The organism is Sulfurimonas gotlandica GD1, from assembly GCF_000242915.1.
GTDB lineage: Bacteria > Campylobacterota > Campylobacteria > Campylobacterales > Sulfurimonadaceae > Sulfurimonas > Sulfurimonas gotlandica.
The window spans coordinates 1,383,435-1,496,564 of sequence record NZ_AFRZ01000001.1; the positions used below are offsets into that span (position 1 = coordinate 1,383,435).

General features: G+C 33.9%; 131 protein-coding genes (2 of these 131 running past the window's edge). 54 read left to right on the forward strand and 77 right to left on the reverse strand.

The genetic code is table 11. From position 1 onward, the window contains the following. From tsaD to SMGD1_RS06790, 3 genes are all read left to right on the forward strand, one after another. Positions 1–677: the 3' portion of a tRNA (adenosine(37)-N6)-threonylcarbamoyltransferase complex transferase subunit TsaD gene (tsaD, locus tag SMGD1_RS06780; protein ID WP_008334950.1), read on the forward strand. 301 nt of this gene lie to the left of the window's left edge; 677 of the gene's 978 nt are visible here — the last part of the coding sequence; its start codon lies off the left edge, out of view; it ends in the stop codon at positions 675–677. Positions 678–917: 240 nt separating this feature from the next. Next, the gene (tpx, locus tag SMGD1_RS06785) at positions 918–1,433 is read left to right on the forward strand and encodes a thiol peroxidase (RefSeq protein ID WP_008336515.1); all 516 of its coding nucleotides are present in this window, start codon (positions 918–920) and stop codon (positions 1,431–1,433) included. A 210-nt stretch (positions 1,434–1,643) separates the two neighbouring features. Further along, positions 1,644–2,393 carry a TIGR04219 family outer membrane beta-barrel protein gene (locus SMGD1_RS06790; RefSeq protein WP_008335778.1) on the forward strand — a complete coding sequence of 250 codons (750 nt, stop codon included), beginning with the start codon at positions 1,644–1,646 and terminating at the stop codon, positions 2,391–2,393. A 39-nt stretch (positions 2,394–2,432) separates the two neighbouring features. Here the strand turns inward: SMGD1_RS06790 and SMGD1_RS06795 are convergent, their stop codons facing one another. The 5 genes from SMGD1_RS06795 to SMGD1_RS06815 form a co-directional block, all read right to left on the reverse strand. Continuing rightward, complete coding sequence (locus SMGD1_RS06795; protein WP_008335363.1) at positions 2,433–3,245, reverse strand: DUF4405 domain-containing protein; 813 nt, start codon at positions 3,243–3,245, stop codon at positions 2,433–2,435. Next, on the reverse strand, positions 3,246–3,572 hold the full coding sequence (locus tag SMGD1_RS06800) for an EF-hand domain-containing protein (RefSeq protein WP_008340988.1): 327 nt from the start codon (positions 3,570–3,572) through the stop codon (positions 3,246–3,248). Between the two features lie 61 nt (positions 3,573–3,633). Next, the gene (locus SMGD1_RS06805; protein WP_008336733.1) at positions 3,634–4,428 is read right to left on the reverse strand and encodes a UDP-N-acetylmuramate dehydrogenase; all 795 of its coding nucleotides are present in this window, start codon (positions 4,426–4,428) and stop codon (positions 3,634–3,636) included. After that, positions 4,428–4,694, reverse strand: coding sequence for a flagellar biosynthesis protein FliQ (fliQ, locus tag SMGD1_RS06810; RefSeq protein ID WP_008335285.1), 267 nt, complete (start codon positions 4,692–4,694; stop codon positions 4,428–4,430). The genes SMGD1_RS06805 and fliQ overlap by 1 nt, the downstream gene beginning before the upstream one ends. Before the next feature lie 4 nt (positions 4,695–4,698). Beyond that, positions 4,699–5,562 carry a menaquinone biosynthesis family protein gene (locus SMGD1_RS06815; protein ID WP_171801005.1) on the reverse strand — a complete coding sequence of 288 codons (864 nt, stop codon included), beginning with the start codon at positions 5,560–5,562 and terminating at the stop codon, positions 4,699–4,701. Positions 5,563–5,725: 163 nt separating this feature from the next. Between SMGD1_RS06815 and recA the strand changes: the two genes are divergently transcribed. The 4 genes from recA to SMGD1_RS06835 all read left to right on the forward strand — a co-directional run bounded on the left by recA (position 5,726) and on the right by SMGD1_RS06835 (position 9,189). After that, on the forward strand, positions 5,726–6,763 hold the full coding sequence (recA, locus tag SMGD1_RS06820; RefSeq protein WP_008335959.1) for a recombinase RecA: 1,038 nt from the start codon (positions 5,726–5,728) through the stop codon (positions 6,761–6,763). A gap of 148 nt (positions 6,764–6,911) precedes the next feature. After that, entirely contained in the window at positions 6,912–8,177 is a 1,266-nt protein-coding gene (eno, locus tag SMGD1_RS06825; RefSeq protein ID WP_008335292.1) for a phosphopyruvate hydratase, read from the forward strand. 11 nt (positions 8,178–8,188) lie between these two features. Next, a complete protein-coding gene (locus SMGD1_RS06830) occupies positions 8,189–8,485 on the forward strand; it encodes a hypothetical protein (protein ID WP_008335818.1) in 297 nt (98 codons plus the stop codon). A 38-nt stretch (positions 8,486–8,523) separates the two neighbouring features. Continuing rightward, positions 8,524–9,189, forward strand: a complete 666-nt coding sequence (locus SMGD1_RS06835; RefSeq protein WP_008335460.1) for an AMIN domain-containing protein — start codon at positions 8,524–8,526, stop codon at positions 9,187–9,189. Positions 9,190–9,221: 32 nt separating this feature from the next. Here SMGD1_RS06835 and SMGD1_RS06840 read toward each other — a convergent pair whose 3' ends face one another. From SMGD1_RS06840 to SMGD1_RS06955, 24 genes are all read right to left on the reverse strand, one after another. Continuing rightward, positions 9,222–9,806, reverse strand: a complete 585-nt coding sequence (locus tag SMGD1_RS06840) for a lipid-binding SYLF domain-containing protein (RefSeq protein ID WP_008335812.1) — start codon at positions 9,804–9,806, stop codon at positions 9,222–9,224. A 62-nt stretch (positions 9,807–9,868) separates the two neighbouring features. After that, entirely contained in the window at positions 9,869–11,053 is a 1,185-nt protein-coding gene (locus SMGD1_RS06845; RefSeq protein WP_008336930.1) for an AMP-binding protein, read from the reverse strand. Then, positions 11,050–13,155 carry an MMPL family transporter gene (locus SMGD1_RS06850; protein WP_008336854.1) on the reverse strand — a complete coding sequence of 702 codons (2,106 nt, stop codon included), beginning with the start codon at positions 13,153–13,155 and terminating at the stop codon, positions 11,050–11,052. The genes SMGD1_RS06845 and SMGD1_RS06850 overlap by 4 nt, the downstream gene beginning before the upstream one ends. Further along, on the reverse strand, positions 13,142–13,627 hold the full coding sequence (locus SMGD1_RS06855) for a hypothetical protein (protein WP_008340993.1): 486 nt from the start codon (positions 13,625–13,627) through the stop codon (positions 13,142–13,144). Before SMGD1_RS06855 ends, SMGD1_RS06850 begins: the two co-directional genes overlap by 14 nt. Continuing rightward, complete coding sequence (locus SMGD1_RS06860; RefSeq protein WP_008336148.1) at positions 13,615–14,340, reverse strand: lysophospholipid acyltransferase family protein; 726 nt, start codon at positions 14,338–14,340, stop codon at positions 13,615–13,617. Before SMGD1_RS06860 ends, SMGD1_RS06855 begins: the two co-directional genes overlap by 13 nt. Beyond that, entirely contained in the window at positions 14,315–14,857 is a 543-nt protein-coding gene (locus SMGD1_RS06865) for a hypothetical protein (protein WP_008336325.1), read from the reverse strand. The genes SMGD1_RS06860 and SMGD1_RS06865 overlap by 26 nt, the downstream gene beginning before the upstream one ends. Next, a complete protein-coding gene (locus SMGD1_RS06870; RefSeq protein ID WP_008336402.1) occupies positions 14,850–15,098 on the reverse strand; it encodes an acyl carrier protein in 249 nt (82 codons plus the stop codon). Before SMGD1_RS06870 ends, SMGD1_RS06865 begins: the two co-directional genes overlap by 8 nt. Then, positions 15,098–16,330 (reverse strand): beta-ketoacyl-[acyl-carrier-protein] synthase family protein, encoded by a 1,233-nt coding sequence (locus SMGD1_RS06875; protein WP_008335056.1) that lies wholly within the window; start codon positions 16,328–16,330, stop codon positions 15,098–15,100. Before SMGD1_RS06875 ends, SMGD1_RS06870 begins: the two co-directional genes overlap by 1 nt. Continuing rightward, a complete protein-coding gene (locus tag SMGD1_RS06880; protein WP_008336032.1) occupies positions 16,330–17,766 on the reverse strand; it encodes a B12-binding domain-containing radical SAM protein in 1,437 nt (478 codons plus the stop codon). Before SMGD1_RS06880 ends, SMGD1_RS06875 begins: the two co-directional genes overlap by 1 nt. A gap of 11 nt (positions 17,767–17,777) precedes the next feature. Further along, positions 17,778–19,100, reverse strand: coding sequence for a phytoene desaturase family protein (locus SMGD1_RS06885; RefSeq protein WP_008336015.1), 1,323 nt, complete (start codon positions 19,098–19,100; stop codon positions 17,778–17,780). Beyond that, a complete protein-coding gene (locus SMGD1_RS06890) occupies positions 19,097–19,789 on the reverse strand; it encodes an SDR family oxidoreductase (RefSeq protein ID WP_008335585.1) in 693 nt (230 codons plus the stop codon). The genes SMGD1_RS06885 and SMGD1_RS06890 overlap by 4 nt, the downstream gene beginning before the upstream one ends. Continuing rightward, positions 19,786–21,300 carry an HAL/PAL/TAL family ammonia-lyase gene (locus SMGD1_RS06895; RefSeq protein ID WP_008336923.1) on the reverse strand — a complete coding sequence of 505 codons (1,515 nt, stop codon included), beginning with the start codon at positions 21,298–21,300 and terminating at the stop codon, positions 19,786–19,788. Before SMGD1_RS06895 ends, SMGD1_RS06890 begins: the two co-directional genes overlap by 4 nt. 43 nt (positions 21,301–21,343) lie before the next feature. Next, on the reverse strand, positions 21,344–22,153 hold the full coding sequence (locus tag SMGD1_RS06900; RefSeq protein WP_008335533.1) for a hypothetical protein: 810 nt from the start codon (positions 22,151–22,153) through the stop codon (positions 21,344–21,346). Continuing rightward, positions 22,150–23,277: a beta-ketoacyl synthase N-terminal-like domain-containing protein gene (locus SMGD1_RS06905; RefSeq protein ID WP_008336156.1), complete on the reverse strand. Its 1,128-nt coding sequence runs from the start codon at positions 23,275–23,277 to the stop codon at positions 22,150–22,152. The genes SMGD1_RS06900 and SMGD1_RS06905 overlap by 4 nt, the downstream gene beginning before the upstream one ends. Further along, a complete protein-coding gene (locus SMGD1_RS06910) occupies positions 23,270–23,536 on the reverse strand; it encodes a phosphopantetheine-binding protein (protein WP_008336768.1) in 267 nt (88 codons plus the stop codon). Before SMGD1_RS06910 ends, SMGD1_RS06905 begins: the two co-directional genes overlap by 8 nt. Next, the gene (locus SMGD1_RS06915; RefSeq protein ID WP_008340999.1) at positions 23,536–24,615 is read right to left on the reverse strand and encodes an ABC transporter permease; all 1,080 of its coding nucleotides are present in this window, start codon (positions 24,613–24,615) and stop codon (positions 23,536–23,538) included. The genes SMGD1_RS06910 and SMGD1_RS06915 overlap by 1 nt, the downstream gene beginning before the upstream one ends. Continuing rightward, complete coding sequence (locus SMGD1_RS06920; RefSeq protein ID WP_008341001.1) at positions 24,608–25,450, reverse strand: ABC transporter ATP-binding protein; 843 nt, start codon at positions 25,448–25,450, stop codon at positions 24,608–24,610. The genes SMGD1_RS06915 and SMGD1_RS06920 overlap by 8 nt, the downstream gene beginning before the upstream one ends. Beyond that, positions 25,451–26,455 carry a BtrH-related acyltransferase DarH gene (darH, locus tag SMGD1_RS06925; RefSeq protein WP_008335636.1) on the reverse strand — a complete coding sequence of 335 codons (1,005 nt, stop codon included), beginning with the start codon at positions 26,453–26,455 and terminating at the stop codon, positions 25,451–25,453. It abuts the gene before it with no gap. Continuing rightward, complete coding sequence (locus tag SMGD1_RS06930) at positions 26,442–26,858, reverse strand: DarG family dialkylresorcinol biosynthesis protein (RefSeq protein WP_008341003.1); 417 nt, start codon at positions 26,856–26,858, stop codon at positions 26,442–26,444. The genes darH and SMGD1_RS06930 overlap by 14 nt, the downstream gene beginning before the upstream one ends. Beyond that, positions 26,858–28,006: a beta-ketoacyl-ACP synthase III gene (locus SMGD1_RS06935; protein WP_039919872.1), complete on the reverse strand. Its 1,149-nt coding sequence runs from the start codon at positions 28,004–28,006 to the stop codon at positions 26,858–26,860. The genes SMGD1_RS06930 and SMGD1_RS06935 overlap by 1 nt, the downstream gene beginning before the upstream one ends. Before the next feature lie 6 nt (positions 28,007–28,012). Continuing rightward, on the reverse strand, positions 28,013–28,924 hold the full coding sequence (locus tag SMGD1_RS06940; protein ID WP_008335391.1) for an NADPH-dependent FMN reductase family protein: 912 nt from the start codon (positions 28,922–28,924) through the stop codon (positions 28,013–28,015). Then, positions 28,921–29,772, reverse strand: coding sequence for a lysophospholipid acyltransferase family protein (locus tag SMGD1_RS06945; RefSeq protein ID WP_008336223.1), 852 nt, complete (start codon positions 29,770–29,772; stop codon positions 28,921–28,923). Before SMGD1_RS06945 ends, SMGD1_RS06940 begins: the two co-directional genes overlap by 4 nt. Beyond that, a complete protein-coding gene (locus SMGD1_RS06950) occupies positions 29,763–30,449 on the reverse strand; it encodes a glycosyltransferase family 2 protein (protein ID WP_008336996.1) in 687 nt (228 codons plus the stop codon). Before SMGD1_RS06950 ends, SMGD1_RS06945 begins: the two co-directional genes overlap by 10 nt. Then, positions 30,446–30,739: an ApeI family dehydratase gene (locus tag SMGD1_RS06955; protein WP_008336546.1), complete on the reverse strand. Its 294-nt coding sequence runs from the start codon at positions 30,737–30,739 to the stop codon at positions 30,446–30,448. Before SMGD1_RS06955 ends, SMGD1_RS06950 begins: the two co-directional genes overlap by 4 nt. 97 nt (positions 30,740–30,836) lie before the next feature. Between SMGD1_RS06955 and SMGD1_RS06960 the strand changes: the two genes are divergently transcribed. Then, positions 30,837–31,034 carry a hypothetical protein gene (locus tag SMGD1_RS06960; protein ID WP_008335442.1) on the forward strand — a complete coding sequence of 66 codons (198 nt, stop codon included), beginning with the start codon at positions 30,837–30,839 and terminating at the stop codon, positions 31,032–31,034. Beyond that, the gene (locus SMGD1_RS06965) at positions 31,034–32,098 is read left to right on the forward strand and encodes an SAM-dependent methyltransferase (protein ID WP_008335714.1); all 1,065 of its coding nucleotides are present in this window, start codon (positions 31,034–31,036) and stop codon (positions 32,096–32,098) included. Before SMGD1_RS06960 ends, SMGD1_RS06965 begins: the two co-directional genes overlap by 1 nt. A 23-nt stretch (positions 32,099–32,121) precedes the next feature. Here the strand turns inward: SMGD1_RS06965 and SMGD1_RS06970 are convergent, their stop codons facing one another. After that, a complete protein-coding gene (locus SMGD1_RS06970; RefSeq protein WP_008336771.1) occupies positions 32,122–32,688 on the reverse strand; it encodes a hypothetical protein in 567 nt (188 codons plus the stop codon). Positions 32,689–32,840: 152 nt separating this feature from the next. Between SMGD1_RS06970 and SMGD1_RS06975 the strand changes: the two genes are divergently transcribed. Next, positions 32,841–34,040 carry a caspase family protein gene (locus tag SMGD1_RS06975; RefSeq protein WP_241761454.1) on the forward strand — a complete coding sequence of 400 codons (1,200 nt, stop codon included), beginning with the start codon at positions 32,841–32,843 and terminating at the stop codon, positions 34,038–34,040. Beyond that, a complete protein-coding gene (locus tag SMGD1_RS06980; RefSeq protein WP_008336160.1) occupies positions 34,040–34,996 on the forward strand; it encodes an LPP20 family lipoprotein in 957 nt (318 codons plus the stop codon). Before SMGD1_RS06975 ends, SMGD1_RS06980 begins: the two co-directional genes overlap by 1 nt. 1 nt (position 34,997) lies before the next feature. Here SMGD1_RS06980 and SMGD1_RS06985 read toward each other — a convergent pair whose 3' ends face one another. Genes SMGD1_RS06985 through SMGD1_RS07000 form a run of 4 tightly spaced genes read right to left on the reverse strand, consistent with a single transcriptional unit; the run spans position 34,998 to position 37,333 of the window. Beyond that, the gene (locus tag SMGD1_RS06985; protein WP_008341006.1) at positions 34,998–35,369 is read right to left on the reverse strand and encodes a hypothetical protein; all 372 of its coding nucleotides are present in this window, start codon (positions 35,367–35,369) and stop codon (positions 34,998–35,000) included. Then, positions 35,345–35,986: a beta-ketoacyl synthase chain length factor gene (locus tag SMGD1_RS06990; protein WP_008341007.1), complete on the reverse strand. Its 642-nt coding sequence runs from the start codon at positions 35,984–35,986 to the stop codon at positions 35,345–35,347. The genes SMGD1_RS06985 and SMGD1_RS06990 overlap by 25 nt, the downstream gene beginning before the upstream one ends. Then, positions 35,976–37,079, reverse strand: coding sequence for a beta-ketoacyl-[acyl-carrier-protein] synthase family protein (locus SMGD1_RS06995; RefSeq protein ID WP_008335744.1), 1,104 nt, complete (start codon positions 37,077–37,079; stop codon positions 35,976–35,978). The genes SMGD1_RS06990 and SMGD1_RS06995 overlap by 11 nt, the downstream gene beginning before the upstream one ends. Then, positions 37,076–37,333: a phosphopantetheine-binding protein gene (locus SMGD1_RS07000; RefSeq protein ID WP_008335260.1), complete on the reverse strand. Its 258-nt coding sequence runs from the start codon at positions 37,331–37,333 to the stop codon at positions 37,076–37,078. The genes SMGD1_RS06995 and SMGD1_RS07000 overlap by 4 nt, the downstream gene beginning before the upstream one ends. Before the next feature lie 147 nt (positions 37,334–37,480). Between SMGD1_RS07000 and mgtE the strand changes: the two genes are divergently transcribed. Beyond that, a complete protein-coding gene (gene mgtE / locus SMGD1_RS07005) occupies positions 37,481–38,809 on the forward strand; it encodes a magnesium transporter (RefSeq protein WP_008335789.1) in 1,329 nt (442 codons plus the stop codon). A 21-nt stretch (positions 38,810–38,830) separates the two neighbouring features. Then, positions 38,831–39,934 (forward strand): CNNM domain-containing protein, encoded by a 1,104-nt coding sequence (locus SMGD1_RS07010; RefSeq protein WP_081444036.1) that lies wholly within the window; start codon positions 38,831–38,833, stop codon positions 39,932–39,934. A 164-nt stretch (positions 39,935–40,098) separates the two neighbouring features. Here SMGD1_RS07010 and SMGD1_RS07015 read toward each other — a convergent pair whose 3' ends face one another. Continuing rightward, the gene (locus SMGD1_RS07015) at positions 40,099–41,283 is read right to left on the reverse strand and encodes an NAD(P)/FAD-dependent oxidoreductase (protein ID WP_008336315.1); all 1,185 of its coding nucleotides are present in this window, start codon (positions 41,281–41,283) and stop codon (positions 40,099–40,101) included. A gap of 61 nt (positions 41,284–41,344) precedes the next feature. Further along, entirely contained in the window at positions 41,345–42,208 is an 864-nt protein-coding gene (locus tag SMGD1_RS07020) for a DMT family transporter (RefSeq protein ID WP_008335106.1), read from the reverse strand. A gap of 79 nt (positions 42,209–42,287) precedes the next feature. On the opposite strand from SMGD1_RS07020, the gene SMGD1_RS07025 reads away from it, so the two are divergent. Together SMGD1_RS07025 and SMGD1_RS07030 are read left to right on the forward strand one after the other, a co-directional pair. After that, a complete protein-coding gene (locus SMGD1_RS07025) occupies positions 42,288–42,710 on the forward strand; it encodes a hypothetical protein (RefSeq protein ID WP_008336821.1) in 423 nt (140 codons plus the stop codon). Between the two features lie 11 nt (positions 42,711–42,721). Next, positions 42,722–43,426 (forward strand): tetratricopeptide repeat protein, encoded by a 705-nt coding sequence (locus tag SMGD1_RS07030; RefSeq protein WP_008336834.1) that lies wholly within the window; start codon positions 42,722–42,724, stop codon positions 43,424–43,426. A 137-nt stretch (positions 43,427–43,563) separates the two neighbouring features. On the opposite strand, the gene SMGD1_RS07035 is transcribed toward SMGD1_RS07030, so the two are convergent. The 12 genes from SMGD1_RS07035 to SMGD1_RS07085 all read right to left on the reverse strand — a co-directional run bounded on the left by SMGD1_RS07035 (position 43,564) and on the right by SMGD1_RS07085 (position 53,969). Next, positions 43,564–44,256, reverse strand: coding sequence for a response regulator transcription factor (locus SMGD1_RS07035; RefSeq protein WP_008336971.1), 693 nt, complete (start codon positions 44,254–44,256; stop codon positions 43,564–43,566). After that, positions 44,246–45,757 (reverse strand): oxygen-binding di-iron domain-containing protein, encoded by a 1,512-nt coding sequence (locus SMGD1_RS07040; protein ID WP_008335313.1) that lies wholly within the window; start codon positions 45,755–45,757, stop codon positions 44,246–44,248. Before SMGD1_RS07040 ends, SMGD1_RS07035 begins: the two co-directional genes overlap by 11 nt. Then, positions 45,750–46,490 carry a uroporphyrinogen-III C-methyltransferase gene (cobA, locus tag SMGD1_RS07045; RefSeq protein WP_008335664.1) on the reverse strand — a complete coding sequence of 247 codons (741 nt, stop codon included), beginning with the start codon at positions 46,488–46,490 and terminating at the stop codon, positions 45,750–45,752. The genes SMGD1_RS07040 and cobA overlap by 8 nt, the downstream gene beginning before the upstream one ends. Continuing rightward, the gene (locus tag SMGD1_RS07050) at positions 46,490–47,626 is read right to left on the reverse strand and encodes a cytochrome D1 domain-containing protein (protein ID WP_008335669.1); all 1,137 of its coding nucleotides are present in this window, start codon (positions 47,624–47,626) and stop codon (positions 46,490–46,492) included. The genes cobA and SMGD1_RS07050 overlap by 1 nt, the downstream gene beginning before the upstream one ends. Then, positions 47,626–48,747 (reverse strand): radical SAM/SPASM domain-containing protein, encoded by a 1,122-nt coding sequence (locus SMGD1_RS07055; protein ID WP_008336357.1) that lies wholly within the window; start codon positions 48,745–48,747, stop codon positions 47,626–47,628. The genes SMGD1_RS07050 and SMGD1_RS07055 overlap by 1 nt, the downstream gene beginning before the upstream one ends. Beyond that, positions 48,747–49,052 carry a c-type cytochrome gene (locus tag SMGD1_RS07060; RefSeq protein WP_008341009.1) on the reverse strand — a complete coding sequence of 102 codons (306 nt, stop codon included), beginning with the start codon at positions 49,050–49,052 and terminating at the stop codon, positions 48,747–48,749. Before SMGD1_RS07060 ends, SMGD1_RS07055 begins: the two co-directional genes overlap by 1 nt. Before the next feature lie 238 nt (positions 49,053–49,290). Then, entirely contained in the window at positions 49,291–50,931 is a 1,641-nt protein-coding gene (locus tag SMGD1_RS07065) for a nitrite reductase (RefSeq protein WP_008335683.1), read from the reverse strand. Positions 50,932–50,993: 62 nt separating this feature from the next. Next, the gene (locus SMGD1_RS14720) at positions 50,994–51,146 is read right to left on the reverse strand and encodes a hypothetical protein (protein ID WP_008335445.1); all 153 of its coding nucleotides are present in this window, start codon (positions 51,144–51,146) and stop codon (positions 50,994–50,996) included. Between the two features lie 11 nt (positions 51,147–51,157). After that, positions 51,158–52,591 (reverse strand): cbb3-type cytochrome c oxidase subunit I, encoded by a 1,434-nt coding sequence (locus tag SMGD1_RS07070; protein ID WP_008335633.1) that lies wholly within the window; start codon positions 52,589–52,591, stop codon positions 51,158–51,160. Beyond that, positions 52,581–53,234 (reverse strand): c-type cytochrome, encoded by a 654-nt coding sequence (locus SMGD1_RS07075; protein WP_008334937.1) that lies wholly within the window; start codon positions 53,232–53,234, stop codon positions 52,581–52,583. The genes SMGD1_RS07070 and SMGD1_RS07075 overlap by 11 nt, the downstream gene beginning before the upstream one ends. 41 nt (positions 53,235–53,275) lie before the next feature. Then, complete coding sequence (locus SMGD1_RS07080; RefSeq protein ID WP_008335726.1) at positions 53,276–53,602, reverse strand: hypothetical protein; 327 nt, start codon at positions 53,600–53,602, stop codon at positions 53,276–53,278. 175 nt (positions 53,603–53,777) lie between these two features. Then, positions 53,778–53,969, reverse strand: a complete 192-nt coding sequence (locus SMGD1_RS07085; protein ID WP_008336628.1) for a hypothetical protein — start codon at positions 53,967–53,969, stop codon at positions 53,778–53,780. 138 nt (positions 53,970–54,107) lie between these two features. On the opposite strand from SMGD1_RS07085, the gene SMGD1_RS14725 reads away from it, so the two are divergent. Beyond that, complete coding sequence (locus tag SMGD1_RS14725) at positions 54,108–54,251, forward strand: hypothetical protein (RefSeq protein ID WP_008341012.1); 144 nt, start codon at positions 54,108–54,110, stop codon at positions 54,249–54,251. Continuing rightward, complete coding sequence (locus SMGD1_RS07090) at positions 54,241–54,474, forward strand: hypothetical protein (RefSeq protein ID WP_040766497.1); 234 nt, start codon at positions 54,241–54,243, stop codon at positions 54,472–54,474. The genes SMGD1_RS14725 and SMGD1_RS07090 overlap by 11 nt, the downstream gene beginning before the upstream one ends. Position 54,475: 1 nt before the next feature. Here SMGD1_RS07090 and SMGD1_RS07095 read toward each other — a convergent pair whose 3' ends face one another. The 10 genes from SMGD1_RS07095 to SMGD1_RS07140 form a co-directional block, all read right to left on the reverse strand. Beyond that, a complete protein-coding gene (locus SMGD1_RS07095) occupies positions 54,476–54,865 on the reverse strand; it encodes a thioredoxin domain-containing protein (RefSeq protein ID WP_008335294.1) in 390 nt (129 codons plus the stop codon). Positions 54,866–54,880: 15 nt separating this feature from the next. After that, positions 54,881–56,698: a multiheme c-type cytochrome gene (locus tag SMGD1_RS07100; protein WP_008335147.1), complete on the reverse strand. Its 1,818-nt coding sequence runs from the start codon at positions 56,696–56,698 to the stop codon at positions 54,881–54,883. After that, positions 56,695–57,906: a cytochrome-c peroxidase gene (locus tag SMGD1_RS07105; RefSeq protein WP_008335651.1), complete on the reverse strand. Its 1,212-nt coding sequence runs from the start codon at positions 57,904–57,906 to the stop codon at positions 56,695–56,697. Before SMGD1_RS07105 ends, SMGD1_RS07100 begins: the two co-directional genes overlap by 4 nt. Positions 57,907–58,163: 257 nt before the next feature. Beyond that, positions 58,164–58,553, reverse strand: a complete 390-nt coding sequence (locus SMGD1_RS07110) for a hypothetical protein (protein WP_008335429.1) — start codon at positions 58,551–58,553, stop codon at positions 58,164–58,166. Positions 58,554–58,697: 144 nt separating this feature from the next. Next, entirely contained in the window at positions 58,698–59,528 is an 831-nt protein-coding gene (locus SMGD1_RS07115) for a phosphate/phosphite/phosphonate ABC transporter substrate-binding protein (RefSeq protein WP_008335886.1), read from the reverse strand. A gap of 10 nt (positions 59,529–59,538) precedes the next feature. Continuing rightward, complete coding sequence (locus SMGD1_RS07120; protein ID WP_008336552.1) at positions 59,539–60,666, reverse strand: acyl-CoA dehydrogenase family protein; 1,128 nt, start codon at positions 60,664–60,666, stop codon at positions 59,539–59,541. Between the two features lie 8 nt (positions 60,667–60,674). Then, complete coding sequence (locus SMGD1_RS07125; RefSeq protein WP_008335273.1) at positions 60,675–61,934, reverse strand: ferritin-like domain-containing protein; 1,260 nt, start codon at positions 61,932–61,934, stop codon at positions 60,675–60,677. Between the two features lie 163 nt (positions 61,935–62,097). Then, positions 62,098–62,910 (reverse strand): SDR family oxidoreductase, encoded by an 813-nt coding sequence (locus SMGD1_RS07130; RefSeq protein ID WP_008336324.1) that lies wholly within the window; start codon positions 62,908–62,910, stop codon positions 62,098–62,100. 101 nt (positions 62,911–63,011) lie between these two features. Continuing rightward, a complete protein-coding gene (locus tag SMGD1_RS07135; RefSeq protein WP_008336440.1) occupies positions 63,012–63,932 on the reverse strand; it encodes a helix-turn-helix transcriptional regulator in 921 nt (306 codons plus the stop codon). Between the two features lie 9 nt (positions 63,933–63,941). After that, entirely contained in the window at positions 63,942–64,787 is an 846-nt protein-coding gene (locus SMGD1_RS07140; RefSeq protein WP_316680462.1) for an SDR family oxidoreductase, read from the reverse strand. Between the two features lie 53 nt (positions 64,788–64,840). Between SMGD1_RS07140 and SMGD1_RS07145 the strand changes: the two genes are divergently transcribed. After that, a complete protein-coding gene (locus SMGD1_RS07145) occupies positions 64,841–65,734 on the forward strand; it encodes a glycosyl transferase (RefSeq protein WP_008336127.1) in 894 nt (297 codons plus the stop codon). A 113-nt stretch (positions 65,735–65,847) separates the two neighbouring features. Here the strand turns inward: SMGD1_RS07145 and SMGD1_RS07150 are convergent, their stop codons facing one another. Then, positions 65,848–66,096: a hypothetical protein gene (locus SMGD1_RS07150; RefSeq protein ID WP_008337032.1), complete on the reverse strand. Its 249-nt coding sequence runs from the start codon at positions 66,094–66,096 to the stop codon at positions 65,848–65,850. A gap of 168 nt (positions 66,097–66,264) precedes the next feature. Between SMGD1_RS07150 and SMGD1_RS07155 the strand changes: the two genes are divergently transcribed. Next, the gene (locus SMGD1_RS07155; RefSeq protein WP_008335831.1) at positions 66,265–67,470 is read left to right on the forward strand and encodes an MFS transporter; all 1,206 of its coding nucleotides are present in this window, start codon (positions 66,265–66,267) and stop codon (positions 67,468–67,470) included. A gap of 6 nt (positions 67,471–67,476) precedes the next feature. Here SMGD1_RS07155 and SMGD1_RS07160 read toward each other — a convergent pair whose 3' ends face one another. Continuing rightward, the gene (locus tag SMGD1_RS07160) at positions 67,477–67,854 is read right to left on the reverse strand and encodes a hypothetical protein (protein ID WP_008335434.1); all 378 of its coding nucleotides are present in this window, start codon (positions 67,852–67,854) and stop codon (positions 67,477–67,479) included. Next, positions 67,851–68,420 (reverse strand): precorrin-2 dehydrogenase/sirohydrochlorin ferrochelatase family protein, encoded by a 570-nt coding sequence (locus SMGD1_RS07165; RefSeq protein ID WP_008335853.1) that lies wholly within the window; start codon positions 68,418–68,420, stop codon positions 67,851–67,853. The genes SMGD1_RS07160 and SMGD1_RS07165 overlap by 4 nt, the downstream gene beginning before the upstream one ends. A 129-nt stretch (positions 68,421–68,549) precedes the next feature. On the opposite strand from SMGD1_RS07165, the gene ahbA reads away from it, so the two are divergent. The 5 genes from ahbA to SMGD1_RS07185 are packed head-to-tail and all read left to right on the forward strand — an operon-like array spanning position 68,550 to position 71,093. Further along, on the forward strand, positions 68,550–69,557 hold the full coding sequence (ahbA, locus tag SMGD1_RS07170) for a siroheme decarboxylase subunit alpha (RefSeq protein ID WP_008336155.1): 1,008 nt from the start codon (positions 68,550–68,552) through the stop codon (positions 69,555–69,557). Then, the gene (locus tag SMGD1_RS07175; RefSeq protein WP_008335844.1) at positions 69,557–69,940 is read left to right on the forward strand and encodes a hypothetical protein; all 384 of its coding nucleotides are present in this window, start codon (positions 69,557–69,559) and stop codon (positions 69,938–69,940) included. The genes ahbA and SMGD1_RS07175 overlap by 1 nt, the downstream gene beginning before the upstream one ends. Beyond that, on the forward strand, positions 69,941–70,111 hold the full coding sequence (locus SMGD1_RS14730) for a hypothetical protein (protein ID WP_008341022.1): 171 nt from the start codon (positions 69,941–69,943) through the stop codon (positions 70,109–70,111). Beyond that, positions 70,108–70,401: a hypothetical protein gene (locus SMGD1_RS07180; protein ID WP_008341024.1), complete on the forward strand. Its 294-nt coding sequence runs from the start codon at positions 70,108–70,110 to the stop codon at positions 70,399–70,401. The genes SMGD1_RS14730 and SMGD1_RS07180 overlap by 4 nt, the downstream gene beginning before the upstream one ends. Beyond that, on the forward strand, positions 70,398–71,093 hold the full coding sequence (locus SMGD1_RS07185; protein ID WP_008336271.1) for a Rossmann-fold NAD(P)-binding domain-containing protein: 696 nt from the start codon (positions 70,398–70,400) through the stop codon (positions 71,091–71,093). The genes SMGD1_RS07180 and SMGD1_RS07185 overlap by 4 nt, the downstream gene beginning before the upstream one ends. Positions 71,094–71,115: 22 nt before the next feature. On the opposite strand, the gene SMGD1_RS07190 is transcribed toward SMGD1_RS07185, so the two are convergent. Together SMGD1_RS07190 and SMGD1_RS07195 are read right to left on the reverse strand one after the other, a co-directional pair. Beyond that, complete coding sequence (locus SMGD1_RS07190) at positions 71,116–71,823, reverse strand: pirin family protein (RefSeq protein ID WP_008335475.1); 708 nt, start codon at positions 71,821–71,823, stop codon at positions 71,116–71,118. A gap of 24 nt (positions 71,824–71,847) precedes the next feature. Further along, the gene (locus tag SMGD1_RS07195) at positions 71,848–72,183 is read right to left on the reverse strand and encodes a MerR family transcriptional regulator (protein WP_008335820.1); all 336 of its coding nucleotides are present in this window, start codon (positions 72,181–72,183) and stop codon (positions 71,848–71,850) included. 134 nt (positions 72,184–72,317) lie between these two features. On the opposite strand from SMGD1_RS07195, the gene proB reads away from it, so the two are divergent. From proB to putP, 3 genes are read left to right on the forward strand one after another with little or no spacing between them, the layout of a single operon-like run. Next, a complete protein-coding gene (gene proB / locus SMGD1_RS07200) occupies positions 72,318–73,109 on the forward strand; it encodes a glutamate 5-kinase (protein ID WP_008335397.1) in 792 nt (263 codons plus the stop codon). Positions 73,110–73,116: 7 nt separating this feature from the next. Beyond that, complete coding sequence (locus SMGD1_RS07205; protein WP_008334981.1) at positions 73,117–76,692, forward strand: bifunctional proline dehydrogenase/L-glutamate gamma-semialdehyde dehydrogenase; 3,576 nt, start codon at positions 73,117–73,119, stop codon at positions 76,690–76,692. A gap of 12 nt (positions 76,693–76,704) precedes the next feature. Then, entirely contained in the window at positions 76,705–78,174 is a 1,470-nt protein-coding gene (putP, locus tag SMGD1_RS07210; RefSeq protein ID WP_008336279.1) for a sodium/proline symporter PutP, read from the forward strand. 7 nt (positions 78,175–78,181) lie between these two features. Here putP and SMGD1_RS07215 read toward each other — a convergent pair whose 3' ends face one another. The 3 genes from SMGD1_RS07215 to SMGD1_RS07225 all read right to left on the reverse strand — a co-directional run bounded on the left by SMGD1_RS07215 (position 78,182) and on the right by SMGD1_RS07225 (position 80,225). Then, complete coding sequence (locus SMGD1_RS07215; protein ID WP_008336742.1) at positions 78,182–78,529, reverse strand: hypothetical protein; 348 nt, start codon at positions 78,527–78,529, stop codon at positions 78,182–78,184. A gap of 69 nt (positions 78,530–78,598) precedes the next feature. Beyond that, positions 78,599–78,793 (reverse strand): hypothetical protein, encoded by a 195-nt coding sequence (locus SMGD1_RS07220; RefSeq protein ID WP_008336873.1) that lies wholly within the window; start codon positions 78,791–78,793, stop codon positions 78,599–78,601. Between the two features lie 49 nt (positions 78,794–78,842). Then, positions 78,843–80,225, reverse strand: a complete 1,383-nt coding sequence (locus SMGD1_RS07225; RefSeq protein WP_008334966.1) for a hypothetical protein — start codon at positions 80,223–80,225, stop codon at positions 78,843–78,845. 205 nt (positions 80,226–80,430) lie between these two features. Between SMGD1_RS07225 and SMGD1_RS07230 the strand changes: the two genes are divergently transcribed. The 5 genes from SMGD1_RS07230 (at position 80,431) to SMGD1_RS07250 (ending at position 85,445) form a co-directional block, all read left to right on the forward strand. Next, the gene (locus SMGD1_RS07230) at positions 80,431–81,201 is read left to right on the forward strand and encodes a HupE/UreJ family protein (RefSeq protein ID WP_008335658.1); all 771 of its coding nucleotides are present in this window, start codon (positions 80,431–80,433) and stop codon (positions 81,199–81,201) included. Positions 81,202–81,211: 10 nt separating this feature from the next. Further along, positions 81,212–81,577: a DUF6488 family protein gene (locus SMGD1_RS07235; RefSeq protein WP_008337002.1), complete on the forward strand. Its 366-nt coding sequence runs from the start codon at positions 81,212–81,214 to the stop codon at positions 81,575–81,577. An 88-nt stretch (positions 81,578–81,665) separates the two neighbouring features. After that, positions 81,666–82,202, forward strand: coding sequence for a YaeQ family protein (locus SMGD1_RS07240; RefSeq protein WP_008335706.1), 537 nt, complete (start codon positions 81,666–81,668; stop codon positions 82,200–82,202). 63 nt (positions 82,203–82,265) lie between these two features. After that, complete coding sequence (locus SMGD1_RS07245; protein WP_008335757.1) at positions 82,266–84,212, forward strand: PAS domain S-box protein; 1,947 nt, start codon at positions 82,266–82,268, stop codon at positions 84,210–84,212. Between the two features lie 12 nt (positions 84,213–84,224). Further along, positions 84,225–85,445 (forward strand): GAF domain-containing sensor histidine kinase, encoded by a 1,221-nt coding sequence (locus tag SMGD1_RS07250; RefSeq protein WP_008336799.1) that lies wholly within the window; start codon positions 84,225–84,227, stop codon positions 85,443–85,445. Here the strand turns inward: SMGD1_RS07250 and SMGD1_RS07255 are convergent. Next, complete coding sequence (locus SMGD1_RS07255) at positions 85,442–86,551, reverse strand: GGDEF domain-containing protein (RefSeq protein WP_008336367.1); 1,110 nt, start codon at positions 86,549–86,551, stop codon at positions 85,442–85,444. The two genes, SMGD1_RS07250 and SMGD1_RS07255, sit on opposite strands and share 4 nt — an antisense overlap. A 143-nt stretch (positions 86,552–86,694) precedes the next feature. Here SMGD1_RS07255 and SMGD1_RS07260 point away from each other — a divergent pair, with 143 nt between their 5' ends. Beyond that, entirely contained in the window at positions 86,695–87,918 is a 1,224-nt protein-coding gene (locus SMGD1_RS07260; protein ID WP_008336327.1) for an HD-GYP domain-containing protein, read from the forward strand. Here the strand turns inward: SMGD1_RS07260 and SMGD1_RS07265 are convergent. Continuing rightward, positions 87,915–89,768 (reverse strand): flagellar assembly protein A, encoded by a 1,854-nt coding sequence (locus SMGD1_RS07265; RefSeq protein WP_008336718.1) that lies wholly within the window; start codon positions 89,766–89,768, stop codon positions 87,915–87,917. The two genes, SMGD1_RS07260 and SMGD1_RS07265, sit on opposite strands and share 4 nt — an antisense overlap. A 164-nt stretch (positions 89,769–89,932) precedes the next feature. Between SMGD1_RS07265 and SMGD1_RS07270 the strand changes: the two genes are divergently transcribed. After that, complete coding sequence (locus tag SMGD1_RS07270; RefSeq protein ID WP_008336822.1) at positions 89,933–90,826, forward strand: GGDEF domain-containing protein; 894 nt, start codon at positions 89,933–89,935, stop codon at positions 90,824–90,826. Positions 90,827–90,837: 11 nt separating this feature from the next. Here SMGD1_RS07270 and SMGD1_RS07275 read toward each other — a convergent pair whose 3' ends face one another. After that, a complete protein-coding gene (locus SMGD1_RS07275; protein WP_008336743.1) occupies positions 90,838–92,274 on the reverse strand; it encodes a mechanosensitive ion channel family protein in 1,437 nt (478 codons plus the stop codon). 125 nt (positions 92,275–92,399) lie between these two features. Here SMGD1_RS07275 and SMGD1_RS07280 point away from each other — a divergent pair, with 125 nt between their 5' ends. The 9 genes from SMGD1_RS07280 (at position 92,400) to SMGD1_RS07320 (ending at position 99,329) form a co-directional block, all read left to right on the forward strand. Continuing rightward, entirely contained in the window at positions 92,400–92,822 is a 423-nt protein-coding gene (locus tag SMGD1_RS07280; protein WP_008336498.1) for an ATP-dependent zinc protease family protein, read from the forward strand. Between the two features lie 11 nt (positions 92,823–92,833). After that, on the forward strand, positions 92,834–93,766 hold the full coding sequence (rimK, locus tag SMGD1_RS07285) for a 30S ribosomal protein S6--L-glutamate ligase (protein ID WP_008335903.1): 933 nt from the start codon (positions 92,834–92,836) through the stop codon (positions 93,764–93,766). Beyond that, positions 93,767–94,813 (forward strand): succinylglutamate desuccinylase/aspartoacylase family protein, encoded by a 1,047-nt coding sequence (locus tag SMGD1_RS07290; RefSeq protein WP_039919884.1) that lies wholly within the window; start codon positions 93,767–93,769, stop codon positions 94,811–94,813. Positions 94,814–94,815: 2 nt separating this feature from the next. After that, positions 94,816–95,853, forward strand: coding sequence for a zinc-binding metallopeptidase family protein (locus SMGD1_RS07295; RefSeq protein WP_008335867.1), 1,038 nt, complete (start codon positions 94,816–94,818; stop codon positions 95,851–95,853). Between the two features lie 515 nt (positions 95,854–96,368). Then, complete coding sequence (locus SMGD1_RS07300; RefSeq protein ID WP_008335625.1) at positions 96,369–97,181, forward strand: formate/nitrite transporter family protein; 813 nt, start codon at positions 96,369–96,371, stop codon at positions 97,179–97,181. A 10-nt stretch (positions 97,182–97,191) separates the two neighbouring features. Continuing rightward, the gene (locus SMGD1_RS07305) at positions 97,192–97,746 is read left to right on the forward strand and encodes a manganese efflux pump MntP (protein ID WP_008335463.1); all 555 of its coding nucleotides are present in this window, start codon (positions 97,192–97,194) and stop codon (positions 97,744–97,746) included. A gap of 134 nt (positions 97,747–97,880) precedes the next feature. Further along, a complete protein-coding gene (locus SMGD1_RS07310; protein WP_008335128.1) occupies positions 97,881–98,387 on the forward strand; it encodes a YeeE/YedE thiosulfate transporter family protein in 507 nt (168 codons plus the stop codon). A gap of 3 nt (positions 98,388–98,390) precedes the next feature. Further along, positions 98,391–98,981: a YeeE/YedE thiosulfate transporter family protein gene (locus tag SMGD1_RS07315; RefSeq protein ID WP_008336999.1), complete on the forward strand. Its 591-nt coding sequence runs from the start codon at positions 98,391–98,393 to the stop codon at positions 98,979–98,981. 90 nt (positions 98,982–99,071) lie between these two features. Next, entirely contained in the window at positions 99,072–99,329 is a 258-nt protein-coding gene (locus SMGD1_RS07320; RefSeq protein ID WP_008336080.1) for a hypothetical protein, read from the forward strand. Positions 99,330–99,488: 159 nt separating this feature from the next. Here SMGD1_RS07320 and SMGD1_RS07325 read toward each other — a convergent pair whose 3' ends face one another. Both SMGD1_RS07325 and SMGD1_RS07330 read right to left on the reverse strand, forming a co-directional pair. Then, positions 99,489–99,629: a hypothetical protein gene (locus tag SMGD1_RS07325; protein ID WP_241761455.1), complete on the reverse strand. Its 141-nt coding sequence runs from the start codon at positions 99,627–99,629 to the stop codon at positions 99,489–99,491. Between the two features lie 168 nt (positions 99,630–99,797). Then, entirely contained in the window at positions 99,798–100,235 is a 438-nt protein-coding gene (locus SMGD1_RS07330) for a hemerythrin domain-containing protein (RefSeq protein ID WP_008335732.1), read from the reverse strand. A 180-nt stretch (positions 100,236–100,415) separates the two neighbouring features. On the opposite strand from SMGD1_RS07330, the gene mnmH reads away from it, so the two are divergent. The 3 genes from mnmH (at position 100,416) to SMGD1_RS07345 (ending at position 102,384) form a co-directional block, all read left to right on the forward strand. Next, positions 100,416–101,483 carry a tRNA 2-selenouridine(34) synthase MnmH gene (mnmH, locus tag SMGD1_RS07335; protein WP_008335712.1) on the forward strand — a complete coding sequence of 356 codons (1,068 nt, stop codon included), beginning with the start codon at positions 100,416–100,418 and terminating at the stop codon, positions 101,481–101,483. Positions 101,484–101,617: 134 nt separating this feature from the next. After that, positions 101,618–101,944 (forward strand): hypothetical protein, encoded by a 327-nt coding sequence (locus SMGD1_RS07340; RefSeq protein ID WP_008336511.1) that lies wholly within the window; start codon positions 101,618–101,620, stop codon positions 101,942–101,944. 23 nt (positions 101,945–101,967) lie between these two features. Next, a complete protein-coding gene (locus SMGD1_RS07345; RefSeq protein ID WP_008341041.1) occupies positions 101,968–102,384 on the forward strand; it encodes a hypothetical protein in 417 nt (138 codons plus the stop codon). Here SMGD1_RS07345 and SMGD1_RS07350 read toward each other — a convergent pair. Continuing rightward, positions 102,368–103,375: an Lnb N-terminal periplasmic domain-containing protein gene (locus tag SMGD1_RS07350; protein ID WP_008336606.1), complete on the reverse strand. Its 1,008-nt coding sequence runs from the start codon at positions 103,373–103,375 to the stop codon at positions 102,368–102,370. The two genes, SMGD1_RS07345 and SMGD1_RS07350, sit on opposite strands and share 17 nt — an antisense overlap. Positions 103,376–103,618: 243 nt before the next feature. On the opposite strand from SMGD1_RS07350, the gene SMGD1_RS07355 reads away from it, so the two are divergent. Further along, a complete protein-coding gene (locus SMGD1_RS07355) occupies positions 103,619–104,035 on the forward strand; it encodes a hypothetical protein (protein ID WP_008336071.1) in 417 nt (138 codons plus the stop codon). A gap of 39 nt (positions 104,036–104,074) precedes the next feature. Here the strand turns inward: SMGD1_RS07355 and SMGD1_RS07360 are convergent, their stop codons facing one another. From SMGD1_RS07360 to SMGD1_RS07375, 4 genes are all read right to left on the reverse strand, one after another. Then, the gene (locus SMGD1_RS07360; RefSeq protein WP_008336657.1) at positions 104,075–104,488 is read right to left on the reverse strand and encodes a cyclic nucleotide-binding domain-containing protein; all 414 of its coding nucleotides are present in this window, start codon (positions 104,486–104,488) and stop codon (positions 104,075–104,077) included. 3 nt (positions 104,489–104,491) lie between these two features. After that, positions 104,492–107,209, reverse strand: a complete 2,718-nt coding sequence (locus tag SMGD1_RS07365) for an MFS transporter (RefSeq protein ID WP_008336507.1) — start codon at positions 107,207–107,209, stop codon at positions 104,492–104,494. A gap of 71 nt (positions 107,210–107,280) precedes the next feature. Further along, on the reverse strand, positions 107,281–108,099 hold the full coding sequence (locus SMGD1_RS07370) for a ribonuclease HI (RefSeq protein WP_008336041.1): 819 nt from the start codon (positions 108,097–108,099) through the stop codon (positions 107,281–107,283). A 14-nt stretch (positions 108,100–108,113) separates the two neighbouring features. Beyond that, the gene (locus tag SMGD1_RS07375; RefSeq protein WP_008336107.1) at positions 108,114–108,593 is read right to left on the reverse strand and encodes an FKBP-type peptidyl-prolyl cis-trans isomerase; all 480 of its coding nucleotides are present in this window, start codon (positions 108,591–108,593) and stop codon (positions 108,114–108,116) included. Between the two features lie 217 nt (positions 108,594–108,810). Between SMGD1_RS07375 and SMGD1_RS07380 the strand changes: the two genes are divergently transcribed. From SMGD1_RS07380 to SMGD1_RS07405, 6 genes are all read left to right on the forward strand, one after another. Next, entirely contained in the window at positions 108,811–109,227 is a 417-nt protein-coding gene (locus SMGD1_RS07380) for a bacteriohemerythrin (RefSeq protein WP_241761456.1), read from the forward strand. Then, positions 109,224–109,421 (forward strand): hypothetical protein, encoded by a 198-nt coding sequence (locus SMGD1_RS07385; protein ID WP_008341047.1) that lies wholly within the window; start codon positions 109,224–109,226, stop codon positions 109,419–109,421. The genes SMGD1_RS07380 and SMGD1_RS07385 overlap by 4 nt, the downstream gene beginning before the upstream one ends. Positions 109,422–109,434: 13 nt before the next feature. Next, a complete protein-coding gene (locus SMGD1_RS07390) occupies positions 109,435–110,106 on the forward strand; it encodes a response regulator transcription factor (protein ID WP_008335324.1) in 672 nt (223 codons plus the stop codon). Then, positions 110,063–111,253 carry a sensor histidine kinase gene (locus SMGD1_RS07395; RefSeq protein WP_008335849.1) on the forward strand — a complete coding sequence of 397 codons (1,191 nt, stop codon included), beginning with the start codon at positions 110,063–110,065 and terminating at the stop codon, positions 111,251–111,253. The genes SMGD1_RS07390 and SMGD1_RS07395 overlap by 44 nt, the downstream gene beginning before the upstream one ends. Positions 111,254–111,314: 61 nt before the next feature. Beyond that, positions 111,315–111,620 carry a c-type cytochrome gene (locus SMGD1_RS07400; protein ID WP_008334970.1) on the forward strand — a complete coding sequence of 102 codons (306 nt, stop codon included), beginning with the start codon at positions 111,315–111,317 and terminating at the stop codon, positions 111,618–111,620. Between the two features lie 14 nt (positions 111,621–111,634). Then, the gene (locus SMGD1_RS07405; RefSeq protein WP_008336787.1) at positions 111,635–111,958 is read left to right on the forward strand and encodes a hypothetical protein; all 324 of its coding nucleotides are present in this window, start codon (positions 111,635–111,637) and stop codon (positions 111,956–111,958) included. A gap of 65 nt (positions 111,959–112,023) precedes the next feature. Here SMGD1_RS07405 and SMGD1_RS07410 read toward each other — a convergent pair whose 3' ends face one another. Then, positions 112,024–112,218, reverse strand: coding sequence for a hypothetical protein (locus SMGD1_RS07410; RefSeq protein ID WP_008335258.1), 195 nt, complete (start codon positions 112,216–112,218; stop codon positions 112,024–112,026). A gap of 88 nt (positions 112,219–112,306) precedes the next feature. Here SMGD1_RS07410 and SMGD1_RS07415 point away from each other — a divergent pair, with 88 nt between their 5' ends. Next, positions 112,307–113,130, forward strand: partial view of a carbon-nitrogen hydrolase family protein gene (locus SMGD1_RS07415; protein ID WP_008341051.1) — the 5' portion only. Its footprint extends 709 nt past the window's final position; 824 of the gene's 1,533 nt are visible here — the first part of the coding sequence; its start codon is at positions 112,307–112,309; the stop codon falls past the right edge of the window.

A 113,130-nucleotide genomic window follows, 5' to 3' on the forward strand; every position in this document is an offset into this window, starting at 1 on the left:
CCCTTATAGGGGTTAATCATCTTGTGGGACACATCTACTCTCTTTTTATAGATAAAGAAACACGGTTCCCTTTGACTGTTCTTTTAGTATCGGGTGGACATACTCAAGTTATGGAAGTAAAATCATTGCAAGAGATAAAAACTGTTGCTAAAAGTATGGATGACAGTTTTGGAGAGAGTTTTGACAAGTGTGCAAAGATGATGGGGCTTGGCTACCCTGGTGGACCGCTTATAGAAGAATTGGCAAAAGATGGAGATAGAAAAAAGTATGATTTTACAATTCCTCTTTCGCAATCAAAACTGATTGCGTTCTCATACTCAGGACTTAAAAATGCAGTTAGGCTTGCAGTTGAAAAAGGTAGTGAAGAAGACTATAAAGATATAGCCGCTTCATTTGAGCATATTGCGACTATGCATCTGACTCAGAAATTAAAAAAGTATTTTAAAACTGTTCAACCAAAAACTTTTGCAATAGTCGGTGGAGCAAGTGCTAACTTGTATCTTCGCTCACAGATTCAAGAACTTTTAAGGCCTCATGGAGCAGATTTACTTCTTAGTGAACTAAAATATTGTTCTGACAATGCAGCTATGATAGGTAGAGTAGCAGTTGAAATGTATGATAAAAAAATGTTTAGTAATATGCAAGACCTAGATATATCTCCAAGAAGTAGTATATAATACTACAGACTAAAGCATTTAAACCCTTTAGCAAGGTTAGATTAAGAGAGTTAGTGTGAGAGATAATCTTAAGTGAAACTTAGTTAAAAACACAATAAATCTAAATAAGAGTATTTTTATCCGATTTGACTTATAATTCTCTTGTCCAATTAATAAATCACGAAAACGTGATTAACTTTTTACTCAGCAAAACTGAAGTAACAAAGTAAAATAAAAAAATAAAAAAATTAAGGAGCCAAAATGGCAACAGTAACATTCAAAAACGACATCGTATGTAATTTAGCAGGTAACGAAATCAATGTAGGTGATACAGCACCAGTAACAACAGTAGTAAACTGTAACCCAATGCTTCAAAATGAGCAAATCGGTGGAGAAGGTAAAGTTCAATTAGTTGTAGCAGTACCATCTTTAGATACAGGTGTTTGTGACGCTGAAACAAGAAGATTTAACACTGAAGCAGCAGCTTTATCAGGTGTTGAAGTTATTACTGTTTCTATGGATTTACCATTTGCATCTGCTAGATGGTGTGGAGCAGCTGGAATTGAAAACTTAAAAGTTTGTTCTGACTTCAGAAACAAAGATTTCGCTAACGCTTATGGTGTTCTTTTAGCTGATGGTCCTTTAGCTGGTATCACTGCAAGAGTTATTTTTGTAATTGGTAAAGATGGAAAAGTTTCTTACAAGCAAGTTGTTCCAGAAATTACAACTGAGCCTAACTACGAAGAAGCTATCGCTGCTGCAAAAGCTGCACTTTAATCAACACTCCTTAGACATTTTAGGTAATTTTCAAAAGCTACTTTCTTCCCCTGTAGTAGCTTTTGGCGCCTTTGGTGCCAAAACGAAGTGAGCCGATAACTCATTTTATTCTTCCTCCTTTTTTAGGGCTTCGGCCCTAATATTTATCTCTTTAAGTTTACTACTAAAACACTCTGATATAATTGTATAAAACAACATTGGAGATTTTAAATGAAAAAAATTTTTACAGCCTTGACGTGTGCAGGTCTTTTAGCCTCAACTGTTAGTGCAGATTTTGGAAGAGTTGAGATGGGTGTTGGTGCCTGGGCACAAAAAACTAGTGGTAAGATTAGCTACACTGATAATGGAGCAAACGGTACATATACATCAAGCGAAAAAGATGTTTCTCAGCTTTATGTATGGGCACTAATAAAACATCCTATACCAGTTGTTCCTAACCTTAGATTGGAATATGTAGCTTTAGAAGATAAAGGTACTGCTACTGGTCAGTTTAAAGATTTTAATATCGGTGGGGTTAGTACTACTATGGCTTATGACATGAAACAATACGATATTATTCCATACTACAACATCTTGGATAATACTGCATGGATTACTCTTGATCTTGGTTTAGATATTAAAGTAGTTGAAGCGTCATACAATGCAGCTCCACAAACTCCTTTTACTGGTTATAGCGGCAGTGAGACAATAGCTCTACCACTTCTTTATGTTAGAGGTCGTGTTGAGATTCCTTCAACTAATATTGGTATTGAAGCAGATGTGAAATATGTGACATATAGTTCAAGTACTGTCTATGATGCTCGTGCAAAAATTGATTATACTTTAGATTTTATACCTGTAGTTCAGCCGGCAATAGAAGTTGGCTATAGAGTTCAAAAAATTGATCTTGCAGATGATAGTTCTTTAAATGTTGATTTAGAGTTTTCAGGTGTTTATGCAGGTTTAATGCTTCGTTTCTAAAAAATAGTCTAAATTAAGAGGCTAAAAAAAGCCTCTTAATTATAGTGTTTTTAATTTTTCGTAGAGTTTATACGGAGTTACACCTAAGGCTTCTGCCGCTTCTTTCATTTTAGTATCAGACGATGCTTTAAAGCCTTGTTTTTCTAAAAATTCTATAGACTTTTCCAAACTTATTTTATTAAGACTTGCTAGCTCATCCAGTGTTCTGCGTCCTAAAAAATCTATTTTTTCATCATTTGAATTTTGCTTTGGTCTTATTATGTCATAAATTACTTTTGAAGCAATTCCATTTTCTTTTGATATTTCCAATAGTGTCTGCTCTATTGAATCTACTTTAATATTACTGTCTTTTAAGAGTTTTACAGCGTTATCAGTATCTGCACCTATTCTTTTTGAAAAAGATTTTAAAGAAGATTCTTCTGCGTGTCCATATGGCGGTGAACCATATTCTTTCTCCCAATAAGATTTGATATCATCATTTAAATCAAGTACACTCTGAAAAGGCTGGATGCCACTTAATGTCCCTGCTACAAAAAGTATGTTGAGGCCAAGTGCGATTAAAAGTTCTTTTTTGAACAGTGTAATCTTCTTTGCACTATCTCTCATGTAGCTTACAAGCGGCTTCCAATTGTAATATATATGCCAAATTGTTACAACTAAAAAAAGAATCATCGAAGTTATATGAATATCACCGTATTGAGTCTTAGTAAGTCCAAACATCTGCCAGTTAGCCCAATAAGCAATCTTGCCCTTTGGAACAATATAGAGCATTATGCCAGTGATACTCATAACAAGAAACGAAAAAGCAAGTGTTAATGAGATAATCTTTTTCATTACAATTTTATTGTCCATTTAGCGATTACTTCCCTGACCACGTCCCATACCTTGACCACGTCCACCTTTTCGGTTTGCTTGGTGGGTTTGAAATTCTTCTTTATCAATGTTCCCATCAGCGTTTGCATCTATATCATTAAATTTAGGTGCATTATCGGCATTACGCATCATACGACCAGATTCAGCTTGTTTTTGCATACGTTTTTCTTGAGTAAAGTTAAACTCTTTTTGAGTGATTTTACCATTACCATCAGTGTCAAAATCTGAATATGACGGCATTGTATTTGCCGGTACTATAGCTAGAGCGCCCGTAACTATTAATGTTACTATAAGTAAAGTTTTCATCTTAAACTCCTTGTTTTTTATCTATATGTGCATATTTTATAATGTTAATATTAACGAAATCTTAACCTAAATACCTCTTGTCTAAGATTACAACTTCACACTCTAGTGAGATACCGAACTCATCAAGCACCCTTTTTTGAGCCTCTTCAATTAGAAAGATGGCATCTTCAAAAATACCACCTCCACAGTTAACTAAAAAGTTTGCATGTTCAGTGCTAAACTCCATTCCGCCAACTCTTTTTCCCTTTAATCCAACAGCTTCTATTAGTCTTCCGGCATAATCACCCTCTGGATTTTTAAAGCAGCTTCCAGCACTTGGAATACTTGGTTGGTTTGAACGCATCTTTTTAAACAGCGCTACTTTTTCTTCATCAAAACCATACTCAAGAGCAAAGGTAGCTTCTAAAATAGGCTCTTTTATATTTGTAAATCTGTACCCAAAAGTTATATCATCTTTGTGCAGGGCGGCTTTAGTTGTTTTAATGCTAATCAGATAGTTAAATATTTCATACTCTTTAAGTCCAGCGTTCATATATACCAAACCGCCAAGAGTTCCAGGTAGATGTGAAATAAATTCAAAGTTTGCGATATTGTGTTTTTTACAAAATGAGGCTATTTTCCCTGAAGGGGTTGCTGCGCCAATTTTAAGTACGCTGTCTTCTATTTTTATATAGTCGTAACTTTTTGAAAGTTTCATGAGTTTTGGAGGTTGTGTCCCCATAAGAATGTTGTTACAAGATCCTATGAGAAAGTGTTGTGGGGTCAAGTCATTTGGATTTTCTAAAAGAGAAACTTCAAGAGTATCTCCAATATTTATGGAAGAGAATTTGGAAAAGTCTATTTTTTTCGTTTTCATCACTCTATGAATTCTGGCATCATATTGAAGATATTGGTCGCAAAGTCGGTCATAGAGTTTAGCATCCAAGGCATAGTCAAGATTATAACTATAACAACACCAATAATCTTAGGAATAAAAGAAAGAGTCATCTCGTTAATCTGAGTTGTAGCTTGAAATATACTAACTGCCAAACCTACGAGCATACCTGTTAAAAGACCAGGAAGAGCTAATAAAAGAGCGATCTTAAATGTTTCAATTCCTAGTGCAATTAATTTGGCTTCCATGACGCTATGAGTTCCTAAGCTCTTTGTACTCAGTAGGAATCATAAAATCTTCTACTTTAACTTGTGAGTCATAAAAACCATGTTTGTGTCCAAGTTCAAACAGTTTGTCTATTGCTTTGTATTGAATATCACTTAGAGTGATTGAGTCGTCATTTGCATAAAGCTCTAAGTATTTATCTAGTGTCGGAGCATCTATACGTACTAAATCACGTTCAATTAGCATTTTAGAAAGTCTATCTTTGTGATCTCTTGCAACTTGAACCGCTTTAGTAAGAGTTGCTTCATATTCAATAGCTTTATTTAGAGGAAGTGAGCGGCGAATTGCCATACCACCAAGAGGAAGAGGAAGTTCATCTCCGGCTAGTTCTTGCCAGATATCCCACATCTCACGTTCTACTTCAAGAGCATTATCATAAGTCAAAATGCTCTCATGAATTAAAACGCCTGCATCTACATTGCCATCAAGAACAGCTTGCTCAATCTCTAAAAAGTTCATATAAGTAACTCTTGCGTCAGGATAAGCTATGCGAAAAAGCATCGCATTTGTAGTGTGTTTTCCACTAAGTGCAACCTTAAAGTTACGTTTTAGTTTTACACCTTTTTTCTTGATGAGTTTTGGTCCATAACCTTCACCAAAACTTACAGCAGTTCTTAGCGGTGCATATTCTTCTTTTATGTGCGGATAGAGAGCAAAGCTTATAGCAACAATGTCATAAACACCGTTTAGTGCATCTTCATTTAGTGTTTGGATATCTTTAGCAATGTTATCAAATAGGGTGTTTTTCATATCAACCCAGCCAAATTTGATAGCATAATACATGAAGATATCATCAGCATCTGGGGAGTGTGCAATTAAAGTTCTTTTCATAAAGTTGATTTTAGCCAAAAAGGGATAAAATCTCACTAATTTGTATATAGAATATTTTGTATAAAAAGAAGTTGGCAAAATAATATGACAATATGTCATATTATTTATAAAGCATCGAAAAATTACCTATAATTACTCAAAATTTAAAATAAGTGAGCCCAAGATGGACGCAAATAAACAAAAATCATTAGACTTAGCGATGAAACAAATCGACAAGGCATTTGGTAAGGGTGCTTTAATGAGACTTGGAGACAAAGATATAGAGCCAATTAAATCAATAAGTACAGGTTCTCTTGGGCTTGACTTAGCGCTTGGTATAGGTGGTGTTCCTCAGGGAAGAGTTGTTGAGATTTATGGACCTGAGAGTTCTGGTAAAACAACTTTAGCACTTCAGATAACTGCAGAATGTCAAAAAAATGGCGGTGTTTGTGCATTTATAGATGCTGAACACGCTCTTGATGTTGTATATGCTAAAAATCTTGGTGTAGATGTTGAAAATCTGCTTGTTTCTCAGCCTGATTATGGCGAACAAGCTTTAGACATTGTTGAAACTATTGCTCGTAGTGGAGCAATTGATTTAATAGTAATAGATTCAGTTGCAGCTTTGACTCCAAAGTCTGAGATTGAAGGCGAAATGTCTGATCAAAATGTTGGTGTTCAAGCTCGTCTTATGTCAAAAGCTCTTCGTAAACTGACTGGTGTTATCAGTAAAATGAACTGTACCGTTATTTTTATAAACCAGATTCGTATGAAAATTGGTATGATGGGCTATGGCTCTCCGGAGACAACAACTGGTGGAAATGCTCTAAAATTTTATGCATCAGTTCGTATTGATGTAAGACGTATAGCTTCTCTTAAGCAGGGCGAAAGTCAGATTGGTAATCGTGTTAAAGCTAAAGTTATCAAAAACAAAGTGGCACCACCATTCCGCCAAGCAGAGTTTGACATTATGTTTGGAGAAGGTATCTCAAAAGAGGGCGAGCTAGTTGACTATGGTGTTAAATTGGATATCATAGATAAAAGTGGCGCCTGGTTCTCTTACGAAGAGACTAAACTTGGTCAAGGACGTGAAAATGTTAAAGCTAAGTTCAAAGATGAGCCTGAATTGGCAAGAGAGATAGAAGAAAAAATCAAAGTAGCTATGGGCGTAAGTAATGTCATGATTATGGACACTACTGATATAGAAGACTTAGACGAATAACCATAACCTTCCCTTGTTCCTAAGTTGCACTTGGGAACACTCTCTTGCAACTTAAGTATTATACCTTTCTTCTAAACCATAAATAATATTCATCTTAAGTAGTTTTAGATAAAATTGCGGCAATAATATGTAACATATAGGATTATAAATGTATATTGAAAACGTAAGCGCAATCGAAGTAATGGATTCTCGTGGAAATCCAACGGTTAAGGCGACGGTAGAGTTAAGTGACGGGACAATTGAAAGTGCAATCGTGCCTTCGGGTGCTAGTACTGGTAAACGCGAGGCTTTAGAACTTCGTGATGGCGGAGATCGTTATATGGGCAAGGGTGTTTTGCAGGCAGTTGAAAATGTAAACTCTCAAATCTCTGATGCATTAATCGGTCAATCACCTTTTAATCAAGCAGTTATCGACGCTACAATGAAAGAACTTGACGGTACTGATAACTATGGTAACCTAGGAGCTAATTCTGTTCTAGGTGTTTCTATGGCTGTTGCTCGTGCGGCTGCTAAAAGTTTAGGTATGCCACTTTATCGTTACCTTGGTGGTGCTAATGCTATGGTTATTCCTACTCCAATGTTAAACATTATCAATGGTGGTTCTCACGCTGATAACTCAGTTGACTTTCAAGAGTATATGATTGTCCCTGTTGGATTTGAAGATTTTGCGGAGGGTTTACGTGCTTCTGCTGAAGTTTATCACAACCTAAAAGCTATTTTGAAAGCTAAAAAACATAACACTGCACTTGGTGATGAGGGTGGTTTCGCACCAGACCTAAGCTCAAATGAAGAACCTATTCAGATAATCATGGAAGCAATCGAGAAAGCTGGTTACAAGGCTGGTGAGCAAATAGCTATCGCACTTGACGTAGCTGCATCTGAGCTTGTTGTAGATGGCGGATATAGACTAGACTCTGAAAACCGTACAGTAACAAGCGAAGAGTTAGCTAACTACTATGTTGACTTATGTTCTAAATATCCAATCGTATCTATAGAAGATGGTCTTAGTGAAGATGATTGGGATGGTTGGAAAATTTTAACTGAAAAGCTTGGCACTAAAGTTCAACTTGTTGGTGATGACCTTTTTGTTACAAACGTAAACATTTTAAATGAAGGTATCGTTAAAGGTATCGCTAACTCTATTCTTATCAAACCAAACCAAATCGGTTCAGTTTCTGAGACTATGCTTACAGTTAGACTTGCTCAAAGAAATGGTTACACTTGTGTTATGAGTCACCGCTCTGGCGAGAGTGAAGATGCTTTTATCGCTGATTTTGCTGTTGCGCTTAACTGTGGTCAAATCAAAACAGGCTCAACTGCACGTGGTGAGAGAACTGCTAAATATAACCGTCTTTTAGAGATTGAAAACGAAGTTGTTTATGGTGAATACTTAGGTTCAGCAATTTTCAACTAGGTCATACTCTGATGAACCAAGAAGAACTTTATGAAGATATAGACAACTCTCAAAGTATCACTCAAAGATACTTGGGACTCTCTTTAGCAAAGTTCTTAAGTTTATTATTAATTGTCTTAGCACTTGGGGTTTATCTCGGTGTTCTTCTGTATGGAACTAACTCTGTAGAAGTTCTTTTTGGACTTGAAGATTATGAAAATTATCTTCAGGATGAAGTTCATAGATTAAAAAATGAAAATGCAGAACTTCAAAGAGAGTATTTTGAACTAAAAGAGATTTCTGCACCAGTAAGCCCCAAATCAAAATAAACTTGATATAATGCTTGTAAATTAATTCAGGGGTAGTTTTGATTAGAATTTTATTTATTTTATTTTATTTATTAATCATCTCAGAAGCTCGTGAAAACCCTTTTTTCCCTTCAAAAGGTGAAAAAGATATTCCCTACACTTCAAACCAAGTTAAACCTGCTACACCTCTAAAGCGTTCATCGATAACTCTTCCTTCATCGGCTAGAATGATTAAAAAAGTCACTATTGAATATGAAAATCTAGATGCTACTATTGAAAAAAAGAGTATTGATCTTGACAACTCTATAGACTGGCATCTACCTATTTTCGTATCTCAAAATTATGCCCAAACTGAGACAGAGACAAAGACTCAGGATAATGTACAAAAAGTAGATACAGAGCCTAAGAAAAACAAAATTATTAAATACAAAGAAATTGCTTCAGTTAAACATGCAAAGTTTTTATCATCAGACAAAACTCTCAAAATCATAACAGAAGATAAAATAATCAGAAACTTTATGCTTGTAAAACCACATAGAATAGTTGTTGATTTTAAAAGAGATACTAACCTAAAAAGTTATGAAAAAGAGAACCTAAAAGGTGTCTTTTGTAAGGTTAGAGTCGGAAATCATTCTGGCTATTACAGAGCTGTTGTTGAACTTGACGGACTCTACAGATATGAGATGCAAAAAGTTTCTGATGGGTATACTTTTAAACTACGTTAAACACCTTCTAATATAATCAAAATAATATAGATTTAGTTTAAATCCCCATCTTTCCAGTATTTTGTCCCCTGTATAGTAGCTTGAATTGCCAGACCATTTTGAGTAAGTTTATAGAGTCTAATACCTGGAGCAACTGTAATGGCTGCATTTACTGCCCCGCCTTCTTTTCCAGCTTTAGCCGCTGCATCTGCTTGTGCATTTGCTTCCCAGCCAGAGTTTACAAAACTATCAAAAACTTTTTTGTTTTCAAACAAAAAGATTGCTCTGAAATCTTTAACTCCAAGACCAAAGCCAACACCACCAGAACCCATATTCATATAGATATTTTTTCCAGTTTTGTTATTATGAGCCATACCTTTTCCACCTTCAGCAGATAAGATAATAAGATTTACACCAACATTTGTAAAAGTTGCATATCCATAAGAGTTTTCAATCATTTTCTTAGACTTAGGCGCATACTTATAGAGCTTTTTTAAAGTCTCATTACTTGTTTTTTGTCTCTCTTTTCTAGCCTCATTATTTTCAGCTTTAACATCTTTGTCACTTTTACCTGACCAGAACCCAGACAACATTAGCACTGCAATCGTTAGTGAAAGAAGTAATTTTAAACTTTTCATAGCTCATCCTTTAAGAATTTGAATTATCAATGATACTATAAAAAAGATTTTATTATATATCTTTAAAAAATAACTTTTCCCATCGCTGAGTAGTTAAGATTATCTACATAATCAACTTTAAATGGTATTGTTAGTGTTCCATAATTTTGTGCTATTTTATCTTTTATAAGTCGCTTGTCTATTTTCTGTTTTGCTTGTAGAGTAATTAATATCTGCTCACTTCTTAGTAACTCTTTTTTATATATCAAACTTACAACCGCTTTTTCTACATCTTCTATCGTCTCGATAATTGATTCTATCTCAAGTGCAGATATTCTCTTTCCTGCAATTTTTATAAGTTTATTCGCACGTCCGAGAAGGGTAAAAGAATCACCATTTATGGCAACAATGTCTTGAGTTTTAAAGGGCTGTTTTAATTCTATGATTTTATTCTCTAAAAGGTATTTTGATATAAAAGGAGAGCTAAGAGTCAGTCTCTCATCTTCACTTTGGATACTAACGTATTTTAGACTTTTCCACTTGTTACTCACTCCTTTTTTATAAGCGATGCCACCAGTTTCAGTAGAGCCAAATAGTTGCATGACAGTTGTTTTGTATCTCTCTTGAAATAGAGTTACATCATCTAGATGCAGAGGTCCTGTAGAAGATATAAAGAGGCTCTTCGTTAGTTCTTTGTTGTCACTAACTTTTGCAAGTGCTTTTATGAATAGCGGAGTAGTAATGACAAGTGTATTATCCACTGAAGCTTCTTCTAATATCTCATAAGGCAAAAAATCATCCTTAACTATTAGTGTTATATCATTTAGATGCAGAGGTAGAAGAAGACCCGCTAATATTCCGTATATATGAACAAAAGGTACGCTTACAACAACGCGCTCGATATTAAAACTCTTAAGCAAATCTTTTAATACTTCTACTTCTTCTAAAAGATTTTGTCTACTTTTAAATGCACCTACAGGAAATCCGCTGCTACCTGATGTGAAAAAAAGAAGTTGAGCTATTTTGTTTACTTCATCAATGTCTTCAAAATTATTCAAATCATTTTCTTCGTAAAACTTTTGAAGCTTAGTGTGGTTCTTATCAAATAGAACTATTTTCTGTCCACTTGAAAAAGCTGAAAAAAACTCTTTTATAAACTCTTTTTTTGAAGTTGAGTTTATATTTATCCACTCATCTGATGTCTCTTTGTTTAGAGATATATCTATGATTTCTCTTGAAGAGTCTTTGTTGATGTATTCAATAATCACTTCATGCTCCTAATAAGTATAAAAATAGAAATAATTCCTAAAGATATAACCATTCCGATTGACTCTAAAGCTACAATTGAACTAAAGACTAATACTCCAAAACCGGCAAATGTACTAAGAAGAGAGTATCTGATGGCTAAGACTGTATTGGCTTGCTCTTTTGTGTTACTCATATAGATTCCATAATCAATACCGATGGCAATAAGTATGATAAGTGAGAATAGATGCATTAAGTTTATGGTGTAAAAAACACTTAAAACAGCCAGCACTAAACTTGATGGAAATATTATGTAGTTAAGTGCATATAAAAATTTAGCTTTAACACTAAAGAAAAGAAGTACAAAAACTGCAAGTATGACTAAGCTAGAGTAGAGTGCCAGATCATCATACATCTTATTGGCTTGTTTTTTAAACATCTCTTTTGCATCTATGTTTGTTACAAAATTAAATGATGAAGCTTTTGATATATTATCTACTAAAGCTATAGTAGAGTAAGAGTTTTTATCATTATAAGCATATAGATTGTAGGAGTTAAATATATCTAGCTTAGGTATTTTACACTCTGCTAGATTTTCTGTAAAGCTGTATGACTCCTTGAAATAGCCCTTTTTAAAGCCTATCTTTGCAGCGTGTTCATTAATAATAGAATTGAGTCTTGAAAAATCATAATTAGTGAGCAGTTTTCTCTTTTTTTCACAGCTCTCTTTATCTTGAACAAATGTAGCAAGTGAAAAGCTATTTGGCACTCTTAGATGCAGTAGATGCAAGTTAGTTATGAGTTCTTCTTTTGATTTTGCTTGGACGATAATAGGCTTTAGATTTGTTTTGATAGATGATTTAAAGAACTCTTCTTTGTCCATAAGTTTAGTGTTTTGATAGTCTAGATTTCTGATATTATTATCTAAAGATAGATTATAAATACTAAAGCTCAGTAGTAAGATAGAGAGTGTAAAAAACAGAGATGCTGAGAGTTTTTTTGAACTCTTTTTTATGATAGTTTCTTGTTTATACTCTTGAATTTGTAATTTTGGAAATATAAATGTGAATAGTAGATAAGCAAAAGAGAGCGAAGCAACTGCAAAAAAACTGATTTGTGAAATGATAGGAATAGGGATAAAAGAGAAAATCACAAAAGCGACAGTTGTAGTTAAAAATCCATAAAGAACATTTTTGTCTATTTTTTTACCGCTTTGAAAAAAGTTATGAAAATAATAGTGAAGCAGATAATCAATGCTCACAGCTGTTACGCTCATCCCGAAGGCTAGAGACAGAATATTGAAATTCGAATATATAAGAGTACTTACAAGCGTTGCAAAGAGCATTGACGAGGAAAGGGCCAATAGTGTATGTGATAGCAGACGGATATTTTTTATGAGTATGTAGTAGATTAGAATTAGAACTAAACTAGAGAGTATAATTATCCACTTAACATCATTTTTTATCTTTGTGGAATTTTCAACTGTATAAAAAAATGGAGCAAAGGCAACTGCATCTGGATACTCTTTTAGAACTAAATGTACTTTTTCATATAGAATCTTAGCTTCGTTCATTTGAGATGCAGATACATCTGTGCTAACACGAATCAGATAACCAAAATCTCCTAGTGCTAAAAAATCCCCCTTATGAGAAAGGTTTGATTGGTGAGTATTACTTATGTTAAAAAGTTTTAGAGGATCATTTTTGTCAACACTTGTATAAAAAATATTTGTAGTCATTGAGTTGTATAACTCTTGGAGTTGTCGCTTTACGCTTTGAACGCTCTGTTCCTTATCATCAAATGAAGCAATTAGTGCAAAGTTATTTTTGTAGTATTGTAGTTGTGCATCTGATGGCGTCAGTGTTGATTGAACGCTTTTAATCCCGTCAATAGTTTTTAATTTTTGTGAGAGGGAATAAACTTTTGTTTTTGCAGAGTTGTCAAAGCCCTTTATGGCGATTAGCATCTCTTTTGAGTAACCAAGTTTAGATGCAATACTTAACTTCTCTATGGACTCTTTTGAAGCAAATAACGAGAGTAGATTTGTAGAGATGTTTATATGCTCTTTTAGTAAGAAAGCTGCCCCAAGAAGGAGGGTTAGGATTATGTAATTAGCGTATTTCATCAGCTATTTTTATAGTTATTTTGTCACTATTTTTTAAAAATAGTTTTATCTCTTTGAGCTTTTTTTCACTTTTTTCTAGCTCAATAGAATTGACGAAGTGACGTAAGCTTCCCTTTGGTTTTAGCAGAGTTTTATCAGCATGAATCTCAACATCAAACATACTTTTTAGTAGTTTGCCATCTCCACTGTGAAGTAGGATTATTGTCTCAAGGTATTGAATTATATGTTGGGTTTGTGATTCATCAAGAATTATCTCTTGTCCATCTTCTTTATATGTAAGTTTTGAATCTTGCAAACGCAGATTCTTTTTACTCTCTTTATAGTTGATAGAGAGTCCATTTTTTAAGAAACTTATTTCGCCATTGAGCTCCATGCTTCTACCCAGAGCATCGCTATATCTTAGTTCTGTGAAGTTGAAGCTATCTGCATTTGCAATTAAAAAGCTTAAAATTAGGATGATTATTTTTGACATGACTCACTCATAATATTGTGTGTGTATTTTAACATATCGCTCTCGTTGGAAAACTTATCAGGATATATCGGTTCTAGCATCTGGACTTTTATATTGGCTTTTTTAGTGCCGGAGAAACAAAAATTACCTTTTGCAAGTATATCTGCTGAGCCGTCGATTACGATTGGGATAATTGGTTTATTAGTCTTCATTGCAAGTCTAAATGCACCCTTTTTAAATCTTCCAAGTCCTTTTCCACTACCGCGAGTTCCCTCTGCAAAGAAGACTACGTTTCTATCTTCTTGGAGCATCTGCTCAAACTCACCATAGGTATCACTGATGTTGCCAAGGTTATTTTTGTCTAAATGTCTTATGCCTATTAGATGCCCGACTTGTGAAATAAAAGGGATTTTTTTAAAGTTCATCGTAGTCATTATGAGATACTTTTGTATGAAATATCCAAGGATTGGATAGTCTAAGTTTGATTGATGAGTTGATACATATACAGCACTTTTTGGGAGTTCTTCAAGTAGTTTTATATCTAATTTTATTCTTGGTATAGAAAAGAAAAATATTTTATAGATAACACTTGATAGATACTGAAATCTGTCTTGCGGGTACTTTACAAATGGATAAGAGATGCCGTAGATGAGTAGTGATGGAATTACAAATAATCCTATAAGACCAAAAAACAGTATAAAGGCAAAACTACTTGCTATGCATCCTAATCGCATAGAGCCTCCCATAGAGTACTTGAATTATTAGAGCTAAAAAGAAGAAGATGTACCAGCCAACAGAGCTGTAGAATGCCCATAATACATCATCATAAAAAGTTAAAGCAAATTGCATTAAAGTAGATATAGATACAGCCCAAATCCAATACTTATCTCCATCTCTTAAAAAAGCAATCTCTCCTTCACTTAACTTCTTTGGATAAAATTTTTGTGTAAATTTTAGTATAAATTCTCTTTTATTGATAGTAGCATCTATAAAAATGCTCAAAAACATAAGTGAGACTAAGACTGGTATAAATTTAACCATTGCGAAACTGGCATAAAAAAAAGAAAATACTAGAAGTAAAAAGTAGATTATTGGAACTATCAACTCTTTTGATATTTTATATTTGATATATGTAAAAAGTAGAAGTAGAAGGGATAGCGCAATGTATAGAGTAACGACTACCTCAAATTCAAAGTAGTGTAGAAATATTAGAAAGGTTGGTGCGAAAAGTAGTGTAAAAACACTACTCATTATTACTTGTAGCTAAAACAAAATCACACACGTCTTTTACTGTTCGTATATCTTTCATCTCTTCAGTTTTAATCTCTATTCCTAACTCTTTATCTAGAGTTACCATAAGGTCGATAGCATCTAAAGAGTCAAGTTCCAAATCTGTAAACAGGTTGGCATCTACATTGATGTCATCACTATCAACTTCAAATTCTTCAACTAATACAGATACTATTTTGTCATATACTTCTTCTTGAGTCATTAACTGTTGCCTTTATATTTTTTAAAAATCAGTGAGCTATTTATCCCACCAAATGCAAAATTATTATTCATCGCAATTGTAATATCTTTTTGCATATTTTCTCCTAAAACATTAATATTAGCACACTCTTTATCTAAGTTTTTAAAATTCATTGTTTTTGGAAGAAGAGATTTATTTAAAGCGATGAGACAGATAATAGATTCAACTACTCCACACCCGCCAAGAAGATGTCCCATATGACCTTTTGTGCTACTAACAGGAGTCTTAGAACCAAAAAGGCTAAAGGTAGCATTAGATTCTGCTATATCTCCCATTTGAGTCGCTGTAGCGTGAGCGTTTATATAATCAATATCTTGGGCATTTATAGAGGCATCTTCTAAAGATGTCTCCATTACTTGCATCATTCCCTCTTTTGATGGAGTTGTAATATGTTCACCATCACATGAAGTTGCATAACCTATTACTTCTCCATATATCTTAGCTCCACGAGCCAGAGCGTGATCAAGCTCTTCTAAAACAACAGCACCGCTTCCTTCACCTAAGACTAAACCATTACGACTCTCATCAAATGGACGAGAAGCCAGTTCAGGTTCATCATTGTGTTTCGTAGAAGCAGCTCCCATAACATCAAAAACACCAGCTGCCAAATAGTGAAGACCTTCAGCCCCTCCACATATCATAATGTCACTCATGCCGTATTTAATACTTTCATAGCCAGCGCCTATTGCTTGAGCTGATGAAGTACAAGCTGAACAAGTTGGAATGTTACGCCCTTTGATTGAGAACATTTGGGCTAAGTTCGCAGCTACTGTATGACTCATTATTTTTAAAAAGGCCATTGAGTTTTGTCCACGAAAGCTCATACTCTGTTTTACTTCTGGAACATATTCAAAAAGAGTCTCATTTCCACCCATAGTTGAGCCAAAGGCGATGCCACATCTTTTTGAGCTGATAATCTCTTGTGCCAGATTTGCATCTGCTATTGCATCTGCGGTTGAGATTGCGCTGAGTTGAGCAACTCTATCCATAGAACGGCGGTACTTTCTTGGGATTGATTTCAGATCGACGTCTTTTACGATGCCGGCAACTTTTGTACCTAGATGGTCTATCTCTTCCCACTCAGGTATATATTCAATTCCGCATTTCTCATTTTTTAAACTCTCGTACAGTTCGTCATAACTATTTCCAAGTGGTGAGTTTAGTCCTACACCAGTTATTACAACTCTTCGCATTATGCTCTAACCTTTTGCATTATTTTTGTCTTCATAAATCCTAGAAAAAAGAGTAAAAGTCTTTTTATATGAGTTGGATTTGAAAGCGCCATATTCTGATAGTGAAGTAGTATTTTAACACGTTTATAAAAAGTGGCTATTACTTCTTTGTACTCTTTGTCCAATTCTTCTTGTGTAAAAGCCTCTGCTTTATATACAAAGTTCATGCCGTTTAGCCTATCCCAGTCCTCTTCTCTAATAGATGTCCCGTATAGCTTTTTATAGATTGGAGAGCCTGGATATGGAGTGAACTTTGAGAGATTCATAGTTGTCAGTGGCAGACCTTTTATAAACTCTTTTGTAGTTTGCACACTCTCTTTTGTCTCTCCAGGATAACCAAGCATAAAGAGTCCTTTGACTCTGATGCCAGCTTCGCTTGTCCACTTAACAGCTCGAGCAGAGACTTCTGCTGTGATTGATTTTTTCATCTCTCTCAGCATCTCGTCAGAACCGCTCTCAAGACCAAAACTTATTTCCCAGCATCCAGCCTTTTTCATCATAGCCAGAGTCTCAGGTTTTACCGTGTCAACTCTAGCTGTACAACTCCAAGTCATATCTATTTTATTAGCTATTAAAAGTTCACAAAGTCTTAAAACATGTGCATTGTTTGCAACAAAGAGATCATCTACAAACTGTAGATGCTTTACTCCATACTCTGTGCTTAAGTGCTTCATAATCTCATAAACTTTCCCAGGAGAGTTATATCTTATCTTTGAGCCGAAGGTAGAAGTGTCACAAAACTCGCATTTAAAAGGACAACCTCTTGAAGCTGAGTAAGTAGCCACAGGAGCTCTAGGATAATCAAAAATAGCAGGAAGATATCCTTTTGGAAAGTTAGGCAGAAGATCCCATGCAGGCATAGGTAGGCTATCGAGCTCTTTTATGCTTGGAGGTGGAGTAGTTGTTTTTAGAGAGTTATCTGTATCTCTATAAATAATACCTTGAACATCTTCTAAGGGATCTCCATTTTCAATGCTAGAGAGTAGTTTATTAAGTATCATCTCTCCCTCATACAGAGCAGCTATATCAAAACTATTAAACTTTTTCATAGTCTCATAACCCATAGAAGAGATATGTGGTCCACCAACCATAATCGTGATGTCAGGATTTTTCTCTTTTATAAGAGTGGCTATGATAGAAGCGTTAAAAACACCTACTGTAAAGAGTGTAATTCCTACAAATTTTGGGTTAATCTCTAAAACCATATCAGCAACAGTCTGTGCTGATAAGTTTTCTAAGTCACTCTCTATGATTTGAGGAGAGTAACCATCTTTTCTAGCTTGAGCAGCAAGAAGCAAAAGTCCTAAAGATGGAGATCTGTTTATGACATGTTTTACGTGGTCATTCCCAGGTGCGATTTGTTCATAAGGAGGATTTATAAATATGATATCGCTCATTTTATCAAGCCTTACTTAAAGTAGTTCATTACTTTTTGAGCGCCAAGATAGCATCCTAAAAGACCTGGTGCTAAGGCACTCTCTCCTGCTAAGTACAAGTTTTCTACCCTTGTTTTTGGCATAACCATAGAGAGACTTTTTTGTTTAGCAGAGCATAAAATACCATAAGCACTGCCCTTATAGCCACTTGAATAGTGCTGTTTTGTAAGTGGAGTAGAACAGTCTATAACTTCGATGTTGCCAAAGTCATATAGCTTTTTTAGTGCAGATATATGTTGCTCACACTCTTTTTGTTTAAGTGCTTTATACTCTTGCTTATCAAGGTCTTGGTAATCCTCATACCTGCTTCTTGCTATAACGGTTACTGTACTTTTTCCATCTACTTTTGATGATGGTAAAACAGAGATGCAGTCATCACCATAAAAGTAAAGATTTGATTTTATGTCCGTCTCTACAAGACAGAAGATTGAAAAAAATGTTGGTGACTCTTCAAGCTCTCTTACATGTTTAGCATATCTTTTGAGCTTTTTACTTTCTAAATTTAAAAGAAAGATTGTTGTTCTTGGATGCAGAGTGCTTATAACAGCGTCATACTCTTTAACTCCATCTTTGCATCTAAGTGCATTAGCCCCATTCTCATCATAGAGTATTTCGGATACTTCATTTCTTGTTATGATAGTTGTTTTATGCAATTCACTTTTTAAAGCATCCACAATTGCTCGACCATTTCCTCTTATTTTTCTAGTTCCATCAAGCATGTTTATCATGATTTTCGCATAGATCTCAAATGATGCATCTTCGTATTGTACATCTGCGTAGAAGATAGTAAAGTGCAGAAGTATTTTTCTCAAAATTGGATTCTTAATATCAATCATAACACTATTTAAAGAGCGAGAGTCTATGTTTGTATAGTCATCTTTTAGTTCTAGGGTTATTTTTGAAGCTTCATAACATTTGTTAAAAAAGTTCTCTAAAGCGTCTTTTTCGTCTTTAAATAATGCTTGAAGTTTTTGCTTAAACTCTATAGAACTGCTTGGGATGCCAAATTCTGTATCATCAAAATACAGAGTGTCAAAATCTCTCTCATACTCATAAAGCTCAAACTTTTCTAAAAGGTTATATCTTTTAAACTCTTCATATAAGAACTGCCCTGGTGCTAGTGAACCGGAGTAGTGAAAACCGACATCAAACATGATTTTTTTAGTTTTAAAAGAGTCAATGACTCCTCCAACTTTAGGAAGCTTCTCATAAATAGTCGGTGAGTAGCCTTTTTTTTCCAGAAGAAAAGCACATAGAAGCCCACTGAGACCTCCTCCAACTATGGCAATGTTCATCTAACCATTCCACCACTGATATTAATAGTCTCACCAGTTACATAACTTGCTTTGTCGCCTAGAAAAAATACACATTCGGCTACATCTTCAGGCTTGCCGATTCTCTTTAATGGAATCGCTTTTTTCATCTCTTTAAGATCTAAGCTATGTGTCATCTCAGACTCAATCAGCCCAGGCGCAACTGCATTTACTCTGATGTTGTATCTTGCAACTTCTGCACAGAGGGCTTTTGTAAAAGCTATCATAGCACCCTTTGCTGCGGAGTAGTTTGTCTGTCCTGCATTTCCAACAAGACCTGAGACAGATGCAACATTTATGATAGAGCCTTTTTTGTTTGCAATCATATTTTTAAGAACTGCTTTTGTTACATAAAAAGTTCCATTTACAGAGGTGTCAATTACATCGCTCCACTCTTCATCAGTCATCCAAAAAAAGAGATTGTCTTTAGTTATACCTGCATTATTTACTAAAACATCAAGTTCTAGTTCTGCTAGGGCACTTACAACTTCATCTTTTTTTGTGATGTCAAACTGCATTATTTGAGAGTTACTAAGTTCTTTGTATAGCTCTTTCGCTTTTGCCTCTTGAGAGCGGTAATGAAGGTATACAAAATACCCATTGTCATGAAAGTATCTTGCACAAGCTTCACCAATCGCGCCTGTTGAACCAGTTACAAGAACTTTTTTCACGAGAAAAGCCCTTCTCTAATCATCTTATTAACTACTTTAATGTCTAAATCCATTCTTCTATCGTTTGTAAGTTTTTCTACTTCACTTCTGATAGTCTCATAGTTCTTTTGTAAAAATAGAGAACATTTGTCTTTACCTCTTAAGTCAACTCCCTGTGCCATTCCCATAAGGGCGATACTTAGCATGTTTGTTAAGTCTGGTAACTGCTTTGCAAAGTGAAGAGCGGCGGTTGTTCCCATACTTACCTTATCTTGGTTAAATGATTCTGTAGGACGAGAGTGTAGAGATGCTGGTACAGTGTTCATGATTACATCTGCAGTCAGTGAACTAAGAGTTATTTGCATCGCTTTAAAACCGTGGTGAGTTGATTTTGCATTTAGTTTTAGAGATTCACCTAGACCTTTGTTGAACTTATGATCAACCAAAAGACCAAACTCTTTGTCAAGCAAATCAGCTAAGTTTCCAACACAGATGCGCATAGTATCCATAGCATGAGCAATATAGCCACCGTAAAAGTTTCCAGATGTATAGATTCTCTTACCGATATGGTCTATAAGGGGGTTGTCATTAACGCCATTTATCTCTGTTTCTATCCATTTTTTTGCAATCTCTAGGTTATCGTGTATTACACCTAAAACCTGAGGCGAACAGCGGATAGAGTATCTGTCTTGAATGTTTTGTTCTTTTTCTAAATGAAAGTTTTCATATCTGCTGAATGCTTCATGTGTAAGAGATGAGTTTTCACATTTTTTAAGTATATTAGCTGCTGCACGTCTCTGACCTTCAAAAGGTTTAGAGTCATGAACAAATGGCTCAAGCGGAGTGATGTCACAGAGTAAAAGCTCAAAGATAGATGCTACAAAACTCTCAGAAGTATCAAGTAAAACTTCAAATTTTTCAATAGCATCTATGGCAATAGCACTCATCGCTGCAGTCCCGTTCATTATTGCCAGAGCTTCTTTTGGTTTGAACTTGTAAGGAGTGATGCCTAATTCTTTGTAAACTTCACTAGTTGGTCTTTCTTTACCATTATAAATAACTTCTCTCTCTCCTGCAATCGCGGCAGCTATATATGAGAGTGGAGTTAAATCTCCACTAGCACCAACAGAACCTTGAGATGGGATAAGTGGATAGATTTTTTTATCTAGTAAAAGCTCAAACCTCTTTAGTAAATCGTAACTGATTCCACTCTTGCCTTTAGAAAGACTAATCATGCGGATTGTTACCATTATACGTGATACTTCTTGGCTTAGATAATCACCAACACCACAACCGTGAAAAGAAAAAAGATTGTACTGAAGCTCTTCTGCTTCTTCAAAAGCTGCATAATTTTGCCCAGCTTCACCATAACCTGTAGTTACACCATAAATTGGGCGACCATTACGAATGTTTTCGATTAAAAACTCATGTCCAGCATTTATAAAATCAATAAACTCTTGAGAGTCATTTAGCTTGATATTTCCTTCTTTTATGAAGTCCTTATAAGATACTGTGCTGTTGTCTACTGTCATGTTTTGTGTTCCTGAGCTTCATCAATTTATTTAAGAGATTCTATCAAATTATCTTAGTGAGTAAGTTTAATTTTAATACTTTATATTTTTTATCATAAAAATCTATATAAACTAAATTTACGCGATTGTTGATATGTTTGTTTATTATAGAACTGGCAATTGTTTCACAAAACGCAATCTCATTATCTTTGTAGAACTCTTTACATCTACTAGAGAAAATTACTTTTGTTTTGTTTTCATCAAGAAAGGTTTTAATTTCATCTTGTGAATAGATTTTTGTATCAAACTCTATCTCTGCAATAGCTTTTTCTTTTGATAGTGAGAGTTTTTGATAATTAACACTACTGACAAGATTACAATCTTCACTGACTCCAAGTATTCTTTTTATAATCTCATCAGGCTCACTTACTAAGTCAATAGAGCCTAAAATTGCATTTTTTTTAGATGAGTACAGAGAAGCGTAGATAGATATTAGAGAGTTTATAAAGGTAAAATTATCTGAGATTTGAAAGAGACTTTTACCTTTAATGTTTAGTGATTTAGAAATGTAGTAACTTGTTGTATTTCCAAGCATATTTATAAAGTCAAATATCTTCATAAATTCATTTTTATGAATAGATTCTGTAGCTTCTTGAACTACGTCGATATTGCCGACTCCACTTGTGATATAGAGTTCGTCATTTACGTTTATGTTTACTTCATCTTGAAGTTTTTTAGCACCGAATATTCCAAGGTGAATAAAATCATTTTGACGTCTAGTATCTAATTTGTACTTCTTTTTTAATTCATTTTTAATATCTATATCATTCTCATCACTTCTATAAGAACTGATACCAGTTATATATAACTTCATAGTGATTCTTTCTTGATTATAAGTGATGTGTTGTTACCGCCAAAACCAAAATAGTTACACATAAAGATTCCGCTATTGCACTGTTGATGTGCATTTATCGGTATATAATTCTCCATTATTGGATTAGTACAAGAAAGTGTCTTTGGAATAAAACCATCATCAATGCAAGCCATAAAAAGGGAGAGTTCTAAAACACCACAAGCACCTAATGTGTGACCGACATAAGGTTTAAGAGAGGTAAATACTATCTCTTTGTCGTAAACTTTTGCTATTGCATTTATCTCTGCTAAATCATTTGAATTTGTAGAAGTTCCATGAGTTTTAAGGGCTAAAATATCTTCTGCTCTTAGTTGTGTGTTTTTTAAAGCTAAGTTCATTACCTCTGCGAACTCATCACCACTTTGGCTGGCTGCAGTTATATTTAAAGAATTAGAACAGTTCGCTCCACCTTCAAGTGACCATAAAGTGTCTTTTTTTGAAAGTAAAACACCAGCGAATCCTTCTCCTAATACCATGCCGTCACACTCTTTATCAAATGGTTTTTGGTTTTCTTGTGAGAGTAGCTGCATAGCATTGAAGCCTCTGCTCATTATTTGTGAGAAGACTTCTATTCCAAGCACTATTACATTCTCAAAAAGTGATGCATTTATAAGGTTAGAAGCTTCAAGAAGAGCATTTGCACTTGAAGTACAAGCGGTGTTTATTGTCATTGTAAAATTATTTAAACCGAACTCTTTGGAGAGCTCTTTAGCATAAGAGTCTATGCTGTTTTTTTTTGAGTTGTACTCTTTTTTAGGCTCACTGTAGAGTGTTGCTTCTATTGCATCTACCAGATACCAGTCTATGATAGAAGTACCTATGATTATAGCGGTTGATTTTCTTTGTGTCTCATCAAGTTCGCATACAAGCTGAGAAACTAACTCTTTAAGCTCTGCGTAGATGCTGTGTTGATTGTCTTTTACTTCATCTTCAAATAAAAAGTAGGGAGCTGTGATGGTTTCCATAACTGCAGGGATATTTTTTGAAGATATTTTAATATTTTCATTTTTTATGGAGTTTAGTGTTTGCTGGAGATTGCCTTGCGAAGATTTTATAACATATTTTGAGATGCCAACACTACTCATTTTGCTCTTTTATAAACTCTGATAAAGCATCTATTGTTGTTACTACTCTTCTAAACTCTTTAGGGTCAACAAGTCTTATGCCATATTTTTTTTGTATGGACATTGAGATTTGCAGTGCATCAAGAGAGTCAAGTTCTAAACCACTTTCATCTGAGAAGAGCTCAACATCATTTTCTATCTCATCTGGTGTAATATCTTCTTTTTCACACTCGGTGATAATCATCTCTTTTAAATCATGTTTTAATTGCTCTATATCCACTAAAGACCTTTGTTTATTCTTTGCTGTAATATTATCATAGATGCTATTAAAGCGATGAGTCCAAAGGTAAAGAGCATTGCTACATCTTTTATTATCATTGAAGCATCTGCGGCCTTTAGAAATATATCTAAAAACCCATCTAAGCCCCATGACATAGGGGAGAAGTCTGCTATTCTTTGCATGGATTCAGGCATGATATATTTTGGAACCATAACACCACCGATAGCTCCTAGGAGAATATTTAAAATTCCGCCTATAGTTGTGGCTTGCTCGCTAGAACTTGCACTTACAGCTATAAGGGATGATACACCAATGGCTGAGACACTTAAAGCGAGTGAAATGGCTATTATCGCTCCAATTGAGCCATTAATCTCTAATGCCGGAGTATCAAAGAGCGGTACCAGGAAAATTCCGACTCCCAGCATTATCCAAACCTGTATTTGATTTATCGCAAGGTAGGGTATGCTTTTTGAGAGGGTCATGGAAAGAATAGACACATTCATTGAATTCAGACGAGAGAGAGTGTTCTGTTTTCTCTCATTTATATATATAGTTGACATAGGGATAATGATAAAAAACATACCAAAGACTATCCAAGCTGGTACACTTTGCTGAGTAGAGTTTGGTATTGCCTCATTGTTATTATATTTTACTTCAAAGAGTTCACCAAGTTCTCCAAACATTCCAAATTTTATATTTAAAATATGCTTTGACAAGAGAGATTTGAATATCTCTATTTGATTACTTTTTAAAGCATCTTTGACCATAAGCTTTAAAGCAGTTGTTGTGTTTGGAGAGTAATCTTTAGGAATCTCAAGTAAAAACTGTGCATTTTCTTTATCTGTTACAAGTAGTATATTTTTATCTTCTTGGATTTTTGAAATTAACTCTTGGCTTAGTTTAGAGTTCTCAATATTGTTAATATATAAACTAAATTCTAGCTCATTTGTAGAAAATTGATTTTTCATGGCAACAGACATTATGAGTATAAATATAGCGGGCATTACAAAAAGAGCCAAAAGTGCATGTCTGTCTCTTAAAACAAGTAAAAGCTCTTTTTTAATCATAGCACTAAGCATTTTCAAAACCTGTTATGTCTAGAAAGTGTTTTTCTAAATTTGTAGAGCCATATCTAATCTGCTTTATTGCAACTTTCTGTTTTTTCAGTAAATTAAGTGTATCAAAAAGCTTATCTTCACTTGTTTGAATAAAAGAAGAATCTTTGCTTATTATCTCTATGGTGATTTTATCGCTTGTTTTATTTGAAAGTAGGTTATCAAGAGTGTTTTGTTCAACAAGTTGTCCATGATTTATAATGGCTACTTCATCACATATTTTTTCTATCTCTGCCATATAGTGGCTTGTATATATAACTGTGATACCGAGTTTTTTATACTCCTTAATAGAATCAAGTATCTCATTTCTACTCTTTGGATCAAGCCCAACTGTTGGCTCATCAAAGTAGATAATTTTTGGATTGTTTAGCAGTCCTATGGCTATGTTTAATCTTCTTTTTTGTCCACCAGAAAGAGTAGCTGCTCTTTGCTTTAGAAAGTTTTCAAGAGAGTTGATCTCAACAGCTTTGTTATAATCTTCTTTTTTTGCATTTTGTATATCTGCAAAAAAATCAAGATTTTCTTTAACCGTAAGATTTTCATAAAATGCCAGATGCTGAGGGATAATAGAGCTTATCTGCTTAATCTCTCTTTTTTGGTTTTTAAGATTTAAACCAAAGATTTCTACATCACCGCTGTCAATCTCTACAAGACCATTTAAAATAGAGAGGAGGGTTGTTTTACCTGCTCCATTTACACCCAAAAGACCAAAAATAGTTCCCTCTTTAATCTCTAAAGAGAGATTGTCTAAGGCTTTTATATCTGCATATGATTTTGAGATATTGGATATTCGTATCATCTATTTGTTGCCGTTAAACTCTAGCATTTTTTTATAGACTTTTGACTCTTCATCGCAGATGAAAAGTAGCATCTTAGAGATAGCTTTGAAGTCTATCTCTTTTTTAGACCTAATTGATTTTGCAATCATGAGTGCAAACTCTCTCCATTTATCTCCAACTTCAAGCATCATTTTTGAAGCCTCTATCAGAGTCTCGTCATTCTCAAATAAAAGACTTGATTCTTGTAAAAAAGAGGCATAAATATATCTAAAACCAGCTCCACCTGTACCTATCTCTTCTTGCATCCGTACGATGTGACCAAGGTATAGTTTTGCATACCTTGTATCTTTTGACTCTAGTTTTAAAATTGATTTAGCCAGAGATTTCATAGCCTTTAATCCAGATATAGGAACAGGAGTATTTAGCATAGACTTGGCTGTTTTTTTAATACTTTTAATAATTGCAGGTTTGATGTCAATATCTGTAGGGACATCAGTAGGATAATATAAAAGACCCTTTGGAGCCATAAGCCCTTTTGCAAACCTGGCTTTAGACAAAGATGCTCTGTCACACTCAACACTATGTTCAAAAACAGGATCACTGATGAGGTAGTTATCAGCTTCTTTAGCAAATATTACCAAGTTATGAGCATTGAAATGAAAGCGCATCTCAGGTGGAAAATATGGAAGCCAATATACAGAAGACTGTGCTCCTACAACTTTTCCTTCATCTAGGAGTTCATTAAGTCGATTTTCACCCTTTTCTTTGTTTGAGAAGTTCTCAAGTTTCATCTTGATTTTTAGATTTTTCTGAATATTTTTGATGATAGATTTTGGTAGAGTTCTGTAAGCTACAAGAGGCATACCACCAATCTTAACAAAGGGAAGATACGCAAAGGTTAGTGCTGAAGATAGACCAAAAATCATAGGCTCACTAAGATTTAGTCCATAGTGCCTAAGAAGTGATGCCATTACACCACTCTCACAATGTGCAGAGTGTGTGTGTTTAAAATCAGTTGCAATCATAATCTATATCTTCCAATACTTGTAATTCTTCTATTGTTTTTCCTAGAGCATCTGCATATACAGACAATCTTTTATTACTTATCTTTTTAAATATTTCTGGTCTGAAATCACGGCGTATGGTCCACTTAAAAAAACTGGTTGTCTCGTGCAAAAGCTGTAAATCCATTCTCTCTTTATACATATAATAATATAGAGGCGATTTAATGCCTTTTTTGACTTCACAGTATGCTGTATGTGCACTATGCTCTAAATCTTCAAGCGCTTGTTTTGTTACAGTCTCTTCAACATTCCAGCCAGTAGAACCAACTACTTTTATCTCACCATTTTCGCTTTTTGCATAAATGGCTTTTTTGTTGTTTGCATATGTTGAACTATCGTCTTGTGGAACACTATTTATATCCATTATACAGCCTCCAGTAGCATAAAAGCTGTTGAAAATCGTCCGCTTTCAGGAATGTAGCATAAAAGCTTATCGCCTTTTTTTACTTTGTTTGAATTAAATAGTTCTTCCAGCATGATATATATAGATGCTGAGCCGGTATTTCCCTTTGATGAGAGATTGGTAAACCATTTTTCCTGTGGTATGTCACAACCAGCTTTAATCATTTTCTTATAGACTTCATCTCTAAAGTAATTTGATGAGTAGTGAGGTAAAAACCAGTCTATTTCTTCTGGTTTAAACATCTTTTTTTCCAGCATCTGAGTCAGAGGTTTTGCTACCGTGTATTCAACTATATTGTCATTTAATAATTTTACATCCTGTTTTAGAGAAAATATAGACTTGTTCAACCACTCTTGTGGAGTATATTGTCCCCAGCCTTTTAGTGAACCGTCTTCAAGTTTCTCGCATCCGCCATACATGCAGGTATCTAAAACATTTGCATAAGATATAGAAAAAATTTTATCTATTTTAAGACAAAGAGAGGTCTCATTTGGTTTAGCACTAAGTGCCATAGCTCCAGCGCCATCACTTAGCATCCATCTTAAAAAGTCTTTCTCAAATGCAATCTCTTGATTTTTCTCCAGCATCTCTACGCTACTCTGAATCTCAGGAGTAAAGTTTTCAGCTCTCATAATTGCTGATGAGTTTTCACTGCCAGTTGCAATTGCAACATCTGCATCACCAGATTTGATAGAGGTGTAAGCATACTTTAAAGCGGTAATCCCACTAAGGCAGATTCCAGCAGTAGATACAACTTCAAGAGGCTCGCATCCAAGCTCTCCATGAACCATAATGGCATGATTTGGCATAAGTTGATCAGGCAGTGTTGTTCCACATGCTAAAACATCAACACTGTCTAAATCAAGACCATCTTTTTGAAGCCCTCTTATCGCTTGGGCTGTTAGCTGAGTGTTAGTATGAGTTGCTTTTCTAGTCTTTGGGTCAATCGCATAATATCTGTTTATAATCTTGTTTGATTTAAGTATTATTCTTCTTGCACGAGATGGTCTATCTCCAACTTGTCCAAGTACTTTTTCAATATTTTCATTGTCAATTGGATCATTTGGCAGGAATGCTGAAATCTTATTTATATATACTTCTCTCAACATAAGCCCTTATCTTCCACTTGGTAATTCATAATGTTCTTCCATCGTTTTAAGTTTTTCTTTTTGAAATATGTTTAAAATTTTTCTAGCAATTATATTTATTGGTATAACTGTTAATATCAGAGTAATTAAAAAAGTTACATATATTGTTATCGTTATCTTTCTCCCAAGTGAGTACTTTTTTCCTGATGCTTTTATAAGTTTGCTCCAGATTTTAAAGCTTCTGTCTGCTATTTTCTCGGTAGCTATAAGTTTTCCATTTACAGTTGCCGCACCTAAGTTTTTAAGGAGTGCTTCACCAGTTTTTTCTCTGTCTTGATGAAGTGCTTCGTTTAATCTTTTACCAAATCTCGAAGCTTCTTGTATTTCAGACTCTTTGATTCCCGCAGGTGGAAAAAATGCAAATGATTCTTTATTGCCAGTTAGAAGAAATTTTGGAAGTGTTACAAGGCTAAGAACACTGCCTCCTTGATCTGTTAAAGCTACATGGTCTATGAGCTTTGCATCAACTGTTTGTAGCATATCTTTGATTTTTTCTTGAGCTAAAACCCACATGTCACGACAGGCTACGAGTGTAACGACAGGCTTGTTTTTAAAGATTTGTTTTGCTTGAGCTGATTGCATAAAAGCAGTGATGGGAATAGATGGAGCCATATACCAAACTGTATATCCTAAGATAATCAAGTCATAATCATCTTCTAAATCTTCAAGCTCATTAATCTCGCAACCATCCATAAAAACTGACTCTGGAAATTCATCAAAGAATTGGTAAAATGGCCAAGGAAAAGGGTACTTTACTTTTGGTGTAATTGCTTTTATGTCCAGTTTTATCTCTTCATCTGATAAATCAGATACAAAACTATCAATAACGCGTTTAAGCTGTCCTGTTTGTGAGTAGTAAAGTACTAAAACTTTTTTCATACATTTGTCTTTTTAAAAAAATCATAAAAATTATACCATTGATTAGGATGTTTTTTTATTGTTTTCTGTAAGATATTCGTATAATCTTGAGACATTTGCTCTATAGAGCCATCTTCAATCAGTTCTAAGTTTATGTCGTATTTATTTAGTGAATAATTTGTAACAAAGATAGCTACAAGAGGCTTTTTAACTCTAAGAGCAATTTCAAATGGGTTTTTATTTATTAGTACATTTTTATTTAAAAACTCTACTTTTACAGTTTTAGTTTTATCTACAGCTCTATCTGCCATCATCGCTACTAACTCTTTGTTCATTAGAGCATTTGCTATTTGAATATTTGCAGAGATTGCACCTTGATTTAGGTCTATAATCTTTACTCTTTGCTCATTCTCTCTTTCATTGTTTTTCTCTACTTGTTGGATGTTTTCTTTTGTGTTTTCACGCATAACTATGCTCATTGGTGGAAGTTCATCGTTTAGACAGTGAGCGGCACTTGCCCAACTTCCAACATGAGAAAGCAATATAATGCCACCATTTTCATTGAGTAGTTTTATGACGTCACTATTGTGTACGCAAAAAGTCAAATCTTCAGGTTTTATACGAGAGACAAATCTATCAAAGATTGAGATAGCAAACATTTTTAAGTGATTAAAATAGCTTTTATTGGTTAGTTTTATCCCTTGATTGTCATAATAGCTTTTCATAGACTTTTTTACACTTGGTGCAAAAAAGAGGTAATAAAGAGCGACAAAGTTCAGTATAAAAGCAACTAAGTTATAGCCAAAAATATTATATGCAAAGAGTAGCAGTTTATACCCATATGCATTTCCTCGTTGCTTTATTTCCACAACCAGCCTCTAAGTAGAAGATATCTCTGCATAAGCAGTTTTATGTGAAGCAGAGTTATATGTACATTGTCCCAAAGTTTATCAAAGTGAGAAACTCTTTCTCCGTGCGGTGGATAGTAGCACTCAACTTCTACATCTTTAATCTTCCCGCCCCTGTATGAGTGATGTACCAATATCTCAACTTCAAAATCAAAACGACGATTCGTAAGTGGGAGTTCCAGTATAGAAACAGGGTACATTCTAAAACCGCTCTGTGTATCACTTAGAGATTTTAGAGTCTCGAGCATAATCCAGAAGTTACTGAATTTTCTGCCAAACTTTGAACTATTTGGAATATTTTCCTGCTCGAAGTTACGGTTTCCTATAACAATGGTCTCATCTTCGTATGCATCTGTCAGCTTTTGAATCTGTGAGCTTAGATGCTGTTTGTCTGCATCTACACTCACAAAAGAGTCATAACCCAACTCTTTTGCTTTCTTTGCCCCACTTAAAATTGCTTCACCCTTACCCATATTGATAGGATGCGTAACTAATTCTATATCCAAATTTTCAGCATCTACGGGCTTGTCTGAGCCATCATCTACAACTATAACTTTGTAGCCATAACTTAAAACATCTTCAATGACTTCTTTGATGTATGGAGAGTTGTAAACTGGAATAACTATACAAAAATTCACAGGCTGAAACTTGCTACTTCTGCATCTTGGCAGAATACTCTGAATTTGTTGTCATTTCTTTCATATTTGATTGTCTGAGAAGGAGTGATTATTTTAGTGAATTTTGCCTTTTTTATCGTAGTGATATCGAGGTCAAAAACATCTGCAACTATTTCAAAATGCACAAATCCAGGTAAAATTGGTTGAGTTGGAAAGTGGGCTTTAAAAATCGGGTGATTTTCATCACAAAATTCCACTATAGCACTTGCTTCGTCTTTGTGCAAGAGCGTGTATAACTTATCAATTAGCATATTACTCTTTTTAAAATTTATAAATTATTTTACCCTGTTTATGCTAAAAATAAACAAAGCTTTAGTACAATTGATACAATTTTAAAAAGGCAAAATCATGAAATATTTTTTTATATTAATAGCAGCATTATTACTTACTACAGGCTGTACAAAAAAAGAGTTTAAAACAAATTGGCATAATGTAAAAGATGGTACATCAAAGAGATGGAATGATGGCAAAAAAGATTTTAAAAAGTCTACAGAAGAGTATGAAGAGAATAAGAAAAAAGACACTAATACAACTAAAGCTAACTAATGTTTGAAAGTGATGACATAAGCGGAGAAAAAGCTCTTTTAGAAGCTCAAAAAATTGCTTTTGGTCCAGTAGTTTTTCAAACGGCAAGATTACTTCGTGATTGGGGAGTTTTTGAACTACTTCAAAATAACAGAAAAGGCTTTAGTGTAGAAACTATTTCAAACAAGCTTGGCTTAACGCTTTATGCGGCACAAATCTTATGTGAGTCAGGTTTCAGTATGGGTGCATTGAAGTTAGAAAATGATATTTACACATTAACAAAAATTGGTTATTTCCTACTAAATGATGAGATGACAAGAGTTAATATGGACTTTAATCATGATGTGAATTATCAAGGGCTATTCTTCTTAGATGAAGCACTTAAAACACAAAAACCATCAGGACTACACGAAACATTTTCAAAAGAGGAAACGATTTATCCTATACTATCTGAACTACCGCCAAAGGCAAAGCAGAGTTGGTTCGCTTTTGATCACTTCTACTCAGATGCTGCCTTTGTGAAGCTTGTGGATATTATGAGTCAAAAAGGTATTAAAAAGCTTCTTGAACCTGGTGGAAATACTGGAAAATGGTCTATCGCATTAACTAAAGTATCACCTGATACTACGGTTACAATCCTTGATCATCAAGGTCAAATAGACGTTGCTATACAAAATGCAGATGCAAACGGTGTTGGTGAGAGAGTTGATGGTATTGCTATAGACTTGCTTGATCACAGCATACCTTTTCCAAATGGGTTTGACGGTGTTTGGATGAGTCAGTTCTTGGATTGTTTTGCTCCGCAAGATATAATCGCACTTTTAAAACGTTCCAAAGAAGCCTTAAACAAGGATGGAAGAGTTTATATAGTTGAACCATTTTGGGATAGACAAAGTCATGAGATTGGTTCATACTGTCTCATAAACACATCACCATATTTTACGGCTCTTGCAAATGGAACAAGTAAAATGTATAGAGCAAGCGAAATGAAAAAGTTTGCAAATGAAGCTGGTCTTGAGGTCGAAGAAGAAATAAATGGTCTTGGCTTTGGTCATACTTTAATGATATGTAAGGTTAAGGGATAACCTTACATTTTTACTTGTAGATATTAAGTAGCCCCACCAATAATTTCTACAACTCTGTTATCTTGAAATTTATATTGAGAAGTTTTAAATCGGTGATCCCAATATTTCCATAAATCAGCTTTTAGAGAAAGGGTCTGGTGTAAAGGTGGATAACCGCGAGCCAGTAAAACCTCGTCTTTTGTCATACCTACCACGACTTTACCATTTTTAATATTTTCTTTTACAGCTTCATCATATTTAGATAAATCTACTGTGCTTTTAGCAAACAATCTATTTAACATCTCAGAGGTATCAATCTTTGTGTATTTAGTTGATGTAGTATACGTTATTTCAGCACCAAGATATTTAAATACAATGCCATTATTACTGGCACTTATAATTTTAACTTGTGCGTTTATTGGTATAAGCAAACCTCTCGAAAAGTTAAGACCTTGTACTTTATTTTTTTCTGTCCACATAGCCACCTGTGTGTATAGTGAAGCTTGAGAATCTACTAAAGTTTGCTGTGCAGGTGTCAGTTTGGCCGGGCCACAACCAAGCATAATAAGTGTTGTAAAAAATAATACTAGAACCGAAAGTGTTTTTTTCATTGTTTTTTCCTTGAAAAATTTAATATCATGGTATTTAAAATATTCTTTTGTGTTGCTGAATATATAGTGAAGTAATTTTAGTAAATTAATAAACAATAGTTTTAAAAATAAAAATAAAATGATATAATTAAAACAAAAATAAGGGTTTTTTCATGTTAAAAAAAATATTAGTTTCGGTGCTATTTGTCGGATTGTTTTTTCAGGGATGTACTAAGCAGGTTTTAAATCTTAGCAATGTGCCTATTAAACAAAAAGTTCCGATGGAAGACGTAACAAAAGCAATTCAGGCAGGTGCTTTCCAAAAGGGTTGGACTACTAGAGTAGTAAAACCAGGAGAGATTGAGGCTGAGATAGTAATTAAAAACTATATGGCAAAAGTAAAAATAAATTATGATACAACTAATTACAGTATAAGTTATATGGATAGTAAAAATCTAAAATATGATGGAACAAAAGTACATAGAACTTATAACTCTTGGGTGGCAAACCTTAAAAAAAATATAGATGCTAGATTAGCATTGGATAATTCTAATGCACAGATAGGTACTCCATTGGCTGTAAATGGAAATCATAAAGCAAAAAATGGCAGTTCTTCAGGTTACCCATATACATTTAAAAAATCTGTCAAAGAAAAAGAAGATTCTTTCGCACTTGTAATAGGGATAAGCAGGTATCAACAAAATACTCCGGTTGAATACGCAGATACATCGGCTCTAGCTTTTGCAGAACTGGCAAATAAAACCTTCGGTATACCAAAACAAAATATTATAACCCTTGTAAATGATGAGGCTACATCTGGGCAGTTAAAAGCAAAGATTGAATTATTAAAAGAGCTTGCAGATAAACGAGGCAATATCTATATATATTTTGCCGGACATGGTGTTCCTGGTAAAGATGGTAGCACATATATGTTGCCATATGATATGACTGCAGATGGCATACATTTGGAGCCAAGCTTGAAACTGGATAATATTTATGCAAAACTATCAACATTAAATGTAAAAAATGTATTTGTGTTTATGGATAGTTGTTTCAGCGGGAAAGATGATAAGGGAGGCTTGTTATACAGAGGTGTAGCACCAGTTCTTAAGAGCAAAAAAACTGTTATAGATGCGGATAACATTACTATTATTACAGCAGGTCAATCAACTGATTTCGCAAATGACTATAGAGACAAGGGACAAAGAATGTTTTCTTACTATCTTATAAAAGAGTTGTCTGATGGCGAAACTAATCTAAATAAGATTTATCCTGAAATAAAAAGCAGTGTTAAGAGATCATCGTTAATGAAGGGAATTGGTTATAAACAAGTTCCTCAAATTTACGGAAATAAATCGGTGCTGTTATATTAATGAATAAAATATTTTTTCTTTTTCTTGTACCAATTTTGTCTTTTGCATCACCTGCGTGGATGTTTAATTTAAAACATGATAAAAATTATATTATCGGGTATGGAATGGATACTTCACTTGAAAAAGCAAAGCAGAATGCTATGATGGATATCACACATTCCATATCTGTAAGCGTAGAGTCAAATGTTGATATATCTACAAAAGACAACAACGGTAAAGCCAGCAATAATTCTTCTGTAGATTTACACACTCGCTCAAAAGCTATATTGAGTGGTGTTGAATTTATAAAAATCGAGCAAAACAAAGATTTATGGTGGGTAGCTGCAAAATATGACAACTCTCCTGTTGAGATAAAGTTTAGAAAATCTTTGCCTGAGACTTTTAAAGATGAAAATCAAAACAGATATTTAAAAAATACTCCTCTTGGTAAAAGCATAGATGCTGAGTTAAAACATAAGCTTAACTATAATGTAGTCAGAAAAGACAACCTTTGGCAGTTAAAGTATAGAGATGTGCTGGTTCCGATAAACCAAGTGAACTTCTATAAACTATTTTCAAATCAAAAAACTAAAGCTATCTCAATGAAAGCAAATCAAAAGATTTATGTTACTCATGATGAGATGTTCTTTGAATTGGAGCACAAAAAGAGTGGGTATATATCTATTTTATATGTTGAGCATAATGGAAAAGTAGGTGTTCTTTTATCAAATAAAAAATCAGACAAATCTTTTAAATATCCTGATGCAAAAAATGAAGATGTTTTTAAAATAGCAAATCCATACGGTAAAACTATACGAGAACTTTATGTAGCAATCTATTCGAAAGAACCTATAGATCTCAATCAGTTTGAAAATGTTGGTCACAGTCTTCTTGATGATAGTAACTTTGCTTTTGAGAAGTTACTATCTTTGTTACAGGAGTATGATTACTCTACGTATGCAATAAAGATTAGATAATTTACTGCAAGGCTATAACAAAAACACCAGATGCTATAAGTTTCTTAGAATGACTTGCTTCAAAACTGAAATAAGTCAATGCATCTAGAGCATGCTGGTAAGTTACTCTAATATCGTACTCTAAAGATTCTGCTTTTTTTATAAGCTTGACATTCTTTAGAGTCACTAAAAACCCCATCTTTCCTTCGCCATCACTAAATGCAGCACTACTTTGTGCGGCTGCTTCAACAAGCATGGAAAGTGTTGGTAAAGATTCAAACTCAGCTCTTACAAGAGCTGAAGTCTCATCTTTTGAGATAATATATTTTGCAAATCTTACAGGTGCCTGATGAGGTAGATTTAACTCTTTCACAGCTCTACTTCTATTATGCATCTATCATTTTCTTTACACAAATCATATAAGTTTTTCATCCATTCTAAAGAGTTTGGTACACCAGCAAGAGCGTTATTTTGTATTATTAAGTTTGCTGAATCTTCTGTTTTTTTAATGACAAAAGCTATACCGTATTCAAGTTCATCTTTACACTTGTTTAAAACATCAACACCATCAAAATTCATAGCTTCAATTGCGCATACAAAAACTTGCGTCTTGCTTTGCAGAGCTAAAGCACCTTGTTGCATAACAGTGTATGAAGTATTGTCACCAGATGATAAAGTAAGTATTTCATCTGTATTGCACTCAACTATAGAGTGATAAGAGGGAGCAGTATTGTAAACAGAGTTTTGAAAGGCGGTTGGGCTTACTGCTTCTTTAGAATTTATAGCTTCTAATATAGCTACACTATCTCCAAGTTCTCCATAGGCACTTCCATAAACTATAGCACCTTTTTGAAAGTCACATTCATGTGCAAGGTAAATCAGTATTTTTGAACTTCGACTTAGCCTACGTCTGATCATCATCTTTGTGACAAGCTCTTTTTCATTGAGGTTTTCAATTTTTAAAGGGTGATGAATAATAGCCTTTTTTATGATCTCAACATTAACTTTCATTAACAACTCCAAAAACAAGTGCAACATTATTTCCGCCAAAAGCAAAAGAGTTGCTGAGTGCGTACTCTATCTTTGATTCTCTTGCATCTGATATTAGGTTTATATCTTTTTCTTTTTGTGTGCAATCGAGTTGAGGAGGCATTAGTTGTTTTTTTAGAGCTTCTACGCATATTATTGCTTCTATGGCTCCGGCAGCACCAAGAGTATGGCCTAAGTTTGATTTTGATGAACTAACAGCTACTTCATTGCCAAATATTTCAAGTATTGCATTTGCCTCTGATTCATCGTTTGCCTGTGTGCCAGTTCCATGAGCATTGATATAGCCAATTTGATTTGCTTCTATATTAGCATCTGATAGTGCTTTATTTATAGCAGATATTGCTCCAGTTGAAGTTGGATCTGGATTCGCAATATGGTAAGCATCACTGCTTGCACCACAACCACATAACTCCACAGAGTTTTTAGTTGGAAAATTTTGAAGCAGTAAAGCGCCGATGCCTTCGGCTACATTCATCCCTTTTCTCTCACTCTTAAAAGGTGTACAAATTTCATCAGATAAAATGCCTAAAGAACTAAAACCAAAAACAGTAGTAGAACATATCTCATCAGCACCTACTACTAAAATATTTTCATATGCATTTATAGCAATAAGCTCTTTTGCAGTTTTTAGCGCATTTGCACTAGAGGTACAAGCGGTTGAATATGAGCGATGTGATAAGAAATTAAACTTAGCATCTAAAGTAGAAGCTATGACGTTTATAGTGTGTTTTTGCGGATTGATATTTTTGTAGTTTTTATCTTTAAAAAGGATCTTTTCTGTTGTTGCCATACCACCAACTGATGAGCCTACAAGCAGAAGGGTGTTTGAAAAATCTTTTAAGTTAGAAGCATTTAGAACTTCTTTAACACTTTTAATAAGAAGTTCATCGAAGTTAAAACCTTTTTCAAACTTTCCTATACATACTTTTTTTTCACTGACAATATTATCATAAACGCTTAAAGCACTTTTTTTATGAAACACAGCGTCTAAAGTCTTTTTAGTGTCTCCTGAAGCGCTTTGCATGGCACAAGCAGTTATGTATGTTTTACTCAATTTTTTAATTGCTCATTTATGTATGCTGTTAATGATTCACAAGAAGCGAATATATTTTCAGCTTCAGCCATATTAGTAACTTTAACACCAAATTCTTTTTCTAAAATCAGAGTTAGCTCAATAGCATCTACGGAGTCTAGTCCAAGACCTTCATCCCCAAAAAGTGGCATATCATCTTCTATCTCATCTGGGCTAATATCTTCAAGGCTTAAGCCTTGAATAATTTTGTTTTTTAAATCTTCAATATTTACCATAATAATTTTTCCTTTTATGAAGATATATTATACATTATTACTCTTTTAACTTAATTATGAATGTAATGGTATAGGCATCTTAAATATTACTTTGATTTGAATTTAACGTATCATGACAATTAAGTAATTAGGGTATAATTCCAATATATGAATAAGTTAAAAGAGTATTTAAATTCTCATGAGATTAGTGAGATTCACCCATCCGATATTGCTAAAATTTTAAAGCAGCTAGATGATAGCGAGTTTACTGACGCCATAAAACTAGTTCCAAAAAATTTGATTGGTGATGTTGCTCTTGCCCTTCCTGATAGATACTTTGATGATGTTGTTGAGTCTCTTAGTGTAGACGAGTTGTCTCACGCTGTTAGTGAACTTGAATCTGATGATCAGTTAGAGTTTATGCAGGGGCTTGGAGAAGTTGATGAGAATGTAGCATCTCAGGTTTTTGATACTTTGCATGAAGATGACAGGCAAGAGATAACGAAGCTTCAAACATATGACGAAGACGAAGCCGGCAGGTATATGCAGCTGGAAGTTTTCACTGCTTTGAAAGATGAGATAGTACATGATGTAGTAAAACGATTTGCTGCTCTTAGAAAGGCTAATGAGCTTGAAAATGTTCAAAATCTATTTATTACAAATAAAGAGAATAAGCTTCGATATACAGTTGGTTTAGATGATTTGTTGATATTTGATTTTACTAAAACATTAAAAGAAAATATTGAAGATAGTGATGATAGTTTTGAGCCAAAAATAGCTTATGACAGAGATGATATAAAAGAAGTAGTTCACTACTTTGAAGAGTATGACCTCTCTGTTATGCCAATTGTAAATGCTTATGGTGTTTTACTTGGTCGTATTACTTCAGATGATATCTATGACATCATCAATGAACATGCAACAGAACAGATGTATAACCTTGCCGGGGTTGATGATGAAGCGGAAGAGGATGATGAGATATTAAAAGCTGGACGTAAGCGTGCTACTTGGTTGTCTCTTAACCTCTTTACAGCTATCGCTGCTTCTTTGGTAATTGGTATGTTTTCAAATACGCTTGAGAGCATGGTTGCACTTGCTGTTCTTATGCCAATTGTTGCATCTATGGGTGGAAATGCTGGAACTCAAAGTTTAACAGTTGTTGTAAGACAATTAGCACTTGGTGAAATATCACAAGGCGATGCAATGAGGATTATAAAAAAAGAGGTAAGTATTTCTCTTGGTAATGGCATCTTATTTGCTATAATTATGGGTTTTGTTGCTGCTGCATGGTTTGACATGTCAATGCTTGGAGTAGTCATCGCCCTTAGTATGGTCATAAACCTCCTTGCCGCAGGCTTTTTTGGTGCAATAATACCTCTATTTTTACAGAGAATGGATATTGATCCAGCCATAGGAAGTACAGTTATTTTAACAACTGTAACAGATGTTGTAGGGTTTTTGAGTTTTCTAGGTCTTGCAACACTAATTTTATTATAATTTAAAGGATATTCAAAATAAATGGATTTATTAATTCTATTTTTCGTTTTGTCAGTGAGTGTTTCGTTTTTGTGTTCGATTTTAGAGTCTGTACTTTTATCGGTAAATATGTCATATATTTCGGTGTTAGAGAAAGAGAAGCCAAAAATTGGAAGATACTTAAGACTTCATAAAGAAAATATTAATAAATCAATTGCCTCAATTTTAATATTGAATACAATTGCAAATACATTAGGTGCAGCAGCAGTTGGAGCACAAGCTTCCATTCTTTTTGGAAATGAAGCAGTAGTTTATGTATCAATAGTTTTAACATTCGCTATTTTATTTCTATCAGAAATTATTCCTAAAACTATCGGAGCAATTTATTGGAAGCAGTTAGCTCCTATGTCGGCTCAATTTATTAGAGTTTTTATCTTTATAACTTATCCAATCATTTTAAGTACACTTTTTGTTACAAATAGAATATCTAGAGGAAAGCAAAATGCAAATAGTTTAACGAAAGAAGAACTACTTCACAGTATGCTTCTTAGTGAAGATGACGGTATTATTGACGAAAAAGAATCTGATTTTATTGAGAATATTTTAAATCTGAACAAAATAAAAGTAAGAGATGTCCTTACCCCTAGAAGTGTTGTTTTTGGAATTGATGAAACGATGAGTGTTAAAGAGATTTTAGAGACAAAAGGCGCTATATTTAAGTTTTCTCGTATTCCTGTATACAATGGTTCTCTTGAAGATGTGACGGGAATAGTTTTAACTAAAAAGATATTTAAACAAGCATTGAAAGATGATAGTGTTAGTGTAGGTTCTATAAAAAAAGATATATTTACCATCAATGAAAACATTCCAGTTTCAAAGGCTCTAGACCTATTTATATCTAAAAAAGATCATATGTTCTTAGTAATAGATAACTATGACCAAACAGAAGGAATACTTACTTTAGAAGATTGTGTTGAGACAATTTTAGGTGTAGAGATCGTAGACGAGAGTGATACTACAGAAGATATGCGCGAACTTGCAAAAAGAAGAATGAAACAAAAAAGAAAAAATAAGGCAAACAGCGAAGCTAAAGAAAATGCCTTGAGGTATGAAGCAACTAACATGTCTACAGATATAAAAAAGTAATACCGCACCCTAAAGGGGAAAGTAGTACGGTATTGCTTTGAATCTAAGGGAAGTGACCGAAAGAAATCTATACTTCATGAGGACATAAAGTCCTATATTTCTCTTTCTTGACTCGTATTGTAAAGTTAAAAAGTGTGGATAAAGTGTGAGTTATGAACATTATATCAGATACCTGGTATTCTTGGTATCTTGTTTAGTTTAGATAGTTTGCAGTACACACCCCATCCTTTTTTTAGCCAATGACCAACTATAGGAAGAGGAATCATAAGAGCTCTTTTATTATCTCTATAAATAAATGAAGCACCATTGCCACTATCCATGATACAAAGAATATTTATGTGCTCTTGGTAACCTTTGAATTCTGATTTTCCTTGATCTTTTTGCGCAATATTAAAAGCGACATTTCTAGCCATTATTTCTGCAACATGACCTTGTTTAGCTCTCCAGTCTGCTCCTTCTAAAGCTGCAATATCACCTATGGCATAAATATTAGTTGGCATATCACTCTCATTAAATACAACATGACACTGATCGTCAATAGTTATAAATCCAGCTTCATTAGTTGGAAGGTCTGACTCTCTTACAATATTATGACCATCTCCGGCAGCAATGAACATTGTAAAGTCTGATTCTAATTTTGTATCATCTTCAAATATAATACCATTAGCTTCAAATGCTTTGATTTTTTTACCAAAATGTTGGTTAATACCAAGTTTTTTAAAAAATACTGCCATCATTTTAAGAGCTTTTTGACCCATTCTTTTTCCAGGTTCGGGCATTGGTGCAAAAAATGTCAATTCAAAATTATCTCTAATCCCTTTCTTCTTTAAAAGGTTATGAATATTAAAAAGTAGCTCAAATGCTGGTCCTCCACGAACAGCAGAAGTGTCTTTTGGATTTCCTCCAAAACCGAAGCAGATTTTACCGCTTCCTTTTTCTATAAGGGCTTCAATAGAATCTCTAATTTGTATAGACTGCTCAGGTGCACCACAGATAGATAGTGTATTTTCTATACCTTTATGCTTCATCTTTGAAGCACCCATAGCTAGTATAACATGGTCGTAATCTTTTAAAACTTCTCCAGAAGCCAGTGTGTAAAAGTTTTGTTTTGCATTTATATTTACAAGAGCATCAACCACTAAGTTGAAGCCGTGTACTTTTTTTAGTGCATTTAAATCTATACAAACATCCTCAAAAATTTGTTCTCTAGTTGGAATCCAGATTGAAGTAGGGTAGATGAAGAAGTAATCTCTTTCACTTACTAAAGTGACATCATAATTTGATTTTCTTAAAAAGATTGCAGCTTCAAGACCAGCAAAGCCACCCCCAATAATTAAAACAGTTTTCATAAGTACCTTTGTATAAAACATAATAATAAAAAATATTACAACAAGTGATATTAAAACTCTATTAATTCTTTTTATTTATAAAATAAACGGCAATAAGGCTAAGTGAGCCACCGATAAGTATGTGGGACTGTATACTCTCTCCTAAGACAGCCCAAGCTACTAGAAGAGAGAATATTGGAACTAAAAACATAAACGAACTTGTTTTTTGGCTACCTAATTTTGCAGATGCTACAAAGAAAATAGTAGTGGCAATAGTTTGTCCTAGAACAGCTAAGTAAATCATAGCAATCCAGAATTTTATTCCTTGATCAAAGACACTCATCAAGTCACTGTTGAGTGCATATATTAACGATGCAATTGTTGCTACTACAGATATGTAAAAACTATAGTGTACAGGGTGAATATGCTTGTTTGAGTATTGTGAGAGTAGAGTAACTCCAGCCCAGATAATAGCACATATAACAAAGTATATATTTGAGCTATTTAGAAATATACTAAAATCATTTAGCTCTAAGATAATGACCCCGCCAATCAAACCAATTATCAGCCCAATGTATTGAGAAGTAAATAATTTAGTTTTAAAAATAATGGCAACCAATAAAAAAGTCATCAGAGGTGCCAGTGTTGTAATAATTACCCCGCCATTTCCCGCAAACCCATACTTTACACCCAAGAATGAGAATATCATAAAGGATATATTTAAAACAGAGCTAGATGCTACAAAGCTCAAACTGGATTTGTTGAGAGTTAGCGGTATTTTCATAAAATATAAAATAGGAAGAAAGGAGATGCTCATAAGAAAAAAACGCCAAAAAATTATGATCTCTATTGATGTGTCGTAAGTAAGAATTTTTAAAGCACTCCAGCCTCCGCCCCATAAAAACATTGCCAAAATAAGAAGGTAGGTAAAGTGTGAGTTTTTCAAAGTTTAGTCTTTTGCAATATTTTGCTATTTTCTTGGCATTATAGCTTAAATCATTTCACTTTTTTAGGTAATATACTCTATGAGTTATACTAAATGGTTCGATGCCCATGCGTTTAAGCATAAAAAAATTATAGATAAATTAGTAGAATCAGATTACTCAAAAGAAGAGATAGTTGAGTATTTTGATTTTGATAACATGGTAGAAAAAGAGTTGGATTTTTGTCCTCTTTATAAAGATAATAAAAAATGTCATAACATGGAGAAGTTAAATTGTTATACATGTGCTTGTCCAAACTTTAGATTTAATGACGATGGACTAGGAACATATAATGAGTTTAAAATATTAAGCACGTGTGATATAGACAATGGTGAAGAGTTTGCAGGTAAAGGCGTTATTCACCAAGACTGCTCATCATGCACTGTTCCACACCATAAAGCCTATGCTCTAAAAAACTTCTCTCTAAATTGGTTAGAGATGATGAAAAATTGTAAACCCAAATAAGAAGGATTCTAATGTTTAAGTATATATTATCTCTGTTGTTGTTAATGTCAGTATCATTATTTGCAGATACTAAAGAAGCTCTTGAAGCTTTTAAGAAAAAAGATTATGAGAAAGCATTTAAGTTATATGAAAAGAGTGCTATAGCTGGTGATACAACAGCTCAAAACGCTCTTAGTTATTTGTACTTAAACGGTATTGGAGTGCTTAAAGATACAAAAAAAGGTATAAACTGGCTAGAGAAAGCTGCTAATAGTTCAGATGCCAGAGCACAAAATGATTTGGGTATGATGTACTTAACAGGACAGAATGTTGCTCAGGATTCTAAGAATGCATTCAAATGGCTTAAAAAGGCCTCAGATGCAAAGAATCAAAATGCTCAGTATAATTTGGCACTTATGTATTACAGAGGTGATGGGGCAGATCAGAACGTTACGAGAGCATCTGAACTCTTAGAAGATTCTGCACTTCAAGGCAATGAACAAGCCATTAAAAATATAGGTCTTGTTTATATGCAACTTCTTAAATTTGATAAAGCTGCAGAGTGGTTAGAAAAAAATGCACAGATGGGTGATGAAAGAGCATATTATTTGTTAGCAGAGATTTATTGTACAAATGAGAATTTTGAAAAAGCAAAAAAATGGGCAAAGAAATCTAAAGACAGTGGAAATAAAGATGCTGAGCTTCTCTGGCTTAAGTATAATCTAGAAAAATATTAATTATTTGAAGAGATATTATATGTATACTAAAATCAGAATTATAAATTCTGATTTTGTACAATATGTTTGTGAATCAAGGAGATATTAAAAAGTCTCAACAGTAATTATAATCTAAGACTTTGTCATATTTAGTCAGTTTACTTAAGCACTATCTTGTAACCTAAGCCATATTCATTTTGTATTAGGTTCTCTGGTAACTTGGCTCTAAGACGTTTTATAAATGATGTTACAGAGTACTCAGAGAACTCTTTTTCTCCTTGTTCTCCATAGATATGGTAAAAGATATTTTCAGCTGTAAAGGCATGATTTGTTTTAGAACATAGTAGTTTAAACAGCATCAGTTCTTTTTCTTTTAAAGATATTTGTTTTTCAGAATTCCACAGAGTAGAAGACGCTTTATCCCAAAAAATTTCATGACTTAGGTAAATTCTTTTTTTAGAACTTCTTAGTTTATCAACAAGAGATATTAAAACATCTTTTAACTTTTGTGAGTTAATAGGCTTTATGAGATAAGTAACAAGTTTAAGCTCTATTGCCTGAAGAAGTTTCTCTTGTTCAGAGTGTGCACTCATAATGATTATATCAGTTTCACTGTCACGCTCTCTGATGCGTTTAATCATAGATAGCCCATCTAAATTTGGCATATTTATATCGCTTAGAATAATGTCAGGTCTTTTTTCTAAGTACTGTATGTATCCCTCATGTCCACATTTTGCGACGTATACTTTTTTAAAAAATAACTGTAAATATTCTTGAAGATATTCTCTAAGTTCTGATTCGTCTTCGGTTATGAGAATTGAAATATCTTCAATTAATTCATTACTTTTCATTCTTCATCCTTATTGTAAATGTTGCACCATATTCGTTGTTATAAGCGCTAAGTAAGCCACCCATATTGTCTTCAATAATCATTTTTGCAATGTGTAGACCTAGCCCTGTTCCAATTGATTGATGTTTAGTTGTGAAGTATGGATTAAAAATCTTTGGCAGAATATCTACATCTATTCCACCGGCATTATCGCTAATAGATAAAATAGAATCATCTTCATCTCTTTGCATGGAAATATCTATTTTTATATCAGGAATAGCTCTAATTTCTCTAATATCATATATATTAGATAAAATGGAAACTATTACTTGAACAAATTCGTTTAATAGTCCATAGATGTTTATCTCTTTATCTCCGCTAATATTTATATCTATCTTTTGACTCTCGTTTGTATAGTTAGTGATCTCTAGAGCTTTGCTTAGTGCAGTGTATATACTAAAGAGTGATTTGTCTTTGTTTGGTTTGTAGTAGTTCATAAAGTCTTCTATCGTATCTGACATATAAACAACTCTTTTCTCCATTGTGTCTATCTTTGTAGAAATCTCATCTTTATCTAGCATGTCTGCACTATTTTTCTCTTTTAGTATTGCTAAGATAGTATTGACAATAGCTAATGGTTGGCGCCATTGATGTGCAATATTGCCTATCATCTCACCCATTTCAGCTCTTTTTGACTGCTCAAATAGTTGCCTGTCTCTCTCTTGGATTGTTTTTTCTTTTTCTTGAAGTTCATTAATTGTATCTAATAGTTCTCGATTATATTTTTCTTCTATGTAGAGTCCACAATCTAGATTTTTCATATCATTTATGAGGTTTTTTATATATCTTTTTTGTATTACCGAACCATGCTGTGGAGCAATAAGCTCGATATCTAGTTTTTCAATCTTACTAAGCGCATAATTAAATATGTCTTTGCTTGGCATATACTCTTGGTGAAATTGCTTTGCTTTGTCAAAGTATGTTTCATCTGCATAAAACTCCCATGACTCTTCAATGCCTCCAAAAATATCTCCGGAAAAGAGAGTTTTACTGCTAGGCTCATAACTTACAAATGCACCCGGAGAGTGACAATAAGGAGTAGTTAGAAATTCTAGTTTGAAGCCACTTGAAGTAACAAGCTGATTTTCATTTTTATCTATCTCATAATAGTCTGAGCTCACAAGGTAGTGTTTGATTAATAGAGACATCCTAGAATGAGTTACTATAAGCAGATCATCTCTGTCTATTAGTTTTTCTATCTCGGGTACTGCCGCCGCTAAATCAGGATCTTGGTGATGTAGTATGATGTATTTGATAGATTTAATATCCGCTATACTTTTCACTTTACGTACAGTCTCATTAAATTCAAGCATCGAGCCTGGGTCAATTAATATAGATTCATTACCATTTTCTATGAAGTAAGGGTGACATTGGAAGGGGTCATTTTCTAAGTACATGCCAACCCAGTAGATGCTCTTAGCAATCTCGATTGGCTGTTTGAAATCGTGCTGCGACTTAGGCATTTCCCTCAAACCATTTTAGTTGTTCTCTAAGTTCAACTACCTTTCCTACAACTATAAGTGCAGGAGTAGGTACATCTTTAGCTTTTTCAACTATATTTTCTAGAGTCCCGACAACAACACTTTGATCTTTTGTTGTTCCTTTTGAGATAACGGCTACTGGATAGTCAGCTGCTTTTCCAATTTCGATAAGTTTTTTACTGATTTTTGGGAGATTATGAAGACCCATTAAAAATATAATTGTGTCATCTGTTTTAAATGTTTCCCATGGAATCTGAGATACTTTTTTATTTGGTGATTCATGCCCAGTAACAACTCTAAAGCTTACTGCAACTCCGCGATGAGTAACTGGAATACCGGCATACGCAGGAGCAGAAATTGCAGAAGTAATACCTGGAATTATTTCAAACTTTACATTTCTCTCTAATAGATATAGAGCTTCTTCTCCACCACGACCAAATACAAAAGGATCACCACCTTTAAGACGGACTACACTCTTGTGTTTTAGTGCATTTTGATAGATAACTTCATTTATGTCATCTTGAGGCATGATATGACGGCCATCTTCTTTGCCTACATAAACGAACTCGCAGCCATTTTTGGCTTCTTTTAACAACTCTGGGTTAGCAAGACGATCGTAAATAATTACATCAGCTTCTCTGATAACTCTAAGTGCTTTTACTGTTAATAACTCAACGTCCCCAGGTCCAGCACCCGTTAAATAAACTCTGCCCATTATTCTTTTTCCTCATAAATAAATATACCTGATGGTTTTTTAACTTGAAATATCTCTCTACTTAAATACCACTCTTTTGTGTTTAGAACTGCAATCTTGTTTGTATCATTTACAGATACATAAAGGTTTTCTCTTACATTTGACCATCTTACATGTAGTACTTTGCCATCAAATTCAAATCTTTTAATTACTTCTAGAGTTTTAGTGTCTATGATTTGAATTACCGGAAATTTCTTTCCACTAAATGTGACAGCTAAATATTTTTTATCAGGAGATAGAGCTGTAAATACTGGCAAGCCTTCAGTTTCTATGTTTTTAACAAATTCAAAATCAGGTGTGTAAACTAAAACTTTGTTGTTTCCAACAGCAGGAATAAATACATATCCGCCGCCAATACTCCAAAAACCGAAGTGCGGAACTTTTAGTACAGGTTTTCTGTCTTCAAGCAGTATTTGTATTTTTTTGTATTTCATTGTATCTAAATCTACAACACCAAAAAAGTCACTCTTGAAAAATCCAGTGATAAAGTTATTATCTTTTATCATTGCATCAAATGGCATAACTCCAACATCTTCAAACTCTTTGTATATCTCAAAGTTTGGAAGACCTTTGCCACCGTTTTTATCTTTTAAAACAGTGATTTTGTCATTATCCATTTGTGAAAAGATAAGATAGTCTTTATAGATTTTAATACCAACATTTTTAGAACCAGTCTCAAATGATTGAAGAGGGTTAAGATCTCTATCTAGAATATCTACACTTTTTTTAGCGTAGTTAGCAACTGCAAGGTAGTTTTTGCTTATTGTAAAACCAATAGCACTATCACTAGTCTTTTGCTCTTTTATGATGACTTCTTTTTCAGGGTCAAATTTTATTACAAATCCGTCACGGCTGATTACGTAACCATCTTTGCCATCAAACTTGACAACACCGTGATTCATATTGTGCATACCCTCAATATGACCCTTAGTCATTCCTTTTTCAATAACGCATAAAGAGTTACTTTCTCTCTCTACAACAAAAACTTTTTCATTTGTATTTAGCATTCTAAGAACAGGGTTTACACCTTTTGCCTCAGCACTTACAAATAGAGATGCTATTAGCGTTGCACTAAGTAGTAGTTTATTTATTTTCATTAATGTTTCCTTCTTTCTTCTTCAGTTAGATAACATGATGGATCTTCACTCCATAAATCACCTGTAATTGCATAAGCACGAGCCCGTGAGCCACCGTTACATATATCAATCTGTTCGCAGTCTGCACAGATTCCACCTATCTGATGTCTAGGATGAATACGTAATTGGTCTAGAAGCTCACCACTCTGCCAGATAGAGCCAAAATCTTCTTTAATAATATTTCCTACAGTAAGTGGAAAGAATGGATCTGGTCTAACATCACCCTCGCTGTTGATATTTAGAAGTTTTCTACCAGCTGAGTTTCCACCCCAAGTAACAAGTCTATCTCTCATAGCCTCTTTTAGATCTGGGTATTCTTGTGCAAATTTATCTAGTAGTAAAATCGCATCTTGCTCCATGTTTCCTGTTACTATCTCTATATCTCTACCTGTGTTGTAGTACTCAAATGCTTTGTTTATAATAAACTCAACACTTTTTCTTCTCTGCTCTTTAGTTAAATCCATTTTTAGGTTATCTAAGCCACGGCCAGAATATACCAGATGCGAGATGTAGATTTTAGGGATATTCTCTTTTTCTGCTAAATCAAAGATATACTCTAGAGAATCTATAGTCTCTTTAGTTATAGTAAATCGTATACCAACTTTTGCACCTGTAGAATTTGCAAGTTGAACAGCTTTTAGGGTCTCTCTAAATGCACCCTTTAGACCACGAAAGTGGTCGTGTGTTGGCTCATCACCATCAATACTTACTCCGACATAGTTAAATGTGTCTACAATACGCTTTATATTTCCTTTTGTAAAGTATAGACCATTACTAGATAGGTAAGTAATAATGCCGTTATCTTTACAAAAATCAGCTATCTCAAAAAGATCTTTTCTTGTCAGTGGCTCTCCACCAGAAAAAATGATGAACTTAACACCATTTTCTTTCATCTCTAAAATAGTTTTTTTAATTTGTTCAGTAGTCAGAGTGTCAACTTCATCTAGAGTTGATTTTGAATAGCAGTGCATGCATGATAGGTTGCAACGGTTTGTAAAGTTCCATATAGCTATAGAGCCATTTAAAATTCTTTCTTTTTTGTCTTCAACAACTGAGGATATTAGGTTTGATAGTCTAAACATTATTTACCTTTATATGAGAGTATGTATTTAGCCACAGCTTTTCTCTCTTTGTCATTTAATTTTAATTCGGTCATAACTGTTCTTTTATAACCAAAAGCTTTATACATTGCTTTGGGATCTATAATATAAGCTTCTATTTCATCAAGGGTTCGTTTAGAAGCTATCTCTGTAAATGGAGGACCAAAAGCTACAGCTGATTGGTGATGACAGCCCCAACAGTAGGTCTCAAAGACTTTTTTGCCCTCGAAATCCTGAGAATATAAAAGAGAGGACAAAGTAAGTGTTAAGAGTATATGTTTTTTCATATTTATTCTTTCATTTGATACATTATTCTATCAAAAAGAAGCTTGAATAAAAGCTTATAAGATTTAGAATATTGTCATTTTTTTTTATAGTTAAAGAATAGCTTTTTATTATCTATTTGTCGTTGATATTAGTCAATTTTGTCATAATTTATAAAAGTTTGAAGTAGTTTAGAGAAGTTTGAAGTGTTATAGAAGGTTTCTCTCCCGAAGGAGAGAAGTTATACCATAGTGCTAGAAATTATGCACCTGGAATAGTTTGTCTGTGCTCGATTGAATAAGTAAAAGTAGGAGTTGTTAAACCTGTGATATATTTAACAAATTTACCTGTTTTAGCTTCATAAATACCGATTCTTCCACAATTCCACTCAGAAATCATAGTCCAATAACCGTGATTAGCTGGCTCAGCGTGTAAGATACGTGGAGTAATTGCTTTACCATCTTTATCTTTAACAGTAGGAACATCCCATGTGTAAAGAGTTTTGTGAGTTACAGGATCTATAACAGTACCTTTAGCTGTACCAACAGTAATGATTCTATCTACTTCTAAAGTTTGCTTATTAATTAAGTGAACTTTATTCCAGTTAGATTCACCACCAAGTACATTATCTGCCCAAAGAAAAGGAGTATGCTCAGAAGTACCGATGAATAGACCACCACCACCGATTGGAATCTGACGAATAACATCGAAGTTATCATCCCAAATAGTTACTTGACCAAGATTCATGTTAACTGTAGCACCAAGTTGTTGACCTAGTTGCTCATTGTACCAAGAAGAACCTTGACCTGGGTGTGGCTTAGCTGAAGGACCTGTATAGATTTTAGTAACTAAAGATTTAGTTTTGAAATCCACAACACCAACAACGTCAGAACCTTGAGATGCGATAAATAAGTATCTACCAATCTCTTTACCTTCATTTAAGAAACCATCGTGAAGAATATCACCAATATTTGGAATATCACCAACGATTGGGAAATTAGGCTTAGAGTAATCTACGATATAAACGTGACCACCATCTTTAAGTGCGAATGCAATATATGGACCATATGGAGTATCAAAGATACCTGCAACACGAGATGAACCGATGTCACCATTTGGCTTAATTACAGACGAAGTTGGGTAAACTTTTAATGGCTCAAGAGTCATTGCATCCATAAGGATTGCTCCACCTGGAACGTAGTTACCAGCCATTAGGTATTTACCATCTGGAGAAACTGCTAGACCACGAGAATCAGAACCAACTTGAGTTTGAGCAATTTTTTGCTGACCCGGAGTGTTAAGGTCGAACATTGTTACTAGACCTGAACGAGAGATAGAGTAAGCATAACGAGGCATACGCTTGTTAGTAACTGTTACGTGAACAGCAAAACCAGCAGGGTGCTTAGATAAAACTTTACCTGAAGTACCATCAACAAATGCAACACGCTCAGCATCTCTTTCAGTTACGAAACAGATATCAGTATTTTTCTTAACATCTACAGCATGTGGATATTTTTTGAAAAATGCCATTCTGTCATTTAAAGGTTTCCAGCCAGCTTTAACACTATCAAGTGTTAATACAGCCATTTTTTTACCTTTAAAATGTTGAATATAATCAACCATTTTATCAGCGTCATCTTTAGTGAATTTAGCTTTAAATTCTGGCATTGCAGTACCTGCACGACCATTAAGAACTACTTCTGATAGCATATATGCATTTTTCTTTGCAGTTACAGCTGGACGTAAATCCGAACCAACACCACCTTCAAGATTAGGACCGTGACAACCTTGACACTCTTTCTCAAATACTTTTTCAACATCCATATTTGACTCACCAGCAAATAGACCTGAACTAACCACTGCTAATGCAGCAACTGACATAACTAATTTATTTAATCTCATTTTATTCTTCCTCCTAAAATTTCGATAAAGCAGGCCCGAAGGCCCGCCGACAAACTTACTTATTAACTTTCTTTCTCTAAACGAGCTTTCTCTTGTTTATAAATCCAAATCATTGGAAGTATAATAACAGTATGAAGAAAGATAGTAAGAGTTAATGGACCCTGATTTAACCAACCAAAAAAGCTTGGTACAATATCTGTGAACGGTTCAAACATAATATTTCTCCTTATCTTTCGTGTACTGGGTTTTTACCAGTAGAAAGTAAATCTTTTACTAAGAATAAGAAACCTAGGAACGTAATCGCACCCATAAATAGTCTCCAATCCATAGCTTGTGCAAACCACATACCGCTTTGTCCATCAAAGTAACCAGCCCAAGTAGCACCCATTTGTGCACGAGAAACAAGAACTTGAACGTAACCAGCGATTGTTAATGCTATAGTCATACCCATAACACCACCAACTATTAAACTAACAGCCCATAGAGAAGCTCTAGTGTTTTTCATGATTTTAATGCCGTTTGTACCTTGAACCGCAATATACATCATACCGATAAGGATAGTTGCATAAGCACCAAAGAACGCTAAGTGACCGTGTGCCGAAGTAAACTGTGTACCGTGAGTATAAAGATTTACTTGTGGTAATGTGTGGAAGAATCCCCAAATACCAGCACCTAAAAAGTTACCAAATGCATTAAGAACAAACCATGTAAATGCAGGCTTATTGTTAATAACTGAAACTTCTTGTCCAGTCGCATCTTGAGCACCTTGAGTTTTACCCCAGTCGTATAGTACGTGAATAAACATAGCAACAAGTGGTAATGGCTCTAGTGCACTAAATAATGCTCCAATTTCCCACCAGTACTCAGGTGTACCAATCCAGAAATAGTGGTGACCGATACCTAAGATACCTGAACCAAATAGCATAGCTACTTCAATCCATAACCACATTTCAACAACTTTACGGTGTGCACCAATCATAGTTATAAGACCATAAGCAGCAATCGCACCAACGAAAACTTCCCAAGTAGCTTCAACCCATAAGTGAATTACCCACCACCACCAGTACTGATCAACTGTAATGTTGTCTGTAAAGAACATACCAGCTAGATAAAGACCAGCGAAAGCGATCATATCTGCCATAAGTACTGTAACTATTCCAGAGTTCTTACCTTTAAATCCTGTTAACCAAAGGTTAGCAACAAATCCAAGAGCAACAACAACGATACCAAAGTCAGCCCATCTTGGAGCTTCAATATACTCACGACCTTCATGAATAAACCAGATAGATGTTTCATCTGCCGGTCCAACTTGAATGAATAGATATACTAGTATAACAACAACGATTGCTGCTACAAATACCCAGTATAATAATTTACCAATTTTAATACCAATAGTCTCAATTCCAGTTTCATCTGGTAATAACCAATAAACTGAACCGAACATTGCAAAAACCATCCATACAACTAGTGCATTAATGTGTAACATTCTAGCAACCGAGAAATCTAATAATTCAAATAAGAAGCCTGGCATAACGTACTGAATTGCTGCAACTAAACCAAATAGTAATTGTGCACCAAAAATAATAGCAGCAAAAGTGAAATACCATGTTGCTAATTGTTTTGATTCACTTCCAATACCTGTTAAGTGATTACTTGCCATTTACTGCTCCTTGTATTTTTCCAAAGTTTCTTGGGAAACCATTTGTATCAATTGATGACATATGTTTCAAGAAAGCAACTAAACCTTTAGCCTCTTCAGCAGTAATACCAAGATCTGGCATCATACGAGCATGAGTTGGGTAAGTTGATGGATGTTGTAAGAATTCAGCCATTGCTTCTTCTTTCGTACTTTTACCTGTCATTGCTTGCATTGTTCCATCATTTTGCCATGCTGGATCTAACCAAGCTTTAGTTAAATCTGGTGCATAATATGCTCCATTACCAAGAAGTGTATGACAATTCATACAATTTTTAGTTTGAGATCCTAGTTTACCTAGGTGAAGTAAGGCACCAGCCTCTTCTTCAGACCAGTCATCTCTTCCAAAAAACTTTTCTTTTTCCCCTATCACTGGAACTTCGTGACCACGTTTAGTGCTCATTTCGTAAGTGATTTTGTAGTTAATAACTGTAGGTCCTGGAACCCTTTTAGTCACCTTGTTTTGTAAGTCTGCGTCAGTACCCATTGAAATTTGACCTGCTGTGTCAAATGTTAACCAAATTAGTAATACTGCTGCAAACCCTGTGATCCATGCTGCTGAACGTTGCCAGAAACGGTTGTCACTCCATACGGATGTTTTAGCCACTGTGCCCTCCTATAAATTACTGTTGACATATATACAGTATATCAATGTTCATTCTCTTCGTGAACTCGATGCTGCATAAAATAGACTGCGTGTGGAAGTAATAATAATCCAATTGCAGCAACTACTAAAGCCTTAGCTGTAAATTCACCTACGTGCATTAAACTTCCCATTAAATACAAACAATAGGCAGTTAACATCCAAAACATGTATGCCAAAGGCATAGTCCATTTTTTCAGTAGATTAACTTTTACAGCTGTATATATACCAACATAGAATCCTCCAAATACCATAACAAGCGCAGATGAAACAAAAATAGTTAAGAAGTCATCTAGAGGTATATCTTGTCTCATTATTACTTCTTCAATCATTGTATCTCCTTTCGTATTGTTATAATTTTTCAGAATCAATTGTAGTTTATTCCTATTTGGATGAAAAAGAATTGACATAAATCAATTTATTAGATTAATTTAAAATTTAAGGAAAGTTTTATATTCTATGTAACTTTATGAAACAAGAGAGAAAAATAGATTAGTATATATTATATTACAAATAGTATAACAATGAAGACAAAGTTACAGTAAATACTATAGTTGTAATAATCATTACTTTTCTTTTCATGCTTTCATCAATATCGTACTTACGCTCAAGAAACTCGCCTAGTTTAAGGCCTGGATAGACACCAAAGAGTATCATGGGAACTGCCATTGCTAGTATTATTACGATGTCTTGAGTCATTATTTACCTTCTTTGAATAGTCGCTTATTATCTTGATATACATCAATTTTTTTTTCGAATTCTTATTATATCATTGATTAATTAAATTTCTTTGTAAAGTTTATATTTTATTAAGAAAGTTAAAAAAAAGGACTTGGAATGAATAAAATCTTATCGATAACTTTAATCTCTGCAATTACTCTTGTTTTATCAACTGGATGTGGCGGAACATCACCATCACCAGAATCTCATGATGCAAAAGTATCTGAAGATGCTTTGTATGTACAGACTCATGACAAATAAAAAAATTGCGCATGCAATAGAAAAGGCCGGTGAAAAAACAGGCTGGAAAATTACTGAGTTTAAAAGCAATGAAGTAATTGCTGAAAAAGTAGATGGTGAAAATACTATCTCATCAACAGTTGAATTTTCTGAAGGGCATATAGAATTTTCAAACAATTCTGCAACTTCAGATCTTCGTGATGCAATTGAAGATGAACTAAGCAAAGAAGCTTCTGCTCACTAGACTATTTACACTTCTCCAAATAACTATTTAGTTTATTTGGAGTAACTTCTCCCCTTATAGGTTTACACACAAAGAGTTCTCTATTGTCTAAAAAAAAGAGTGATGGATATGTCAATGTATATAGCATCTCAATAGGATAACTGCTCTTTTGATCTTTAATAACTAACACCGAAATAAATTCACGATTTATCTTGTCTATATAGGGCTGATTCATAAAAGTTTTAGTTAGAGCTTCTGTAGACTCAGGAGAATCTTTTTTTATAAGCAGAACCATAAGTTTTTTTTTCTCTTTAAGTGCTTGCTGATGGGCTTTGTCGAAGTCTCCTTGCCAACTAACATGGTTGGCGCAGAGCGTTGATAAAAGTAGTGTAAAAAGTAGTATAAAACGCATTTGTTAACCTCTATATTAAAAGTCTTTTTGAATTTCTTTTAGCATTACAACAGGTGGATTTGGAAGTTGTGGAAATGCTCTTTGCACTGCATTAGTTACCCATTGAGGATAGATTCTAAAGTTTAGTTTTACAACTACTTTTAGAGGATATTTCAAACTTGCAGCATCTGTGATATCGTATGATTCTACTCGTCTCTCTCCAGCTGGAATTCTAGTGTCGCTAATAAGTTTTTTGTATCTCCAAAAGAGAAGTCCTACCGGTTTTAAGTTCTCATCTCCAAATACTTTCATAAAAGGCCTTGCATCTGTGTCAAGGTTTCCATCGCTCTTGAGTTTACCACTGCTAAAGACAACTTTTGAGTCTTTGTCAGTTACAGTTATGTCAAGCCAAAGCTCTCTAAAGTCAGAGACTCCAGTCGGGAGGTGATGTCCTGCTCCAACATTTTTAACGCCGACTAAGACTTTGCCATTTTTTATATCTACATCTATATCTGCAGAAGTGCGAAGCAGTTGTATAGACTGATCTTCATGCTCTTTACTTTTTAAACCTGATAGGAAGTGGTTTGAACCAGAGAAGTAGTGAACTTTAATATTCTCTTTAACAGTTCCACCAGTAGTAGACTGACCTTTAAGAGGTGCTAATTTTCCATCTTTAAGATAAGTCATATGACAATCGATGCAACTCTTATGTTTGCTAGGGTCTTTAGGATTGTTAAAAGGTGATTTTTCCCACTCTTTAAAAGTAGAAACTACTGATCTTTTTGAATCATCCGGCAAGAACTCATCATGACAAGATGCACAGTAAGCACTTTCTTTATAAAGTTTATTTGAATAACTCTCTTTGTGGACTACTGGATTAGAGTTTATAAACTTTTCACTAAGCCACTTTTCTACTTTTGAGTTGCTATCTTCAAAAACATACTTTTTTCTATTTGTAATATCAAGAGTATAAGAGCTGTTTCCTTTAGAATCTGCTTTTTTAATCCTGTGACAAGTCACACAAGAAACACCTTGCTCTAGTCTTGAATTACCGTGAGACTTTAACTCATCTATAAGACTTTGTGAGCCTTTTTCAAAAAGAGAACTTGGCATAGAGTTCATATCCATTCTGTGTGTAGATCTCTTTTGTTTGGTAGTAACTGCACTAGGGTTGTGGCATCCCATACACCACTGTCTAAACTCATCTCCCATATCTGCTCCGGCTAAGTTCTCCATAACCATATAGTATGGGTTGCTGCCGGTTATATGCCTGTGGTTTGAGTCTGCCCACTGGTTGAAGATATCTTCATGACAAGACTTACACTTAGCAGAGTTAGTCCAGTCTTCATTATGATATCTGCTTGCACCATCTTCAAGTTGTATGTTAGTAAGTTTCTCGGAACTGTAAGAGATACTTGGATATGAGATACCAATTAATAGAGCGACTACAACAAATGGTTTGGCGTTAAAGTCAATTTTCTTTCTTGCATGTAAAAAGAGAAAATATAGTAAAACAAATGATCCAAATAGATGAATATAGTATGAAACAAGTCCTATGGCATCTCCTCCAGGATTTCCCACAAAGAAAAGGTAAAATCCACTAGCTACTATGAAAAAAAGCAGAATTCCAAGTATCACACCGCTAGTACTTTTTGCACGTCTAACTATCATGTACTCATAGGTATGCAGGTTTACATATGGCAAAAGAAGAAAGATAGCTATAAAGGCAGAACTTAAAACATGCACTGCTTGAATTATTCTAAAATATTCCCAGCTCAAGTTGAAGATGCTAAGTTGAAATATTCCGCTAAAGAACATCAATATTATAAGTATTTTCATATATACATTTTTCATAGTGCGCCCTTATTTGTAACTTTATAATCTACTACATCGCCCTCTAGAGCTTTTAAAAATTCTACTATCTCATCAATCTGATCATCAGTAAGATGCATACCAAGTTGGTGTTTGCCCATAAGAAATACAGCTTCTCTTAGCTTCGCTATTGCACCGTTATGAAAGTATGGTGAAGTCTTTGTAACATTTCGAAGCATCGGGACTCTGAAAAGTCTCTCACCCTCTTTACCCATAAATCCACCCTTGTTTTCAAATGGAAATGGATGATACATCTTAAGATTGAAGTCAAAGTCACTGACTTCCCTACCTTTAGCAGTTTCGTTAAAAGAGTTAGTAACGTCTACTATACTGTTATAGTCCCTAAGAGGAAATTTCTGTATGCTCTGTCCGCCGACAGTTACACCTGTGTGACACCCTTTGCAGCCGAAGTTTAAAAAATGAGCTAAACCTTTTTTGGCTTTTTGGTTCATAGCATCGTTGTCTCCGTCTAAAAATCTATCGTAACCACTGCGAGTTACAAGTGTCTTAAGATATGCAGCGATTGCTTTTTGAGTGTTTTCAAAACTCACCTTGTCAAAGGAGAGTGCAAACTTTTTTACATACTGGGCATCTGAGAGAAGTCTTCTTTCAACTTCTTCTTTTGAGAGGTTCATCTGAGTTGGATCTTGTATAGAGAGTCCGACTTGCTCTTCTATAGTTTTAATGTGACCATCCCAAGTTTGAAATTTTGCAAGAGCAGCATTTAGAGTTGTAAGCGTATTTAAGTGGAATGGATTTTCTGCTCCTCCATGTCCAACTGCCGTCTCAAATCTGTCAGTTCCACTTTGGTCAGAGAGATGACAAACAACACAGTCAGTCTTGTCATTTGTTTTAGAAGTAAGAGCTTTGAGATAGATGTTTTTGTCTTTTAAATCTTTACTCAAAACGTGACAAGTTGCACAACTTATATCTTTGTCTTTAGAGAGCATCTTTTCATGGTAAAGGTCACGACCGAGATCAATCTTCTCTTTACTCAATCTATTTTTGGGAGTATCAACTAACTTTAAAAGATCTTCATAAGTAGCAGGTGTACTAGACATATTTCGTGATAACGCAGCTGTTCTTAAGCTCTCATCGCTGAACTGCCGTTTTTCTTTTGTCGGCAAAAGAAAAGATACAGTAGTTAAAAGTAGTATTATAAATATAAATACATAAACAAAAAATTTCATAATAATTCCCTATTATTTTATTCTTGTATAGTATAGGATAAATGAAAAAAGATAGCAATGACTTTTTAGCAACAGAAGGATTTTGTTTTAGCACAAAAGGAATTATTGGAAGACTAATATACATTTTGTACTTATAAGCTTAGAGGGCCTGAGATATCGCTAAAAAGCCTTAAAATTAGGGGTTTAAAAATTTTATTGAAACCGCTTTTAGTAGCAAAATTGTGACAATATATTTATTAAATTCAATCTTAGCTAAATCATTCCTCAAAATGTGCAAAAGCACCTTCAACACTTAGTACATTTTTATAACGTGTATTTGTAATTCTTACATTCTTAGTCTCTAAATCACATACAGCTATCCTAAAATTTGATCCCATATATGGCTCGATTATACAAATAATCTTCTGATTAATTTGGCGTGTTGCATAGATATTACCTTGTAAATTATGAAAAAAATATTTTGGATAGCTCAATGGTGTAATCTCAACAATATTTATGCTTGTTCTATGTTCTAAGCTCTGAGCGATAAGACTAGCATCTTCATAGTTGTCAAACTGTACACACCAATCATCAAATATTTTATTGAATCGGTTTAATTCTTCGTCTAAAAAACCGCCTGCTGGTGATTGCAAAGCAAAAATACTCATTATATTAACCTTAAATAGCCACTGAATTTGAAATGAAATTTTATCATATTCTTGGTAATTACAGGATATCTTTCTAAATCATCTGAGTACAATGGAACTCTAAAAGGTTTCAAAATTAAAGCAAGTTTTTGGTCAGATTTTTATTTAGATTTTATTTTCTAACAAATTCTGATCTTGCATAGCTTCATATAAAGCGTCATAGCCTTTTAGCTCTTCTGGAGTGATTTTAACCCATTTGTTAAGACCTTCCATAATCATCATCTTTTTGATGATAGGCTCACGCGGGTCTTGCGATAAAATCATATTGGTAAACTCTTCACACATCTGTGCATCTGCATCTGGCATAACTGTAAAGTTACAGTGACAATATCCGTCAGTTTGGTAAAAAGATTCTATTTCACCCTCTGGAAAAAGACCTTCTTCAATGATTCTTATCCATGTCGTACTTCCTATAGCACCTGCATCTATATCACCGTTCATAATTGCATTTAATACATCAAATTCACTTCTTCCAGTGTCTCCATGTTTTCCTAAGTCTGAGTTAAATCGAACCAACTCCAAATCTGTTTGCGGGTTCAATCCCTCTTTTTGTAAAAATGCATAAGGAATGATTGAAGCTTGTGCAGAATCTGAACTACCAAGTCCAAATTTCTTCCCTTTTAAATCTTCAATTGAATTAATATTTTTACTACTCTTTGCAACAAAAATTGATTTAAAATCAATATCAGTATCTCTCATAATTAAAGCTTTAGCCTTGTTTTGTGTAGCATGTGAGGTTCGAATCCATGCTACATTTGTATTCCAGGCCACATCTATCATCCCTTTTTGTAAAGCTTCGATTTGTGCTTCATAGTTTGAAAACAGAACATAGTCCAATCTTACTCCATACTCATTTGAATAGTCTCTTATAATATCCCATATAGGAACCACTTTCGCATCGTAAGCAACTGCCCCTAGCATTATTGTTTTTTTCATTTTCTTATCCTTAAGGAATTTGTTGATTAGTAATTGCTTTTCCAAGCCAAATAGATAAAACGTCTACACCTGGTGCCATTATCTGCGAAGCCAAAGAGTCTCTGAGCAATCTTTCTATTGGTAGTCTTTTTGCATAAGCTGTTCCTCCGCCAATTTTCATAGCTATAGTACACACTTCTATCGCTAGTTCAGATGCATTGATTCTTGCCGCTATTATTTGAGTCAGGGCATCTGCTTTAGCAGAAGCTCCTGAATTTGCAGCAGCCATTGTAAAATGTTTTGCACTTTGTGCTTTTAAATATATTTTTGCTAAATCATTTTGAACAGTTGGAAGAAGGCTCAAACTATCTCCGTTTGTATATTTTCTTTGCATCGCGTGGTTTGTTACAACTTCACAAGCATTTAGTGAAATACCTGCAGAAACAGAAGCTAAACCTGTTATAAAAAATGGAGCAACAACACTGAATACTTGTTCCAATCCACTTCCCTCAACACCGATTCTGCTATCTTCACCTAAACGAACATCATTTAAATTCATCGGCATAGAAACATTTCCACGCATTCCTAGTCCATCCCAACCATTCTCTTCAAAGCTCACACCTTCGTTGGTATGTGGAACTAACCAGTTATCTAATCCATCTTTGTTAAGTGTTGATGATAACACAAGGTAATAGTTCACAAATCCAGCGGCTGTTACAAAGCTTTTTCTGCCGTTTAAGATGTACGAATCGCCACTCTTACTTAACTCAATCTCTGGCTGGTAAAAATGTGTTCCTGTGCCTGTTTCGCTATAAGCTAAGGCAAGAGTAATCTCTCCCTTTGCAATTTTAGGAAGAATTTCTTCTTTGAGTTCTTTTGAACCATGCAGAACAATACACATCGTTGCAACATTATGCATCATATAAGAAAGAGCGGTCGTTGCGCAACTCTCTGCTATGGCTTGTATAACTTCCACATGCTCAACCAGACCTAATCCTTGACCAGAAAACTCTTTTGGTACAAGAAGACCCATATAACCATTGTGTTTTAAAGCATCATAGCTTTTGCTTGGAAACTCTGCTTTTAAATCAGCTTCTAATGTATGTATTGCAATATTCTCTTTTGCAAATTCTATTGTTGTTTCATATATATTTTTCATAGTAATCCTTACATAAAATTTGGTGTATGCACTTTTGAAATATCGTGCGCCAAATCTTCATCTATTCCAATATCAACCAAGCGTTTAACACGATTAATATCCATTCTTTTTTTCAACTCTGTTACAGCTTCATAGCCTTTTTTGTAACTTGCTATAGAGTCGTCTCCTCCAACAAGGGTAGACATTGCTTCAAGCAGTAGCGTTGATTCTCCATTTAACTCATCCATAAACTCTTTTCTTTTAAATGCTGCCTCTTTGAGAGCATTTATCTTTTTAGGGTTTTGTTCTAATACAGATTTTAAATGTGCCATTCCATAAGCCACATGTCTTGACTCATCACGTCTTACATATTGCAGTATTTTCTTTGTTGTAGCATCTGGCATATACTCTTCAAGAAACTTCAGTAAATCTATAAAAGTACCTTCTCCCATTACATGTAGTAAAAATGATGATTTAACATAATCGTCTTCGTTAAAAAGTGAATAAAGAGATCTTTGTGTTACGCTAGATGAGTATTGCATACCACCGCCATTAGCATGTACTCGTTTTGTAAAAACTTCTATATGCCTTGCTTCATCATTCATTAAAGAACCTAGAAACAGTGGAATCTCCGTATAGTACGGATTCATCTGTGAAATGAATTTACCAGGAATATAAAGAGCAGAAAATTCATTTTCAATAAGATAGGTCATAATTTGACAAATCGCCTGCTCAAATTTTGGGTCATAATCTGGTATTTCATTCCAAGCAATATCCGAAGTCGCATTCCATTGGGCATTTTTTGCTTCTTCATAGAGTTTTGATACAGGCTCCGCCCAGAGTTGTTCTTTATGATTTATGCCAAAATCATACTCTATGCTTCCATTTTCTATGATAGTGCCACGCCCCATTAAGCCATGATTTGGGGGAGCTTTAGGCAATATAGAGTCATTACCATGAGGATTCCAATCGGACATCTTTGGAGAATTTGTATCTATACCCTTCATTGTGAATCCAGACATTGAGTGTTGGTTAAAATGAGAAGCTTTTGTGTTTAATACTTTGTAGCAGTATTGATCTTTGAGGAGTTTTTTCTCTAGAAGCTTATACCCTTTGAGATTACACCAGCCTTGCAGTTCCAACTCAATTTTCGGGTTTGTTGAGACGATTTCTATTGTTTCGTTTTCTTTAACAAATAAAAAAGCATTTTCTAACTTGAGAAATAGTGCTTTACCTATTGGTAAATTTCCAACAAAAATGACGCCTGAGTGGTTGTTTAAATTGTTCATGTCGTGTATCCAAAATAGTTTGAAATAACACCATTTAAATCGGTAACAACTTAAGATGTTTATCTGACACGCAGATCTTTTATGAGAAAAAGTTTAACTGAAATAATATTAACATAAACTGAAATGGTAAAATTAATTTTACCATTTCAATTGTGTTATGAGCTTAGAGTCCAAAAGTCTCTTTAACCTTAAGCTCAAATGCTTCATCACTTAACTCTTTTCTCATAGGAACAAAAGTTTCAGCTTCTCCACCTACAGGTATGAAAATATTAGAGTTTTCATCTTCGATGATTTTTTTAACTGCGTCTGCTATTGGTTGAGGACTTGGTCCTTCGTTAATAGCTTTTGCAACGATAGGCACAAAGTGAGAAACAAGTTCTTTGTATGGAGAGTCTTCAGCAGTCGTCTGTGCATTTGCAACAAGCCCATTTTTAACAAAGTTTGTACCGAAAAGTCCTGATTGAATAGAGTGAACTCTGATGTTAAATGGAAGAGTCTCAAATCTTAAAGAGTCAACTATGCCTTCTACAGCATACTTTGAAGCATTATAGTGTGCTAAAAGAGGAAGACCCATCTTTCCTAAGAAAGAAGATATGTTTATGATTACTCCGCTTTTTGCCTTTCTCATGTGTGGAAGAACGGCGCGAGTAACTTTTAGCAGACCAAATACATTTACATCAAACTGGTTAAACATCTCTTCATCAGTTCCATCTTCAACTGTTGCTAAAAGACCGTAACCTGCATTATTTACAAGAACATCGATCTTGCCTTCTTTATGCATAATCATCTCTACAGCGTGGTCAATACTGGCACTCTTTGTTACGTCTATATAAATACTTTTGAGTGAAGAGTCAAAGTTAATTGCATCTGCATCTCTTGTTCCTGCATATACTGTATAACCGTTATCAGACAAAAATTCTGCAGTTAGTTTTCCCATTCCTGAGCTTGCACCTGTTATTAAAACTACTTTTGACATATTGAACTCCTATAATTAATTTACATCAAGTATATAGAAATCAAATGTTACCTTCAATGACTTTTTAGCAGTAGAAGAATTTTATTTTAGCACTGGAGGAATTATTTTTTAAGCAGGTCTTTTGGATAGACACCATAGTGCTCGTAAAAGAGTTTGGAAAAGTGTCCTTGATGTTTGTAGCCTACTTCTTTGGCAATCTCACCGATGTTAAGTAGTTGTTCTTTTAGAAGCAGGTTGGCTTTTTCAAGGCGTAGTTTTTGGACATAACCATAAATGGTAGTTTTGTACACTTTTTTAAAAATCTTTTTCAGACTTGTCTCGTTTGTAGCACATAGATGCGCTAGTATTTCGATGGTCGGGGGAGAAGCAAAACTACGCAGTAAAATGGCTTTTGAAGACCTTGAAATGCAGATTTCATCATCACTTAGTTCATCGTCTATCATATCAAGCAGATCAAACCTGTGAATCATAAATTCCAAGACATTATGCTCGCATCTAATGCTGTTCATGTGTGTATCTGACTTAGTATTTATTATCTTATCTATTATGTAAAGGCTGAGTGCATCTATGGGTTGAGTGTCGATGAGTTCACATGAGACTTCTTCTTGGACATTGTTGTACAAGAAGTTTATGACTTCACTTTGGCTCGAACTGAGGTAGCGTTTAAAAATAAAGTCGGCTATAAAAAGTACAAATATTTCCGTCTCTTTTGTCTCATTTATAGTAAGGGTTATATCTTGTCTTGATGAGGTGAAGATGCTGATGCTGTCATTTTTTACATCAAAGCATTTCTTTCCTATGTGGTCTTCTATCTTAAAGCTTCCCTTTTTAGTAACTGGGATAGCTACCATTCTGTCTAGGTTTTTTACATGAATGCTTTGCTCTTTTTGCGAGTTTAGATATATGTCAAAAAAGACTATGCCATTTGAGATATCAACTCTGGTTATATGCTCTTCTTTGTTCTCGTAACTCTTGGTTATTTTGTAGCTTGTATCGGTTATGTTAAAGAAAAAGCTATCCATGATTTGCCATTATAAGTTGTAGTGTTCTCTGACTCTTCGCTCAAAATCTTCATCACTTAACTCTTTTCGCATCGGGATGAATTTTTTAGCTTTATCGCCAATGGTCGCACGAGCAGGAAACTTGTCGTTTTCTATAATCTCTAAAATCATCTCGCCGATTTCTGAGGGAGCGTTTCCGTTGTTTATCTGATCTACTATGACAGGAGCGAGTTTAGATACAAGAGCCGAGTAAGGCGATTCTTTAGAAAAAGTATCTTGGTTTGTAACAAGGTTATCTCTAGCAAAGTTTGTGTCAAAAAAACCGGGCATAATGGAATGAACTCTTATGTTGAAGTCTTTTAACTCATAACGAAGAGAGTCTGTGATGCCTTCAACCGCGTACTTGCTTGAGTTGTACATAGTAAGAAGCGGAAGACCTATCTTGCCTAAAAATGAGCTAATATTTATAATAATCCCGCTTCTGTTTTTTCTCATAAGAGGGATGATAGCCTTAGAGACTCTAAGCGTTCCAAATACGTTTATGTTGAATTGTGCGAGCATCTCATCTTCTGTAACATCTTCAACTGTAGAGACTAAACCGTACCCTGCATTATTTACAAGAATGTCGATACGTTTATGCTCTGAGTAGATAAAATCAACTGCTTTTTGGATGTTGTCTTGGTTGGTGATATCTAACTCTAAAGGGATGATATTTTTTTGCTTTAAATCTTGGAGTTTAGATGCATCTCTACTACCGGCATAAACAATAAAATCACCCTTTGCCAAATACTCAGCAGTAGCTCTGCCCATACCGGATCTAGAGCCTGTAATAAGAACAATCTTTTTGATGCTTTCTCCTAATTCAAACTTAAGTATAAGAGTATATCATATCACTCAATAAAAAAAATAGATTTATATCAAGGATTAATATGGATTTTTTCAAGTATATTCATGCTGTGGGAACGGGACCAAAAGGTAATAGAGATTTAACATTAGAAGAGTCAAAAGACATGATGGACCAGATTTTAAATCAGAGCATCCCTAGTGAACAATCGGCTGCATTTCTTTTAGGTTGGAGACTAAAACCTGAGACTACTACAGAGTTTCGTGGAGCTATAGAAGCTTGTGATGCATATATAGAAAAAACTACTATAGCTAACTCTTTAGAGCTTGGTTATCCATTTGACGGAAAAGCAAAAAATCCTTACATCTTTCCTCTAGTAGGTAAGGTTCTTGAAGAGTCGGGACTTAACTTAGTTCTAATAGGTGATGAATTGACTCCGGCAAAAAATGGAATCACTATCAAAGACATCTGTACTAAGATAGAACTAAATAAAAATACTCACTACTTTGACCGTGCAGACTTTTTTCCTAAGATGAGTGACCTGACTGAGCTTCGTATGAAACTAGGTCTTCGCAGTGGTTTTAACACTATAGAAAAACTTCCTCGTGTTGCAAACAGTGAGTACGCTATCACAGGTGTGTTTCACAAACCGTATGTAAAAAAATATGTAGAGATATTCTCTGACAGATATAAAAGATTTGCACTTATCCAAGGAAACGAAGGAACACCTGAGCTATTTAGTAAAGGAAGACTTTGGATTTCAAATGGTGGTGATGTAGATGAGATAATAGTTGACCCTGCAAACTACGGAATCAACTACACAAAATCATGGGATGCTATAACTTTAGAAGATTCTCTAAATCAGCTAAACAATCCATCTGATGAGTACATGAAGCTCGCAAAACTAAACGCAGCTGTTTATCTTTTTGTAACTGAAAATGCTGCTAGTATTGATGAGGCTTGGGAAAAACTGAATTAAGGTTCTCTCTCGTTCCCAAGCTCCCGCTTGGGAACGCATACTTCAGTTGATTTGATTTTAATATGCGTTCCCATCGAGGACGATGGGAACGAGGATTTTAAAGTTTTGTTGGCTTAATAGAATTTTGAACAACTAATAGAAGTAAGATTACCAGAGCTTGTAGCACTTCTTTCACATACTTTAACTTCACCTGTAGTTGTATCTACTACCCAAGCTCTATGATAATTTTTATTTACAGGAGTAGTAATTTCAACTATTTGGTACCTTCCAACAGAATCTATTTTATTACTATTTTTAGAAGTATCTGCAAAAACCACAATTGGTAATATAGCAAATATTAATATACTGCATACTTTCTTCATCTTCTCTCCTTTTAATTTAGTTACTTAATATTAAAGCTAACTATTTAATCAAGTGCATTTTATATAAAATAACCTTAATTAATAAAATTTATTAATGCAAAAGTAGTATGTATGATAGTTTGGTAAACTTTCCACTATAATTACAAAAAACATATTTAAAGGCCAGAAATGGATAAGACTTCCAACCATATTAGAAACATACTGCATGGCTTTTTTCTCACTATCGGTACTACGATAGCTGAGCCTTCTACTATCTTGCCTCTTATAGTTAACTACTTTGGTGGTAGCTCGATGCTGGTTGGTTTTTTTGCAGCTCTGCTTCGTGGTGGTGCTATCGTGGTTCAACTATTTGCAGCGTTTCAGGCACAGAGTTACTCTCTTATGTTGCCTTACCTTAGACGTGTATTTATAGCTAGGTTTTTTGCATGGTTTTTTATCGGTGTGGCTATCATACTCTTTGGAGAGAACTCTCCGAACTTGACACTTTTCTCCATCGGTATCGGTCTTTTCATCTTCTCTTTTAGTGCAGGATTCGGGGCGATTTATTTTAAAGATATTATAGGCAAGATATTTTCTCATAAGTTCCGTGGAAAGACTATGGCTTATAGACAGTTTTTCAGTGGGGCAGGTGGACTTCTTAGTGGAGCTTTGGCTGGTTGGATTATTCATACTTTTGAAGCACCATACAGTTATGGATATCTCTTTATCATCAGTTCATTTATCATGGGCTTTGGCTATCTATCTTTTGGAACTATCGATGAGCCTGTAAAAGAAGAAGTAGCTAAGAGAGAGAACTCTTTTAAAAAGTTTCTTCATAACTCTTGGATAACTCTTCAAGGTGACAAAGCCTTGCAAATACAGCTAAAGACTTTTCTTTTAGCCTATGCTTATCTTATTGCGCTTCCTTTTATCATCCTAGATGCACAGACTAAAATAGAGCTTGATGGTGTTGCTATCGGTAGTCTTATCACTACACAGATGGTAGGTGCTATGCTTAGTAACTTTTTGTGGGGAAGACTTAGCGGACGTGGGTTAAACAAACTGACTGCAAACATCTCTATATCTTTGCAGATTATCGCTATCTTGGTAGCGTTTAATGCGTCTTCACTTTATGAGTATATGGCAGTCTTTTTTATGGTCGGTGCAGCTCTTGATGGAAACCGCATCGCATCTGGAAACCTTATACTCTCTATTGCACCTGCCCAAATGAGACCTGTTTATGTAGCTCTTCATATCAATGTTGTTTCGTTTGGATTGTTTTTCTCTATAGTAGGGGGAGTAATTTTACACTTTTTTAGTTACACAGTACTCTATAGCACTGCATCTGCAATGCTACTTTTGTCGTTATACTATTCTTTTAAGCTAAAAGATTAGCATCTACTAGATGCCGTAAAAGTTTTTAAGAAAAGTTCTTTCTTTCTCTGTTTCGATAAATATTTTTACAACAGTCTGGTTGTTATCACCTAGAATGATTGCATCATTATCTTTTATTACTATGTGATTTTTCCCCCACTCTTTGTTAAGCTCGTCTAAACGGTGAAGAACTTCAGCCGCACTTGGTTTTTCTTTTATACCAGTTTGAGAGTTTATGATAGTAAGTCCACCGATTCTCTTTTCCAGTTTGTATGGACTATATACTTTAATAGCTTTGTATATTCTCTCTTCTTTATCTTGTGGCATTGCTCTTTGCATTGACAGTATTCCTAATACTAAAAATCCAAAAAGTAGTCCAAATATTAACCCTTTTTTAACGCTCATCTATTGCTCCATGATTTAATATAATCTTCTGCTTTTTTATCAAGCATCTTCATTCTCTCTTTTCCCTTAGGAAGTGTGCGACGTAGGTCTTTCATCTCTTTTAAAAACTCGCTTATTCCAGTTGGAATAAGGTTTTGTAGATATATTCTTAGGTGCTTAGCCATCGCAGGAGAAGCACCAGATGTTGATATGGCGATTGTAAGGTCATCTTTTTTTACATAAGATGGAAAAATAAAGTCGCAGTAGTCCACAGAGTCAACAGAGTTACAAAGACAGTTATACTGTTTTGACTCAGCAAATATTTCTGCTTGAAGAGGAATATCATCAACTGCTACTATAACAACTGCATACTCTTTTATATCGCCGACTTTATAAGCTCTTTGCTCAAAACTTAAGTTGTTGTTTTTTATACCTTTTGCCATGTCGTCTGAAAGATCAAGTGCAATAACTGAGATGTCTTTAGTAAAATCTAAAAGATGGTCTAGTTTTTCGTAAGCTATATAGCCACCACCGACTATAAGAATTTTTTTATTGTCTAGTTTTAAAAAAGCTGGAAAATAAGCCATGTGTCTCTTTCGTATTTTTGTTGACATAATAGCATAATCTCGAAAATGACAAACTTGATGTACATCAACAGATATTAATTTAAATTAGATTACAATCTTCAAACAAAATAATCCATAAAGAATGTAAATATGAAAGATGAAATACTATCTAGAATACAGAAGAAGTTCCCTTTAGTTGCAAAACCTTTTCAAGTTATTGCTGATGAGTTAGGTATGAGTGAAGATGAAGTTTTAGAAATTCTTCAAGAGCAGAAAAAAGGCAATATCATTCGCCAGACATCTGCCATATTTGATACAAAAAGATTGGGTTATAAATCTTCTTTAGTAGCGTTTAAAGTCGCTCCAGAGAAGATAAGCGCCGCGGTTAAGATCATTAACTCGCATCCTGGAATCTCTCATAACTATGAGAGAAACCACGATTTTAACATCTGGTTTACTCTTGGTGTTGCACCTGACTCTAAACTAGGACTTGACAGAACAGTTGAGATACTTGCAGAGCTTACAGAGGCAGATGACTACATTATGCTTCCAACTCTTAAACTTTTCAAAATTAATGTTAAGTTAAACACTACTGGAAAAGATGATAAAAAAGAGGAAGTTAAAAAAGTTGTTCACACTGAGATAGAGATGACACCTCTTCATCATGCAATTGTTCGTACTGCTCAGTATGATATAGACATGGTAAGCGAGCCTTTCAAAAAGATTATTGATGAACTGAATATTGATTATGATAAATTTTTCTCAATACTTCAAGAGCTTCAAGAAGCTGGAATCATGAGAAGATTTGCATCTATACTTAATCATAGAAAAGCCGGCTTTAATGCTAACGCTATGGTTGTTTGGGATGTAGATGAGACAAATGGTGAAGACATTGGGGCAACTGCTGCTGCATTTAGTGCTGTAAGTCACTGTTACTTACGTCCTAAATATGCAAACTGGCCTTACAACCTTTTTACAATGGTTCATGGAAAAACTAAAGAAGAGACAAACAGCATCATCGCTGAGATGGCTACTGAGATAGAAGCTAAATCACATATGCCTCTTTACAGTTCTAGAGAGTTTAAAAAGATACGAATTGAGTACTTTACACCGGCTATTGAAGCTTGGGAATCAGAGTACGGGAGACTAGAAGCATAATGGAACTTTTTTTTGAACTAGAAATAGTATATATAATTATAGGAATTTTTATACTTGCTGTTACAGCTGTTGTAACAACAAGAGAGTTTATGCCTAAAGTTGCTTTTATGCGCGGGATGATAAGTGTAGTTATGCTTCTTGCTACTATGATTTCAGTACACTACTTCATGACTACTTCTCGTATGGCAGGGGTAAAAGAGATCTTTAACAATGGCGAAACTATCATCTGTGAAAATAAGATGCGTAGAACAATCTCAAGGTCAGTTCTTCTTTCTAAGGAATTAGGTTGGAGACTTGATGGTGATAAATTTAAAAATGACGATTATGAAAGAGACTTCCATTCTTCAAGATGTATAGAATTTGACGGGATAGTACCTAAGTAGATGCTAGCTATATTAAAACGTTACTCTTTAGCACTTCTGTTTCTTCTTATTGTTGTAGTTTTAATGCTCGCTGGAACTATGGGTGTTATGAGTTTTGGAGATAAGATGCTTAAAGATTCAGGTGTTGAGATGGAACCGATGAAACCAAGAGGAGAAGATTTAACCAGATGAGTTTGAGTATTATACTAACTGTTGGAATAATTTTAAGTATTGCTTTTCATTTTGTAGGTGTTTATGCAGAGGCAAAAAAGACTGTTTGGATTATGATAGTTCTTATGTGGGCAGGATCAATAAATATTGCTATGAGTGAGATAAAACCTGTTGGATATGAAGATATCAAAAAGATGAAGGGTCAGTTTGCTGACACGGATCAGTTAATAGAAGAAGCTGGTGATGAAGTCTCTGTATATGAGATGCTGGGCATCAAAAAAAGTTATCAGATAAATAATCCTAAAAAATGATAGACAAAAAGAGTGTCGGGATTGTAGGCTGTGGCTGGCTTGGTAAACCACTAGCCGAGACTCTCTCTGACGCTTTTAATGTAGAGTGTTTCTCAAGAGAGACAACTAGTGATGACTCTTCATTTTGGCATCGTGATACCATCATCGTTGCCATAAATACAAAAGACAACTACCTTGCTACACTTCAAAAAATTGCAACACTTGCATCTGCGTCTTCAAATATCATACTAATGAGTTCTATCTCTGTATATAGAGAGTTTGACACAGAGGTAGATGAGAGTGCAGTTATAACACAAATAGGACGACAGAAAGAAGCTGAAGAGCTGATGCAAAAGCTACGTGAGAAGTTAGTCATTCTACGTCTTGGCGGTCTCATGGGTGAAGACAGGATTTCTGGAAAGTGGAAGAGTGTATCTGCTTTTACTGATGGTGAGGTAAACTACATACGTCGTGATGATGTTATAGACATTACTAAAAAGATTTTAGAATATGATGTTAAAAATGGTATTTTCAATCTCGTAGCACCACTGCATCCGCTCCGCTCAGAAGTACACAAAAAAAACTCTAAGACTTTTGGTCTTGAACTTGGAACTTTTCAAGGCAAAACTTCTAGAGTTGTTTCCTCGGATGCAATAGTCAAAAAGCTCAACTATACTTTTTTGCATCCAGACCCTTTAGAGTTTTGGAACTAGTATTTCCCTAATTTATTTCTCTTTAGAGTGGTACTTCAAATAACATAAGATGTGCGTCAGCCAATGCTTTTATCGTGTAAGACTTTTTGTCTGTGATTTGAATTTCATCTCTTTTATTAAGCTCATTACCAGCTATCTCTATACTTCCATCAACTACAAAAAGTAATCGACCTTTTCCATCACTTGGAGTTGATAACTCTATAGTTACTCCAGACTTAAGTTTAGTAGTAGAGATCAAAGCATCTTGTCTCATCTTAATAGAATGTTCTCTTGCATCTCCAGATGCCAATACTACCCAGTGATTTGTCTGTTCAATAGTATTAAAATCACGTTGGTCATATAAAGGTTCTCCGCCTTTTTGATTAGGATGTATCCATATTTGAAACAACTCTGTAGTTTCACTTTGAGATGGATTGTATTCGGAATGGCGAACTCCTGAACCAGCACTCATATACTGTATTTCTCCCTCATTTATAACTCCATGATTACCTTGTGAATCACTATGCTCCAAAGAACCTTTAGTTACAACAGAGATAATCTCCATCTCTTTATGTGGATGCATTGGAAAACCTTTTCCTGCTTCTATTATGTCATCATTTATGACTCTAAGTGCTCCAAACCCCATACGCTCGGGATGGTAATACTCCGCAAATGAAAAACTAAAACGACTGTGTAGCCAGCCATGTTCAGCGATACCTCTTTGAGTGGCTCTATGAATAGTAGGAAGCATATTATCTCCTTTTACTTTATAAGGCTAAAAATCAATCTCTTCAACATCTTGACTTGAGATGGAGGCCATCTTCGTTTCAAGTATTTCTAAAAATTCATTTTTGTGTGAATCATCCATATTTTTATGAAACATATCCAGTATATATAAAATTCCATTAGCATTGATTTTTTTTACACTTGCTAAATAATGTGTAAATGCAATCAGCTTTATATCGTTAATAGAATATTGTTTTTTGGCAGATTCTTTCTTGGGAAGTAAGCCTTTTTCTTCGTATATTTTCAGTGTTCTAACCTTAGCACTTAGTAATTCAGCTATGCTGCTAAGTGGTAGAATATCTATATTATTGTCTAAAAGTGCCATCATTTCTCTTTATATTTTTTATATTATGTGATAATATTATACATAAATAATGTTTATATTTTACATGTATAATGTAAATCAAAGGAGTTTTTAGATAAATTGAATTAACTAAAATTTAGGAAAAATAATTATTTATGAGTATAGAAAACAATAAACAAAGAATTGTAATAAAAGTTGGAAGTGCAGTATTAACTGAGAATAATCAAATAGCAAAAGAGCGTATGAGGAACCTTGTACAGTTTATAGCTGAATTGAGTAATCTTTATGATGTTGTCTTAGTAACATCAGGAGCTGTAGCTGCTGGATACTCTGCTTTAAAACTAGATAAGCGTAAACAAATTGGTAAAAAAGCTCTCGCAGCAGCAGGACAGCCAATATTAATGACTAGTTACAAAAAGAAATTTGATGTTTATAAAATTGATACAGCTCAAATACTGCTTACTGAAGATGATTTTGACTCTAGAAAACGCACACATATGTTTCAGGAGATTATTAATGCCCATCTGGAAAATGACATATTACCTATAGTAAACGAAAATGATATAACTTCGACTCCTGAACAGCTTTTTGGTGATAATGACCAACTCTCAGCAAGTGTGGCAATTGCTATAGGCGCAGATATTTTAGTTATTTTAAGTGATATCAATGGATATTATGATTCAAATCCTAAAAAAAAGTATGATGCAAAACTTAGAAAAATCGTAAATAAACTTACAGCAGAAGAGTTAGAAGATGCCTCAACTCCAAACAATGAGTTTGCAACAGGCGGCATCGTCACAAAACTACTAGCAGCTAACCTTATGATGAAAAAAGGAAGAGAGATGCTTTTATGTAATGGATTTGATCTTTCAGCAGCAAGTGACTATCTAATAAAAGGTGAGCATACTGAATGTACACTCTTTACTACAAAAGTCCCAGAGATTTAAGTTAAGTATGAGCATAAGCAATAAGCAATATTCAGATGCAAAAGATATAGCAAAAGAGTGGCAGAAGCAGATATCTAAAACTAGAGTAAAGTCTGAGAAAAAGTTTCATGAGACTATGGCTCGAATGCTAAAAGATCCTTTAAATAAAATATTTTTAATTGAACTGCTAGATCAGAGTTTTCGCTCAAATAATCCACATCGCATCGCAAATCAGCTTGAATACATCTTTGAGAAATATGCTAATACTTCATTTTTTAGCGATTTTGAAGAAGCACTTGTTTGGTTATTTAGACATGCTGGTATATATATGCCTAGTGTTTCTGTACCACTTTTTATACTCTACTTAAGAAATGATATCAGTTCTGTAGTTATCAAGGGTGAAGACAAGTATCTGATGGGGCATCTAAAAAAAAGAAAAGCAGAAGGTACTAGAGTAAATATCAATATCATAGGTGAGATGGTTCTTGGTGAAAAAGAGGCTAACGAGCGTATTGAAAAATATAAAACTGCACTTCGTAATCCGGAGATTGATTACATATCTATAAAAATATCTACAATTTTTTCACAAATAAATCCTTTGGCTCATAAGTGGAGTGTTAAAGAACTCTCAAGTCGATTAGAACTTATATATGATGAAGCAATGCAAAACACTTTCACTGACAGAGACGGCAAGATCTCGCAAAAGTTTGTAAACTTGGATATGGAAGAGTATAAAGATGTGCATCTGACTATAGATGTTTTTAAAGAGACTCTCTCTAAAGAAAAATATTTCTCACTATATGCAGGTATTGTCATTCAGACATATATACCAGATGCACTGGAACTTGTAAAAGAACTCTCTCTTTGGGCAAAGTTAAGAGTAAAAAAAGGCGGGGCTCCTATTAAGATAAGAGTAGTTAAAGGTGCAAACCAAGAGATGGAGATGACTGAGGCTAGTCTGAGAGGATGGCATTGCGTAACTTACGATGAAAAGGCACAAAGTGATGCTAATTATAAGATAGTTCTTGACTATCTTCTCTCTCCTGATATAGCTCCATCTGTTCATACCGGTTTAGCATCTCATAACCTTTTTGACCAAGCTCTTGGAATGTTACTCGCTCGCGAGAGATTACTTGAAGAGTACTATAGTGCAGAGATGCTCGAAGGTATGAGTGAAACAGCCTATAGAATGTTAAAAAATGAAGGTCTTAATGTAGTTTTATATGCACCTACAGCAACTACAAAAACTTTTACAAATGCCATAGCCTACCTTGTTCGTCGTTTTGATGAGAACACGGCAGAGCAAAATTTTCTGCGTCATAGTTTTGGACTTGAAGTCGATACTCCTGAGTGGGAAAGACTTGTAGGAAGTTATAAAAAGTCCATCGAGATGCTAGATGATATAGAACTTATTCCTCATCGTACTCAAGACAGAAATAGCGAAGAGTTTATAAATGCTATAGGTGATGAGGTTTATGAGTTTAAAAATGAGCCTGATACAGATTTTGCACTTGCCAGTAATATTAGATGGGCTGAGAAAATCAGAGATAAATGGAAAAACATAGGAGCAAATGGCGGTTATCACGCAAGCTCTGTGATAGGCGGAAAAACTCTAGAGCATGGAGATGCTATAGAAGTTATTGATAAATCACAATACCATGAAAATGTAGTGCTCGGGAGTTATAAAAAAGCAGCTATACAGGATCTTGAAGATGCTGTAGAAATTGCAAAAGATGATCCTGATGGATGGAGAAAAACAAGCATAAACTACAGAGAAAAAATATTGATGAGTGTGGCAAATGAGTTTAAAAAAGACAGAGCTGACCTGATCGGTATAGCGGCTGCAGAAGTTGGAAAGGTATTTTCAGAGACTGATGTTGAGATTTCTGAGGCCATAGACTTTTTAAACTTTTATCCATACAGTGTGCAAAAAATCTCAAAACTTGAAGGTGTCAAACTATCAGCTAAAGGAGTAGGGCTGGTAGTTAGTCCATGGAACTTTCCTATTGCTATTGCTGTTGGTGGAATTGCTGCTGCACTCGCTAGTGGTAATACGGTGATACTAAAACCTGCATCTGTGTCTGTACTATGTGCACACCGTTTATGTGAGTGTTTCTGGAGGGCAGGTATTAGTAAAAACACTCTTCAATTAGTCATAACTGATGGAGAAAGAGCCGGAGAGCATCTGATACCAAACCCTGATATTGATTTTGTAATATTTACAGGTGGAGAGTCAACTGCATATGAGATGCTGAAAAAATGTCCAAGTCTGCATCTAAGTGCTGAGACCGGAGGGAAAAATGCAACTATAGTCACATCTCTTGCAGATAGAGATCAGGCTGTAAAAAATGTGATTCAGTCTGCATTTAACAACTCAGGACAAAAGTGTTCTGCAACATCTCTGCTAATTCTTGAAAAAGAACTATATGTTGATAAAAAATTTAGGGCGATGCTCCTAGATGCAGCAGAGTCACTTGAAGTGGGCTCGGTTTGGGATTTTAAAAATAAAATAGGAACACTTAGTTCTAAAGTAAGCGGAAATCTAGCTAAGTCATTAGAGTTTCTTAGTGAGGATGAAGAGTGGTTACTAAAACCTTCGTATGCAGATGAGAATAATCCATATCTTTTAAAGCCTTCCATCAGATGGGGCACACACCCTGGAGGATTCACGCATCTAAATGAGCTTTTTGGACCTGTTCTGAGTGTAATGAGTGCCGATGATATTTATGAGGCTATTGAGATTGTAAATGAAACGGGATATGGACTCACATCCGGGATAGAGAGTCTTGATGAGAGAGAACAGAAAATTTGGCGAGAGAAGATAAAAGCAGGAAATCTTTACATAAACCGAATGACAACAGGGGCTATTGTAACTCGTCAGCCTTTTGGCGGAATGGGTAAGTCAGCTATAGGAAGTGGTAAAAAAGCAGGCGGATTCAACTATGTGGCTCAATTTATGGATATAGCTCATGACATTACGCCACTCACTCAAAAAAGCAATCATCCATATTTGCAAAGACTTGAACAACTAATACAAAAAGAAGAGCAGTATAAGATGACTCTTGAGAGTGTATATGAGACAGCTAAAGGATTTGCTTACTGGATAGAGAATGAATTTAGCAAAGAGCATGATTATACTAATATTCGTGGTGAGAGTAATATCATAAGGTATTTAAGTGTTGAGAATATTATTCTTAGATTTGAAAACAGTGACTCTCTTTATGAGATGCTCTCATCTATCTGCGCAGTTAAGATGAGTGGTGCAAAGTTGCAGCTTTCAATTGCTGAAAATATACGAGTAGAAGCATCTGATTGGATTAAAAAGTATGTTGATACTTTAATTGATGATAATGATATTGTAAGCTTTGAAGATCAAGAAAAGCTTATAGCTCATATTAAAACTACCAAACGAGTTAGATTTCTAAAACCTAGCTCAGTGCAAGATACAATATATGAAAAGATTGTTGATGAAGCACTTCATATTGCATCTGAACCTTTTGTATCACACGGAAGAATAGAGCTTATGCACTACTATGTTGAGCAAAGCATATCAAATAGTTATCATCGTTATGGAAATTTAGGTTTTATAGGTTTGCCAAAGTAAAAAAGGAAAATAATGGAAATACCCGTACTAGTATCTTTTGTAGGATATATGCTTGTCATGGTTGGAATTGGTCTTTACTTCTTTTTTAAAACTTCTGACCTTAGTGATTACATACTGGGTGGTCGTGGCTTGGGACCTGGAGTAACTGCTCTGAGTGCAGGAGCATCAGATATGAGCGGATGGTTGCTTTTAGGACTGCCAGGGATGATGTACAGTGATGGAATTGTCGGGAGTTGGATAGCTGTAGGATTGGTAATTGGCGCTTATTTAAATTGGCACTATGTCGCAAAACCTCTACGTGTATATACTCATCACTTAAATGATGCTATTACGATCCCGGATTATTTTTCATCTCGTTTTAAAGATGATGCAAACACTCTGCGTATAGTTACAGCAGTTGTGATTTTACTATTTTACACTCTCTATACATCTTCTGGTTTAGTTGGTGGTGCAAAACTTTTTGAGGCCACATTTCATCTTGATTATTCTATGGCATTGCTTGTTGGGAGTTTTATTATAGTCTCATACACATTTCTGGGAGGTTATAACGCTGTAAGCTGGACAGACTTTATTCAAGGTATCTTGATGATGTTAGCTTTAGTTGTAACTCCTATTGTTGTCATATATGAAATCGGTGGAGTTAGTGAAGCATTAAGTTTAATAGAACAGGCTAATCCGAGTCATCTTGATATAATAAGCGGAACTTCATTTATAAGCATACTATCACTCTTGGCATGGGGACTTGGATATTTTGGGCAACCACATATTTTGGTGCGCTTTATGTCAATTCGACATGAAGATGAGATGGAAAAAGCAAAGCTTATAGGTATGAGTTGGATGGGTATCTCTATAATTGGTTCGCTCTCAGTTGGTTTTTTCGGTTATGCTTATGTTTTGGCAAGTGGAATAGAGATTCAAGATAGTGAAAAGATATTTATCACTCTTTCTCAACTGCTGTTTAATCCATGGATTGCAGGTTTTTTACTTGCCGCGATATTGGCAGCGATTATGAGTACGGTAGATTCTCAGCTGTTAGTTTCATCTTCTGTGCTTACAAGAGATATTTACCATGCAGTGATTAGAAAAAATGCTTCAGACAAAGAGTTGGTCTGGGTTGGACGTGGGACGGTTATTGTTATTGCAATAATAGCCTGGTATTTATCTAGCGATAGAAATTCAAGTGTTTTACAGTTAGTCTCCTACGCTTGGGCTGGATTTGGTGCAGCTTTTGGTCCACTGATACTCTTTAGTCTTTATAGCAGTACGATTACAAGAACAGGGGCTATAGCCGGGATGCTAACTGGTACCATAAGTGTAATAGTATGGAAACAGTTAGAAGGCGGTATATTTGATCTTTATGAATTGCTTCCGAGTTTTATCTTTGCATCTATAGCAATCGTAGTATTTAGCAAAAAAAGCATCAGCTGTCCTGAGTATGTTAGAAAAGCATTTAAAGAGGTACATGAGCGACTTAAAAAATAATGTTTATTTAAGAGATGAAATCATAACCTTTTTTAGTAAGTACCAGAGTTACACCATCTTCTTGTACTTCTATAAAACCATAATCTTTTAGTTCTTTCATCGCTTCTGCTAAAGCACTGTCTTGTTTAGAGTCTAGTTTTTTTATAATATTTGTAACTACATCTCCTTTTGTCATAATTTGACCAATACTTCTGTTCTTTTTAAACCAAGCCATAAACATATCTTTTACTTCATTTTTAGGAGCTACGTCTATTTTTTTCTCTTTAGGAGAAGATTTTCTTCTGCTATTGTTGTTATTACTATTTTTTGGAAAAGGTTTTGCATTATTGTAGTTTTTTTTAGGAGAGGGGTTCATACTTTGGCCTTATGATTGTGTGATTTTTTAATTTCGGCATTGTCACATAATATTGCTAAATAAATAGAATTAGTTACTTCTTGCAAGGGCTGCAAAGTCAATTGTTTGGGATTTTTCTTCCTTAGCTTTTTTGTCTTCTTCAAAACTTCCTGTGCTAAAGATGTACTCACTGCTTTTTAGAGTACATCCTTTCATCCCAGGTACGCAAGGTTTTTTTACAAGTTTGCATTCGCCTTTATAATCATGCTGACAAGTCCAACCCATAGTGCGCCTTTAAAATTTATTATTTTAAAATTATAGCAAATTTTATTTCTTAGTTGATATTTCCGTTGTTATCAACTTTAAGTAGGTATAGATCTTTGCTGTTGTTATCTTTAGATGTTATATAGCCAGTCACTACAAAACCATCTTTGACTTTTGCCAAGGCATGTCCTTTATCGTCTCTATCTCCACCATAATTTCTAGTCCAAACTACATTTCCGACTTTGTCTATTTTTAGCAGATAAACATCACTGTTATAGCTATGAGTTTCATTTGTATAGCCTACGATTACATAACCATCATCTACTTCAACTATGCCATTACCCTCTTCATGTTCTTTTGAACCGTAGTGGTATTGCCAAACTTTGTTTCCGTCTTTGTCTATCTTTACAACATAGATGTCTTTTTGGTTTCTGTGGTCACTGTCTGTTGTGCCTACTATTATATAGCCGCCATCTTTAGTCTGAATTATTTGGTTTGCAACTTCATCATAACGAAATCCAAAAGCATTGTGCCAGATTCTGTCTCCATCTTTATTTAGCTTTATAACATAAGAGTCTTTTCCGCCATTACCCCAAGTATCAGTTTCTCCTGCAAGAACATAACCGTCACTGACAGATATAATAGAGTTGGCTTTTTCTACCTTGTTTCCGCCATATCGTTTGATACCATTTCTTTGTCCATCTGTGTTAATCGCATTGAGGTAAAAGTTGATTTCTGAGTCGAAGAATTTCACATGATCTTCATACCCTGCTATTAGCAGATTATTATCACTTATCTTTATCATGTCATTACCGATATAGTAATCATCTTTGTCAGAGTAGTAACCTTTTTGCCATCTTAGGTTGCCATCTTTAGATATCTTGGCAAGATATAAACTTTGGATTCTGTTTCCAAAACTGCGAGTAGTCCCGCCAAGTATAAAACCATCATCTACTTCAACTACCGCTTTAGCTGAGTCAACTCCACCACCGCCATAAGCTCCACTCCAAATCTTGTTGCCGAAGTTGTCTACTTTAACAACATAGGCATCATCTTGTCCCTTACCAAAACTCTCAGTCTTTCCAACAAGTAAAAATCCATCGCTTAATGGCAAGATAGCATTTCCTTCCTCACTATATCTTCCTCCATAGCTTTTCTCAAACGTAGATTTTGTGTTGGCTCTTTGAGCAATAGCATCTAAAGATTTTTTATCTGAAAAACCATTGATATTTACACCGTTTTGAGTATATACAATTTTGCACCACTGGGCATCATCGTGAGTGTTAAAACAGTGTTGTGTCTCAACCTTGCCTTTGTCTAGAGAGACGGTTGCTACGATGTTTGATTGAGGATTCTTCTCAGAAAATATTTGAAGAAAGACTCCCTCATTTGTCTCAATAACTGCTGATAACAATGCAGATGCAAATACCAATACCAATATGACTAATTTCATGCTAAACTCCAGAGTTAAAATAATAATATATTATATGATACTCAAATATTCTATAAAAATATGTGATAATTAATGTTAAATGATATTTCTTTTGTGATATGTTTAGATTCTACAAAACTAGCGGTTGAATATACTATGCTATGCTTTTGGAATGAAAAAAAAATTAATGATTATTTTATTACTTTTACAATTATCAAGGAACTAAATGAAAATATTTTTTCTACTTATTGCATCTCTGTTTTTTAGTGCTGTTGCTTATGCACATGGCATCTCAGAAGCAGATAAGCAGGCGATGATAGATGGCGGAAACCTTCGCTACATCTGGCTTGGCGCCACACATATGTTGAGTGGATATGATCACTTGCTATTTCTATTTGGAGTTGTCTTTTTTCTGACAACTACAAAGGATATTATTAAGTTTGTGACCATATTTACAATCGGACACAGTATTACGCTAATATTTGCTACCTTTATGGGTATTAATGCAAATTACTATCTTATAGATGCAGTTATTGCGATTAGTGTTATTTATAAAGCATTTGACAACAACAAAGGCTTTGGAAACTATCTTGGGGTTAAGTCTCCAAACTTACTGGTTATGGTTCTTTTATTTGGACTTATACATGGTTTTGGACTATCGACAAGACTGCAACAGTTGCCATTAGGTGAGCAAAACTGGGATATGTTACTAAGAATTATCTCATTTAACGTAGGTGTTGAGCTGGGACAGATTATTGCTCTGATCTTTATGCTGGTAGTACTTACACAGTGGAGAAAGAGAAAATCTTTCCTTAGACTTAGTAAAGTTACAAACCATGCTCTAATGTTTGCAGGTTTTATGCTTTTACTTATGCAACTACACGGTTACCTTCATACAACAAATGAAGAGGAATTTGGATTTAACAAGGATGCTCACCAGCATATTCATATGGATATGGAAGCTAAACAAAAAGAGTATATTTACGACTCACTATAAAAGGATAAAAATGAAAAGATTAATAAAAACAGCATTAGTTACAGCATTTGTAGCATCTACATCACTATTTGCAGGTTCAGGACACTCACATGGCGAGCATGGACATTCTCACGCACATGAGCAAGCAGCAGTTAGTGAAGCTGATATAAAAGATATTGCAAAACAAAAAGTAAACACTCTGGTAAAACAAAAAAAAATAGCTAAAAGTTGGGTAAATAGTCCTGTAGATAAGATGGAACTGGCTAAAGTCAACTACAAAAAAGATTGGGTAGTTAGTTTTAAAAACACTAAGATAGCAAAGGAAAATAGACAGACACTATATGTGTTTGTAAATAGAAATGGTATGGTAAAAGGTGCTAACTACACAGGTAAATAAATACAAAAGCAGTCTACAGCCCTTGTAGGCTGTTCTCTCTTGCGCTATACTCTCACAACTAATAAGTATAACTACCTCAAGGAAGATTATGGCTGCAAATGCAACTATCTACAAAGCCTCACTTAATATCGCTAATATGGATTGTCATTACTACGGTGAGCACAACCTTACTCTAGCTCAACATCCTTCTGAAAATGATTTTCGTTTGATGATTCGCTTGGTAGCTTTTGCTCTTAATGCTGATGAACATTTGGTTTTTTGTAAAGGAATTGCTCAAGATGATGAACCTGATTTGTGGAAAAAGGCTTTAGATGGAGAGATTAAACTCTGGATTGATTTAGGTCAGCCTGATGAGAAACGGATTAAAAAAGCTTGTGGTCGTTCTGAGAAAGTAATCATCTATACTTATCAGGAAGGAAGTGCATCTGCATGGTGGAAACAGTCTCAGAAACTTCTAAATCGTTTTAAAAACCTCTCTGTAGTTTATCTAAACATTGATGGTGACATAGAGATGTTAACAAAAAGAGCAATGACTCTCTCATGCAATATGAGTGATGAAGAACTTACTGTTCTTGACGATGAAAACAGTGTAATAATTACACAAGAGAGATGGAAAGAGGCATAGAAAAGTTTTAAGATAGATGTAAAACAATTTAATTATTATGTGAGTGTGCTATAATAATTTATTATGAAAAAAACAATCACTTTTTTAGCAAACCTTGGCTTCTGGCCGTTTGTAATCGGATTTACTGTTTTAGCTATTATTTTTTCAGAAATAATGGCGATTATTCAAAGTTATTGGCTGACGGGTGAGTTTTTTGATACAAATCTTTTAACGATAAGTTTTATAACTCCTGCGATTGTTGGATTTATTATTTTCGTTTTGATGGCTTATTTAATATCCCATCTTAAGAATTTAGAAGATTCAAAAGATGAAATTCTATTTCTTCAAAAAGAGACTAAGGATAAACTTCACATTGAAAAAGAACGTGCACGTCAGTACCTTGATATTACCGGGACAATGATTGTAGCACTAGATAGAGATGCTAATGTTGTTTTAGCAAACAAAGAAACATGTAAAGCGCTTGGATATAAATCAGAAAATGATTTACTAGGGAAAAACTGGTTTAAGGAATCTCTACCGGATTCAGTATATGAAACAGTTAAGGAACTTTTTCAAGATATTATTGGTGGAAACATCATGCCTTATAAAACATACGAAAATGAACTTCTTTTTATTGATGGAAAAAGCAGGCTAATAGAGTGGAATAATGAGCATATCAAAGACATAAATGGAAATATAATAGGTGTACTCTCTTCAGGAAGGGATATCACAGAGTCTAGAAAAGATGAAGAGAAACTTAAAAAAAGTGAAAGTTATCAACGCGCACTCTTGGATAGCTTCCCTTTTCTTGTCTGGTTAAAAGATACTCAGAGTAATTTTTTAGCTGTAAACAAATCTTTCGCCAAAGCAGCCGGACTTGATGACTCATCAAAGCTTATCGGTAAAAATGATCTAGATTTTTTCCCAAAAGATTTGGCAGATGCTTATCGTGCTGATGATAAAGCAGTTATGGGTACATTGAAAAAGAAAGAGCTAGAGGAACTCATCGAATATGATGGTGAGAGAAAATGGTTTGAAACATATAAAGCTCCTATTTTGAATAAAGAGGGACATCTCTTTGGCACGGTAGGCTTTGCACGAGATACTACTGAATATAAGCAGAACAAAGACAGACTGAAACTATCCGCAAGTGTATTTACATACTCACATGAAGGAATTGTTATCACAGATGTTGATAATAATATCGTTGATGTAAATGAAGCATTTATGTCAATAACAGGATACTCTAAAGTTGAAGTGCTTGGTAAGAATCCAAAAATCTTTCAATCCGGGCGTAATGATGATGACTTCTATAAAAAAATGTGGAAGTGCCTTATGCAAGATGGTTCTTGGCAAGGTGAATTGTGGAATAAAAATAAAGCCGGAGAAGAGTATGCTGAGCACTTGACGATTAGTGCTGTTTATGATGATAATCAAAAAGTTCAAAACTATGTTGCCATTTTTACGGATATTACAGAGCAAAAAGCTCAGCAGGAACGACTCGAACATATGGCTCATTATGATATGTTAACAAATCTGCCAAACCGTGTTTTATTTTCTGACAGAATGCATCAAGCGATAGCACAAACTGCTAGAAGAGAACAAAAAATAGCTGTTGCATATATCGACCTTGATGGCTTTAAAGAGGTAAATGATAGATATGGACATGATGTTGGAGACAAACTACTTATACTCTTAGCGGAGCGTATGAGTAATCTGCTTCGTGAAGGTGATAGCATCTCTCGTGTCGGTGGAGATGAGTTTGTTGCTCTTTTGATTGATATTTCAGATAAAGAATCTGTTATATCCTTTTTGAAACGTCTGCTTGAAGTCACATCACAAGCAGTTGAGATTGATGATTTATCTCTGAATGTTTCAGCGAGTATAGGAGTTACATTTTACCCACAAAAAGAACTCTTAGATGTTGACCAAATCATAAGACAAGCGGACCAGGCTATGTACAGAGCAAAGCTCTCTGGTAAAAATTGCTATAATATTTTTGATTTACAAGATTATTTTATAGATGCGTAAAGGAAAAATATAATGCAATATCCAAAGTTTGTAAGTAATAGTAACTTTTACCATATGGACAATTCTAAGAGTGATTTGCAACAGCTAGTGGCTATAGCTGAGAACTTAAAAGCTGTGCATCTCCTTACCGCAAAACATTATGATAGTTTTGAACAGCTCATAGCTGACTATCTAAAAAGCGGCATCGAGATATTTCAGATGCAAACAGGAATAGTAAGCCATATCTCTGAAGATAAAAAATATACTGTCAAAGATGTTGTAACTGATCTTGAGGTTATACACCCAGGTGATGAGTATGAACTTGAAGGTACTTACTGTCGTGAAGTTTATCAAACAGGTGAGACTATTGGTTTTCCTCGTGTGGCAGATATAAAAGAGTTAAAAGATCATCCTGTATATGTAAATCTAAAGCTTGAGGCATATCTCTCGGCTCCAATATTTGTAAATGATGAACTATATGGAACTTTGAATTTTACATCTTTGATTCCTAGAGAACACGGCTTTTCAGAACATGAAAATGATCTTATATCTATGATGGCTGCATCTATCGGTAACTTCATACTTTTACAAGAAAAAGAAGAGAAACTAAAGAAGAAAAATATACGCATTAGTGAGCTTATAGGTTATGTTTCTCATGACTTGAGAAATCCTCTTGGAAGTATCAATGGGCTCTCAAAGATTGCATTATCAAGAGAGTTAAGTCAAGAAAAAATAAAATCTTTTTTTGAGAGTATTGAGAATACGAGTGCTAGAGGCTTAGAACTTGTAAACACTATTTTAAATCAGGCCGCTTTGAGTTCCGGAAAAATAACTCTTGAGAAAAGTAACTTTAACCTTTTGAATTTTATCAATGATATTTTAGATGCTTTTTCTCTGTTGATTAAAGAGAGGAAATTAAACATTGTTTTAGAGATAGATAGCGACTTAATAGTTTACTCCGATAAAGCAAGAATATCTCAAGTCTTTCATAACTTACTAATTAATGCCTTTAAATACTCTGCATCTGACAGTGAGATAAAAGTCAATTGTTATAAAGAAGATAGCCATATCAGATGCTATATTTCAAACATCAAAAGCAGTGATGGAGTCGATAGTTTGGATGATGGTATTTATAAATCTATAGGATATGGACTACATATTGTAGAAGATATTTTACAGCTTCATGGCACAGAGTTAAAAATAAGTCAAGATGAGAAAAATTATAGTGTATCTTTTGATTTAGAACCTTCTTAATCCAAAAAGTTGCTTCTATTGCGTCCGGAATTTTTGGATTTGTATAATGCTTGATCGGCTCTTTGAACAATAGAATTAATATCATCATTATCTTTGTTTAGTGTAACACCAATACTTACAGTTTTTGTGCCAACAGTTTTAAAGTTGTGTCCTTCTACTTTTTTGCGTATATGTTCAGCCAAAGTCATTAAACCATCTTTATCTACTTCCAAAGAGATGATGATAAACTCTTCTCCACCCCATCTAATAAGTGTGTCAGTTGAGCGTGTATACTTTTTTAAGATATTTGTAAACTCTACTAAAACATCATCTCCTACCAAGTGACCATATGTATCGTTGACATTTTTAAAATAGTCTATATCAAGCATCATTAATCCAAAAGAGTGCCCGTATCTCTTAGATTTTTCTAACTCATCTTTAACAACTTTATCAGACATTGTACGATTGTAAAGACCTGTAAGCTTATCGGTTATCGCAATTTTTTCAAGTTCTTCTTTTTTTAAAAAGATTGTTTTTTGTGATGATTCTAAAAGGTATCCACTTAAAATACCAAAAGAAAGAGCAGCTATCATCCAAAAACTATGCAATACAAAGGCTTCTGTATTCATTGGATAGATCAGATAAGCGCTAAGTGTTGCACTGATATATATAAGTAATCCGCTAAGAAGTGCATGAATAAATTTTAAGCCAGAGACAGTAAAAACCCAAAATATTATGAGGTAAAGCTCAGTCTGATAAGTTGTATATCCTTCAAATTCCGAGACTATTAGCATATTGCCAATAGCCGCTACTATTGGGGCTATTATTAGTAAAAAAGTCATTAAGAAGTAACGTATTTTAAAATATGCTAGTAGAGCTATGAGAATTAGTATAGATGGAACTAAGTAAACATGGACTAGTGTTGCCAAAGGTAAAATATCAGCAGGAATAAAAGACCTTGTTATATATGCAAAGATTAAATACAAAGATGCTGTTAAGATGCTAATTGCTGATATATGTTTTAACCTCGATGGTCTTCTCCACTCATTGAAACGTTCTTGAGTCTGTGAGTCCTTAAAGGCAAAAAGATTATAGGAACAAAATATGTATCTGTAGTTTATAGACATTTATTACTTCTTAATTATAAATATTTTAAATTATACAGCATTATATATTCCATAGTTATATTATGTTCTTAACTAAATATGTTATAAGAAATATTTATGATTACTTGTGATAAAATTATCACATTAATTTACAAGGACAATATATGAAGTTTAATCTAAATTCTTTTTTACTGGCTACATCAACTGCATTAGATCACGCGGAAGAAGAGATTATGCACATAACAACACACCATAGTAAGCGTTGTGCATATATCTCTCTGCGTATCGGTATAGAACTTGGCTTAAGTGAAGAAGAGTGCTTTGACTTATGCTCTCTTGCTCTGATGCATGATAATGGTGTCACTCAAGCTTTCTATAATCAAAATTGGTTAGAAGCAGGAGAAAAAAAGAGTCTTGAAATCATGGAAAAATTGGTTGATCATTGTAAAATAGGTGAAAAAAATGTTAGAAATTTTCCATTTTTAACATCGCCAAAAAATGTAATCTTATATCATCATGAGTACTTGAATGGTAGTGGACTTTATGGTTTAGAAGAAGGTGATATCCCTATCATGTCTCAAGTAATCTGTTTTGCAGATGACATTGATATGAAGTTTGATTTACTGGATTCTAGTATTACGGCACTAAATGGGATTAATACATACGCTAAAGAGAACAAAGGTAATCTTTACCATGAAGAGATAGTAGAAGCGTTTTTAAGACTTAGTAGTAAGATATCTTTTTGGCGTGATTTAAATGATGAAAATATTTTAAATTCTGTTGAAAGATATCTTCCTGTTATTGATTCTACGATTGAGCTAAAAGATTTACTAAGCATCTCCTCTGTTTTCTCAAATATAATAGATTCTAAATCTAAATTTACAGCACTACACTCAAATGAACTCACGTCAAAAGCTAAAATGGTTACTGAGTACTTTGGGTGGGATGAGCGCAAGAGTGTATTTTTTCAAGTAGCTGCAAACCTTCATGATATTGGAAAGCTTAGTACACCGAGATCTATTTTAGAAAAGAATGGTCCATTAAGCAAAAGTGAGTTTGAAATAGTAAAAGAACACGCTTATTTAGCACACATGATTTTAAAAGCTATTGATGGGTTTGAACAGATACATGAGTGGGCTTCTGCACATCATGAGAGAAATGACGGAAGCGGATACCCTTTTGGCATGAAAGAGGAAGAGCTTAGTTTTGAAGCTAAAATACTTGCCTGTCTTGACATGTATCAGGCTCTTGTAGAAACAAGACCATATAGAGCAGCTATGTCACATGAGAATGCTATGATAGTAATATATGAACAAGTTCCTAGGAACTTGTTTGAAGAAGCGATAGTTGATTTGATAGCTGAGATATTCGCAGCGGAAGCGGCTTAACTAAGATTGACTATCTTCAAGATGCCGTCTTCATCTTCTTCAAGCTTGAATACTTTTTTGTTCATACTTTCATTTGTATTTAGCTCTATCTCTCTTTGAGGGTTGCTTAGTCTGTATGTAATATGGTTATAGCCTCGCAGTGATTCACTTAGTGTGATTTTTGCATCAAAGATATCAGGACCACGGCTAACTAGCTTCTGTTTTAGTTTGTTGTACTGTTCTTTTTTATATTCAACATTCTCTTTTTGCTTTTTATAATGAACCTTCATGATTTTACACATCTTAAAGTTTTTAATCAGTGCAGCAGAGATCTCTTCACCTGCATTTTTACTTTTAATAATCGCTGCTTTTATTTTTTCGCATGGTTCTAAATTATTTTTTAATTTTAGTGTAGTGGCTTTAAATGTTTCTAGCAATTCTTTGAGTTCTTCTTCTATTTTTTTGAAGTAAGCTTTGTCATCTGCCTTATTGGCATTAAATCCGCTGTCAACTGAAGGATCTAATATAAATTTGTTCTCTTCACCTCTTACTTTTTGTATTTGAATATACTCAGATGCTTCCATTGTAACATGTGATCCTAGAGTCTCTATCTGGATAGTTTTTGCTTTAATCTTTCCACGAACTGCATTTTTAATTATTGCAATATCAGCAATGATCTCACCACCCTCTAAAGTCTCAACTTCGACTTTTCGAGCTATTATTTTACCTCTATGAAGGCTAATATTAGCATTCACACATTTTATGAATGATTCATCATGAGTCTGACCGTCAATTAAGACATCCCGTGCTTCTATCTCGGTATTAGGGCCTATACTTCCTTTTACGGATAGTTTTTGTACCTTTACGCGCATTCCTTCTTCTACAGCATCTTCTAGTGGGTCATCTTTGATTACATTTATGGATATTTCAGAGTTTAAATCAGAGTTAATAGTACCTGTAGTTTTAAAAGATATCTCATCTACATCGATGCTGTTTGATACATCGTACTGGTTTCCTTTTTTGACAAGGTAACCACTTTTATTGGATAAATATTTTATATTTTCATAACTGTCTTGAACTTCAATGCCACCTTCAACTGTGAAGGTTGGTTTTGCATCTAGGTTTACAGTCTCAACTTCGATAATTTTCCCTCTACAAGTTCTACCATGTTTTCCTTGCTGAGGTTTTATAAATTCAAATAATTCTTCGCCTTCTACACAGCTTAGTAAAAAACCTCTGTTGGAGTAATCAACTCTTCCCTCACTATCTTCAGCACCGATGTCATTATTTTCTTCAATGGTCATAAAAACTTCTGAGTTTATTGACTCTATAGAATTAACACCTTGAGCAACAAGTATTCTTTTATCTTCTTTAAATGTTATTGATTTGATCTGTTTGATGACGTCTACAAACTGTCTAATGGTATCTTCATAATCTGCATCAAACAGATAAAGCATGATATTTGATCTTAGTTTTTGCTCATCAATATAGTCTAAAAATTCATCATATAAGTCATCATAATAGTTTAGTATTGAGCCTTTTTTTATTACGAAATATGCAAGAGAGTCATTTTCTTCAAACTCTATTTTAGCAATCATTTTCTCAAATGGGTAACCCTTGTAGTAAGGTTTTACCGTTATATCGTACTGTTGTTCAAACTCTATCGTATTGTCCCTTAGTGAAGCTTCTGAAGCGTATTTGCTAAGTTCATGATTCTGTATCTCAACAAGATTCGCGTTAGCATCTTTATAAAAAGTTTCAACACCGTTTATTTCTATGTAGATTCTAGAGATAGGTATGGAGTTTTGTGCTGCAATTCGCAGTAGTTCTCTTGCAACATTATTTGTAACGACATCAACAGGTTTCTGCATACCCCAACCCTTTTCTTAAAAAAATTATTGTTTAAAATATAAAAATTAGAATTTATTATACTCTATAATCGACAAAAAGCAAGATTTGTGTAATAATTGGAGTTTAAATGTCTTATAAATATGATAAGATATAATCATAAAAAATAATATTTTAGAGGTGTGTAATGACTAGTGATGACAGGATAGATATACATAAAGATTTGTCTGGGAGTTTAAAATCAAACTTGGATGTACACCTTAAAAAAATAATAGCACTATTTAAAGTTATTGTATGTAACCATAAAATAGATGATTTAGAAAAAATGATTAAGCTCCATTCATACTCTAACTGCGAAATAACACATATGTTAAATGCAATTTTAGATTCTAAAGTGAAAAACATAGATGATAAAAAAGAGAAGATTTTAGAGTTTGAAAACCTACATGAACGTTTGCATCAGTTACAAGAGCGCGTACTGGTAGAGTATAAAAACAATGGTTTAGTAAGTGAAAATACATATGAGGACTTTGCAGTTGTCGAGTTTCAGTTTATACAAAAATTAACTGCTTTAGTAATTGAGAGTGAGAATTATGAGAAGAACTTTGATGGTCTGACTAATATATTTAACCGTAAATATTTTTTCGAAAAAGTTGAGTATGACTTTTCAAAAGCAAGACGCACAAGAACTGACTTTACTATAGTTATGGCTGATATTGATCACTTTAAACAGATTAATGACAAATATGGACATCAGGTAGGTGACGAAGTTTTAGTAGAGATAAGTAAGCTTTTTGTAGAACATATAAGGGCATACGATATTGTTGCTAGATATGGAGGAGAAGAGTTTGTTTTCTTCATTTACTCAGATGCCAAAGAGACAATGACGATTTTTAAAAGAATAGAAAAGATGTTACAAGATCAGATATTTGAAATTTATAATCATAAAATAGAGCTAAAGTGCTCTTTTGGTATGGCACAAGACAGAGATAAGCTTAGCATATATGAGTTAGTCTCTCTTGCCGACAAAGCACTTTATGAAGCAAAAAAATTAGGTAGAAATCAGATAGTTATAGTTTAGTGTGTAGTGATTTATTCTTTTACATAAAACTTAATGTTTTCTTCTTGAAATCTGCGTACAATTTTCTGGCTTAATTGTGATTTGAATTCCATTATTTGGTGATATGGTGTTACATACCAAATATACAATATAAAGCATGGTTCTGTTGCATCTGGGACTAAATGTATGCGTGGTCTAAAATCTCTACTGCGCATGTCGTATCGCTTTTTTAAACTAATGAATTGTTTAGATGCAACTTCCATGTAGCGCTCAGTATTTTCTAAAGTAATCTCAGAGGCTATCTCCTCAACTTTTTGAGTGTCTGCTGAAAAAGCTATTCTAAATTCTATTAAATCATAAATTGTTTTCATCTTGTCATGAGTATAGTTATATACATAGTTGTTTACAAAATAGTTGTTTGGTATAAATATTACTCTTCCGGCTCGCTTTAACTGTAGCGATGTAGTGTTGTTAATGCTTTCATAAAGTGTGACCTTAAAAGGTGAAATATCAATTACTTCGCCGATTACTTGCTGATTATTTACACTTATAAGAATCCTGTCGCCCTGTTTTATAAAATCACCAAAAGAGAGATGAAGCCATGCAACAATACTTTGAAGATATTCTTTCATAGAAATTGTAATTGCTGCGGCAATAAAACCTATTAGTGTAGCTGCATAGATAATATTATTTATATTAAATACAATAATCACAAGTAGTAAAATTAGAAAAAAGGTAATATTTAAAATCTTCTTGATTTTAAAAAGCCGATCTTCATTTTCTATACGTTTTGTGATGAAATATTTTACCACATGAAACAAGATAAATATAAAAAACAGAATCCCTAGATTTAAAACAATTCTAGGTAAGCGTGTTCTCTCATAGCTTTTTAATTCATGTGCATAAAGTTCTTTCATGTGCTTAATTACTTCAGCTTTGTGATCTAAGAGACCTTCTGCACTACTAAAAAAATCTATAGCCATTTTTAATTGATACTCTTTTGCAGTATCTTTTTGTTCTTGTTTATTAATAAGTAACAGTTCATTATTGAGATGCTCAAGAGCCCTCGTGTAATCTTGTTGTAAAAGAGTTAATTTTTTAGTTTGTATAGCAAAATTACTTTTTTGATTAGTAAATAAATATTCTACGATGTTTATTTCTTTTGCCTCATTGCCAGTTGTTATTTTTTCAAGCATAGTGTCAAATGACTGTGGCAGTTCATCAAGTATTTTCTTTTTACTTGTTTGAAGCTTTAGGAGTTGAGTAAGTTCAACCTTGTTTTTGCCGATAGCTTTTTTTACTATATTTTCTAATAATTTTATTTCATCATCGAGTGCCTGTGCTCTAAGTGAATTAGCGTAAATCTGAAGCCAACTATTATTGTCTTTTTCAAGATAGCTAAAGTCATCTGCAAAAGATATAGCTGTTAGTAAAAAAAAACTAACTACGTAACCAAGTATAAACTTCATAATAGCTCCATATAAATAATAATTTATATATTATTATACAATCAATTGATGAAAATATTAACCAATTAGAATGTAAATAATAGTTGTAAACAATGATATAATTAGTAATATTAATGGAGTGAATAATGACTGGAAAAAAGGTAGTCGGTAAAAAAGAATTAATTTCAATTATAGACTTAGGGTTGTATGATTTAGATGCAAAAGTTGATACGGGTGCGGATTCAAATGCTTTGCATTGTGATGACATATTTGTAGATGATGACAATATTGTACACTTTAAACTTTTAGATGAGGTTCATGAAGCTTACCACGGCAAACATATGCAGGTGCCTCTCTATGAAATGAGAAAAATAAAAAGTTCAAACGGAACACTTCAAAATCGACCATCAATTAAAGTTAAAGTTGATTTTTTTGGTAAAAAGTATACAACTATTATATCTTTAACTAATCGAGAAAGTATGAAATATCCTATGTTGATTGGAAGAAAATTTTTATCTGGTAAGTTTTTAGTAGATGTATCAAAAGAGTATTTAAGTAAACAAGTATAAAAAGGAAAACCATGAGAGTTTATGTATTATCAAGAAATAAAGCGTTGTATTCAACAAAAAGATTAGTAGAAGCTGCTCAACTAAAGGGTTGGGAAGTTAGAGTAATCGATTACCTTAAATGTACTATAGAGATTATGAAGGGTGAGCTACATGTTAACTATCTAGGTGAGCAATTACCGATTCCAGATGCAATTATCCCTAGAATAGGTGCAAGTAGAACCTTTTATGGTACTGCGATGGTAAGACACTTTGAAATGATGGATGTTTTTTCTACGTCTGGAAATTTAGCTATCGCAAGAAGTAGAGATAAATTAAGAAGTTTACAAATTCTTTCTAAACATGATGTTGATATGCCAAAAACTGTTTTTGCATCAAACAAGTCAACAGCTAAAGATGTTATCGCTCTAAGTGGTGGAGCACCTTTAGTTTTAAAAATCTTAGAGGGTACTCAAGGTGTTGGTGTAGTACTAGTAGACACTGAAAAAGCTGCAAAGTCGGTTCTGGATGCATTTTACGGTATGGATGTAAACTTACTTGTTCAAGAGTTTATAGCAGAAGCTGGCGGAGCTGATATTAGAGTATTTATCGTTGGTGGAGAAGTGGTAGGTGCTATGAAGCGTCAAGGTGCAGCCGGAGAGTTTAGATCAAATCTGCATCAAGGCGGAAGCGCAACAGCGCATAAACTTACAAGAAAAGAAAAAGCAACAGCACTCGCAGCTGCTAAAGCTATGGGTCTTGGTGTTTGTGGAGTTGATATGATACCATCAGAAAGAGGACCACTGGTAATGGAAGTAAACTCTTCACCTGGGCTTGAGGGAATAGAAAAATCAACAAATATAGATATAGCTGGGAAAATTATGGAATATATTGAAAAAAATGTGACTCCACGAAGTGAAACTAATCTTAAAAAACGAAAAATCAAAAGAGATAGCATAGGAGCCTAAATGCCTAGTCCAAAATTTATTTTAGGTGGGCAGGAAATACCACGAGGGACTAATGTAACAATTAATCTCGATCTCCCAAAACTTTATAATACTCCGACACAATTACCAGTGAGAGTAATTAGAGGAAAGAGAAGCGGACCTGTTGTTTTTATAAGTGCTGCAATTCATGGAGATGAACTTAATGGTATAGAGATTATAAGGCGATTTAGAAAGTTAAATATTTTAAAAAAGCTTAAGGGGACTGTTATTCTGGTTCCTATTGTAAATGTTTATGGGATTATGACCCTTTCTCGTTATTTACCTGACAGAAGAGACTTAAACAGAAGTTTTCCAGGAAGTGTTAAAGGTTCATTGGGAAGTAGGGTCGCAAATATATTTTTTGATGAGATTGTAAAAAAATGTGATTTAGGAATAGATTTACATACAGCTTCTATCCATAAATCTAATTTGCCTCAAGTTAGAACTAATATAGATAATGAGTATACATTTAACTTAGCAAAAGCTTTTCAGGCTCCTGTAGTTTTGCACTCTGAGCTTAGGGATGGTTCACTTCGTGCTGTCGCACAAGATGAAGGAATTCCTATCTTGCTTTATGAAGCAGGAGAAGCTTTACGCTTTGATGAAAATTGTATAAGGATTGGAGTTAATGGAATCGTAAATGTATTAAGGGCAAATGATATGCTGCCTAAAGTAGTGAGAAAAACAGCTAGAAAGATTCCAATAATCACAAGAAGCAGCAAATGGATACGTTCAAGTGAAAGTGGAATGCTAAGAACCATAAAAGCACTTGGTGATACTGTAGAAAAAGATGAAATTATTGCATATATAGATGAGCCTTTGGGTGACGATATTTTTGAGCTTAGGTCGCCTTTTGATGGTGTAATTATCGGTAAATCTGAAATTCCACTTGTTCAAGAAGGTGATGCTGTATTTCATATTGCAAAATTTAGCAACCTTGAGATGGCAGAAGATAAGATTGGATATTTTGAAGATGCAATTGAGATGAGTGAATTTAATGAATTAAATGATGAGGAGAGTATAGAATAATTATGGAAGTTTTTTATGATGTTTTAAAACAACTTATTCGCATTCCTAGTGTTGTTGGAGCTGAGCACTCTTTTTTTATGTTTGTAAAAAGAGAACTTGAAGAGATTGGAATAAAAGTTGAGTATTATGACGGTGTACTAGTAGCAAAAGGTGATGAACCACAGAGCGGATATATGTCAGCTCATGCAGATAGACATGGGCTAATCTGTACTGGACACAATGAATTCCAATATGCTGCATTTATTGCAAAAAATAGAGCTGACTTGACTGGTGATTCTAACTCAGAACAAATGCTACATAATTTTACATCAAGGTTTGTTGATGAGAAAGTTCAAGCTTATCAGCCTTGGTCTGGAAATTATTTAGGACTGGGTGTAATCAAAGAAGCTTTTTTATGTCAGAGAAGAAATAATATCATCTTTAAAGTTGAAGGTTTTGATCACCTGTTTCCAGGTACACCTATTGCATTTGTTGACAAGCTTGAAATTAAAGATAATTTAATCTCTGCACAACTTGATAATGTCGTTTCTGTCGCCATTATGATCTATATGTACCATATTGGCTACAAAGGTACAGCTTTTTTTACAGCATCTGAAGAAGCTGGGAAAAGTTGGAGATTTTTACTTGAATGGTTTCGAAGATTTAACATAAGTACAGATGAGTTACTTGTTCTAGATACCAGTCCTTATGCGAGTTTGGAAGATATTAATAACCTAGATATAGTACTAAGAAATAGAGATTCAAATGCAGTGTTTAGGTCACCACTTAAAAACAAAATCAAAAATATAGCGATTGAAGAGAATATAAAATATCATTTTAAAGATGCTTATTTGAAAAATAAAATGTCTCAAACTAAAACAACAGGATCTCTTGGTACAACAGAATTAGGAAGATTAATAAAAGCAACAAAGGGCTCTATTCAGGGCAGCACACTTCAGTTGCCTACCATTGGATATCACACAGCAAATGAAACAACATCTATTAGAGCTGTTGAAAGTATGATAACTGTTTTAAAAAGATTGTATGTTGATGCAGACTAAAATATAAAAGTAAAAAAAACAAGGTAGAAAGTATCTTCTACCTTTATAAAGTATATCTATCTATTGATAGTTTTAAATATAAACAATTGACAATCAATTTTCTTCTTAAGCTTTTTAGCTTCTCTTTGTGTAATTTGATTATTCTTTAAAGCTTCATCAATAATTGTTTCTGAAAGATAAATATGTTGCATATTTTTTATTCCCCTTATTTTAAAATAGATATCTTATTCTATTATATAGTTGAAAAATTTTAATGTAAATTATAAGTTTAGAATAATTAATTAATTTATATTTAAGATGAAGTTATAATTAATATAAGAAATGATTTTAAATATGAATATTCGTGAGTATGTATAGCTATATGTTTTTAAGCATTATAAATTGTATGATATTGCAAATGAGAGAAGAAAGTATCTTATATAAAAGTGGGAGATTAAAGCTCTGAAGTGTAGTTTGATAGTATAAACAGTGATTTTGACATATAATATACTTTATATTAAATATAGGAATATTATATGTCTTATTTACCACCTAGTGAATTTGTTACTCAAATGGTTGACTCAGGTGAGTCTAAAGTTTATATGTCAACCAAAGACACTGTCATACGTGCTTTTATGGCAGGTGCTATACTTGGGCTGGCTGCAGCCTTTGCCATTACAGTCTCTATACAAACAGGCTCACCGCTAGCTGGTGCGATGCTGTTTCCTGTCGGGTTTATCATGCTCTATCTTATGGGTTTTGACCTGCTTACAGGAGTATTTGTTCTAGTTCCTTTAGCACTGCTTGATAAGAGACCTGGAGTTACTCTGAATCAAGTTCTTAGAAACTGGGGTCTAGTTTTTGTAGGTAACTTTGCCGGTGCACTTATTGTTGCATTTATGATTTCATTTGTGCTTACTTACGGCTACTCTATAGAACCAGGTATTGTCGGAGATAAGATAGCATCTATAGGTGAAGCCAGAACTCTAGGTTATAAAGAACATGGTATAGCGGGCTGGATGACTATATTTATCCGTGGTATGTTATGTAACTGGATGGTTTCTATGGGTGTAGTTGGTGCTATGGTCTCTACTTCTGTAAGTGGTAAAGCTATCGCTATGTGGATGCCGATAATGCTATTCTTTTATATGGGTTTTGAGCACTCTATTGTAAATATGTTTTTATTTCCTTTTTCTATGATTCTAGGTGGTGATTTTACAATTGTGGATTATCTAGTTTGGAATGAAATCCCTACAGTGCTTGGAAACTTAATAGGCGGACTTACATTTACTGGACTAACTCTCTATTCAACACATGTAAAAACGGGACCAAAAAGAAATTTAAAATAGGTAATAAATAATGTTTGAAGTTTTTCTACTCTCTTTCGCTCTTAGTATGGATGCCTTTGCTGTGTCAATTGGTCTTGGTGTTAAAAATAAAGTTTTTGATAAAACTTTAGCGCTTAAAGTTGCTCTGTTCTTTGGTCTGTTTCAAGGTCTGATGCCACTCTTTGGTTATCTCGCAAGCCTTGGTCTTGGAAGCATTATAGAATCTATTGATCACTGGGTTGCATTTGTTTTACTGAGTATTATAGGCGGAAAAATGCTTTATGAAAGTTTTGGTGAAAATGTAGAAGATGAAATTTCAATCATTACAAATAAAGTACTGTTAATTTTGGCTATAGCTACAAGTATAGATGCCATGGCAGCAGGTTTCACATTGAATTTATTGCTGCTTGATCCATATATATCCATGATAATTATTGGTATAGTTACTTTTATATTTAGCTACTTCGGAGTTTTTGTCGGCTCAAGAGGTGGCGGATATTTAGAAGATAAGGCTGAGAAATTAGGCGGGATAGTTTTAATTGGGATTGGTCTAAAAATCCTGATAGAACATACATTACTAAGCTAATCATCTTTATTATCTGCATCTAATACTTGCCTTCTATTTTAATTATAAATTCTTATTTATCTTTAATTAAGTATTCTAGCATATAATTTCAAAACGTTAACCTCTACTTGACGTTTTGAAATTAAAGGATAAATATGCCTCGTTCAATACCTTGGTGGCTCGGTGGAATCTCTATGAGCCTGCTTTTTTACTTCACATTTTCTGTCTGGGGTGCCGATCGTCCCATTGGTGCATCTACCGGTATGTCTTACATAGCTAACATGATTTTTGGTCTTGATCCGGAGAACTATGAATATGCAGCGATTGTTGAGCAATCAGGTGCATGGGAAGGTGTAATGCTAGTCGGTGCTTTTTTTGGAGGGCTTTTTATGTCAGTGTTTGTTACAAAAACATTTCACATCAGCTTCATCCCAACACTATGGAAAGAGAGAAAAAACAAATCTATAAAGTCTCGTATGATATGGAGTTTTATTGCTGGATTTCTTCTAGTATTTGGCGCTCGTTTAGCCGGTGGATGTAATGCCGGACATATACTCTCAGGTGGAAGCCAGCTTGCCGTGAGCGGGATGATATTTGCCGTTGTAGCATTAGGCACAGGAATGATTACAGGTAGATTTTTTTACAAAAGAAAAGGAGAGTAGAAGATGCTAGATAGAATCGCAAATATGTTTGACATAGTAGCTAAGGGAGGACATGGCTCTATTTGGCTTGTCCTTTTTATAGGCTTTGTTTTTGGTGCTATTATCCTGTACTCTCGTCTTAATAAATTTGAAAAAATGGCTGGTTTCATGATCTTTGAAGATACATTGGTGCCAAGAATGGCAATGACAACAGTTGCTCTTTCTAGTATTGGTTTTTACTTTTTAGTGCAATCAGGCTATGCAACATTTGATGTAAAACCAACAATATTAGGTGGACTTATTGTCGGAGCTATTCTTTTTGGTATAGGTTTAGTTATACTTGGAAAGTGCCCATCGGCATTCTTTGTCTCAGTATCTGAGGGACGAGTAGATGCACTTGTTGGAGTGGTAGGAGGAATGTTCGGTGGACTCTTCTTTACGCTGGGATATCCTTGGATAAAAGAGCTACTAGGAACAAATCTGGGAAAGATAAGAATCACAGATTATTTTGATGGTTATGGTTTGATAATAACACTTGCTTTAAGTGCAACTCTTTTAATTACAGCATATCTACTTCCTACTATAGACTACAAAGATCCTGCTGATGATAGATAAAAGTTGAAATAACTTTTTGAGAATAATCAACTGATAGATAATATAATTATATTATAATTATTAACTTGAATTATTCAATAGGAATGTTATATGAAAAATAGAATTTTAATACTGATACTTATCCTGAACACATTTTTGCTAGCTTCAAATGTGAAAAAAGAGACAAAGACAGATATAGAGATAAAAAAACAGATGGAAAGAGAAAAAAAGTATGCAAAAGAGCAAACTTTTTATCAAGGTAGTGAGTATGATCTGAAAAGTTTTGAAGTAAATCCCGATGCTTTAAAATCAATGCCTGAAATGGATATTGATTACTCAGACGATGGTGATGTTATAGAAATGGATTAAGCTATCTGTAGACAAAGTAAAAGCCACTCAATATAAACCTAAAACAAATAGAATAATCAAAGAGCAAGACTCAGGAGTCAATGACTCCAGTGGGAAGTATATTAGCCCGCTTGCTTATAAACAAAGGCTGAAGAAGAAGTAATACAGATTACACAGTGACTAAACTAACAAATTTATTTGGTGTAGCGTTTCTTTAAAACCTTCTGTAGTACCTTTTTCGGCTGCTCGCTGAGTGTCTTGAATTTCTTTTTGCATCTCAGAACCATTTGATAAAGACTTTTGAGAATCGATATTTTTCATAGAATAACCTGGTTGGTCCATAATACTATAGATATTGCTTAAGCTAGTGCTAATAGTAGACATAAAAAATTCACTCCTAAAATGTTTTATTTGTGAATTGTAATGTAAAATTTATAATAATTACCTAAGATTAAATCATAAATATATTATTTATTGAAACAAAGTTCCTTAGTGAACCAGACTTCTCATACGTGAGATGATATGGTCTGCATCATCACCAAGGTGTTGCTGAATCATTGTATATAGCATCTGCTCTTCTTTCATGTTGTGTTGTTGCATAAGTATCATTAGTGTCTCAGATAGACTGAAAAATTTGTCATTCTCCTTTGACTCAGCAGCATCTTGCATCTTAGATAGAAGCTCTCTCATCTGCTCATGCTCCATCACCATAACTTGTGTCGGACCCTTACTCATACCCGTTTTTTGCTCAAACATCGGAAAAAGTACCATTTCTTCCATCTTAAAGTGATTTGTCAAAGCATCTTGAAATGATTCAAATTTTAATAAAGTCTCATCGCTCTTAGAAGCAACAGCATCTTCCATTTGTACAAAAATCTCATCGCAGTCTCTGTGCTCTTGAGTCATAAAATCTTTAATATCTGACATCTTATATCCTGATGATTTTTGATGAAATAATAACCTCTTTGAAAAAAAAGCGTATTGATAATCATCAATACATATGCTAATCGACTGCTTATCAACAAAGATGGAGAAAGAAGTAGAGCACTTTTTAGATAAAATCACACATGCAAAACATACAACAAATAAAACTTACAGAATATAGTCATGTTTAGCAATGATTTTAAATCTATTGTTTTAAATTCTACACGGCTTATCGATGTTCGCGCTCCTATAGAGTTTGAAAAAGGCTCATTTCCTTATGCTATAAATTTACCACTTATAAATGATAAAGAGAGACATGAGATAGGAATTTGTTACAAAAAATATGGCAATAATGAAGCTGTAAAACTTGGACATAGATTAGTTAGCGGTGCAGTAAAAGAAGAGCGTGTTAAAGCATGGTCAGAATTTATAAAAATAAATTCAGATGCTAAGCTATTTTGCTTTAGAGGTGGTCAACGCTCTAAGATATCACAGGAGTGGCTTAGCCAATCAGGATATGATATTACCCGCTTTAGGGGTGGTTATAAAGCCTTTAGAAATTACCTTATAAATGAAATAGAAAAGTCGTGCACTCATTTTAAACCAATTATACTTGGTGGTCGTACCGGTTCTGGTAAAACTATTTTACTTAATAATTTAGATAATTCAATTGACTTTGAGGGACTGGCAAATCACAGAGGTTCTTCTTTTGGCAGAAAGATTACTCCGCAACCTTCGCAGATAAATTTTGAAAATGCTCTGGCTTATGATCTCATTCAAAAACTTGATAAGGGTTTGAAGTACCTAGTTTTTGAAGATGAAGGAAATCGTATTGGAAGCGTATTTATCCCGAAAATTTTCGCAGATTACCTCTTAGTTGCTCCTCTTATTATACTTGAAACACATATAGTAGAGAGAATAGGAATAACATTTAATGAGTATGTTTTTGAAGCACAAAAAATGTATGGCAACAATCTTGTAGAGTGGAGGGATGAAATATTAGGTGCTATGAGTAGAATAAAGAAAAGGCTTGGTTCTCAGCGGTACCAAAAGGTCTGTGATATATTTGAGAATGCCTTCGATGAGCAGATGCAAAGAGGCTCACAAGAAGCCTATAAAGAGTGGATAGAGTATCTTTTAAGAGAATATTACGACCCAATGTATGACTACCAGATTCAAAAACGTTCAAAACAAGTAGAGTTTAGAGGCTCAAGTGAAGAGGTAGTTGAATATTTATCACAACTGCCTTAAGTCCACGCCAAAGAGTGCAGCTATAGCAAGAAATATACTAACATCACTCTTCATTTTATATTACTTTCAATAAGACACTTTTAATACAAGTAGTTATAGAATAGTTGTAGACTATTGTAATGTTAGGAAGATAAATGGACAGATCTAAAGAGTTGTTAAGATTATGCAGTTATACGCAAAACTCTAGTTCACTTCATAGAGTAGAACAGATTAAGAAAAATTACTCTGAATTTGACAAGGTTGTAGAAGCACTGCTTGATCTTGAGCCTTATTTGCAACACAGTGATTTTTATATATCATTAAAAGATGATTTTGATCTAATAGAGATTAGGAATGATTTGTGTAATGAAGATGAGTTGCTTATGTTAGATGTGGAGATTGTTGTTTGGGCAAATCAACACAATATTGAATTTTTGGAAAATCTTGATAATGTATCTATTTTAGGATTCAAACATAGATAATAAGAATATGGAAAAGGGAATGTATGAATGAAATAAAACTCTCAGTAGAAGATAAAAATTTGGAAACGGTATTGACTGTATTAAATAGTTTTAATAGTGGGCTAATCAGTAAGATAGAGATTGCACCTAAAGAAGCTGTTCGTGCATGTGATGTACCAAACAATACAAAAGTGACTGAAAATTATTATACGCCTGCCTCTACTTTAGATCGGATAGATGTTGAAGAAAAAAGAAAGAAACTTTTTTCATTTGCATTTATTACGTTGATTTTATTATCTATAACCGCTGTATATTTTGAAGTTTACGATCAAACTCATGTACCGCCTTTTTTAAGAGTTATTTTAGCCGCTTATTGGTCGTATTCATTAGTTGGGATCATAGTGTCAAAGCGTGGAAGTGATTATTGGGTATCTAAACTATATTTTAATGTTTCAAAGTAAGATTTGCTTCACGAATAAGTCTAGAAAAGTCAATACTGTGACCTGCTTTATGTGCCCGTTCATTTATATATGATTTTTTCTGTAACTCTTCAAACGAAAGTCCGTATGTCTCTAAAGTTTTATTATCATATATATATTGTGGTAGATATCCACTAAGTAGAATTTTCCAGTTAAATGGTAAATGGTCCGGAATGACAAGAGAATTGAACCATATATCTATGGTGCAGTTACTTGTCAGGGTATTATAAAATTTTGCTTCTCGATAAAGAGAGTTCATTTGATGTATATATTCTACAAATAGTAAACGACCATTTTCTAATGGAGCTTTTAGATGGTAAAGATAGACATCTTCAGGTGGATTTTTACGATAATTTGTACGCAAACGTATTACGTCTCTTTCGTCTGCTACTACATAGTAAAGCTCGTATTGACGAAAAAAACCTTTAATCGTTGAATATTCTTCATTTTTTTCTTTTCGTGTTTCTATAGAGATAGCGAGGTTCTTTCCATCTTTAAAAACAAAACTTAGAAAAATATGTGCAATCTTAGGACCCATCCAATAAGAGGCAATTAGATCAACACCTTCCAGTGCTTGTATATCGAATGTTTTATCGTAATACCTAGCTTCATAATCATTTTCACTGTGATAATCAAAATTTCGAATATTATGGACAGTGATTAAATTGCCTTTTATAGTTGCATGTGCCAATACTGATACATCTGTCTGCCACTCTCTTTCATTTGAAGGATTAATTAAGAAGAACCAAAATAATGTAATCAAAAAAGTGATGAAATGTAATAAGATAGGACGTAATGGTCTTGATTTTAATGAAATTAATGCAAATAAAGCGATAGATATAAAAATACCAATTAAGCCAAAGCGAAGTATATCACTTTCTTCAACGCGATAATATATAGCTAATATTGACCATCCGCTTGTTGTGAGAATAAACAAACTCATAAATGATAGAAAAATAATTCTTCTCAACATATTTACCTTATATTTGCGTATTTCAGCATCTCATCAACTTAATCATCTTATAGTTTATCGAAAAAAAGAAAAAACAACTCTGTCAGCATCGTAATAAATTTGTAATTTATAATCGGTGTGTAGCAGATGTTAATCTTCAAATCAAAAATCTTTTTTTAGAAATTTAAATCACTTTTATCTAGTGAGAATTTTATAAAATTAATGTAGAATACATCAAGAATTATTACTTAGCAAAGGTAAAAGATGATAGAGAGTATTTTTAACAGAATTAATGTAGAGATTAAAAGAACATACTATACACATGAAAGATATAACTCTAAATCAACTTTTGCTCTTATTTATCATGAAAAAGCACTAACTCCAGAGGAACTTGCAGTTTTTGTTAGGATATCAGATAAATTTGTAATAATTGATGAAAATCACTGTTTTATAAATTTCACATTTACTACACAAGAAGATGCTTTTAAAGCTTCTCAAAATCTTTTAATGTATCTAGATAATCACTTTAATTCTAGAACAACTTGTATAGCAATTGATACTTTTAATGTTTTAAATTCGGCTAAAGAAGTTATGAACAGATTGACACAGATTTTAAAAGAAACAAGAAGAAATTCTTATACTAGAATTGAAGATGAAGATATATTAAACGGTGTTTTATAGTTGAAGAATTTCAATAGAAGTACGACCAATTTCTACAAATTAACTATTACTTTGCCTGATTCTTTGACATAAAATTTTTATAATACCTCTGGCTACATCACCATACTCTGCAATGAGGTTGTACATAACAATACTTTCCAATCTAAATAGCAGACTATTTTTTGTCGTTTTAATCGTAGCACTTCTGGGCTCAGGATCCAAAGCTGCAAGCTCTCCAAAAATATTTTTTTCTCCTAAAATTGAAATCACTTGTTCATTGATAATTACTTCAACTTCGCCTCTAACTATTATATACAGAGATGTTCCCAAGTCGCCTTGATTAAAGACCACACTGTTTTCATCATATTCAAGTTCTTGAAGTTGCATAGCAACTGCCAACAAATCATTTTCAGATATTTCTGAGAATAGATTAATAGATTTTAAAATAATTACTTTTTCAATGGTTAATAGCATGTTTTACCTCTGCTTTAATTGGCTTAATGTCCATAAGGCCGTCTCTTGGATTGTGATATTTTTATCTTGAGAAAGATTTTGTATTAAATGAAAATAATCACTACACCTGTTTTTACCCATCTCATATAAAATGGAAATTTTTAAAATTGGATAACTCATATCATCTTCGAGTGTGTTTTTGAAAAAGTCTGTATCTTCAATCATTTTTTCTACAAACTCGCTAGGGTAACTGAGGATTTTTTTACTCAACGATAGGTCATCGAGCATAGGTAGAACTATTTTTTTTATCTCTGTAGATACAATATTGTCAAGCATCTCTACAGCATAAGCTTTTCTATCTTTTGATTGGCTATTGTAGTTGTATTTACATTGTAAAAGTATCTCCTTAGGATAGGCATAGGCCATTATTAAAAATAGATTTGAGATTTTTTTTGTGCTAAGTTCTTCTAATACTTGGTAACTGTTTGGATAATTTATCTTATCAAATACGTCTAAAATAATTAAGTTTTCCAGTATCTCTCTTACATTGTTTGTAAGCAAAAACTTGATTAGTTTCTGATTACTTGATATAAAATTCGTTTCAAAAAGTTTTTCCAAGATAATGTCATGTAGCAAAGGTTCATTGATTTTTTCTAATAAAAATTCATTAGATTGTTCAGTTTTATAAGAAGAAATTACTTTAATAAGACCAAACTTGGTATTTAAGTTTTCTGATGCATTAAAGTACTCGATTAGCAACTTCAAAATTGAATCTCCAAATTTAATCAATGCTTTTATGCTTTCATTCCTGTACTCGTCTGTACCCAGAGTTTTAAAGAGATTTGGCAGAAATTTTTCAATTTTTAAATTACCTACAACTGTTATTGAGATAGTTTTAATATCTAGCTCAGTACTTTGCAAAGACTCTTCTATCGCTTTATAAAAACTAGGAACTTTCATTTGTTTTAAAATATTTAAAGCGATTATCCTATCTTCTTTTTTATCAGATTCAAAAAGATTATTTAAAGCAGACCCTGCGATTAAGATTCCATCTACACCAGTATGTTCGAGCATACCAACTATTGCGCCTTCTTTTATTATTACATTATTATTGTCAATAAATTTTGAAACCCTCTCTATAGATTTATATGTTGCCAACTGACAGTATGTTCTCAATAATTTATTGATAATCGCAGGATTATTCTCTATTTCAATTCTATCTTCCAATACAGTGACAAAATCTTTAAGTTCTTTTTGTCCAATATACTCTATTACTCTAAGCCTGATTACATCACTTTTATGTGTAGATAATTTACTGAGTATTTCATTGATTTGTTCATAATTCATTGTTACCAGAGCATTTAAGCAGTAAAGAATTTCTACATCATTTTCACTCTCTAGTCCATTTAAAATGAAATTTTCATCAAGCTCACTTAAGAGTAAATCATCGGAAAAAACTTCTCTTTTCATAAGTAATTTTTCTAATGATTTCACATACTCTTCTTTTAGACGTTTACCCAAAATCAACCAAATGACAGCCATAAAAATAATGAGATAATAGACAATACTGAGATCTCCAAATTTTGCCAAAACAAGTAAAAATACTCCGGCTACTCCCATACTAATCGGTTCGATAATTGTTTCTCTAAAAGCCAAAACTTTCGTTCGCTGATGACTCGCTATTGCTTGATTTAAAAGTTTGAAACTTGGATTTAAAATCGTGATATCCAGTACTTCATTTAAAAGTTTTAAAACCAATAGAACTACAAAACCAACTCCCAAAGAAAGCATGGCAGTGATGACAAGCGATGATGTCCCAACAAGTGCCAATATCGGAATCGCCAATAATCCAAAAGCAACACCAAAACGACTCAGCATCGCCCCGGAAATGAATAAACTTGAAAATAAGTTGACAATATTTAAGAGAGCAAAAAACATCCCAAAAAAGCTTGCCAGCTCTTTTTCATTAGTGAACTTTTCCTCCACTTTGAAATAAAAAACATAGTCGATAAAATAAAATATAAAAAATGCTAAAACAGAAATAGTAAAAAAAAGGATGAAATACCTGTTTTTAAGCAGAGTGGAATAGGAAATATCATTTTCTTTTGATTCCTCATATAGTGGTTTTTCTATATTGAATTTACTTGAAAATTTATTTAAAATCTTTAGCAGTAAAAGAAAGGATGCCATCAGAGTAATACTTGATATAAACAGTAAATTTATAGTTTCTATATAATCTAAGAGTATGCCAATAGAAAAACCACCTATAATACCGGCAAAAATTTCTCCTGACATTAAAAGTCCAAAAAGCCGCTTTCCTTGACGAATATTGAACAAAAAACTGCTTAAAATCCCAAACTCTAGTCCAACAAACATCCACATCATGTCTTTAAAGACCATTATGCCCATAAAAGCTAACTTGGAATCGCTAAACTTTATGAGAACTAAAAAAATGATAAAGATGGATAAAACAAATAGAAGAGTTATTTTAAGTAGCTTTTGAATACTCAATTTATTTTCCAGCTTACTATAGTAAAATCCGGCTATAACCGAGACAATAGCAGTTATAATGTAAACATATGGTAATTGAGAAGTATCGTATTTCATTAAAAAAAGAGTATTGGCAGTTGTTTCAAAAAAAGTTAAAGATAATCCATTTAAAAAGGAGTGGAGAAATAAGAGTAATAAAGGTTGAACTTCATCTTTTTCAATTGATTTAAAAACATAAAATAGCTTATTCACCAGTTCTCCTTTTGTTAAGATAATGAATAAGCAGTATAACCGAAAATAACTTTTCAGTGTTATGAATTATTTTATCCAGCCCTCATATTTAAAATATCAGCAACAACTATCTCTTTGTCATATTTCACAAAAGATTCACTTTTTTCTAGAATTGTATACATTGTCATTCTATCGGCTAACTCATTTCCCTCAAAACCTGAATGCGCTTTTATATGAGAGAGTGTTACATCATTTTTGATGGAGTTGTATAAATGGTATGAGAGTTTTATTATTTCTAAGTTTTTAATCTCTCCGCCTTTTTTTGTCCATCCTTTTTTCTCCCACGATATAGCCCATGTTTTTATGCAGTTTATGGAGTACATTGAGTCGCATTTTATCTCAACGGTATTCCCGTTTACAGCTTCTTTTTGAGCGAGTAACAGAGATTCATAAAGTGCTCCAAGTTCCGCAGTGTTGTTTGTGCCCATCTCTTCATATAATCCATACCAAAGTTCGGATAGTGTGTCATTTCTATATACAGCCACTCCAGAACCTGCTTTGCCTGGGTTAGGAGTACATCCACCGTCACAATATATGGTTACATTGCCACTCTCAGAAGTTGGCATCTGAATTTTCACCTCTACTTCTAACTCTTTATCATTCTCTTCTTTTCGGAACTTTTGCAAAGCTTTGTAGTTAAAAATAATTTTGTCTTGAATCTCTTTGTCTTCAACGCCATTTAGTAAAATAAAGAGTTCTGCTCTGGCATCTGAGAGTTGCTTGTTAAGTGACAAGGCTCTCCACTCAGACTTTTCATCCTCTTTTAAGTCTAGTAAAACAAGTTGAGATTCATTTATCTCTTTACCCTCATCTACACCTAACTTTAATAATTTTTTTGTAACTATTTGCATTTTTTTCCTTGGACTTAGTCATGATGATGTGTATCGTGTTCAAGAATAGCCTGAACTTCATCTTCGTTAAGTTCTTGAATCTCTGTTATAAGCCCTTCGAAAGTGAGTGTTTTTCCAGCAAGAGGATGGTTTCCATTGAGCGTAGCATACTCGTCGTTGATATTCATAATTGTATATATTATATTTTTTTCTGAAAGCTCATCACTGTCTCCATCAAGCTCCATCCCAACATAAATATCTTCTGGAAGTTCGCTGAGTTCCTCTGTAAAGAGAAGTTCTTCTTCGAACTCTCCAAAAGCTTCTTGTGGAGAAAGTGTTACTTTAAAAGTGTCATCAACTACTTTTCCATCAAGAGCATTTTCAAGTTCTGAAAATATATGACCGTATCCTCCATGAAGGTAAATCAGTTCTCCTTCGTTTGGATTTAGATGTATCCCATCGGCATCATGTAGAGTATACTCAATATGCACAAGTCTGTTTCTAGCTATTTCCATATAATCATCCTTCTCTTTTTATCGGATTATAGCACAAGAATTTCAAGTAGGCTTTATATGCTATTGTGGCATGGATTAGTCTCATACTGTTTATGGGATTCGGTTATAATAATTATCTAAGTATTGTTTGAAAAAAGATTATTGATAGTTTTCAATGAGTTCATCATTTATATCTTTAGTATAATGCTTGTAGCAGAAGATAAAAATGGAGTTTTATATGATTGAACTTAACACCATACCTCTCGTGCCTATTGATAGTATGAATGAAACTCATCTTGAAGAGGTAGAGATAATCAACACTTTGTTGACTCAACTCCAAGCTAAAGCAGATTTTGTAGTTATTTCTAAAACTTTTGAAGAACTTCTTGAGCATATGCAAGAACATTTTGCCACTGAAGAGAAGATGATGCAAGATGCTCACTATCCTTCTTTTCGTATGCACAAAGCAGACCATGACAAAGTGCTCAATGAAACACGATATGCTGAGATGGAGTGGCGAAACAGAAAAGAAATAGATGCTTTAAAAGCTTACTTTGAAGAAGAGATACTCACGTGGTTAGACCAGCACATCAAAGCGATGGATACTCCAATGGCAGATTTCCTTGGAACAAAACATGCAAGGTATGGTTTATGAAACAAGTAGAGATATGTTCAAATTGCTATGCACATTTAATGGAAAATAGAATCTATCTCTATGTAGATAATGAGTTTACCGAGCTTCTATACATAGATGATGTTGAAAATTTAGATGATCCTATCCCACACATCGTTAGAGAAATTGAACTTTCATCTCGACCTAGTTTGTATAGTTGTGTAGAGTTGATATAGGATATAATAGTTCATGAAAAAGAAACTCTTACTGCTTGAAGATGACCTTGCTTTGAATGAGACTGTTGTTGATTACTTTGAGAGTCTTGGGTTTAGTGTTACCCCTGTATATGATGGTAATAGTGCTCTAGATGCTATTTATGAGAATAACTTTGACCTTTTACTGCTAGATGTTAATGTTCCTGACATAAATGGTTTTGAGATACTAAAAACTGCAAGAGAACAAGGTTCTACTACACCTGCTATTTTCATAACTTCACTGAACTCTATGAGTGATTTGGAAAATGGATATGATAGTGGATGTGATGACTACATACGAAAACCATTTGCGCTCAAAGAGTTAAAGTTAAGAGTAGAGAGCATTTTAAAAAGGGATTTTTTTCATAACGAGAGCAGTAAAATACAGATAGATGCAAACATTTACTATGATACAAATAGCAACTTGCTAACTGTCAACAATGATGAGGTGCAACTAAACAACAAAGACGCAAAACTGTTAAAACTTTTTTTACAAAATAAAGATACTCTTGTAACTCATGAGGTTATATATTCGACTCTTTGGGAATATGGAGAAGAGATAAGTGAAAGTGCTTTACGAACATATATAAAAAATCTACGAAAACACTTAGGGAAAGAAAAAATTGTCAGTATTAAAAAACTTGGATATAGATTTACCACAAAGTGAAAAAAAGACACTATATAGGTTCTTATCTTTATATGTTTTTTTTACCATTGTCATTTTAGGTTTAACCATATCCCTATACTATACTCTGCAAAAAGAGTTGGCTAGCAGTCAAAGAACAATAGTCTTAGATGAGTATGCAAATGAGTTTTTAATAGCACTAGAAGAGCTTCATAATGATAAAACAGACACTCTGTTATACCCAACAGATGCCAAGTTTAAAACTTCTCTTTATGGGAAGGATTATAAACTTATATATTCAACCCTGACTAACCCTAAAAACCTACTCACAGAAGTGACATATACAAATAATAAAATCATAAGATACGTAGCCCAACCAGAAAAATACTATTTAAATACTCAATATATTATAGTAGAGATGATGGATGATAAAGAGTGGCTGAATGAGACTATTAAAACCATCGTCATATACAGTTCTATATTTTTCATCTTTATGTTAGTAGTTGGATATTTTTTACTAAACCTGTTTTTAAAGCCTATGAAGGATGCTCTGCATCTACTAGATATATTTATAAAAGATACTACACATGAGTTAAATACTCCAGTAAGTACGATTATGACAAATATTGAGCTTATAGATAAAGAGAGCATCCAAGATAAATACCTTTTAAAAAGTATCAATCGAATAGATATAGGGGCAAAGACTATATCTAATATATACGATGATTTGACCTACTTAGTGTTAAACAATAAAATCGTATCAGATAATCAAGATATAAATCTGAAACAACTTATAGAGCAGAGAGTTGAGTACTTTTCAACTTTAGCAAATATAAAAAAAATCAAAGTTGTAACAAACCTGGATGCAGATGCAGTATTGAATATTGACAACAAAAAGCTCTCAAAACTAGTGGATAATATCTTATCAAATGCCATAAAGTACAACAAGATAAACGGTTCAATAAATATAGATCTAGATGCAAATAAACTTACCATCAAAGACACAGGCAAAGGTATAAAAGAAGAGCATATAGATTCGATGTTCGATAGATATGCTAGATTTGATAAGATTGTCGGTGGTTTTGGTATTGGCTTAAATATCGTAAAAATGATTTGTAATGAGTATGACTTAACTATAAACATAACATCAAAATTAGACAACTGGACAGAAGTTTCTATCTCTTGGTAAATTTCACAATCATTCCACAATTGTTTTATATACTGCTTCTATAACAACTAAGGAGAATAAGATGAAAACAATTAATAAAGTGTTATTAGGTTTAGCGGTAGTAGGTTCATTGACAGTAGCAGCAGCAGACGGTGCAAGCCTATATAACAAATGTGCAGCATGTCATGGTACAACAGGTGAAAAAAAAGCTTTAGGTAAATCAGCAGTGATTAAAGGTTGGGAAGCTACAAAAACAGTTGAAGCTTTAAACGGATACAAAGCGGGAACTTATGGCGGAGCGATGAAAGGTTTAATGAAAGGTCAAGTTAATTCTTTAAATGATTCACAGATTGAAGCTTTAGCAAAATATATTGAAGCACAAAAATAGGTAAAGGGTAAATTATGAATAAGTTATTAAAATTAGTTTTGGCTAGTGTGATGGTACTGGCAGTGAGCACAACAGTTGCATCTGCCGATGTTGCCAAGGGGCAAAAACTTTATCTCAAAAAACTAAAAGGTTCTTGCAACATGAATGGTGCCAAAATGGCTACTCTACACTCTCAAGGTGAATGGGAAACTTTTAAAGAAGAAGGCAAGCTTGCGGATGAACTTAAAAAAATCTGTCCAAAAGCTCCAAGTAAAGCTTTAGACAGTAAATATCTTGAGCACTACTATGATTTCTTTCATGAGTATGCTAACGATAGCGGTAACGTTCCATCTTGCTAAAAGAAACTAAAACTCAACTTCGATGGATTTTCATTCCACAGAAGTTGAGATTTAAATCACTTTTCTTAATCTTTTTCAATAAACAGTTCCATGCCAGTATGTTTTTGATATTCTTTTCCCATTTTAAATGTTTTTATAGCCATTTTCGCCTCTAGAAGAGTATCAAAGGCTCTAATCTTTTCATCAAATTCTACATGAAATTTTAATATACCGTCAACTTCTTTTTCTTCTATTTTGTATTTTTCATCTGAGTGAAGCATATCTGTTCCTCGTTATTTTATTTATAGTCAATATACTATCTAATTCGGTTATAATTTTGAATAAAAATTTTAAGAATTGTTGGAAAAAATGGAAACACAAATAAAAGAAAATATTGAGCTAAAATATCTAAGTATGGATGACTATGCTGAATTAAAAGAGGCCATGCTTTTATCTTATGAGACTATGCCTGATGCTTACTGGAAAGAGTCTCAATATCAATCTTTAATTGATAAATTTCAAGAGGGCCAGGTTATCATAAAGATAGATGGAGAAATAGCTGGATGTGCATTATCAATCATAGTAAAGTATGATGAATTCGCAAATCATCACACATATAAAGAAATTACTGGCAACTACTCTTTTGATACACATACAGATAAAGGAGATATACTTTATGGAATTGATGTATTTGTAAAACCTAAATTTAGAGGTCTTCGCTTAGGAAGACGTTTATATGATTACAGAAAAGAGTTATGTGAAAAACTTAATCTAAAAGGGATAGCTTTTGGTGGAAGAATTCCAAATTATCATAAATATGAAAATGAGCTTTCACCAAAAGAGTATATTGAAAAAGTAAAAAGAAAGGAGATTCATGATCCTGTTCTCAATTTTCAAATATCTAATGATTTTCACCCATCAAAAATTTTAAAAGGATATTTAGAAGGTGATGAAGCATCTGGAGAGTTTGCAGTTTTACTTGAATGGGATAATATTTATTATGAAAAACCAAGTAAAATAACTTCGGCAAAGAAAAAAATAGTTCGTCTAGGTTTAATCCAATGGCAGATGAGACCTTATAAAAACTTGGCAGAGTTAATTCAGCAAGCTGAATATTTCATAGATACAGTTTCAGGTTACCGTTCAGACTTTGCTCTTTTCCCAGAGTTTTTCAATGCACCATTGATGGCTGA

Bases quoted from the DNA above. Each gene is read 5' to 3' on its own strand.
- SMGD1_RS07165 (WP_008335853.1), bottom strand. From the start codon at position 68,420: ATGGCTTATTTTCCAGCTTTTTTAAAACTAGACAATAAAAAAATTCTT.
- SMGD1_RS06880 (WP_008336032.1), bottom strand. From the start codon at position 17,766: ATGAGCGATATCATATTTATAAATCCTCCTTATGAACAAATCGCACCT.
- SMGD1_RS07245 (WP_008335757.1), top strand. From the start codon at position 82,266: ATGAAAAAAACAATCACTTTTTTAGCAAACCTTGGCTTCTGGCCGTTT.
- darH (WP_008335636.1), bottom strand. From the start codon at position 26,455: ATGATTGCAACTGATTTTAAACACACACACTCTGCACATTGTGAGAGT.
- SMGD1_RS06865 (WP_008336325.1), bottom strand. From the start codon at position 14,857: ATGAGTAGTGTTTTTACACTACTTTTCGCACCAACCTTTCTAATATTT.
- SMGD1_RS07205 (WP_008334981.1), top strand. From the start codon at position 73,117: ATGAGCATAAGCAATAAGCAATATTCAGATGCAAAAGATATAGCAAAA.
- SMGD1_RS07390 (WP_008335324.1), top strand. From the start codon at position 109,435: ATGAAAAAGAAACTCTTACTGCTTGAAGATGACCTTGCTTTGAATGAG.
- SMGD1_RS07055 (WP_008336357.1), bottom strand. From the start codon at position 48,747: ATGTTTAGACTATCAAACCTAATATCCTCAGTTGTTGAAGACAAAAAA.
- SMGD1_RS07340 (WP_008336511.1), top strand. From the start codon at position 101,618: ATGGACAGATCTAAAGAGTTGTTAAGATTATGCAGTTATACGCAAAAC.
- SMGD1_RS07400 (WP_008334970.1), top strand. From the start codon at position 111,315: ATGAAAACAATTAATAAAGTGTTATTAGGTTTAGCGGTAGTAGGTTCA.
- SMGD1_RS06980 (WP_008336160.1), top strand. From the start codon at position 34,040: ATGAATAAAATATTTTTTCTTTTTCTTGTACCAATTTTGTCTTTTGCA.
- SMGD1_RS06975 (WP_241761454.1), top strand. From the start codon at position 32,841: ATGTTAAAAAAAATATTAGTTTCGGTGCTATTTGTCGGATTGTTTTTT.
- SMGD1_RS07360 (WP_008336657.1), bottom strand. From the start codon at position 104,488: ATGCTATTAACCATTGAAAAAGTAATTATTTTAAAATCTATTAATCTA.
- SMGD1_RS06905 (WP_008336156.1), bottom strand. From the start codon at position 23,277: ATGAGTAGTGTTGGCATCTCAAAATATGTTATAAAATCTTCGCAAGGC.
- SMGD1_RS07350 (WP_008336606.1), bottom strand. From the start codon at position 103,375: ATGTTGAGAAGAATTATTTTTCTATCATTTATGAGTTTGTTTATTCTC.
- SMGD1_RS07230 (WP_008335658.1), top strand. From the start codon at position 80,431: ATGAAAATATTTTTTCTACTTATTGCATCTCTGTTTTTTAGTGCTGTT.
- SMGD1_RS07305 (WP_008335463.1), top strand. From the start codon at position 97,192: ATGTTTGAAGTTTTTCTACTCTCTTTCGCTCTTAGTATGGATGCCTTT.
- SMGD1_RS06875 (WP_008335056.1), bottom strand. From the start codon at position 16,330: ATGCGAAGAGTTGTAATAACTGGTGTAGGACTAAACTCACCACTTGGA.
- SMGD1_RS07255 (WP_008336367.1), bottom strand. From the start codon at position 86,551: ATGTCTATAAACTACAGATACATATTTTGTTCCTATAATCTTTTTGCC.
- SMGD1_RS06855 (WP_008340993.1), bottom strand. From the start codon at position 13,627: ATGTCAAAAATAATCATCCTAATTTTAAGCTTTTTAATTGCAAATGCA.
- proB (WP_008335397.1), top strand. From the start codon at position 72,318: ATGAGTATAGAAAACAATAAACAAAGAATTGTAATAAAAGTTGGAAGT.
- SMGD1_RS06885 (WP_008336015.1), bottom strand. From the start codon at position 19,100: ATGAACATTGCCATAGTTGGAGGAGGTCTCAGTGGGCTTCTATGTGCT.
- SMGD1_RS07270 (WP_008336822.1), top strand. From the start codon at position 89,933: ATGACTAGTGATGACAGGATAGATATACATAAAGATTTGTCTGGGAGT.
- SMGD1_RS06960 (WP_008335442.1), top strand. From the start codon at position 30,837: ATGAAATATTTTTTTATATTAATAGCAGCATTATTACTTACTACAGGC.
- SMGD1_RS07100 (WP_008335147.1), bottom strand. From the start codon at position 56,698: ATGAAAAATGTATATATGAAAATACTTATAATATTGATGTTCTTTAGC.
- SMGD1_RS07300 (WP_008335625.1), top strand. From the start codon at position 96,369: ATGTCTTATTTACCACCTAGTGAATTTGTTACTCAAATGGTTGACTCA.
- SMGD1_RS07080 (WP_008335726.1), bottom strand. From the start codon at position 53,602: ATGATTGAAGAAGTAATAATGAGACAAGATATACCTCTAGATGACTTC.
- SMGD1_RS06870 (WP_008336402.1), bottom strand. From the start codon at position 15,098: ATGACTCAAGAAGAAGTATATGACAAAATAGTATCTGTATTAGTTGAA.
- SMGD1_RS07320 (WP_008336080.1), top strand. From the start codon at position 99,072: ATGAAAAATAGAATTTTAATACTGATACTTATCCTGAACACATTTTTG.
- eno (WP_008335292.1), top strand. From the start codon at position 6,912: ATGTATATTGAAAACGTAAGCGCAATCGAAGTAATGGATTCTCGTGGA.
- SMGD1_RS06895 (WP_008336923.1), bottom strand. From the start codon at position 21,300: ATGACAGTAGACAACAGCACAGTATCTTATAAGGACTTCATAAAAGAA.
- SMGD1_RS07060 (WP_008341009.1), bottom strand. From the start codon at position 49,052: ATGAAAAAACATATACTCTTAACACTTACTTTGTCCTCTCTTTTATAT.
- SMGD1_RS06800 (WP_008340988.1), bottom strand. From the start codon at position 3,572: ATGAAAACTTTACTTATAGTAACATTAATAGTTACGGGCGCTCTAGCT.
- mnmH (WP_008335712.1), top strand. From the start codon at position 100,416: ATGTTTAGCAATGATTTTAAATCTATTGTTTTAAATTCTACACGGCTT.
- SMGD1_RS07095 (WP_008335294.1), bottom strand. From the start codon at position 54,865: ATGCGTTTTATACTACTTTTTACACTACTTTTATCAACGCTCTGCGCC.
- SMGD1_RS07250 (WP_008336799.1), top strand. From the start codon at position 84,225: ATGCAATATCCAAAGTTTGTAAGTAATAGTAACTTTTACCATATGGAC.
- SMGD1_RS07385 (WP_008341047.1), top strand. From the start codon at position 109,224: ATGAAACAAGTAGAGATATGTTCAAATTGCTATGCACATTTAATGGAA.
- SMGD1_RS07160 (WP_008335434.1), bottom strand. From the start codon at position 67,854: ATGAGCGTTAAAAAAGGGTTAATATTTGGACTACTTTTTGGATTTTTA.
- SMGD1_RS06900 (WP_008335533.1), bottom strand. From the start codon at position 22,153: ATGAAGTTATATATAACTGGTATCAGTTCTTATAGAAGTGATGAGAAT.
- SMGD1_RS07280 (WP_008336498.1), top strand. From the start codon at position 92,400: ATGACTGGAAAAAAGGTAGTCGGTAAAAAAGAATTAATTTCAATTATA.
- SMGD1_RS14725 (WP_008341012.1), top strand. From the start codon at position 54,108: ATGAATAAAATCTTATCGATAACTTTAATCTCTGCAATTACTCTTGTT.
- SMGD1_RS07025 (WP_008336821.1), top strand. From the start codon at position 42,288: ATGAGTTATACTAAATGGTTCGATGCCCATGCGTTTAAGCATAAAAAA.
- mgtE (WP_008335789.1), top strand. From the start codon at position 37,481: ATGAATAAGTTAAAAGAGTATTTAAATTCTCATGAGATTAGTGAGATT.
- SMGD1_RS07125 (WP_008335273.1), bottom strand. From the start codon at position 61,934: ATGAACAATTTAAACAACCACTCAGGCGTCATTTTTGTTGGAAATTTA.
- putP (WP_008336279.1), top strand. From the start codon at position 76,705: ATGGAAATACCCGTACTAGTATCTTTTGTAGGATATATGCTTGTCATG.
- SMGD1_RS07260 (WP_008336327.1), top strand. From the start codon at position 86,695: ATGAAGTTTAATCTAAATTCTTTTTTACTGGCTACATCAACTGCATTA.
- SMGD1_RS07155 (WP_008335831.1), top strand. From the start codon at position 66,265: ATGGATAAGACTTCCAACCATATTAGAAACATACTGCATGGCTTTTTT.
- SMGD1_RS07295 (WP_008335867.1), top strand. From the start codon at position 94,816: ATGGAAGTTTTTTATGATGTTTTAAAACAACTTATTCGCATTCCTAGT.
- SMGD1_RS07290 (WP_039919884.1), top strand. From the start codon at position 93,767: ATGCCTAGTCCAAAATTTATTTTAGGTGGGCAGGAAATACCACGAGGG.
- SMGD1_RS14720 (WP_008335445.1), bottom strand. From the start codon at position 51,146: ATGTTTGAACCGTTCACAGATATTGTACCAAGCTTTTTTGGTTGGTTA.
- SMGD1_RS07220 (WP_008336873.1), bottom strand. From the start codon at position 78,793: ATGGGTTGGACTTGTCAGCATGATTATAAAGGCGAATGCAAACTTGTA.
- SMGD1_RS07185 (WP_008336271.1), top strand. From the start codon at position 70,398: ATGATAGACAAAAAGAGTGTCGGGATTGTAGGCTGTGGCTGGCTTGGT.
- SMGD1_RS07375 (WP_008336107.1), bottom strand. From the start codon at position 108,593: ATGGAAATAGCTAGAAACAGACTTGTGCATATTGAGTATACTCTACAT.
- SMGD1_RS07405 (WP_008336787.1), top strand. From the start codon at position 111,635: ATGAATAAGTTATTAAAATTAGTTTTGGCTAGTGTGATGGTACTGGCA.
- SMGD1_RS06860 (WP_008336148.1), bottom strand. From the start codon at position 14,340: ATGCGATTAGGATGCATAGCAAGTAGTTTTGCCTTTATACTGTTTTTT.
- SMGD1_RS07115 (WP_008335886.1), bottom strand. From the start codon at position 59,528: ATGAAAAAAACAATAATGCTAGGGGCAGTTGCTTACGATGCGAAAGTG.
- SMGD1_RS07145 (WP_008336127.1), top strand. From the start codon at position 64,841: ATGGATTTTTTCAAGTATATTCATGCTGTGGGAACGGGACCAAAAGGT.
- SMGD1_RS07215 (WP_008336742.1), bottom strand. From the start codon at position 78,529: ATGAACCCCTCTCCTAAAAAAAACTACAATAATGCAAAACCTTTTCCA.
- SMGD1_RS07355 (WP_008336071.1), top strand. From the start codon at position 103,619: ATGATAGAGAGTATTTTTAACAGAATTAATGTAGAGATTAAAAGAACA.
- SMGD1_RS06965 (WP_008335714.1), top strand. From the start codon at position 31,034: ATGTTTGAAAGTGATGACATAAGCGGAGAAAAAGCTCTTTTAGAAGCT.
- SMGD1_RS07130 (WP_008336324.1), bottom strand. From the start codon at position 62,910: ATGTCAAAAGTAGTTTTAATAACAGGTGCAAGCTCAGGAATGGGAAAA.
- SMGD1_RS07235 (WP_008337002.1), top strand. From the start codon at position 81,212: ATGAAAAGATTAATAAAAACAGCATTAGTTACAGCATTTGTAGCATCT.
- SMGD1_RS07000 (WP_008335260.1), bottom strand. From the start codon at position 37,333: ATGGTAAATATTGAAGATTTAAAAAACAAAATTATTCAAGGCTTAAGC.
- SMGD1_RS06840 (WP_008335812.1), bottom strand. From the start codon at position 9,806: ATGAAAAGTTTAAAATTACTTCTTTCACTAACGATTGCAGTGCTAATG.
- SMGD1_RS06795 (WP_008335363.1), bottom strand. From the start codon at position 3,245: ATGGACAATAAAATTGTAATGAAAAAGATTATCTCATTAACACTTGCT.
- SMGD1_RS07010 (WP_081444036.1), top strand. From the start codon at position 38,831: ATGGATTTATTAATTCTATTTTTCGTTTTGTCAGTGAGTGTTTCGTTT.
- SMGD1_RS06805 (WP_008336733.1), bottom strand. From the start codon at position 4,428: ATGAAAACGAAAAAAATAGACTTTTCCAAATTCTCTTCCATAAATATT.
- SMGD1_RS07050 (WP_008335669.1), bottom strand. From the start codon at position 47,626: ATGAAAATAAATAAACTACTACTTAGTGCAACGCTAATAGCATCTCTA.
- SMGD1_RS07120 (WP_008336552.1), bottom strand. From the start codon at position 60,666: ATGAAAAATATATATGAAACAACAATAGAATTTGCAAAAGAGAATATT.
- SMGD1_RS07090 (WP_040766497.1), top strand. From the start codon at position 54,241: ATGACAAATAAAAAAATTGCGCATGCAATAGAAAAGGCCGGTGAAAAA.
- ahbA (WP_008336155.1), top strand. From the start codon at position 68,550: ATGAAAGATGAAATACTATCTAGAATACAGAAGAAGTTCCCTTTAGTT.
- SMGD1_RS07330 (WP_008335732.1), bottom strand. From the start codon at position 100,235: ATGTCAGATATTAAAGATTTTATGACTCAAGAGCACAGAGACTGCGAT.
- tpx (WP_008336515.1), top strand. From the start codon at position 918: ATGGCAACAGTAACATTCAAAAACGACATCGTATGTAATTTAGCAGGT.
- SMGD1_RS07070 (WP_008335633.1), bottom strand. From the start codon at position 52,591: ATGGCAAGTAATCACTTAACAGGTATTGGAAGTGAATCAAAACAATTA.
- rimK (WP_008335903.1), top strand. From the start codon at position 92,834: ATGAGAGTTTATGTATTATCAAGAAATAAAGCGTTGTATTCAACAAAA.
- SMGD1_RS07265 (WP_008336718.1), bottom strand. From the start codon at position 89,768: ATGCAGAAACCTGTTGATGTCGTTACAAATAATGTTGCAAGAGAACTA.
- SMGD1_RS06935 (WP_039919872.1), bottom strand. From the start codon at position 28,006: ATGTTGAGAGAAGTATATATAAATAAGATTTCAGCATTCCTGCCAAAT.
- SMGD1_RS06830 (WP_008335818.1), top strand. From the start codon at position 8,189: ATGAACCAAGAAGAACTTTATGAAGATATAGACAACTCTCAAAGTATC.
- SMGD1_RS07275 (WP_008336743.1), bottom strand. From the start codon at position 92,274: ATGAAGTTTATACTTGGTTACGTAGTTAGTTTTTTTTTACTAACAGCT.
- SMGD1_RS06970 (WP_008336771.1), bottom strand. From the start codon at position 32,688: ATGAAAAAAACACTTTCGGTTCTAGTATTATTTTTTACAACACTTATT.
- SMGD1_RS07195 (WP_008335820.1), bottom strand. From the start codon at position 72,183: ATGGCACTTTTAGACAATAATATAGATATTCTACCACTTAGCAGCATA.
- SMGD1_RS07345 (WP_008341041.1), top strand. From the start codon at position 101,968: ATGAATGAAATAAAACTCTCAGTAGAAGATAAAAATTTGGAAACGGTA.
- SMGD1_RS06815 (WP_171801005.1), bottom strand. From the start codon at position 5,562: ATGAAAAGAACTTTAATTGCACACTCCCCAGATGCTGATGATATCTTC.
- SMGD1_RS07225 (WP_008334966.1), bottom strand. From the start codon at position 80,225: ATGAAATTAGTCATATTGGTATTGGTATTTGCATCTGCATTGTTATCA.
- SMGD1_RS07315 (WP_008336999.1), top strand. From the start codon at position 98,391: ATGCTAGATAGAATCGCAAATATGTTTGACATAGTAGCTAAGGGAGGA.
- SMGD1_RS07380 (WP_241761456.1), top strand. From the start codon at position 108,811: ATGATTGAACTTAACACCATACCTCTCGTGCCTATTGATAGTATGAAT.
- SMGD1_RS07035 (WP_008336971.1), bottom strand. From the start codon at position 44,256: ATGAAAAGTAATGAATTAATTGAAGATATTTCAATTCTCATAACCGAA.
- cobA (WP_008335664.1), bottom strand. From the start codon at position 46,490: ATGGGCAGAGTTTATTTAACGGGTGCTGGACCTGGGGACGTTGAGTTA.
- SMGD1_RS06940 (WP_008335391.1), bottom strand. From the start codon at position 28,924: ATGAAAAAAGTTTTAGTACTTTACTACTCACAAACAGGACAGCTTAAA.
- SMGD1_RS07180 (WP_008341024.1), top strand. From the start codon at position 70,108: ATGAGTTTGAGTATTATACTAACTGTTGGAATAATTTTAAGTATTGCT.
- SMGD1_RS06930 (WP_008341003.1), bottom strand. From the start codon at position 26,858: ATGGATATAAATAGTGTTCCACAAGACGATAGTTCAACATATGCAAAC.
- SMGD1_RS06955 (WP_008336546.1), bottom strand. From the start codon at position 30,739: ATGCTAATTGATAAGTTATACACGCTCTTGCACAAAGACGAAGCAAGT.
- SMGD1_RS07135 (WP_008336440.1), bottom strand. From the start codon at position 63,932: ATGGATAGCTTTTTCTTTAACATAACCGATACAAGCTACAAAATAACC.
- SMGD1_RS07065 (WP_008335683.1), bottom strand. From the start codon at position 50,931: ATGAGATTAAATAAATTAGTTATGTCAGTTGCTGCATTAGCAGTGGTT.
- SMGD1_RS07410 (WP_008335258.1), bottom strand. From the start codon at position 112,218: ATGCTTCACTCAGATGAAAAATACAAAATAGAAGAAAAAGAAGTTGAC.
- SMGD1_RS07110 (WP_008335429.1), bottom strand. From the start codon at position 58,553: ATGAGTATTTTTGCTTTGCAATCACCAGCAGGCGGTTTTTTAGACGAA.
- SMGD1_RS06985 (WP_008341006.1), bottom strand. From the start codon at position 35,369: ATGCATAATAGAAGTAGAGCTGTGAAAGAGTTAAATCTACCTCATCAG.
- SMGD1_RS06850 (WP_008336854.1), bottom strand. From the start codon at position 13,155: ATGAAATACGCTAATTACATAATCCTAACCCTCCTTCTTGGGGCAGCT.
- SMGD1_RS07310 (WP_008335128.1), top strand. From the start codon at position 97,881: ATGCCTCGTTCAATACCTTGGTGGCTCGGTGGAATCTCTATGAGCCTG.
- SMGD1_RS07105 (WP_008335651.1), bottom strand. From the start codon at position 57,906: ATGAAATTTTTTGTTTATGTATTTATATTTATAATACTACTTTTAACT.
- fliQ (WP_008335285.1), bottom strand. From the start codon at position 4,694: ATGGAAGCCAAATTAATTGCACTAGGAATTGAAACATTTAAGATCGCT.
- SMGD1_RS06990 (WP_008341007.1), bottom strand. From the start codon at position 35,986: ATGAAAGTTAATGTTGAGATCATAAAAAAGGCTATTATTCATCACCCT.
- SMGD1_RS07040 (WP_008335313.1), bottom strand. From the start codon at position 45,757: ATGCCTAAGTCGCAGCACGATTTCAAACAGCCAATCGAGATTGCTAAG.
- recA (WP_008335959.1), top strand. From the start codon at position 5,726: ATGGACGCAAATAAACAAAAATCATTAGACTTAGCGATGAAACAAATC.
- SMGD1_RS07030 (WP_008336834.1), top strand. From the start codon at position 42,722: ATGTTTAAGTATATATTATCTCTGTTGTTGTTAATGTCAGTATCATTA.
- SMGD1_RS07325 (WP_241761455.1), bottom strand. From the start codon at position 99,629: ATGAAAAATATCGATTCTCAAAAGTCTTTATCAAATGGTTCTGAGATG.
- SMGD1_RS07150 (WP_008337032.1), bottom strand. From the start codon at position 66,096: ATGAAGAAAGTATGCAGTATATTAATATTTGCTATATTACCAATTGTG.
- SMGD1_RS07240 (WP_008335706.1), top strand. From the start codon at position 81,666: ATGGCTGCAAATGCAACTATCTACAAAGCCTCACTTAATATCGCTAAT.
- SMGD1_RS07190 (WP_008335475.1), bottom strand. From the start codon at position 71,823: ATGCTTCCTACTATTCATAGAGCCACTCAAAGAGGTATCGCTGAACAT.
- SMGD1_RS06790 (WP_008335778.1), top strand. From the start codon at position 1,644: ATGAAAAAAATTTTTACAGCCTTGACGTGTGCAGGTCTTTTAGCCTCA.
- SMGD1_RS07370 (WP_008336041.1), bottom strand. From the start codon at position 108,099: ATGCAAATAGTTACAAAAAAATTATTAAAGTTAGGTGTAGATGAGGGT.
- SMGD1_RS06920 (WP_008341001.1), bottom strand. From the start codon at position 25,450: ATGATACGAATATCCAATATCTCAAAATCATATGCAGATATAAAAGCC.
- SMGD1_RS07085 (WP_008336628.1), bottom strand. From the start codon at position 53,969: ATGACTCAAGACATCGTAATAATACTAGCAATGGCAGTTCCCATGATA.
- SMGD1_RS14730 (WP_008341022.1), top strand. From the start codon at position 69,941: ATGCTAGCTATATTAAAACGTTACTCTTTAGCACTTCTGTTTCTTCTT.
- SMGD1_RS06915 (WP_008340999.1), bottom strand. From the start codon at position 24,615: ATGCTTAGTGCTATGATTAAAAAAGAGCTTTTACTTGTTTTAAGAGAC.
- SMGD1_RS07015 (WP_008336315.1), bottom strand. From the start codon at position 41,283: ATGAAAACTGTTTTAATTATTGGGGGTGGCTTTGCTGGTCTTGAAGCT.
- SMGD1_RS07175 (WP_008335844.1), top strand. From the start codon at position 69,557: ATGGAACTTTTTTTTGAACTAGAAATAGTATATATAATTATAGGAATT.